The following is a 115,343-nucleotide window of genomic DNA, read 5'->3' on the forward strand; positions in this document are numbered from 1 at the left end:
CATATTCTCAGTTCATCAAATTTGATTTTGATTTCAAAAAATATTTCACATTCTTTAATGACAGAACGAAACCGCATACATTAGCATTCAGACAACTTGTGGGAATAGGAATTCCTTATGGTAATTCTTCAACAATGCCTTTTATCCGTTCCTATTTCAATGGTGGAGCCAACGATATCAGAGCATGGGTAGCGTTTGGAGGTCTAGGTCCTGCAGATTCTCAGTTAGACGAGAGAGTTCGTTCTTATGCGATGGATAATGTGAAATTGACGACCAGTATAGAATATCGTCTACCTTTAACCAATATGTTCGAAGCAGCTTTGTTTACGGATGCTGGGAATATTTGGGGGCTAAAAGACAATGGATATGGCGATCAATTTAAATTCAAAAAATTCATTTCTCAAATGGGTGTAGGTAGTGGTTTTGGGATTAGGATGAATATCGCTTATGTCAATCTCAGACTTGATTTTGCTTACAAAATGCACGATCCTAACCGTCCGAAAGGTAGCCGTTGGGTTGTAAGGGAGATAAAACCTTTGCAACCTACTGTCAATTTTGCGATCGGATATCCTTTCTAATTCTTTATTTAATAAACAATGCGCTGGCTCAAATTTATTTTAATTATATCATTTTGTCTTTTCGGAATCTATTCTGTGTCCATGAATTTTGTGGATGAAAGCAAAAGTTTTACCCATCAATCAGAAATCAATTATCCTGTTGACAAAGTTTTTCCACAGTTCAATAATCTTCAAAATTTTGTAGCTTGGAACGATTTTTTTTCTGGCAAGGAGGATCTGGCTTACTCATTTTTCACACCTTACGAAGGTCTTGGAAGTGCAATGAACTTTTTTGATAAAAAAAATAACAAATTGGGCGATTTGTTCATTCGATATTCTAATGTCAATCGAACGTTGCGGTATCAGCTTTTCGATGGTGATAGTGCTAATCCATATTTGATTGATGTTAAATTTGTTCCTAACGGAGAAAAAACCAAATTATTCTGGAACATCCACACACCAAAAAGAGATTATCTGGAACGATCCTTGAATCTGATTGCTGAAGATTTTTTCGTAGAGAATATTGATAAGAGTATGAAGAATCTTTATCAGTTATTAGGGAACAAAGTTGATAGAGATCAGAAATTAGCCTCAATCAAATACGACAGTATTATGGTTGAAAATAGAGAGGGAGAATTGCTTTTAGGTGTCAATGTCAGCACCAGAAATACCAAAGATATTCTTTTCAAAAACGTTATAATGAATCACGGAAAAGTGGTGAATTATGTGAAATCTGATTTAGGAAAAAAAGATGATGAATTTGGGATGCCCGTGATGCTTACTAATCCAGCTAACCTGAAAGATAAAGAAGTGTCTTATTTCTATGGTGTTCCATTGTCGAAAAGGATTTCTGTGAGCGATAACAATTTCAGTTTCCAAACACTCAACGCTTCCAAAGTTTATTACATCTATTATCAGGGGAATTATAACAACCGTGTGAAAAATATTCAGGAGCTTTTGAAAAAGGCTAAAAAAGATACTTTGAGAAACGGTCAGCTAATGGAAGAGTTCTTGGAAGAACCGGTTGATAATCAAGATGTAAAACTCAAATTGTCTCTGCCAGTTTATCGATAAAAAAGTCTGATAAATATCATGTATATTTACTGCAATAAATCACTCCTTTAAACATTAGTCCGCAAAAATTTAGTAAATTTGTTGGCAATTATTTAAAATTAAAATTTTAACAGATAATCTGTAATAATGGATAAATTTTCATTTCTAAATGCCGTACATGCTCAGTTAGTAGATGATATGTACGAGCAGTACAAAAAATACCCAGATGCTCTAGAACCTTCTTGGAAAGCTTTTTTCCAAGGTTTTGATTTTGCATTGGAAAATTACAGCGATGAAGATGCGACTTCACAGTCCGTTTCTCAATCAGCTCCAGTTCAATACGCTCAGCAAGCAGTTACAAACAATGCTGTTTCAGAAGATATTTCAAAAGAATTCAAAGTAGTGAACCTAATCGAAGCTTACAGGTCGAGAGGTCACCTTTTTACAAAAACCAATCCTGTAAGAGAAAGAAGACATTACTTTCCAACACTTGATATAGAAAATTTTGGCTTGTCTAAGGAAGATTTGAACAAAAAATTCAATTCTGCAACTCAGACCGGTATGCCTGGTCCTGCAACTTTGCAAGAGATTATTACACATCTTCAGAACATCTATTGTGATTCTATTGGTGTAGAGTATATGCATATCCAAAATGTTGAGGAGAAAAAATGGATTATGGAATGGGTGAATGTGAATGAAAACCATCCTACATTATCTGCTGAGGAAAAAACAGAAATCCTTTTCAAATTAAACCAAGCGGTGGCATTTGAAAATTATCTTCATACAAAATTTGTTGGTCAAAAACGTTTCTCTCTTGAAGGTGGCGAATCTCTAATTCCTGCACTTGACCAATTGATTACACGTTCTTCACAATTAGGTGTTGATGAGGTTGTTCTTGGAATGGCTCATAGAGGACGTCTAAATGTTTTGACTAATATTTTCCAAAAATCTTACAAACAGATTTTCTCAGAATTCGAAGGGAAAGAATTTGAAGAAGATGTTTTCTCTGGTGATGTTAAGTATCACTTGGGTTCATCTAAAAAAATCACGACTGCAAATGGAGAAGAAGTAAGAATCAACCTTACTCCAAATCCTTCCCACCTTGAAACGGTTGGTGCTCTTGTAGAAGGGATTTGTAGAGCGAAAGTAGATAACGTTTACAAAGACGATTATTCCAAAGTTTTACCAATTGTAATCCACGGTGATGGTGCAATTGCTGGACAAGGTATTGTTTACGAAATTGCTCAGATGATGAATCTGGAAGGTTACAGAACGGGCGGAACAGTTCACATCGTTGTGAATAATCAGGTTTCTTTTACTACTAACTTCTTAGATGCAAGATCTTCTGTTTACTGTACAGATATTGCAAAAGTTACAGATTCTCCAGTAATGCACATCAATGCTGATGATGTAGAAGCTGTGGTTCACGCCATTAGATTTGCTGCTGATTTCCGTGCGAAGTTTGGTAAAGATGTTTATATCGATCTTTTAGGGTATAGAAAATATGGTCACAACGAAGGTGATGAACCAAGATTTACTCAACCAAATCTTTATAAATTAATTTCAAAACACCAAAATCCAAGAGAAATCTACAAAGAACTTCTGATTAAAGAAAATGTGGTTTCTGATGAAGTTTTGAAAAAAATGGAGCAGGAGTTCAAGGCTTTATTAGATGAAAACTTTGATGCTTCCAAAGAAATCGAAAGAAATAAGATGGACATCTTTATGCAGGATGACTGGACAGATTTCCCAATCGGAGGAAAAGGCGCTGTTGCCAATTCTACCATCGACACAAAATTCGATCTAGAAAAACTTAAAGAGTTGGCGGTTAAGATTTCTACGCTTCCGGGTGATAAGAAATTCATTAATAAAATTACCCGTCTTTTTGAGAATAGAGTAAAGATGGTTGAGAATAATTCTTTGGATTGGGCAGTTGCAGAATTGTTAGCTTATGCTACACTTTTGACAGAAGGTTACAATGTAAGAATCTCTGGTGAGGATGTAGAAAGAGGAACGTTCTCCCACCGTCATGCTGTGGTAAAAACAGAAGATACAGAAGAAGAATACATTCCACTAAGACAGGTCAACGAACAAAGATTTGATGTTTACAACTCACATTTGTCAGAATACGGTGTTTTAGGATTTGATTATGGTTATGCAATGGCTGCGCCTAAAACTTTGACAATTTGGGAGGCTCAGTTTGGAGATTTTACAAACGGTGCTCAGATTATTGTTGACCAATATTTGGTTGCTGCTGAGGAAAAATGGAAAATCCAAAACGGATTGGTAATGATGTTGCCTCACGGTTCCGAAGGTCAAGGTGCAGAGCACTCTTCTGCAAGATTAGAAAGATTCTTAACGCTTTCTGCTAACGAAAATATTATTGTTGCAAACATTACTTCTCCAGCAAACTATTTCCATTTGTTGAGAAGACAGATGAAATTCGGATTCAGAAAACCATTGGTTATTATGACACCAAAATCTTTATTGAGACATCCCAAAGTGGTTTCTCCTTTGGAAGATTTAGCAAACGGAAGTTTCCAGCCGATTTTAGACGACCCAACTGCTGATGCAGCAAAAGTGGAAAGATTAGTGCTTTGTACAGGTAAATTGTACTACGATTTATTGGCTAAAAAAGAAGAGCTTAATGATGATAAAGTAGCTTTGGTAAGATTGGAGCAACTATATCCTTTGAATTGGGATAAAATCAATGCAATCTTTGATAAGTATAAAAACAGAAAAGATTTAATTTGGGCTCAGGAAGAACCGGAAAACATGGGTGCTTGGAGTTTCATTTTAAGAAATTTCAGAGATACAGGTATCCAAGTGATTTCTCCTGTTGCTAGTGGAACGCCAGCGCCAGGAAGTCATAAGATGTTTGAGAAAAACCAGACCAAAATCATCAATGATGTTTTCCAAACCGATGATACACCTGCAAAAAGACCAGTAACAGCTTAATAAAATTAATAAACTATAAAGAATAAATAATCTTCGGATTATTCTGAAATTAAAAACAAATATTAGTATGTCAATATTAGAAATGAAAGTTCCTTCGCCGGGAGAATCTATCACAGAAGTAGAAATTGCAACGTGGTTAGTCCAAGACGGTGATTATGTAGAAAAAGACCAGCCGATTGCAGAAGTAGATTCTGACAAAGCAACTTTGGAACTTCCTGCTGAGCAAAGCGGAATTATTACTTTGAAAGCTGAAGAAGGAGAAGTAGTACAAGTTGGACAAGTGGTTTGTCTTATTGATATGGATGCAGCTAAACCAACAGATTCTGCGGCTCCAGCTGAAGAAAAACCGAAAGAAGAGCCAAAAGCAGAAGTTAAGAAAGAAGAACCAGCTCCAGTAAAAGCAGAAGCTGCTAAAACTGAAACTTACGCGTCACAAACGCCTTCGCCTGCTGCTAAAAAAATTCTTGATGAAAAAGGAATAAGTGCATCTCAAGTAACAGGTTCTGGCAGAGATGGCAGAATTACAAAAGATGATGCTGTAACGGCGTCTGTTCCAGCAATGGGAAGTGCTCCCGCAGGTGGAAACAGAGCTCAAACAACTACAAAACTTTCTGTTCTTAGAAGAAAGATTGCTGCGAGATTGGTTTCTGTTAAAAATGAAACAGCGATGTTGACGACTTTCAACGAGGTTGATATGTCTGAAATCTTCAGAATCAGAAAACAATACAAAGAAGAATTCGCTGCTAAGCACGGTATCGGACTTGGATTTATGTCTTTCTTTACAAAAGCTGTAACGAGAGCATTGAAACTTTACCCAGACGTGAATGCTTCTATCGATGGTGATTTCAAAATCAATTATGACTTTGCAGATATTTCTATCGCAGTTTCCGGACCAAAAGGATTGATGGTTCCTGTCCTTAGAAATGCAGAAAATATGACATTGAGAGGTGTTGAAGCTAACATCAAAGATTTGGCAACTAAAGTTAGAGATGGTAAAATCACTGTTGACGAAATGACTGGCGGAACATTCACAATTACTAATGGTGGAACGTTCGGATCGATGCTGTCCACGCCAATTATCAACCCACCACAATCTGCGATCTTAGGAATGCACAATATCATCCAAAGACCAGTTGCTGTTGATGGACAAGTTGTTATCAGACCAATGATGTACGTTGCGATGTCTTATGACCACAGAATTATCGACGGAAAAGAATCTGTAGGTTTCTTGGTTGCAGTAAAAGAAGCGATCGACAATCCGGTAGAATTCTTAATGGATGGTGACGAAAGAAAAGCGTTAGAATTGTAAGAATTTACATTCAACATAAAATTAAAAGAGAGCAAGTTTTTGTTCTCTTTTTTTTATTATATTTATTATCTAAATAAAACACATAATGGATCCAATGGAAATTTTTTTCGAATCGCCTTTGTACCAAAAAGCTGAGGAAATAGACGACACTCTAAAATCGATCGCTAAGCTCATTCCAGAAAAGAAAGTTTTTCTGGTTTTTATGAATGGCCTGATTATCAAGGCAAGCGGTAGAATAACACACAACTTAATCAAGGCAGAGGAAAACAAGCGCTATGATAGAAAGATGTATAGTGCAGCATTGGTTAGAAGTGCTTGTTTAGAAATTTCAGGATTAGGTGAAGAATTCCGTAAACGGGGTTTTTCTGATAGCAAATATTTCAGTATTGTAGATAGGCAAATAGAAGAATTTAGAATTCTTTTTCTCGAGTGGGTAGCTAGTTTCGATAGTAAACAATTCATTACTGACAAATGGGGAATTTTTAATCCACCCGGAATTTCTATTGATCATATACAAAATCCAGACGATATTGCGCATTTGCTAACCGATGATGACGATGATGACAACGGCGAAGATATTATCAATAAGTTTCTTGGCGACGATGATGATTAACAATGAACATTTTACTACTCGGAAAAAAATGTAAACAATTAAACCTGAAGTAGTTTATTCATGAAATTTTAGGGAGTTTGACTCCTCAATTTTAATATGTAGAAATTTGTTTTTATAAGAGCGCAATCTAAAAACTAATTTCACTCAGAAATAATCTGGCGAAACCATTTCCAAAATTCACAATTAATCCTTACTTTTGAACAATGGAAAATTTCATCGTATCCGCACGCAAGTACCGTCCGCAAGAGTTTGACACTGTTGTTGGGCAATCTCACGTTACTGATACTTTGGAACATGCAATTGACGAAAGTCAGTTAGCGCAGGCTTTATTATTCTGTGGACCAAGAGGAGTTGGTAAAACAACTTGTGCCAGAATCTTAGCTAGAAAAATCAATGAAAAATCTGGTGCGGCGGATGATGATGGATTTGCATTTAACATTTATGAATTAGATGCGGCTTCCAATAACTCGGTTGATGATATCCGTGACCTGATTGACCAAGTAAGATTTGCGCCTCAGGTTGGGAAATATAAAGTTTATATCATAGATGAGGTTCATATGTTATCTCAGGCTGCTTTCAATGCATTTCTGAAAACTTTGGAAGAACCACCTGCACACGCTATCTTCATATTGGCGACTACTGAGAAACATAAAATCATTCCAACGATTCTTTCCAGATGTCAAATCTATGATTTCAAAAGAATCACGATTGAAGATATTCAGGAACATCTTAGAAAAATTGCTGAGAAGGAAAGCATTACTTATGAAGATGACGCGCTTTATCTGATTGCTCAAAAAGCAGATGGTGCTTTGAGAGATGCATTGTCTATTTTTGACCGACTAAGCACTTTTTCCCAGAAGAATATTACACTTGAGAAAGCTGCGGAGGTTCTCAATATTTTAGATTACGACCAATATCTGAAAATTGTAGATTTAGCTAAGGAAAATAACATTCCTGGTGTTTTGACTGCTTTTGATGAGATTGTAAAAAAAGGATTTGATCCACATATTTTCATAGCTGGATTAGGAAATCATTTCCGTGACCTGATGATGGCTCAAAATCCTAAAACTCTGAATCTAATCGAAGTCGGGGAAAAAACAAAGTCCAAATTCGCTGAACAATCTCAGAAATGGTCGGCTCAACAATTAATTGATGGAATCGAAATCTGTAACTTCGCAGACATTAATTATAAAAATTCCAAAAACCCAAGATTGACTGTTGAGATTGCGCTAATGCAATTATCAAGTCTAACTGCAGGTGTAGAAGCTAAAAAAAAAAATTCTTAATATTAGCTCCGCTTCTTGAGGCTAATTTGATTTCTGATAAAAAACCTGTTTCTACAGAACCCAAAGTTCAAGCTGAACCAAAGCCTGAACCTGTAAAATCTGTTTTTGAAGAACCAAAAAAAGTAATTCAAAAAGCATCGGAACCAATTGCAAGAAATTCTACCAACTCTCCATTCAGTATCAAAGCGGCTTTAGAGAAAAAAGAAGAACTAAAGAAGGTTGAATTTTCAGAAATCAAAGATGAAAATCTTCCATCTAATCATTTTTCTCAAACGGATTTGGACAGAGAATGGGAAATTTTCCTGAAAAATACTTCAAAAACCAATACATTCCTTTACAACGCTATCAGCAGTTTTAAGATGGAAAAATCTGATGAGAATCTTGTGATAGTAAAGTATTCGTCGGAATTTGCTAAATCAGAATTTGATAGAATTAGTCCAGAGTTTTTTAACCATTTCAGACATAAAGTCAATAATTTTAAATTTGAAATTGATTATCAAACAGACTTAACCATCAAAAAAGAAGTGATGACCAAAAGAAAAATCTTTGATAAATTTGTGAAGATTAATCCTTTATTAAAAGATTTAGATGATTTAATGAAGTTTGATTTGACATAAATTTATATATTTGTTAAAGATTTCTTCAACGAAAGAAGGAAAAATATCAACCAAAATAAGCTAAAAGTCCTTCCACAAAGGATTTATAAAATGGAATCAAACCAATTTCCATATTTTACAACTTCAGAATCTGTCATTTCTTTTGACAGATTATTTAGCTTTTTTGGATTTTATTATGGAAATTTCAGAACCTATTATCGATTTTATTGGTATAGCTAACTGAATTTCTTTCTCAAAAAACGCGCGGAACAATTTCAAATTCCGTAACACATTTAAAATTTTTTTAACGGTACTTTTTGAAAAAGAATTATAAATCAAGATTTATGACAGATATACTATTGCATTAATTTAAAAATATATAAAATTTGAAAATATGAACTTAAACGATTTAAAGAACGATTGGATACAAGACTTCGCAAACCCAATGATTATTGCAGGTCCTTGTAGTGCAGAAAGCGAATCTCAAATGTTGGAAACAGCCAAAAGACTGAAAGAAAGTGGTGCAGAAATCTCAGCCTTCCGTGCTGGAATTTGGAAGCCTAGAACCAAACCAAACGGTTTCGAAGGCGTAGGCGTAATCGGTCTTAACTGGTTGAAAAAAGTAAAGGAAGAATTTGGTTTCAAAACAGCTACTGAAGTTGCGAATGCACACCACGTTTTCGCTGCATTGGAGGCAGATGTAGATATTCTTTGGATTGGAGCACGCTCTACGGTGAATCCGTTTACGGTTCAGGAAATTGCACAAGCGTTGAGAGGAACTGATAAACCTGTTTTGGTGAAAAATCCGGTTAATCCAGATTTGGCGCTTTGGATTGGTGCTTTGGAAAGACTTTTGGGTCAAGGTGTAGAAAATATCGGCGCCATTCACAGAGGTTTTTCAACTTACCAAAAAACGAAATACAGAAACATTCCGAATTGGCAAATTGCTTTAGACTTCAAAAATCAATTTCCTAATATTCCTTTGTTCATCGATCCTTCACACATATGTGGCAACAGAACTGGTTTGGCAGGCGTTGCGCAAGAAGCTTTCAATGTTGGTTACCAAGGTGCGATTATCGAAAGCCACTGCGATCCAGATAATGCATGGAGCGATGCCGCTCAGCAAATCACACCAGAAGTTTTGGCAGAAATGATAAACAGTCTTCAGGTTCGTAATTCCGACATTTCTGGATATGAGGACGAAATGGGAAAACACAGAACTTTAATCAGCGACATGGATTTCCAATTGATTGAGTTATTATCTCAAAGAATGAAGATTTCTGAGAAAATCGGAACACTGAAAAAAGAGAACAATATCGCTATTTTTCAGCCAGAGCGTTGGAAAGTAATCACAGAATATGCAACTCAAAAAGCCTTTGAAACAGGAATGTCTCAGGAATTCATAGAAAAAGTTTTCAAAGCCATTCACGAAGAAAGTATTGAAGTACAGAATAATATTATGATTGACAGATAATGTAAGCCTGAGGCTCTCGAAGACAATTGTTTGGGCAGCTTAATCCGCCTTCCACTCCCGCTATTTTTTGCTAGAAGATTTCCTTTTCAATAGAAATAGAGTAGAAGCAAAAAATGAGCTCCGTTCAAGTCGGGCTGCACAAGATTCTCTGTTTTAATAATAGAAACCAAAAGAAGCTAAATTATTAGCTTCTTTTTTGATTGAGGCTAACTTTAAATTTCTAAATTTGCGAAATACAAAAAATCTACTGTTTGAAAGGAATCATCATCAAATCTACCGGAAGCTGGTATCAGGTTTTGGAATCTGAAACAAAACAAATTTTTGAAGCCAGAATCCGTGGGAAATTCAAATTAATTAAAACACGTCTTACGAATCCATTGGCGGTAGGAGACGAGGTCGAATTTTCTTTGGAGCAGGATGATGTCGCTTGGATTACCAAAATTTTTCCGAGAAGAAATTATCTCATCAGAAAATCGGTTAATCTTTCCAAAGAAGCCCATATCATTGCTTCTAATGTAGATATTGCTTGTTTTATTTACACTTTGAAATTTCCTGAAACGTCTTTAGGATTTTTGGATAGATTTTTAGCTTGTTGCGAGGCGTATAATATTTCCCCATTGATTTTGTTCAACAAAATGGATACGCTGAACGATGATGAAAAGGAAATTGTAGAAAATATTGAAGAAATGTATCAAAATATTGGTTATGATACACTTCAAATTTCTTCCTATTCAAAACTGAATCTTGACCTTTTGATTGAAAAAATTAGAGATAAAACTTCGGTTTTCTTTGGACATTCTGGTTGTGGAAAATCAACATTAGTTAATGCGATGCAACCTGATTTACATATTAGAACTGGAGAGATTTCAGAATCTGTACTGAAAGGAAAACATACGACAACATTTGCTCAGATGCATTTTTGGGATTTTGGGGGTTCGGTTATCGATACGCCTGGCGTGCGCGAATTTGCGATGATTGATGTTGAGAAAGAAGAAATTCAACATTATTTTCCTGATATTTTTCAAAAAGGTAGAGATTGCAAATATCATAATTGTATGCACGTCAACGAACCAAAATGTGCAGTTCTGGAAGGTCTGGAAACTGGAGAAATAGAAGAAACCAGATATTCTACTTATCTCAAGTTAATGGAAGAAGCGGAAGAGATTAATCAGAAATAAAAAAATCCTGCAAAATTATTGTAGGATTTTTTAGTTTTATGTCAAGTTGAATTTAGAATTTCCAACCTAAAGTAATAAAGAAATTATCTCTTTTATTTTTCACTTTAGAAACCGCTGAAGAACTGCTCAAAAGTTCTGTTCCACCTGGGTCAGAATAATATCCGGAAGTGCTGTAATCGCTTGTTGCAACTCCGAACAAGAAAGGATTAGAGTAGGTAGATGAAATATTTTGGTAAGATGCATCTATATAAAACGCCTGAAAATCATACCCAATACCAGCTCCAATCACATTTCTTTTCCCAACGAAAAGATTGGAGTAAGACTGATTAGCAGTTGAGCCATTATCATTAAAACTAGAAATCGACATATTGTCAAAGCTATTTCCTTGGTAAGCATATCCACCTCTTAATCTGAAAGCTGCAATTCTATACTCTGCACCAACTCTTACCTCAGAAGAGTTCTTGTAAGAATCACTGAAGAAATCATTCAATTCCTGTTCTGCACCGCCATATTCCTTATATTTCGGTTTTGTGATTCCTTGGATAAAATCAACATTCAAAGCGAAATTTTTGCTTGGAACAAAAGCTGCACTTAAAGTAGCTTTCATTGGAGTAGATAAATTTCTATCCTCTGAAAAAGTATCAAAATAATTATCTTCTTTATAATACTGATTGTAGACTCTATCAAGATTCCACCAAGTAGGTGTCTCTATTGCAGCTCCTAATCTGAATTGATTACTCACTTTTGCAATCACCCCAACGTTAGCAGAAAATCCATTAGAATGCTCTGAGAACCTTGTGTATTGTTTATCAAAAGTAGAAACTACATTGCCATTTTGGAAAGCCGCTTTGTCATCTTGATCTAAATAGGAATTATGAAAATTAAGACCAACTCCGAAATAAAGTCGATTATCATAATTAGCACCAACAGTAAAATTAGTTTTAGAAATATCACCAGTTCTGTTGTATGCGTGTCCTAAATAAGAATAATTCGCTGGACTTCCTGTAATTGGATTACTCGAAAGTTGAATATTGGAATTACCTGCAGATTCAACATAGTTATCGATTGATTGTGTGTTATAATTAACTCCAATATTTACAAATTTCCACTTAGAAGCCGTGTCTCCAAGATTGATAGTCAAAACACCTCCAGAGTTATTTAGATCCGTATTGTTGATTTTGTAGCTTCTAGAATTGCCAGCAAGTGTTGATGTATTTTTATTATTATTAATTCCCAATGTAAGGTTGACATCACTTGTGATAAATACCCCGATTCCAGCTGGGTTTACACTAGCAGAAGAAATATCTCCCCCCAACGCTCCCATAGAACCTGCCATAGAATTATATTTTGCAGTACCATTAATGGAGTTTTTAGAATAGACATCAATTGTATTAGTAATTACTGAAACATCCTGAGCCTTAAGATAAACCAAAGAGATAGGAACACTTAACAGTAAGAAAGTTTTTTTTAGCATTTTTATATGAAAAGTATTTAGAATTTAAAATTATCTTCTTCCGCCACCGCCGGATCTCATTCCACCGCCGCCGCCAGATGAACCACCGGATCTAAATCCTCCGCCTCCAAAACCGCCAGAGTTACTTCCAGATCTTGTTGGCGCTGTATAAGAATCATTTCTGAAACCTCCATTATTCTGTTGAGTTCTTACACTACCATTATTTGGATAGGTGTTTCGTACGTTTCCATTGTTAGGATATGAATTTCTAATTCCACCATTATTTGGAAATTGTCTGATGTTACCGTTGTTCAGGTTTCTTATATTTCCATTATTCATATTTCTGATGTTACCACCATTTCTAATAATTCTGTTGTTATTAGCAGTAATCATCTGCGAGTTTCTTGAAGAATTTATGCTACGGAAACCATTAGTTCTATTATTAGTAGAAATCATTCCATTTAATCTTCCATTGCTTCCAGAACGGTAGTATATTGGTCTGTAATATCCACCATTAAACCAAGGATAATATCCTCCGTAATAACCGCCCCAGCCACCATAGCCATAACCCCAGAATGGATCATAGAAGCCTCCGCCCCAACCCCAAGGTGAGTACATTGAGCTTCCCCATCCCCATCCGAAGCCCATGCCCCAACCGAAAGAGTTGAATCCCATATTCCATCCCCAACCATAGTTAGGATAACCCCAACCTCCGAAACCACCCCAGCCACCATAGCCCCAATTGTTAAAGCTAGAATAGTTGGTTTCTGTTCCTGTAAAATTACCCCAATCAGAATCAGATTTTAGAGCGTAACGGTTATTTTGGTCTTGGATGTTTTGTTGATTATTGTCATAGATGCTTGGATAAGTATCCTGATAGTTATAATAATCATCAACTTGATTACCATAATTGCCCGTGTATGACCCCGCAGGCAAAGAATCTTTATTTGGGTCGTAATAAACACCATCAGTTTCTGAGTAACCGCCTGTATATATAACACAAGAAGTCAAAAGAAAACTGCTAGATATCAATATCAAACCTTTTGATTTGATAAAATTGAATAAGCTTTTATTGTTGAAATTTTTCATTTTATGAGATGTATTAAGTTTCCTATATTTGCATTTCTTAAAAGAGACCAAAATTTATATCATTTAATATTAATAAATACGTGTAAAATTAGGCTTTTTATTTAGATTATAAATAGTTAAAAAAGTTAAAAATCATATCAAAAAATTTATGGCAAAGTTAACATCAAGAGCAGAAGATTATAGCAAATGGTATAATGAACTGGTTGTTAAAGCAGATTTAGCAGAGAATTCAGGCGTGAGAGGATGTATGGTTATCAAGCCTTATGGTTATGCTATTTGGGAGAAAATGCGTGACGAGATGGACAGGAAATTCAAAGAAACTGGTCATCAGAATGCTTATTTTCCTCTTTTTGTGCCCAAAAGTCTTTTTGAAGCTGAAGAAAAAAATGCTGAAGGTTTTGCCAAAGAATGTGCTGTGGTTACGCATTACAGATTAAAAACTGACCCCAATAATCCTGGAAAATTAATTGTTGATCCCGATGCAAAATTGGAAGAAGAATTGATAGTTCGTCCAACTTCTGAAGCGATTATTTGGAATACATATAAAAACTGGGTGCAGTCTTACAGAGATTTACCGATTTTAATTAACCAATGGGCGAATGTTGTAAGGTGGGAGATGAGAACCAGATTGTTCCTAAGAACTGCCGAATTCCTTTGGCAGGAAGGACATACAGCTCATGCTACAAAAGACGAAGCTATAGAAGAAACTGAAAAAATGCTTGAGGTTTATGCAAAATTTGCTGAGGAATTTATGGCAATTCCAGTAATTAGAGGAATTAAAACACCTTCTGAAAGGTTTGCCGGAGCAGATGAAACTTATTGTATCGAAGCGATGATGCAAGATGGGAAAGCTTTACAGGCTGGAACTTCGCATTTCTTAGGTCAGAATTTCGGAAAAGCATTTGATGTGAAATTTACAACAAGAGAAGGAAAAATTGAACATGCTTGGGGAACTTCTTGGGGAACATCTACAAGATTGATGGGAGCTTTGATTATGACACATTCTGATGATTTAGGATTGGTTTTGCCTCCAACTTTGGCGCCGATTCAGGTTGTGATTGTTCCTATTTTCAAAGGAGAAGAGCAATTGGCTCAAATCAGTGATGTGGCTTTGGATATTCAGACTAAGTTGAGAGCAAAAGGAATTTCTGTGAAGTTTGATGATGATACGCAGAACAAACCAGGTTGGAAATTTGCAGAATATGAATTGAAAGGTGTTCCGTTGAGAATTGCAATGGGACCAAGAGATTTGGAAAACAAAACTGTTGAATTAGCAAGACGTGATAATTTGACAAAAGAATCAGTTTCGATTGATGGATTGGATAATTATATTGAAGAATTATTAAATACAATCCAAAATGATATTTATAACAAAGCATTGACTTATAGAGAAGAAAACATTACAAAAGTTGATTCTTATGAAGAGTTCAAGCAAGTATTAGAAGAAAAGGGAGGTTTTATTTTAGCACATTGGGATGGAACAGAAGAAGAGGAAGAGCAAATCAAGCAAGAGACAAAAGCAACGATAAGATGTATTCCTTTGGATAATAAGCCAGAAGATGGCGTTTCATTAATAACAGGAAAACCTTCTAAACAAAGAGTTGTATTTGCGAAAGCTTATTAATTCTCAGAAAAGTATCATAAAAAAACCGAAGCAGTATCTCACAAACTGTGTAAGTTGAAAAATTATGAGCCTTCAAAGCTCAAATAATTTTTCGGAAACCTAACGAAGTGGTTCGGCGAATCCAAATAACTTTTTACTATTTTTAACATTACATAGTTAAGAAAAAGCCCGCGGAGTGGAAGATATCCTCATTACAGCAATCGATAATTTGAACGGATATACTCAAACTATCCGTTCGGTTTCTGAACCACAAACCCAAATTTGCGTGGTTCATCAGATCAGACCCGAGCCGAAGGCGAACTGGCGAAGCAAATGCTTGTAAATATGTGGTTTGGAAAGATAGAAAAGAGTTTTCTGCCAACATGAAACACATCTACACCGCTCCTACAAAAGAAGCTGCAAAATCCGCTTTAGAAGATTTTGCAGCAAAATGGGAAAGTAAATATTTATACGCAATCCAATCTTGGAGAAACAATTGGGATGAATTAACTGTGTTTTTTGATTTCCCAATCGAAATCCGTAAAATCATTTATACTACTAATTTAATTGAAAATCTTAACGGAAAAATCAGAAAATACACCAAAAATAAAATGTCTTTTTCTACTGATGATGCGGTTTTGAAGTCTGTTTATTTAGCTCTAAAAGAATCAACTAAAAAATGGACGATGCCTATTCATAATTGGGGCATTGTCCTCAACCAATTTATGCTTATTTTTGAAAAAAGGCTCAGATTATAAAAACCAAACCCTAACTTTTTAACTTACACACTTTATGGGATAGTGTCGTTTTTTCATAGCTATTTTGACTTGTAACTTCTTCCTTTGACAAAGTAGTCTTGTTTTGATCTTTTCCAAAACAACTCAATAATATAATACTGAATAGTAAAACAAAAACTTTATTCATCTCTATATTTTAAAATAAGACTTATACATTATTCTCTTCTCAAAACCTGCCAATCTTGGTTTAGAAAACGTTTGCTTTTGATGTAAACTTTTGAATTTTCTGTTTTGACATAAAAACGACTGTCTTCAATGTTATCTGTACAAATTCCTTCATCTGCATAAGATGCTATTAAAAAATCCTTATTTTTTGTGAGTTGGTATTGTCCTTCGCAGTAAGCATCTTCAGATATGTCAGTCTGAATTCTTAAATTCATTTTTTCTTTATTTTCAAAATAAAAATTGAATTTTATCTTTATAGTTTCTTCTGAAATTAAACTTTCGACATCGGCATTAATGGAATACATTCCGGCCATTGGAAAATCACTTTTGTTTTCATTGACTGGCTTTTCAATATTATTTTCATTTATACCAAAATTATAAGAATCTTCTATTCCTACATTTTCTTCGGATAAGTACTCGATAGGTAAAGGACAATCTATAATTTTTGTTTTTAATGACAAAGGAATCAGTTTTTGTTTTTTATTAATTTCAAAATTCTTTAATATTCTAAAATAAGATGTCTTTTCATCAAATATGCCAGTCGAAATACCATTTTTATGATTTGCAAATTTTACATTTAAAGAGTAAACTTGATTTTTAGGGATTTTAAGAGTATCTTTTAGAATGTCTTCTTTATCAAAAAGAAGTAGATAATGTGATTTTATATTTGAGCCATCTTTTATTATAATATTTTTAACATAATAATTCTCAAATGAAGAGCCTACATAATCTGGTTCAAAGTAAGTTTGATTTTTTATATTAAATAATTGATCTAGATTTTTGGATTTATAAAGGTCATTTTCAATATTTTCCTGATCGATGATGAGTTTTGAATCAATAATGTTTTGTGATCTATATTGACACCCATTGAAGAGTAACAATATTATTTGTAACAATAATATTTTTGCAATAGCTTTTGTCATATTATTTATTTTACAAATGCGATTTCTTTACTTCTTAAAAATATTTTTAAACATTTAATTATTCCTTTTTCAAAACCTGCCAATCTTGATTTAGGAAACGTTTGCTTTTAATGTAATAAACTCCATTTTCTTGTCTGAGATAAAAATCGTTTATATCGTTTTCATCACATTTTCCTGTTGCTTTCAGAACTCCATTTTCTTCGATGAGATAATAATCTCCTTCACACCAATAATCCTGAGTTTGGTCTGCGCCTATGCTTAAAATAGCGGATTCGTTTGATGTTACTGAAATTGAATACAAAAGATCAATTTCTTTTTGGTTATAATTACTGATAGCTTTGGTGGTTATCTTATATTCGCCTTTCCAATCTTGGATTTTGTTTTTTTTAACTGATGATTCTGTCGTTTTTTTTCCAGATTTAATATCAGAGATTAAAATTTTAGCATACAAAATAGCTCCAGAATTATTCTTTCTGATCTTAAAAATTATATTATCATTGCCATCCCAAAAAACATTATCGGTTAAATAATTTTCTGACCATAGTGTGGTGAAATGGATTAGCTTTTTATTCTTAATATCAAAAACAGAAACTTGAGAAGAAAGCCCATCAATATCTTTAAAGTTGAGTGCGTAATTTTTACTTTTAGAAAAAAATGGAGTAGAGCTAATAGTTACGTATTGATAATCTTGATTACTCAAAAGCAATGTTTTTTCACCTTCGTAAAGATTCAAGTTAATGATATGACTAGCAATCACTTCAGAAAAACCTAGATAAGAATAATTAACAAACGTATCAGAATCTTTACTCTCAGAAGGAACAAATTTTACATCTCCATAAGCTGTTTGTAATACGTTGTTCTTAAAAATAGATTGTTTTGAATCCAAACTGTTTTTATAATCTAGAGAATCTTTCAAATATTCTTCTTTAGAAATTGGATTCAAATATTTATCAAATTCATATTGATCTTTGCCAACAAATAATTCTGTTTTTTCCAGATCATCAATTTTCTCTTTATTGTAATCAAAAATATAGTCCTTTTTTATTGTATTTTGGCGACTATCAGATTCTTTTTTACAAGATGAGATACAAAATATAAAAAGTAGTACGATCAGATTTTTCATAGATTATTTTTTAAATTGCTAAGTCAAAAGTTATATATTTTGTTTTTCCATTCACTCTTGTAGCTCTTGTATTGGTCTTTTTATTTCCCAACGGTTTGTAACCAACGTGTACCCAATCTGGTTCATTTTTGCTACCATACTCCCAGATTATTTGGTGGTAAGTCAGATTTTCTTTTACATATTTGAAGATTTGTTTATTAGTAATACCATTGGTTCCTTGGATATCCAATGCTTGACCAAAGCGATGTTGTGATGTACTGGAACCTCCTACTTTTTTATTGACAGCCTCACTTCTGAAAACACTTGTAAGTCTAACATTTCCATTGAATTTATCATAAATTTTATCATAAATATTGATGCCAAGTTGTTTTAGGTTTTCTTTTTCTGCAGCGCTTGGTGTATTGTCTAAACCATTTTTCTTAGCTGTATCACTCTTTACTGCTTGTGCTAAGCTTAGATGAACACTTAACATCCCTTCTTTTGGAGCTTCTGGGGTTTTTGCAACAGGAGCAACCTTAGTGGCCGAACATTTGAATTCTTTTGGTTTGTTGTTTTCTCCTTCTTTGACACTGTTGTGATAACGTTCTAATATTTCGGATCTTTGAATTTTTTTATCATTTTTATTATCTCCAGTACTCTTTGTATCCACACTTGCATTTTGTCTATATTCTTCTGTACCGCTTTCATATAAAACAAAATCATCAGCTTTTCCAACACCTTTGGGTGCAAAAACATGTAAATAAATATCTTCTGGACTTTTTATTTTGGCTTTACTGTCTGCAAAATATTTTTTAACATAGTCGAGTTGATTAACTTCGCCCATCTTTGCTAACTTCAATTTCAATTCGTGCAGTTTATCAAAACCAGTTCCGGATTTGAATTCTCCTATTGCTTGTAAAGCCGCTTGGGTAAATTGAATTAAACCTACAGCTCTAGAACTTTTCGAAATTATTTTTCCATTTTTGTCTTTTTTGTACAACCAAAAATCATCTTTAGTGATTGAATTAACATCTTGTAAAGACTTACCCATGATTTGGTGTGCCTTAAAAGATCCTGCAGTTTCTACATTCATTACAGCCATTAAGCCGTTTGCCATTTGCATTTTTTTCTCTTCTCCCCAGAGTTCCAAACATATTTGCACCACTTTTTTTCTGAATTCGCAACTTACTGCTCCTCCCCAAACCAAATTTTTGTATTGCTCTTGACAGATGCATTTACCTTTAGTGTCTTGCTTATTGTTTTTATCAACAACAGAAGGACTCTTCAATTTTTCAACTTCCATCAATCCGTCAGAATCCACTCCGAATTTTTTAGATTCTCCAGAAATTTCTAAAGGAATCACTTCTATAAAGTAATTCTGTTTTTCGTTGTCAGAATCTCCCCAAACTCCGGAAGTTCCTTTTGAAAATATATCATCGGTTAACGTGAATCCTCCTGTAACAACTGAGTCATAATCTACACGTATTTTTGCACTTCTGTAAACTTCGTCATGAGAAATGCTGTCATATTCCCAGACAACATATTGGATATGTTTACCTTTTAAGTTTTGGGAATCAACTCTTACACGGATTTTGTCTCCAATCTTAACTTTGGTCAGCTTTTTTTTATTAGCATCTACAAAATAAGCATCGATGATTTTTCCTTTCGTATCTGGTTGTTTCGGTGTTTTACTTGCAGGTGTTGCGGGAAACTTGGCTGTATTTTCTTTTGGTTTAGGCTTGTAATCAGGATTAGCAACATTCACGTTGACCTGACTTGCTTTTTCGCCTTTTCCAAGATGTGTTGCCGTGACGTAATATTCGTGATTAGCACCTTCATCTTTGTCGCCTTTCATCAGATATTTGTTAGCAATTTGGCGCATTATTTTTTCATCAGCACTCAATGATATTTTAGCTTCAGCAATTCCTTTTTCATTAACTATCGCTTTATAAACTCTCGGTATTTTATTATTTTTATTAATCTCAGCATTATGACCTTCGCCAGGTGCATCGTCTTCCCAAAGCTGGAATTCAATTTCTTGCCCGAATAAGCCTGTGCAGAAAGCCTGAGCTATCAATGTATCTCTGTAATTGGCTTTGTTTACATCTTTTTTTCCACGGTTGAAGAGAACAACTTTATCTATTTGTCCAATTTTACTTGCAGTAGGTCTTACTTGCAGTTTTCCATATAATGTTTTTGTGGATTGAGTACTTGGTGGCAAAGCTTGTTTAACTTCAAAAATTCGGATTTCAAATAAATCACCAGCTACAGGTTCGAAAAATGTATAATCGACTTTATTTCCTGTTTTAGGAATTCCGTTTTTTGTGATGTCAATCCAATTCCCGTTTTTCTGTTTTTTGAAAAGATACCATTCGTATTTGCTACCTGGATTAAAAAAGGTTAGTGAACTGAAAATACTAATCTCATAGAAATTAGTTTCACCGACTTTTGGATTTTGATTACCGATAATTGCTGCCATAGATTATTTGTAATAAAGTTGATCCGACTGGTTGATTTCCTCTTTGAACTCTTCAAAATCCATCATTGGATTGTAAGTCTGTTGCTCTGCAGAATTGGCATTATTCACGTTACTTTTTCCAGCTTCAGCTTGTTGACCGTGCTTCATAATGGTGATTTTTCCGCCAACCGAACAAAGCAATTCGGAGAGTTCCGTAACACATTTTTTGTCTAAAATCTTTACTTTGTCGTATGTTTTAGTCCATTTTCCAGATGGAGAAAAAGCACAAGGATTTCCATTTTTTATACTACAAGTTCCAAAAGGCATAGCTGCAGGATTAAACATCAGATCATCTTCCGTAACAGCCAAATAATCTGATTGCCCTTCTTGATCATTCCAATAATGTTTTTTATGGCTTGTGACTTTTAATTGGGGGAATTTTGCACCTTTATCACAACAAGCCATACCTTTTTGAACTACGAAATATTTTCCGTCGTGTTCACTAGAATTGCTTTCGCTTTGTTTTTCATCTTCTTTTTTCTCCTCATTTTCATAGGTAGTTTCAGAACCTTTATTTGCTTGACTTTCCTCATCCATTGTATCTTGACCCTCATCAACTTCTGAAAATTCATCATTGTTTAAAAGGTTAGACTCATCTAAATCGGAATTTAGATTTTTATCGAAAATATCAGAATTTTTATCCATTTTGTGTGAGCTTTAGGGTTTGTTTTCTGAAAATCTCTTGATCCTTCTTAAATGTTAGCGAAGCTTCCGCCTCAAGCATTTTCTTAGTTTTTTTATCAGTGTTATAAAGCAATTCTATTTCCCCGTCTACCAATTCATCCCGTTGATCTTCAAAGGATTGTCCTCGTAATATCTCCTGAAGACTAAATAAATCTTTTATCTTTCCTTTCAATTGAGTTTCTACAATTTCAGTGCCTTCGTGATTGTACTTCGCAGACATTGAGCATTTTAAGAATATTGAGTTTGGTAAAAAATAAAATTGCTCTGTCCAATTACTTGTTTTATGAAACCAATCCATTTTTGGAAATAACAATTGGTATAATAAGGATGATGACAATAATTTGAATACATAATCCTGCTTTTCTAAGTTCTCACAAAATCTATTGAGATAAGCTTTATAAACATCTCCAATGAAAAATTCTTCTAAATCCTTTCGCTTTTCATCAAATTTTTTCTTGAGCGTTTCAAATTCATAAAAACCGGATATTCTTCCTTGTACAGGAACTGTGAAAGAAATAGGAGAGATGCTTTCCATACAAGCCAAAGAAATTGAACTCATTTTATCATCAGGAGTGGAACCGTTTTTTAGAAAATCATAAGTTATGATATCTACAATTTCAAAAGGATGATTATTATCTTTTTTATCTCTAAATCTAATATCAACTTTATATTCTATTTCAAAACTTTTCTGAATTAGTCCTGAAAAAGATTCTTTTATAGAATAAGTATTAGCATAAAAATATCGGGTAATACTTGAAGGCGGCAACTCTTTTTCGAGTTCTGTTTTTAATTGTGATGGACTTTTATACTGTTTAGGAATAATGATTTGTCTTATTCCAACAAGATTATTAAACCATAGTCGATCCATTTTATCACAATGGCTGTTATGAAAATCCTTCAGCTCATCACTAGTCATCCCGATTTTGTCCCCGATTTTCTCTAAGGTATCGCCGGATTGTATGTCATAAAGCAAAATGTTGTCATCCATAACTTTAGATTTTGCAAAACAAATTTCAATTTTAAATTTAGCTAATCATATTCCATTATTTCTGCTTCTTCGATTTATTTCAAAAATTGTAGTAATTCTACGATTATGAATTTTTAGTAAAGCAGATATTTTTCTAATGTTTATAATGGTTTACAACAATCACAGTATCAAAAAATAAATTATATGATTAATAATTATTGAATTGTTATTGTTTGATTAAAATAACATTATGTTTTGAATACTTCTTATTAATATTGAATTAATGTTGTAAATTTTAACATTATGGCACTATTCTTACTGCGAATTAATAAATCTGATTTTTTACTTTTTAACTGAAAATTAAAATCAGTTTTCCATTTATAGTCTTGCAATAATTAATAATTATTAAAATACAAAATATAAATCCTTATGAGTGTATTAGTAACTAACGAGACGATTAAAGAAGTTTTCCATATTGCCGAATCTGTGGCAAGAGAAAATTACAACAGTGAATATGGAGCTTCACATCTATTACAGGCACTTTTGCACAATAATTTTGGTTTAAAAGATTTCCTTTTAAATATCGAAAAAGATCCAGGTTATATCTACGAATGGGCTGAAGTCCGTATAGAAGAGCTTCCGAAAACAGCTCATCTTCCTGATGATATTTCAAAAGATGAAAAAGTTAATATCATTCTTGAGGAAGCGGATGATATTAGATTAAAACTAGGATTAGACGAGGTTTCTCCACTTTGTTTGCTGGCTGCAATCTCAAAACCGAATGTTGCTTACAACGTTCAGGAACTCAAATCTTTTCCACTTCGCGAACACGAGATTCTCAATTTTTTCCGAGGCGAGGACAAAAAAGTCAGCCTTCAGGAAAATCATTTGACGGGAAATTCTATTCCAAATAAAAATTCATTTCCAGCTATAAATAGTTATTGTATTGATAAAACTCAACAAGCTAATCAAGGTAAATTAGATAATATTATCGGTCGTGATAAAGAACTAAGAATGTTAATAGAAATTCTTTGTCGTCGCACAAAACCGAATGTCATTATTGTAGGTGAGCCTGGTGTTGGAAAAACAGCTTTGCTGGAAGGTTTCGTAATCGAAATCAATAACGGTAATGTTCCGGAAATGTTGAAAGAAGCGACTTTGCTGGAATTGGACACTGGATCATTATTAGCTGGAACTTCTTATAAAGGTGAAATCGAAGATCGATTAAAAAAGGTTATTAATGAATGTAAGAATATCAATAAAGCGATTCTGTTTATTGATGAAATTCATTCTCTTCTGGATAGCAAAGGAAGTGCTGGAAATGTTGCGAATCTTCTAAAGCCTGAATTGGCAAGAGGCGAAATAACCGTAATTGGCGCAACAACTCAGGAAGAATATAGAAAAATTATAGAACCTGAACGTGCTTTTGATAGAAGATTCGAAGTTCTGAATGTTGAAGAACCGGATGATGTGACTTGTGTTAAAATGATTGATGTTCTTCTGGATGGTTATAAAAATCATCATAAAGTGGAAGTTGACAAAAGCGCTTTGGCAGATTGTGTAACTCTTGCAAAGCGTTATTCTAAAGGGAAAAAACTTCCGGATTCTGCAATTGATTTGCTGGACAGAACAATGGCTTCCATCAAAATGTTGGATGAATTGTCTGAAACCGAATTGAAATCTTGGAAAGAAAACTATGATAAAATCATTGCTGAAAGTGATGAAACAGATCCGCTTTTAATTGACGAATTAATCTGGAATTACAATCTTCTTCAAAATAAACTGAGCCCGATTCTTTGGGGTTCACTTTCTGAGCAGCATACTTTGGAAACTTCGATGGATATTGCTCAGATTAAAAATATTATTAATTCAACATTCGAAGAATTAATTCAATTAGCTTCCATTAAAAGAGAAAAAGTAGGGAAGTTGGAATTGGCTGCGGTAATGGCTGCAAAAACTGGAATTCCGATTGGAAAAATCCAAGCAAAAGAAAAAGAAAAACTCCTGAATATGGAGGAAATGCTTATCAAAAGAGTAGTAGGACAAGATCACGCTCTGAAAATTCTTGCTGATGCCATCGTAGAAAACCGAAGTGGACTTAATAAACCCGGACAACCAATTGGATCGTTTTTTTTATTAGGTCCAACGGGAACAGGAAAAACTGAATTAGCTAAATCTATTGCCGAATTACTTTTCAATGATGAATCCGCAATGATCAGATTTGATATGTCGGAATTTAAAGAAGAACATTCTGCAGCGTTATTATACGGTGCGCCTCCTGGTTATGTAGGTTACGAAGAAGGTGGAATGCTGGTGAATAAAATCAGACAAAATCCTTATTCAGTTGTTCTTTTTGATGAGATTGAAAAAGCGCATACTTCAGTCTTCGATGTTTTTCTTCAGATTATGGATGAGGGAAAAATTCACGATAAATTAGGAAAAGAAGGGGATTTTAGTAATTCTTTAGTCTTATTTACTTCTAATATCGGAAGTGAACAAATTGTAGAATATTTTGAGAAAAATGAAATTCCAACTTCCAAGAATTTGATGAAAATAATGACGGATTCTGGAAGATTCAGGCCTGAGTTTTTGGCTAGAATTACGGAGATTATTCCGTTTGCGCCGATTAATGAAAATATGGCTGAGAAGATTTTCAGTATTCAGTTGAAGTCTTTGAGAAAAGCCTTAACACGATTGGGAATTGATTTTAATATTAATGATGAAGCCATCAAAAATCTTGCTTTGAATGGATTCAGTAGCAAATATGGCGCGCGTCAAATCTCTGGTGTGATTAGAGCACAATTGGCAAGACCAATTTCCAAAAAAATTGTGAGAGAAGAAGTTAAAGCAGGAGAAACAATCAATGTAAGCTGGAATAATGAAAAGGAAGATTTGGATTGGGTAATTTCATAAAATAATCATTCAAAATCTTAAGAATGAAATATTTAGTTTTATTTTTTATCATTTTAAATTCAACATATTCCGCACAGGGTTTGACGGCTTCTGATACTTCGGAGCAAAGTGTGCGTCGCTATCAAAGTGTCATCAAAAGCAATAAACAATTGGTGGATTTCATAGAATATACTTTTGTCAAAAAAGGTATTCCCAGACATCTGAAAAATCTTGCTGTGATAGAATCTGGTTTGGATCATACACAAGTTTCTCACGCTGGTGCAAAGGGTTTGTGGCAGTTTATGTCCGGTCACGCCAATGATTATGGTTTGACGGATGACAACAGAACTGATATGTACAAAAGCACCAAAACAGCTGCGATTTCGTTACAAAATCTATACAGAAAATACGGAAATTGGGTAACGGTTGTGGCAGCTTACAATTGTGGCGAAGGCAATATTCAAAAGGCAATGAACAAAGCTGGTTCCAGAGTTTATACAGATTTTGCGCCTTATCTTCCATCGGAAACTCAAAATCACGTCAAAAAATACCTCAATGCTGGTTATGCAACTGGAGAATTGGAACAGATTCTAAACGATTACAGAAACTTTGCCACAAGCAAAAAAGCATTAGCACCTTTTAATTCTAAGTATTCGAATTCTCAAGCTAACCTAGCTGAAACTAAGTTAAATGGCGCTTTTGATATTGACGAAATTGCTGAATGGCTGGATATCAACAAAGAAGAGATTCTTGCTTGGAATCCTAAATTAGAAGAAGAATTGAATGAAAAAGGAGAAAGTAATTTTTATTTACCTAAAGATCTTATGGTTAATTTCTTGATGAATAAAAATGAAATTCTGAACAATTCTTTGAAGAATTAATTAAAAACTAAACCAATGGAAAGTCAGAATTACAAAATTCCCTTCAATCCGTCTAGTATGATGATCAGTAATGGTCAAATCGAAACGTGTGATATTGCAGAAAGTATCGCTCAGAATATTATGCTCTTGATTATTACTAAAAAAGGGGAGAACAGATACGATGAAAACTACGGAAACGAAGTCTGGAATGTGGAATTTGATAATGGCGTAACGCCTGCAATGTGGGAAAATATATTTGTGACAAGCTTACAAAAACAAATTGCAGATTACGAGCCGAGAATTGTTAATGCTGTTGTTCAGGCGCATATCAATTATGTTGAACACAGTTACGAAACAAGAGGTTTTAGTGAAGTGAAGAAGAAAGTAAAAGTAGGAATCAATGCGAAAATGGAAGCTACAGGCGAGCGTTTTAATTTTTCTACCGAATTGTTTCTAAGTCCAATGTCCATCGATTAAAATATAGAAGTATGAGTTTTGACCAACAACAGACTTTTTCTAAAGAAGTCATAAAAGCGAGAATGCTTCAGAATGCGACTAAACTTTGGGGTTTGAAAAGTATTCAATCTTTGGATCCGTTTGTGAAACTGCTGATTGACGCATTCAGTACAGAAGTTTTTAAAGCTAATAACGAAATCCAAAGCATTAATGGAAGGATTTTGGAACGATTGGCAAAATTGCTGACGCCAACCAATTATACGCATCCAACGCCATCTCACGCCATCGCTTTTTGTATGCCGGAAGAAGACACGGAAATCCTGATGGAACATTCTGAGTTCTTTTTCAAAAAACATCTGAATTCTTTTCGTAAAACCCAATCTGATAAACAGGTAGAAATTCCTTTTACGCCGGTTGATAATATCGATTTGTTAAAGGCTCAAAATATTCTGATGGTTGCCGGGAATACAATTTATCAAATTGATGAACAACTTAATAAAATTCCGATTAAGAGAATTTCACAAGATGTTTCGGATTATCGAAATATAATGATTGGAATTGATCTTAGTCATTATGAATCCGAAGTTTTTCCGGAAAAATTCAATCTTTATTGTTCCAATCCAACTTATGAAAAAGTAGATTTCATTTATAGGCTTTTGCCACATATCAAGGTTTTTCATAATAATATTCCGTTGCAGGTTTCTGCTGGAATTAATTATAATAAAACGATTGAAGAAGAAGGTTATGAAGGGATTTTCGAGGAGCAATCGATTCGACATAAGATTAAAGAAGATGTCAAAAATCTTTACAATCATAAATTCATTGAGATCAGCGGTCTTTATCAATCTCTTTTGAAAAGAATTACGCCAGGATTGCCTGAAAATATTGAAGATGGAAGTTCGGTTCTGGATCCGTTCAGAAGTAAAAAAATTCTTTGGCTTAAAATGGAATTTCCACCGCAATTCACTTCCGAGATTCTTGAGAATTTTTCATTTGTTATGAATGCTTTTCCTGTTTATAATCGTGGTTGGAAAAAGACGGAATATAATCTGGATATTATGGGAAATAACATCCCGATGGAAACTAGCGAAGAAGAATTTTTCCTGTATGTGGAAGAAGTTGTGGATGGTCTTGGAAAGAGATATTCAGAGATTCCATTCACACCAAATGACGAGATTGAGAAAGGTCTTTTCACAGTTAGAAAAGGTGGAATGGAGCGTTTTACCAGCCGTAATGCAACAGATCTTATGTCTCACGTGATGGAATTGTTGAGAGATGAGGTTGCGGCTTTCGCTATAGTCAACAGAGATAAAGTGAAAGATGTTTTGAGCGAAATTTCTGATAAGATGAAAGGTCTGATGAAAAAAGTAGATCAGGCAAATAAAGAACTGAAGGAAGATGTGAATTACGTCATCATCGAACCTTTAGAAAATTCTTCTCATACTTACGCTTCGTTTTGGGTTTCTCATGCTTCGTTGGCAAACAGTATTCGTCCAGGAACTGATCTTAATTCTCAGAAAAAACTTCAAGTTATTACATTAATTACCGAAACTACGGGCGGAGCAGAAGAGAAAAAACAGTCTGATACGATTCTGGCTTACAAATATGCATTGACGACCCGAGATAAAATAATCTCTGCAGAAGATGTGAAAAATTACTGTAAAATGATGTTGAATAGTGAACTGAAAAATGTTACAGTTAAGCGCGGAACAATGATTAGCGATAAACCAAGAGAAGGTTTTATCAGAACTGTTGATGTAGAAATCACGCCTTTGAATTACTCTTTTTATGGAAGAAAATATTGGGATAATCTGGCGAATGTCCTTAAAAATAATATCAAAGCAAAAGCAATCGATGGCGTAGAATATCGAGTGATGATCGTGGAAGAAGCGATGCATTTGGAAATTTAAAACTAACTAATGATGAACGAAACTCAACATATTTCTGAATTGAAGTACAATAAGCTTGGCACCGATTTTAAAATAGAATCGGTTGCTGCTAATTTGCTGAAATATTACAACGACAGCTCAAGTATTTTCATCAGAAGAATTGGGATTAACGATCGTCCTTATCTCAAGGATATCAAGAATATTTATTCCACGTATTATGGTCTGGATAATGAGACGATCATTATGGAAACTTACCGCGAGAGTATCTACGATTATCTTCCGGAAGGTTTGTTTCATCCGCCATCTTTGGGAACTGCTTCTAACAGGGGTGTAGAAAGCGTTGTGAAGGAAATAAGAAGGCAGAAAGAAGTAGAGGAGAATGCTAGAAATTTTTTCCAGCCTTTTGAGCAAGAGTTTTTCTATACAGAAGTTTCTGCGCTTTTGAAGGAAACAGAATTTGATATTGCGGATAAATCGGATACGTTGATTCAGACTTTTACGGAGCTTTGGCCGCTTTTGAAACAAGTGGATTTGGAAACAGCGAAAGTCTTTTTCTATATCCTTCCTTTTTTACACGAGGTTAGAGGAAATAAACGCTGGATTGAAAGGTTTCTGACCGCTTTTCTGAATGTGAAAGTAGCAATTGATTTTGTCCCAAATGTCATTAATAATAACGAAGATGAATTAGGAATTTCATCTTTAGGAAATGCAAAATTAGGAATTACTTTGATCCCGAACGGGAAACATATGGATGGTGAAAGAAATTGGCAGATCACAGTTGGTTCAATTCCGTATGATCAGATTCATAAATATGTTCCAGGAACGCCTTTTAGAGAGTTGTTGCAAAATATCTATGACTATTTTGTTCCAATTAATGTAAAAATCGAAGAGAAATTCATCACTGAAAAAAGAGATGATTCATTTATTATAAATGCAATGGAAAACACCAATCGATTGGGATTTTCAACGTATATTTAATAAAATTAAAATTATAAAAAACAAATAACAAATATGGAAGTAGGATCTGTTAAAGAGATTTTTTTAAGATATCTTCTGATGCCAATTATTGCGGGGATTATGGTCTTCATTCTTGCAATGATTCGCAAAAGTCAACCTGCAATTAAAATCAAACATATCATTTTTTATGTTTTGCTTGCGGCATTATGTCTCTCTTTACCTGGTTTTTTGGGATTTTCGGGGAATCTTTTTAATCCTTATTGGTATCTTTTTTCACAAGTGATTTACTTGGGATTGGGAATTTTTCACGTCAACTTGTTGCATCATTATTTTAGAAAACATATTGATAAACTTTGGAAAAGTATTCTGTTTGAAAGTATCCTGAGTATTACCTGTATTCTTTTTGGAGGCTATCTTTTTACATTGATTTTCAAATGGATGAGCAAAGATCTCGGTAATGAATATATGGCAGCAACCAGTCTTTTGATTTTCATTGTTCCGCTGGTTTTCTATTATTGTTATGTTCAATTTGTCAGCATTCCTTTTGATATTTACAAAACCTGGAGATTCGATCCAGATCAGAAACCTCACAACTTTCAAGGTGTTGATTTTGATAAATTAATGGTTCTAAATGTAGAGTTAAGCAAAAACTCAGAAGATCAGCAGAGATTCATTGTGAAAGCTAAAACACTTCCTACGGGAATTACTTTTGGCGATTGGTTTTATCGTGTAGTTGATGATTATAACTTTAAAAATCCGACGACGACTATCAAATTGATGGATGGAAATGATGAACCTTTTTACTGGATTTTTTATATCAAAAAATCATTTTTCAGCTTCAGAAAATACATTGATTTTGAACAAGATATTTTAACTAATAAAATTACCGAAAACCAAACGATAATCTGCAAAAGAGTGATTAGACATCAGGAAGAAGGTAATATCGCAAACCAAATAACGACAACATTATGATACAGCCAATTAAACATTATGCCGTAAACTGGGTAGATGGAATGAAGATTTCTAAAGATCATCTTGTACAGCAGGAAGATTTTATCATCGATTCTATCAGAGATTCTAATTCACTTCAGGTCAATTCTTATAATTTTGGATTGCTTCCGATTTCTGAGAAGTTTGGAGACAAAACTATTTACGAGCTTCAAAGCACAGCGACGAATGACGCACAGTTGATTATCAAAAAATGTACGGCTGTAACACTCGCTGGTTATAGAATTGAGTTATTTGATTATAAAGTCAATATCAGAAATCTGGCAAAAAATATGTCGCAGGAGCAGGAAGATGTGGACGGCGAATATTATATTCTGGCTTCGGTTAACCCTTTTGATCACATCTCTTTTGGTGATATTGATGCAGAGGAAATTCCGCCAAGACATCCTTTTACAAAACCCAATTACAGAATAGAATTGGTAGATGTTTCGATTTTGAATAGCAGTTATTCGGGAGGAAATTATCTTGTGCTTGGAAAAGTGGCGATGAAGTCGGGAATGGCTCAGATTGACGCCCATTTTATTCCGCCTTGCAACTCAATAGAAAGTCATCCGAGATTGATAGAATATTATAACAGTTATTCTAATTCCTTGAGTAATCTTCGTCAATATGCTTTTAAAATTATCCAGAAAACAGCACACAAAAATCAGAATGTGACGTTGGCAAAGAATGTTAAAATGCTTTGTAAAACGATTATTGCGAATATTGGAGAGAATTATTTCCAATTCAAAAATATCGTGACAGAACAGCCTCCGATTTTCTTGATTAATATTTTCTCAAAACTGGCGCTTCAGCTTTATAATGACACGCAGATGATTGTGCAGTCTGAATTGGAAGAAATGCTGAATTACAGCTTAGAATGGAGCGAAATCACACCACATTCTTTACTGAATCAACTCACAGTTTCTGCAGAAATCAATTACGATCATCATAACACAGGCGAATATTTTTACAATATCAATCAGATGTTGAAAAGTTTGGAATCGATTTTTGGAAAACTGAGCGAGCTGGATTACATCGGTCAGAGAAAAGAAAATATCATCGTGAACGAACAAGAAGTGAAATCTAATGACGATCCGAAAAAAGGTTGGAGTGTTATTAATTAATAGATTTTAATTCGAAAATTCAATTTGAAAATGATTTATCCCAAGGAAAAAATCTTTGGGTTTTTTATTAAAAATAGAAATCGAGAATCGCAGAATTACTACACTTTTCAAAATAATGGTAAGCATCGGTTATCAATCAGAATATGTTTTTTAATTTTAATAATCGCAAGCAATTGCGTTAAGGAATGGTTTTGGAAGATAGTTATATTAAATTAAAAATCAATGGATTATTAAATTTGGAAGCTTTGTCAAAAGAATACCAAATTCCTAAAGAAGAGATTATCAAATTTCATAATCAACATTGCAAGATAGGAGAGATTTTGCCTTTATACTTACCGAAATATGTTCCTTTTCTATATCTGCCAAAAAAGAATTATGAGAACAGAAATTCGGAATTTGTCAAGAGTAATGCGTTGCAATATCCTATTGTCGTAAGTCAAAAAAAGTATGGTGTTATTATAAAATATCTTCACAGTAATACTCAAATTCATTTTGAGGTTGATATTAAAAGAAATGGACATTTGGTTGAAATTAATAAAGGAAAAAATTATATCAACAATGCTGAAGTCGAAAACATCATTGAAAAGTTATTTGAAAAGGCAGAGCAAGCAATTTATCCTTTAAAAATAAGTGTTGACAAAAAAGGAAGCTTTTCTAAAATTGAAAACGAAAAGGAAATTAAAGAAAGATGGGAGGAAGAATATTTCCCAAAATTGAAGGAATATTATGTTGGAGAAACAGCAGAAGAGATTTTAAAAAAAATGGATCTAACCTTTAGAAATCTTAAGTCAAAACAGATTTATTTTTCTCAAAGTGTTTTTTATAAAGTTTTTTTTCTTCCGGTTTACCAATCCTATTCTGATTATAGTAAAAGCGGAAGTGTTGATTTTTATTTTGCTAATATACAAAGCAATAAATGTTTTGATTTAAAATATACTTTAGATAAAAAATATACAAGAGGAAATAAAATTGCTTTACGAATTTCGGGAAATGAAGCAGATGATGAATGGGTTAAGAAGGCAGAAAAAGGAAATGTGAATTGGTTATATAAATTCCAAAAAGATACACACGATTTATTTTCTATAACAGGTTCGGTTTCCACTTTTGACATAGGTAAAGAACTAAAGATTGAAGTACAGATATTTGAAATTTAATATTTTGAATTAATTAGATTAAGTATCAAAAAACAATATTATGAGTGAGAAACATCTGGTTTGCCAAGGCGCACTTTGTCGATGCAATTTCGGGACAGCTCCTGATAAATTGAAAGTCTTAACCCAAAGCAAACGCTACATCAATGATAAAGGTGGCGGTCAAAAACTGATGGCTACCAACAAAGATATCAGCAAAACTTTTGAGAAAAATATGTTTGGGAATTGTTCCAAACTTAATAATAATCCTTGTCAAGTTACGGTCACACAATGGAGTGGCTTTTACGAAAAAATTACCCTCGAAGAAAATAGTGGCAAAGCCTTATTGGAAAGTAGTAAAGCAACTTGTCCTATCGGAAGTACAGATTGTATCACGATTATCAACCACGGACAAACGGCTGAAGCTACGCAACAAAATGTGAAAAATGCTGATAAAGAGGTTTTGATGGAATTGTTTCCATTTACAAGCGTTGGGCAATATATCAGGAAAACAGATCAATTAGAACTTTAAAATCAGTAAAAATGGAACAGAAGACTTTGACTGCAGTTGTTTTAAAACCTGAGAATGCTGATTTTGATGAACAGTATCGCGCCCTTACAACTCAGGAAGGCCAAGGATTTACTATTGGAATTAAGGAATATATTGAGGGTAAGAAAGAGATAGATGATAAAATTGTAAACCTTGAGAATGAAAAACGAAATATAGATATTGAGTTACAAAATGAAGAAAAAAGGTTGTATGAACAAGCTCAGCAGAGATTCAAAGAAGGAGGGAAATGGATAGAAGCTGAAACCCATAATGGTGAAAGAGTAAGTCACGCTCAGGTAAGTCTGGACGAAAATGTAAGACTTGCAAGGAATAGAGCAGAAAGGCTTAAAAGAGCAAAAGACGGTCAGTTGGATGCTTTAAAAAATGAATTGAAGGAGTTTGATAAAGGTTATGCATCTGTTGCTTGGGCATGGACTCTTGCACATACCAGAAGTAGTAAACCCAATGGTAGAAATGAAAAAATTGATATTGGAACTAAGGAAGTCAGCTTAGTTCTGGGTAAGCACTTGTATGGTGGCGGTTTTGCTTGGATTGAGCCATTTTTTGATGGAGTATTGCCAACCGGTAGTACAAAAAGTGGCTTATATATCCATACTGCTGGCAATTCTATGCAAATAATAACGGCAGAATGGTATGGTTTTGACAAAGATCAAAATCCTGTGAAAATTGATAAGCCAGTTGCGCCAGGTTCTAAAGTTCAGTTACATATTTATACTAAAAGTATGTATGGCCACAATATCAGAGTTGAACTGAAATCCAATGGCAAAGCGCTCAAAGCTAATACATACGGCGATGTTATTCAGGTTTATGGAAAAAAAGGTCCAAATCAACCTGCAACAAAATACGAAATAACGGATTCTAAAGATTTATTTCTGACAGAGGTAGAAATTCACGATTATTCTGATCCGAAAAGTGTTCAACCTCCTTCTGGGATGCAGACTGGAACTATGGTAGGTATTGATGGCGATGAACCTTCTATCCCAAATGTTCAAAAAGCATTGCTAAATTTATATATCGATCCAGCTTGGTGCGCTGTTCAACAAGCACAAATTCTTATTAAACCAACTATTCATTTTAGCAATCAAAAACAAGATTTGGATGTTGGATTAATGGTAAATTGCAGGGCTGCAGTAGATGTCAAAATTCCTGATACAGGAAACATGCCGGTATTTGTAGATAATATTGAAACTAATATTCAATCTTTTCATCCTTGTGGATATAGTAAATTTGAAATTAATGATGGATCACGTACTGTTGATTTATTAGGAGAAAAATCTCTACCTCCACTAAATCTTTTTGAATTAGTTGCCGGATCAGAAAGTAATACACAGGATATTACGATTGATCTTGATACAAATACTACAGAATGCTCTTTTGATGGTACTGAAAATGATCATGAAAAGCATGCTTTATCTCTAATTGATTATCCTGAAAAGGAGGTTGAGAATGATGCTAAAAAAGAAGAAGAGAGCAGTCTTTCCAGAGAACATAAGGTTAAAGTTCAAATAGGAGATAAGACTAATGTAAGCCATGAACAGCTTGTTGCTTTTAGCGGAAAGCTTGAAAAATATACAGCAGATGGTGATGATAAGCAACTAAAGTTTAAAGCCCGTTATATCTATAATTATGCGCCTATTAATTTGGCAGGATATCCTGTACACCCTATTTTCAGGTATTTTTGGTTGGGTAATGGAGTGCCTACAAATACTTACACTGTAAAAACAAACACTTGCCGATATCAACAAAATGTTGCAATCAAAACTTATCCCGATGTTGCTTGGAGTTTAAAATTATCTTACACCAACACGACTGTTGAGAGAGAGCTTTGGAGCAATCAAAGATATGCTAATACAAGAGCTGCAAGATTCCAGAGGGAACCTCAAAAATGGATTGCTGCCGGAGATGGAAAAAGTATTGGTATTTCTTTGGGTGCAAAATGGGACAAAGACAATAAGTTTGATGCCACAGCAGATATTACAAAACAAATTAGAGCGTTTACGGATAAATTGGGTGCCATTGGTAGATTTGTTAATTCGGTTTTTTTAGGTCAGGAAAACAGAACAAATAGTAGTGATAGACAGCCAAGTGCAGACGACAGAGAAGCGCTTGAAAATGTTGCAAGGCAAAGAGAACAAACAGAGCAAAGAGAAAATAGGGAACTAGCCCAAACAAGAAGGCATATGGATGATGCCAGAAGACGACTTGATAATGCCACAACTGATAGTCAAAAACGAAGTGCAAGGAGAGATATTGAAAATCTTCAGCGTAAAATGGATAGTCAATCTGCGGAATTTAAAAGAGGAGGAATTACAAGATCTGTCGCTTCTATTAGCATCCAATGGCCACAAATAGAAGCTCAGTTTGAATGGAGTTTGGAAAATATAGACCAAGTTGGTCCGTATCACAATCAAGTAGGTGTTGTTTTGCAAGGTGTTTTGGAGCTTACTCCGTTGATTGGAATTACAGCGACATTAGACTTTTTAGCATTAGCTCAGCGTGCGCATCCTGTAGCATTGGCGGTTATTGCTGCTGCAGATATTACAATGGCAATTATGGGTGATGGCAGTAAGATTACTTGTGAACTTTCTGCCACTGGTACTTTCGGTGGGAAAATTCAAGGTTTTCTTAATACCAAAACACGCGAAAATAGTTTTAATAAAGATGATCGAAACGCAAATGATAAACAAGTTGCAGAGCTGAAATGTGATTTGGAATTTAAACTCAAAATTGCAATCGATTTGGCGATTTCTACCAGAAAATTATTCGTCAAAGTGACTGTGTCTGGGGAATTCGGGGCAGATGCTACTGCAAAATGGACTGGTAAAGCTCCAATTGATGCAGATGATTTTGGATGGTATTTAGCTCCAGAAATGACTTTTGAAGGATTAGAAGTTAAAGGTTATGCTAATATTAGTGCTAAGGCCGAAACTGGAGGTGGAACACCTATGGGCTCTGTCGAAAGTAATAACGAATTTACTTGGCAAGCCATAGATGCTTGGAAAGAGCCAAAAAAGTGGGATAAAATGTATTTATGCAAATCAGAATAAAAAGTAAAATGTACAAGTATTTAATTTTAATTATCAGTTTAATAAGCCTACAAAGTTGTGCTCAAAATAATAAAGCTATGGATGAAAAAGTAAACGAATTATGGGGTAATCTTTATAAAGATGTCAAGTATAAAGAAGCAAAAATAAATTATCACGCTTCGGTTTTCATAGGTGGCTGTAATTATGAATTATTAATTAATGACTTTCCTGTAGATCGTTATTTTGGTGAAGGTAATGGTGCTGCAAGTGGAAGTGTTCCCATAAATACAGCAATTTTGAATAAAGGAGAACAAACCTGGAAATTACGCATTTACCCTGTTCACGATAGTAAAGAGGTGGATGGTAAGGTAACTATGGTGCAAAGACCTTTTCTACAACCTGGGGCTAGAGTAGAACTATCTATAGAAGGTATTAGATATAAAGATAATGGAGATATAGAAAATAGATTTGGAAAAGTAGTTGATTTTGAAGCACCTCTTAAAAAAGATGATAAAAATGGGCAAAATATTTTGGCTGATGCAGGAAAACCTTATGTAGAATATACAGGTACATTTCAGGCTGATGTTCCATATGATTTAAAGGGTTGGAAAGATGGAGAAGATTTGTCTAAAATGGATTCAAAAAAGCTTGAACAACAAGTTCTGAGTCAATTTAAAAATTTTGGCGGATGGATTCAAAATGGAAATTTAGATAAAATAGCAGAAAGTAAATTAAATGCTGAAAAAGAAGAAGCCCAAGCTTTATTTTTTGATAAAACTTTAAATGATCAGTATGTAAAAGATTTTATAACTTCTTGGGGCAGAAAAAACTTGAAAGTAGAACCGATTGAAAATTACTCTTTGCAATTCTATGGAGATGGTAAAGTAGTATCTTTGGTTAGTAATGCTTATAAAAAATCACCTCTTTGGGCTAGTTTCAAGAATGAAAATCAAGAAGCTAATTACACGATTTATAGTCTGTATTTTTACATTCCGAAAGGTAAAACTGATTTAGAAGTAATTAGATAAATGAAGAATTTTAGTAGATTTTTGTTGTTAGTTTAGGTTTCCTAATGTTGTTTTATAATTAAATTAACAAAAATTCTTGATTAAAACTTATCATAAGATGACAACAAAAACTTTAGTATTTGGTTTCCTTTTAATTCTCAGTTCTTGTTCAAAATTTAATGCTCAAAAAAATCCGGATTATATCTGCAAAGATTGTGGCAGTTTTGATTTATCTAAGATGACCTTTTATGAGAATATCTCAGATCTAACATCCAAAACAGAAGTCTGGAAAACTGCTATTGTAAATGATAATAATGAAGAGAAACAAGTTGAAGCGCTTCAAAAATCAGACGTTGTCAAATTCTATAAATTCTATTTTTCCAACCAGCAAGATTTGATATTAGGGAAAAACACATTCAATTATAATAATCAGTTTTTGTTTAAATATACTGTTGCGCCACTAATGGAAGGTAAACAGGATGGTGAAGGTGCTTTTAATTACCTTTTTTACCTACCAAAAAATAAAACACAATTAGAAGTTTTTTAAAATATATCTATGACAAAAGAAAAAATATCGGAGAAAGAAATCCCGTTAATACTTAAAAAATTCAATAAAAGTTTGTGGCTGTCTTTGCTTGTATTTCCTTTTATCCTGATTGTTGTCGGTTTGCCAGTTTATTTTTTATTTATTTCGGTTTTTTATTATTTAGAAAAGAAGCTTATGGTGATTTACTTACAATTTATGTTGCTGTAGTAATAGGTTTAGTTATTATTAATTTTTTGTACGGGAAACTCGTCATCAATCGTAAAATTAGAAATAGAAATATTGACAGGATTAATGAAAATTTCATCGTTAAAAAGAAAGATCATTATACCTATACTTCTGATACAGCTTCTAATAGTGATTATTTCCGACTCTACTTAATTGATGAAAAAAATGATCTAAAAGGTATTTATATTTCCAAAGAGGATTACCAAAATATCTCAGTTGGTCAATCTCTTAACTTAACCTATTATGAACTTCTTGATATTCCTGTAGAAGGATTATATAATAATCAAAAATTATATTTTTTTAGATTTTTCGTCATAGAAAGATGGAAAAGATTAAAAAAAACTGATTTCTTTTTAACTTACACACTTTATGGGATAGTGTCTTCGTTGATTGTTTTGGAAAATTCAGTTTCCTTAAAAGTTTCAAATTTGTTATCAAGGGTATTCATAGTTTTTATATTTTGAGATTGACAAGAAAATATTAGTATAAAGCAATTTATAAAAAGCAATTTTTTCAGAATACCTATTTTACATTGTTATTAGCAATTACCCATTGCCATTTCCAGAGATTGTAGCGGGTCTGTGAAACACGATGAGAATAATCCATTATATTTTCTGTCTTAGCATATTCTTAAGTAGTGAAACATTTAGTTGTTAATGAATTTTTGCTCACGTCTTTCCAAAACTTTTCCTGTTGTGCCATCCAATCTTATAATTTCTTCTACGTCAGATTCTTTGAGCCACCTTATTTCCCAAACGCCTCCGGTTTTTTCTGCATCTTCATTTCTCTTAATAGTTGTGTGATATCCTGTACTTTGTAAAATAGAACCTTTATCAACCTGTATTGATTCTTTTTTGCAAAATTCTAAAACATCTTCGAAACTAAATTGATAATATCTGTCATAATCTGTTTCTTTTATAAAACTTCCCTTTTCATCAAACTCATACCATATTCCTTTCTTAAAAGAAAATGGATTTGTGTTAAAACCTAACCCCTTTTGTTTGATGTTCAAATTTGGATGATAAATTTTTGTAATTGTAAAAAAAGAGTTTTTAGGTGTTAAAAAAAATCTACTTTCTTGTAACCTTACCATTTCAAGATAAGAAGCATCTGGTAATGTTTCCTTAAGTATATATTGATTTTCTTTCTTTGAATTGTCAAATTTATTTAAGTCAAATTTTTCATATTTGTTATCAATTTGTGGAATCATATTTTTTGTGTTTTGGGACTGACAAGAATTCGAAATAAATAAAAGGATTATTAATATAATATTTTTCATTGTTGATATTTTCAAGTGATACTATTATTAGCTTTTTAGCCCCACAGTAAGTTTCTATAGAGTCAATTTCATAGCTTTTTTTTTCCAAAAAAATTAGATTGCAAATTTATGAACTTCGATTCCAAAAGTTAATTCGCTTAATGCCTTTACCTTAAATTCCCCCTTCACGAAAGTGGTTGCAATCTGGGTTTTCTTTCCGTCCGAGATTTGAAATATAGATAATGAGATTTTTTTGCATACTTATCGGCGATTTCTGTAATTGTAGTAAATGATGTTTTCCAAGTATTTTCAAAATCTACTGTTTTTATCAGTTTTCCAATTTTGTCAAACTCATATAATTTGCCATAATCTCCAGGAGATGTTTTGTTATATATCCTTTTGACTTTTATGTTGCCATCTGCATAAAATTCTTTGTAAACTTCAAACCATCCTTTCGAAGGCGTAATCCATTGATCATAGTACTCACCCAACAAGCCATACGTTTTTATTAACGTTCCGTTTTGTGAATTTTCATCCAGATTAACGGTAAATGCTGGGGGTTCTTTCGTTCCATATCTCGTCTTTGTTTTTAGTAGAGTTGAATTGTTTATGTTTAGTTTTTCAAAAGAAGAATCTATAATTTTCATATAAGTAGTATTATATGTTGTTTTTTTTTTTTGACCGTGGCATTGATAAAATATCAGCACAATTAAAGAAAGAAGCAACTTTTTCATTCTGCGAGCAAATTAAAATTTCGAAGCCTGATAAATGTGTCCAAAAAGGATGTTCATCAGGAATATTTTTTTACTTTAAAGAGAAATAATCAGATGATTAAACACAATTCTCATATTAACACAAACAATCCTGATAAATTTATTGTCAGGATTGTTTATTTTATGAGAAATTATTCTTTTTTCAAAACCTGCCAATTTTGGTTTAGAAAACGTTTGCTTTTGATGTAATAAACTCCATTTTCTTGTTTGAGATAAAAATCATTAATATCATCTTCATCACATTTTCCTGTTGCTTTTAGAATTCCATTTTCTTCAGTCAGATAATAATCACCTTCACACCAGTAATCTTGAACTTGATCTGCACCAATGCTTAAAATAGCGGATTCGTTTGTTGTTACTGAAATTGAGTACAAAAGATCAATTTCTTTTTGGTTATAATTACTGATACCTTTGGTGGTTATCTTATATTCGCCTTTCCAGTCCTGGGTTTTGTCTATATTTTGTGTGGGATTACTATGGGGAGTTTTTGAATCTTTTTTCTCCTTGCAAGCAAATGCAAACACAAGAGTAATAATCAGAGAATATTTATATGCTTTCTTCATTATTCAAGATTTATTTCCTAAGTTATAAAATTACCTTTTCTCAAGTATCAGTTCGGAATTGTAATTCCAATTTTTATCTGCGACAATAGGACTTTTGATATAATATTGATTGTTCTTATAAACAATTTCGGCAAGTACATCCATTTTAGAATGGTCTGTGAAACCGTCACCATCTATAGATTTGATATATTTTAAGATCAATCGGTTGTCTTTTTCTTCAATCCTGCATAGATCTGTAAAGTAAGTTTTATAGCCCATTCCCGAAAAAGTACATTCTGAATTTTTAATTTCGATATCATAATCTATTGACATTTCCGTTAGGTCATCTAATTTTCCATAATCAATAGTCAAACTATATGAATCGTTCCAGTGATCCGATTTTATCGATTGGGCTTTAGTTTCTAAGGTAAAATAAGATGGAAAATTGCTTATAAAAAAGTCACTGTCATAGTATGGAGGCAATCTATCTGAGTTTAACTCTTTGACTAATTTCCATTGCTTATTGTTTGCTTGATAATTGTAGATTTGAGCGTTTGTATTTTTTTTAGCATAGGTGTTTTCTTCTGTGCAGGCTCCATTAGAAGTTAAAAATTCTTTATTAATAGAATAAACAAAAATCTCATAATCATCATGGTTTTTATTGACGATCTTGCTTATTTTTTGACTTTCTTTTTTTAAATCAATATTATCCGAATCAAAATTTTTTAGATAATCTTCTTTCCAAAATTTCCTCAAATTTTGAGTTTTCGGTATATAGTGGATGGTAAAATAACCTTCATCTTTACAGTCTAAAAAAGATTTTACAGGATGATCAGAGATATTTGACTCATCGATTATTAAGGAGAAATCTAGATTATCGAATTTTTTATCAGAAAAATTAACATTTAACTGTTTCGATTCTTTCTTGGTCTCAGTTTTAATCTTTTGAGCATCTCCGTTGCAAGAAACTAACAGGAGAAATATGAAAATGAAAGCTAGTTTAATTATTTGCATTTTAATAAAATCGTTTAAATAGTTATTAGTAGTTCTCGGGATTAATTCCATTGTTTTATCAATTTACCATATCTTGTAATTTTCATTATTCTTTGATAAGTTCTTGCCAACCTTGATTTCCATTTTTCTTGTTTTAGATAAAAATCCTTTATATCGTTTTCATCACATATTCCTATTGCTTTTTAGTAAATTGCCTCCAAGCTTTTTACACCCAAAATTGATCAGTAGAATAAAAATATCTACGAATCTATGTCTTAAGAATCTAGTTGTTTCTGATTCTTGTTTTATGGACATAACCTTCCTTTCCTTCGTTCGTTTTAATTAGAACCCAGTCCTCGGCATTATCCAAAATCTCTATTTTTTCCCCTGATTTAATTGTCTGTAAAATTTCGGAGGATGTATTTTTATCTTTTCTTAAGTTAGTAAAGCCATCAGGATCTTGTATTGTATAATCATTATCACCTTTGATATTGTAGATTTTAAAAAAAGGTTTGTATTTTACACTATATAATGTAAATTCTGCCTTATCAAGATGTTTTGCTAAGATATTATCAATGTAATTATAAATATTGTAATATATCTTTTCGTCATTCTTCCAACTCGTTTCAAAAGAAGGAGAAAAAGAAATCTCAATTAATTTTGAATCCTGTTCAATATTTGTTTTTAAATCTTTGATGGTGAATTTGTTAACTACATCTTGGCTGATAAGTAATGCATTGTTGGGAAATTGGGCGTCTGTAATATTGTTATCAAAATATTTTTTACTCGTCAGAAAAGCTGCGGGTAAATTTTGATTGATGTAGTCGACAATTTGGTTCTGATTATAATGGTATTCTCCCTTAATAAAAAAGTATGGTTTGTATAGAAATAGCTGAAACAAAAACAATTCATAATCTTCCAGATAATAACCCAGATTATTATCATTGAAAATAGAAGACAATATCTGATAAGATTTTATATCATCTGATTGTTGAATCCTAACCAGAATTAGTTTAATGAAAAATACTTGTTCGGCTTGGTTTTGATCCAGATTTCGGCTTGCAAGAAACTGGAAAAATTCTTTGGAGAAACGAGTGTCATCAAAAGAACTGACCTTGATGTTCTCTATATAATCACCATCATATTTATATTGATTAAACTCCAAATTATCAATAAATGAAGCAGAAATATTGATTCCATCTTTTAACTTTTCTTCGGTATTCATAGCTTTTGAGGCATTATTTTGAGGATTAATGGTTTTCTCTTTATCATTTTTACAACTTAACAATAAGGGTAAAAAGAATATTAAAATCAGATTAATAAACTTTTTCATATTATTTTTTCATTTATCTTTTATAAGTTCTTGCCAATATTCTGAGTTTTTTATTTGTATGTAAAACTTATTTGCACTTTTTTTAATTTTAAATTGACAATTCGGATTGTTTTCAGTAATTAATTGTATTTCGTTTTCATTAACATTTGTTATAGAATATTTTCCAGAGCAAACGGATGTATTACCAGCGATTGACGCCATATTTGATTTAATCAGTATTTCGTAACAAGTTTCTGATTTAATTGTATCCGATCTTTTATCAGGAGTACAAATACTAAATAATCCATTAAATTCCGTATCATTTTTTTTTGATAATGAATATTGATTTTTATGTGTGAAATTTCCAGTAAATTGATACGAATCTATTTTTAAAATATAATTATTACTTTTTTCGGACAGTGTACTTTTAGAATTAGAGTATAATTGATGAATGTTATCAAAAGTTTCAAAATGAAAGTAGCTATCAGAAAACTGCATTTTTAATTTGTCATATTTTAAAATCTGGAATGTTAGATATTCTTCTGTAACAACTGGAAGTAGAAAAATGATGTTCCCACTTTTGTTTACAAGTGTTTTAATATCTTTAATAGCATCCTCTTGCAAAATATCATAGGTGAAGTTTAAATCCGTTTTAATTTTTTTATTGTCAATTTTCAAATCTGCAGTTTCTTTGCCTAAATCTAGAATCAAAAAAATATTTTTTATTTCTTGACTTTTTAATTCATAAACAATCTCTTTTGTATCTTCTTTTAATTTAATTTTCTCTACTGTGATTTCTGCGTAATCTTGTCGTGTTACTGTTTCTTTCTTAATTTCCGAAATCGAAATTTCTTTTTTACAAGCATTTAACTGAATATTTGAAATCAATAATAAAAATAATAACCAAAGAGTTTTCACAAAATATTTTATTTTATTACTCATAATAAGATTTCTTTACATCCTTTGTTGTATTAGTAGTTGGTCTTTCTGGATTTGTTTTTTCAAATAAATTCCGAAAAGACTACAAATTCCGATTAGTAAGTATTTTAATTCAATTTAGATTTTAAAATTTTTCCAGTGGCATCTATTTTATATTTCTCTGCAATTTTCTTGTTTAAATTTTGATAATCAATCATGTAGATATTTATAATCATATCCTTTTCTATTACAAAAGATTTGTAAGTTTTTTCTTCAGGCATGCTATGTCCAATTGATTGGCGGGAAATAATTTGATTATTATTAATGGTAAGAACTTCTTGAAATGTAGAGTCACCTTCAAAATCTAATACATAGATCTCAATATTATTTTTATATATATTGCTTATCTGGAAAATATTAGTAGGATTATCTTCTGTTCTATTACCTAGGATATCCATAACTTTTTTTAAACTAATATCATTTATTTTGGGATATTTTCTCTCACATTCGGGCAGACTCTGCTGTAAACAAATGGCTGTGTATTTTTCAAAATCAAAGGGTAATGAATTTAAATTGTGGATTTTTAACGTGTCATTAGATTTTGCAACTCTCACGTTTATCTGTGTAGCATTATTAGTTTCTTTCTTGGTAGATTTGGAAGGTTCTTTACAAGAAATCAACGTTATAAAAAAGAGGGAAATAAAAGTCAAATTATACATAATGTTAATAGTTATTAAGATGGAATTTTAATTATTGTTTGATTCTATCCTCGATGTTTAAAGGGATTTTTGATAAATCTTTACCTTGAGATTTCATAAGAGATTTATATTTTTGATATGCACTTTTAGCTCTTGATTTTTCATTGAGTTCCCACAATGTATCACCATAATTTAACCATGCAACAACGCGATGTGGATACTTTTCCAAGATGGTTTCAAGTAAGTATTTTGATGCACTATATTGTTTGTTTTGTTCTAAATAGTAAGCTAAATTATTATACTCATTTACTGAGACATTACTCAAAGCTATTTTTGTTAACATATATTCTAGTTCCTGCTCACTAATATTAGAAGTACATTGATAATTTTGATTAACCTTCTTTGTAATTTCAATCGCATCCTTTAAACTGATATTTCTGTTTAAAGAATTAAGATATTTTTGATTAAAAAAATCCACCTCAGAAAGGTAGATTATTTTATTTGGGAAATAGGTGAAATTAATATGACATAGATCCACTTGTTCGGCATAAGTTTCTCGTTTAAATTCAACTTTTTCTAAAATTATAGAATTATTAAACTCTTTGAAAAAATATTTGTAATTACTGATGTCGTGAGGATTATTGTCCTCAAATTCTTTTTGGATAACCAATGCTTCATTAGAAAAGAAAATCTCTTTTTTTAAATTTTCTGAAACGTCAATACTTTTTTTCTTAAAATTAACTTCTATATTCTCTTTTTTACCATCCGAATCCAAATCAACAACTATTTTATGAGCTACTTCTTTACTATTTTCAACGATGTTTTGTTTTTGTAATTTTTCAACTTCATTTTTTTCCGATGCAGTTATGTCGTTATTTTTAGATTGATTACTTTTTGAATAATCTGAAAGTAAAATTTCTTTTTGATTTACAACTGCATAAATTCGCAACTCATTTTTTAATTTTTTAATTTGATAATCAACATTATCGAATGAGATATTTCCTAATTTTTCATAGTCCTGACCTGAGTATGTATGAAGACCATAATCAACAAAATTACCAGCATTAGTAATTCCAATTGTTTGGAAAGTAGGAAACTCTTCGGAAAATGTTGGAATTAAAATGATATATTCAGCATTGTTTTTAAAAAGCAAAATTTCATCAGTATTGATTACGTTGTTATCAATTTTATAATTCCAGTTAATATCAAAATATTGTTCGCTGGTGTTCAAAAAACTTCTTTCAGATTCTTTGAAAAAAATTAGATTGAGAGGTCTTTTGGCTGAAGCAAATTGAGCAATCGCAAGGGAACTATTACTTTTAACAGTACTCTTATTACTTATTTTTTCATAGCTATTTTGATTTGTAACTTTTTCTGATTCTGACACAGTACTCTTGTTTTGATCTTTTCCAAAACAACTCAATAATATGATACTGAATAGTAAAATAAAAACTTTATTCATATTTTTAAATCTAAATTATTTAACAAACCCTTTTATATTATCAACATTCACGTTGACCTGACTTGCTTTTTCGCCTTTTCCAAGATGTGTTGCCGTGACGTAATATTCGTGATTAGCACCTTCATCTTTGTCGCCTTTCATCAGATATTTGTTAGCAATTTGGCGCATTATTTTTTCATCAGCACTCAATGATATTTTAGCTTCAGCAATTCCTTTTTCATTAACTATCGCTTTATAAACTCTCGGTATTTTATTATTTTTATTAATCTCAGCATTATGACCTTCGCCAGGTGCATCGTCTTCCCAAAGCTGGAATTCAATTTCTTGCCCGAATAAGCCTGTGCAGAAAGCCTGAGCTATCAATGTATCTCTGTAATTGGCTTTGTTTACATCTTTTTTTCCACGGTTGAAGAGAACAACTTTATCTATTTGTCCAATTTTACTTGCAGTAGGTCTTACTTGCAGTTTTCCATATAATGTTTTTGTGGATTGAGTACTTGGTGGCAAAGCTTGTTTAACTTCAAAAATTCGGATTTCAAATAAATCACCAGCTACAGGTTCGAAAAATGTATAATCGACTTTATTTCCTGTTTTAGGAATTCCGTTTTTTGTGATGTCAATCCAATTCCCGTTTTTCTGTTTTTTGAAAAGATACCATTCGTATTTGCTACCTGGATTAAAAAAGGTTAGTGAACTGAAAATACTAATCTCATAGAAATTAGTTTCACCGACTTTTGGATTTTGATTACCGATAATTGCTGCCATAGATTATTTGTAATAAAGTTGATCCGACTGGTTGATTTCCTCTTTGAACTCTTCAAAATCCATCATTGGATTGTAAGTCTGTTGCTCTGCAGAATTGGCATTATTCACGTTACTTTTTCCAGCTTCAGCTTGTTGACCGTGCTTCATAATGGTGATTTTTCCGCCAACCGAACAAAGCAATTCGGAGAGTTCCGTAACACATTTTTTGTCTAAAATCTTTACTTTGTCGTATGTTTTAGTCCATTTTCCAGATGGAGAAAAAGCACAAGGATTTCCATTTTTTATACTACAAGTTCCAAAAGGCATAGCTGCAGGATTAAACATCAGATCATCTTCCGTAACAGCCAAATAATCTGATTGCCCTTCTTGATCATTCCAATAATGTTTTTTATGGCTTGTGACTTTTAATTGGGGGAATTTTGCACCTTTATCACAACAAGCCATACCTTTTTGAACTACGAAATATTTTCCGTCGTGTTCACTAGAATTGCTTTCGCTTTGTTTTTCATCTTCTTTTTTCTCCTCATTTTCATAGGTAGTTTCAGAACCTTTATTTGCTTGACTTTCCTCATCCATTGTATCTTGACCCTCATCAACTTCTGAAAATTCATCATTGTTTAAAAGGTTAGACTCATCTAAATCGGAATTTAGATTTTTATCGAAAATATCAGAATTTTTATCCATTTTGTGTGAGCTTTAGGGTTTGTTTTCTGAAAATCTCTTGATCCTTCTTAAATGTTAGCGAAGCTTCCGCCTCAAGCATTTTCTTAGTTTTTTTATCAGTGTTATAAAGCAATTCTATTTCCCCGTCTACCAATTCATCCCGTTGATCTTCAAAGGATTGTCCTCGTAATATCTCCTGAAGACTAAATAAATCTTTTATCTTTCCTTTCAATTGAGTTTCTACAATTTCAGTGCCTTCGTGATTGTACTTCGCAGACATTGAGCATTTTAAGAATATTGAGTTTGGTAAAAAATAAAATTGCTCTGTCCAATTACTTGTTTTATGAAACCAATCCATTTTTGGAAATAACAATTGGTATAATAAGGATGATGACAATAATTTGAATACATAATCCTGCTTTTCTAAGTTCTCACAAAATCTATTGAGATAAGCTTTATAAACATCTCCAATGAAAAATTCTTCTAAATCCTTTCGCTTTTCATCAAATTTTTTCTTGAGCGTTTCAAATTCATAAAAACCGGATATTCTTCCTTGTACAGGAACTGTGAAAGAAATAGGAGAGATGCTTTCCATACAAGCCAAAGAAATTGAACTCATTTTATCATCAGGAGTGGAACCGTTTTTTAGAAAATCATAAGTTATGATATCTACAATTTCAAAAGGATGATTATTATCTTTTTTATCTCTAAATCTAATATCAACTTTATATTCTATTTCAAAACTTTTCTGAATTAGTCCTGAAAAAGATTCTTTTATAGAATAAGTATTAGCATAAAAATATCGGGTAATACTTGAAGGCGGCAACTCTTTTTCGAGTTCTGTTTTTAATTGTGATGGACTTTTATACTGTTTAGGAATAATGATTTGTCTTATTCCAACAAGATTATTAAACCATAGTCGATCCATTTTATCACAATGGCTGTTATGAAAATCCTTCAGCTCATCACTAGTCATCCCGATTTTGTCCCCGATTTTCTCTAAGGTATCGCCGGATTGTATGTCATAAAGCAAAATGTTGTCATCCATAACTTTAGATTTTGCAAAACAAATTTCAATTTTAAATTTAGCTAATCATATTCCATTATTTCTGCTTCTTCGATTTATTTCAAAAATTGTAGTAATTCTACGATTATGAATTTTTAGTAAAGCAGATATTTTTCTAATGTTTATAATGGTTTACAACAATCACAGTATCAAAAAATAAATTATATGATTAATAATTATTGAATTGTTATTGTTTGATTAAAATAACATTATGTTTTGAATACTTCTTATTAATATTGAATTAATGTTGTAAATTTTAACATTATGGCACTATTCTTACTGCGAATTAATAAATCTGATTTTTTACTTTTTAACTGAAAATTAAAATCAGTTTTCCATTTATAGTCTTGCAATAATTAATAATTATTAAAATACAAAATATAAATCCTTATGAGTGTATTAGTAACTAACGAGACGATTAAAGAAGTTTTCCATATTGCCGAATCTGTGGCAAGAGAAAATTACAACAGTGAATATGGAGCTTCACATCTATTACAGGCACTTTTGCACAATAATTTTGGTTTAAAAGATTTCCTTTTAAATATCGAAAAAGATCCAGGTTATATCTACGAATGGGCTGAAGTCCGTATAGAAGAGCTTCCGAAAACAGCTCATCTTCCTGATGATATTTCAAAAGATGAAAAAGTTAATATCATTCTTGAGGAAGCGGATGATATTAGATTAAAACTAGGATTAGACGAGGTTTCTCCACTTTGTTTGCTGGCTGCAATCTCAAAACCGAATGTTGCTTACAACGTTCAGGAACTCAAATCTTTTCCACTTCGTGAACACGAAATTCTCAATTTTTTCCGAGGCGAGGACAAAAAAGTTAGCATTCAGGAAAATCATTTGACGGGAAATTCTATCCCAAATAAAAATTCATTTCCAGCTATCAACAGTTATTGTAGTGATAAAACGCAGCAAGCTAATCAAGGTAAATTCTTATATTTTTGGAAGTGTTACCGCCTACGCAAATGCAGGTTTTGAAGTCAAAACAGATAGTGATAATTTTAACAATAATGCTGAAGATGAAGATACACCTGACACACAAAGGTTTTTATTACACGACGGATTTTCTTATGAATTTAAATTACGATAAAAAATGAAAAATATACTTGCTATTTTAATATTATTAATGTTCAATATCAATTGCACCGATAAAATGGAAAAAAACCAAAATAAAAGTTTAGATAGGAAAGTAAGCCAAGTTCCAATTGAAAAACAGATATCTTACGGCTTAGAAATAAATGCCCCAATTCCAGTAACAATCTATTTTGATGATATTAAAATTTCTGAAAAAAATACGCCTTTAAATACGGTAGTAGAATTGAATCCCTTTATCCTTAAAAATGGAAAACATAAGGTGAAGATAGAAGTAAATCCTCTTTTTAGAAGTAGTGAAACTTTTGTAAAGCCAGATAATCTTAAAAATATTAGAATTCAATTCGTCAGCTATATCTGGAACAAAGAAACAGATAATGTTTCAAATTATATTACAAACACAAATTTACAATTGACAACGGTAAAAGAATCTTTACCATATTTTGCACAAGAATGGGAAGTAGAAGTTAAAGATCTACCTTATGATTTGGAAGGATGGAGCAAAGGTCAAGATTTATCTAAAATCAATCATAAAGATTTGGAAATTAATGTGGTTGCTTATTATCAAAAATTAAGGAGCTTAATGAATAATGGAGATTTTGCATCATATCGAAATCTTTGGGCAGTAGCAGATCAAGAATTAATGGTATTTGACTACCAAACAAAAGATAGCTATACGAAGGCTGTGGAAGAAAACAAACTGGATTTCAAAAAATGTAAAAATGCAATGATTCCATTAGAAGATTTTGAAATGAGACTTCATGCTGATGGTAAGATGGTGTCATTGGAAAGGAAAACACATACCAGAGAGTTTAATGCTGAGAGTCCGCTTGATATAAAAGGCTGGAGTCCCTTGATTAGAAAATACAAAGTTTCTGGAGGAGCTAGTTATGGCGTAAAATTATATCTGCCACAAAATAGTAATGAGTTTGTTATCATTAGGAAATAAACAAAGTATGCAGATTAAAAACTCGTTTGCCTCGAACAAGAAATCAGCACTTTGGGGTGGTTTCAAGCGAAAGGATAAAGACATCGGAACAACAACTTATATCATTATTTATCTATACCGTCCTAAAGGAAGTAAAACATTGGAAGTGTATTAATAATGATTAAAAATATATTTGCAGTCATTTTGATACTAATTGGTGGATTCTTAGCTTATGGCATTATTGGTCATCTGTTGCGAATTTTTAACAGTGATAAAATTGCAGCTTCAATTGTTTCAGTAAACAAAATTGAAAATAATTATAAGAAATTTGATACTCCCAGCTATACAAATTATCCAGTTTTAAGATTCCCATACAAGAATAAGATCCTACAAATAACGGATAAAAATCAAAGTGCCACAGAAAACGAAATTAATAATAAAGTTAATATCTATTACAGCGAAAAATATGGCATTACTCGAGGTTTTACTGCATTTCATTGGACTTTTTGTATAATCAGTTTTACTTTTCTATTTTTTGGAGTTGTCATCTTGTCAAACCGAAAATCAAGAATTTAAATAAGGATTAAAATTAAAAAATATATTGCTTAAAACTTATCAAAAGATGACAACAAAAATTTTAGTATTTGGATTCCTTTTAATTCTCATTTCCTGTTCAGAATTTAATGCTCAAAAAAATCCGGATTATATCTGTAAAGATTGCGGCAGTTTTGACTTGTCGAAAATGACTTTTAATGAAAATATCTCTGATTTAGCTTCCAAAACAGAAGTTTGGAAAACCGTAATCGTCAATGCAAATAATGAAGAGAAACAAGTTGAAGAACTACAAAAATCAGACATTGTAAAATTTTACAAATACCATTTTTCTAACCAGCGGGAATTGATATTAGGCAAAAAACCATTCAATTATAACAATCAATTTTTCTTTAATGGATTGGTTATTTTAACTGATGCCAAAAATAAAATCTACGGTTACGAAGCCATAAATTTCTTTGATGGTAAGATGTCTGAGATTAGCAATTTTGTCAGTTATTTGAAAAAAGAAAATAGCTCTTCAGGATATAAGCTGAACAAAATGTATGGAGATTTATCCGTTCATCAGTGGATTTCCAACAAAAAAATTGTACAATTGGTAAACGATAATAAAGTAGGAACAGAAGAAAGAACTGTAAATGGAGAAAAAACTGTCGTAAAGAGTACCTATATAAAACTAAATGTTTATAGTGAATCTTTTATAAAAAATTCAGTTGAAAAATCATTGGAAAAAGATCTGGATTTTGCAGTATATAATCAGAAACACTTTCAAAAATAATTAATAGTGCTTGACCTAATTTTGATTAAAACATATATCTAACTGATAATGATAGGTTTTAAAAAGTATTTGTTTCTACTGTCTATTCTCAATAGTTTTTACCTTTCATATATTAATCTGGAAGGTTTTTTGCTTGAGGAAAATCTTACGGATTTAGAGAAATCTTTTACCGTTGTCATTTTTACAAATCCATTTATTTTATTGATTTTGTTTTATATAAGCTTTGTGAGAAAAAGTAGGAAAATCACAATTAATGGAAGAAATCTTATTTATACCTTTGCTTTATTGATGCTTATGGTAATGATTGTTTTCTTTATTTATAATGCTTTGCGTGGAGATTTTTCTAAACTTTACGTACAGATTGCAAGTATTATTTTTGAAATTTTTAGTATATCTATTGCAATTAGTCAAGAAAAGAAACAGAGGATTTGGGATTTAGTCACATATTTTTCATTGTGTTTTCTAACCGTAATTTTATCTTTTTCTTTGATTGGATTCTATGAAAAATATTTCTATGATGGAGAGATTAGTAATAGATTAACTATTGTTGCTGCATCTGCTTTTTTTCATTTTTTTAATGCCTGTTTTTTGATATGGAAATCTGTTTTTAATATTATTTCAAATCAGAAACACTCAAATACTAAGTCTTTGGTAAAGTCTGAAATTTAAAAGATTATCGTCTTTTTAGATCAATACTTTGCAAGATCAGAAGTTGTCAAATTCTGAATTTTTGGTAATGCTTTAGGTTTAAATTTCTCCCGAACTTTATATTTTTTTTTTGGTCCAAAATCCTGATCAAAAACAACCTTTGTTCCTTTTAATAAGTCAATTTCGGTTTCCGTAGTTATTTCTCTTCCGTCAGAAATGATTCTCGCAATGTTAGTTAATTCAAAATTCCCATTACTAAATCTAAAAATATAGCGGCTTTTCAGCTCGTTGATATTGGTCAGAATTGTCAGTTTTCCATTTTCGATAAAAACATCAGGAATACGGAAGTTTTTCTTCATTCCATATTTCTCAGCATCATATTGAGGTTCAAGAATTTTGTCGGTAGAAACTGCTAATTTCAGTTTTTTGCTATTAGATTGTGACAAAAAAAATCTGCAACCGAAAAGGTCGGATTTCAGCAATGTGACCAGCCGAAACCACTATTTTGTCATCGATTTTATCTTTATTCAAATCGCCTTCTTCCTGTCCAATTATTTCTGTGAAATTATCTTGTTTTTTTTGACAGAATAATTCTGTTTGTGCGAGAAGTAAAAATAGAATATAGAGAAATGATTTTTTCATCTTTTTGTTTTTTAAACTAAAGAATAAATCAAAAAGTTAAATCACAAATAGTTAAAGTTTTATTAAAATTATCAATACTTAAAATTTGTGGATTAAAATTTGGTAACATTATGTACGTCAAACATTAAAATAAACTACTATGTCAATTAACTTAATCGACCTTATAAAAGGTCAGCTGGGACCGGCAACGGTTTCTCAAACAGCAACTCAACTTGGAGAAAGTGAGTCTGGTATTTCAAAAGCAATTTCTGCATTATTGCCTGCCGTGGTAGGTGGTTTTGCAAATAGTAATGCAAAATCTGAACTTTTTACAACTGTAAAAGAAGCAGCTTCTTCGGGTGCGTTGTCCAATTTACTAGGAAATCTGAACGGAAGCGATTCTGTAATTTCAAGAATTCTTTCTCTAATCTTTGGAGACGGAGATAAGTTAGCTGCAATCACAAATTCGATTTCCAATTATGCAGGAATTAAAAATGATTCTACAAGTTCTCTGTTAAATCTAGTCACCGGAGCTACAGCAGGAACACTTGGAAGGTACGCAATAGATAATAACACTGATGAATCTTCTTTTAGTAATCTTCTCAGCGAGCAGAAAAGTAAACTGTCAGCACTTTTGCCTGCAGGATTTAGTTTTGCAAGTTTAGGTTTGGGGAATTGGTTCGGAAGCGTTGATGCTGAACCTGTAAATGTAGTTCCAGAACCGAAACAAACGCCAATAGCAGACGTGAATCCTGTAACACCTGTTACTGAAAAACCTATCGTGACAGAAACGCCGCAGGTGGAAGTTACAAGAAGTGGAACAACTCACGATATTGTTGGTAATAACGATTCTGGAGGAAGTATCTGGAAATGGTTGTTGCCATTATTATTGTTATTGCTTTTAGGATGGTTTTTCTGGAGACAATGCGATAAAAAAGCAGAGCCTGCGCCAGTGGCTATGACAGATTCTACAACAGTAGTTACAGACTCAACAAACGCAATTGGGGATACGGTTTCTATTACAAGAGAAACTTTGGTTGTGACTTTGCCAAGTGGAAAAACCTTACAAGCTTACAAAGGCGGAATCGAAGACCAAATGGTGGCTTTCCTAAAGTCTGATGAATATAAAAACGCAACAGAAGCACAATTAAAAGATAGATGGTTCAATTTTGATAATCTGAATTTCGAGTTTGGAAAAGCAGTTTTGACGCCAGAATCTCAAGTTCAATTGGATAATCTTAAAATGATTTTAGCTGAGTTTCCTGATGCGAAAATCAAAATCGGAGCTTATACAGATAAAAAAGGTGATGAAGCTGTGAATCTTAAGCTATCTGGCGAACGAGCAAATGTTGTAAAATCAGCAATCGATTCTAAACAAGTTTTGGAAGCGGAAGGATACGGTTCTAAGTTTGCCAAAGTTCCTGCAGAAGCTTCTGACAAAGAAAGAGAGTCTGACAGAAAAACTGCTGTAAGATTTACAAAATAAAAAGCATAATTTTAAATTAATATAAACTGCCAAATTCTGGCAGTTTTTTATTGTAAGTTAAGAAAAGTATTATTAAATTTGTTAGTCTAATCTAACAATAACAATTAATTGAATCAAGATAAAAATAACAACGCATGGAGAAAGGAGAGGAGTTCCAATTCTCTTCAAGAGGTTTTCGCCAGCGTCAATATTCCTAAAGACGGGAGTTTCAAGAAAAAACTAATGGCTTATATGGGGCCAGGATTATTGGTCGCAGTTGGTTATATGGACCCGGGGAATTGGGCTACTGACATTGCAGGAGGTGCTCAATTTGGTTACACGTTGCTTTCTGTCATTCTTATCTCGAATCTTTTCGCGATAGTTCTACAATATTTATCCGTGAAACTAGGTGTTGTAGCAGAACGTGATTTGGCTCAGGCTTGTAAAGACCATTTTCATCCGGTTGTCAATTTTATACTTTGGATATTCTGCGAGATTGCGATTGCGGCTTGTGATTTGGCTGAAGTCATCGGTTCGGCAATTGCTTTGAACTTGTTATTCGGAATTCCATTGAGTGTTGGTGTCGTGATTACAGTGATAGATGTTTTTTTGATTTTATTCCTGCAATCAAGAGGTTTTCGGTATATAGAAAGTATTGTTGGAGGTTTGATATTCATTATTTTTGCATCGTTCCTGTATGATATAGTTCTCAGCAAACCAGAGATTTTGCCAATGTTGGAAGGTTTGATTCCTAAGAAAGAGATTGTAACAAATCCATCAATGCTTTATATTGCTATCGGAATTTTGGGTGCTACAGTGATGCCACACAACCTTTATCTCCACAGCAGTATTGTTCAAACTAGAAATTATCCAAGAACTACTGAAGGTAAAAAGGAAGCTTTGAAATTTGCAGGACTTGATAGTAGTTTTTCTCTGATGTTGGCATTTTTCATCAATGCGGCTATTTTGATCATTTCTGCAGCTACTTTTCATACAACAGGCAATAAAGATGTAGCTGATATAAATGATGCTTATATGTTGCTGACACCGCTTTTGGGAACAACATTAGCAAGTATATTTTTTGGAATAGCATTATTAGCGTCTGGACAAAACTCTACTTTAACAGGAACATTAGCGGGGCAAATTGTGATGGAAGGATTCCTCAATATCAGGTTGAAGCCTTGGGTAAGACGATTGATTACAAGGGTGATTGCCATAGTTCCAGCCTTGATAATCTCTATCAAATATGGCGAACGAGGAACTGCTGATTTGTTAGTTTTCAGTCAGGTTATTTTATCGATGCAGTTGAGTTTTGCGGTGGTTCCTTTGGTAATGTTTACTGGGAGTAAGGCTAAAATGGGTGAGTTTGTGAATAAACCTTGGTTGAAGATTGTTGCTTACATCATCAGTGCAATCATCATTGTTCTGAATCTTTATCTTTTGAAAGAAACTATTTTTCCTTAAATTATATAAATAAAAAACCGAATCCAGAGATTCGGTTTTTTTATGTTGATTTCAAACAAAATTTTAACTCAATTTCTTGGAATCTGCCACGAATTGTGCCAATCCAGAATCTGTAAGCGGGTGCTTCAACAGACTCAAAATCGGAGGCAATGGAGATGTAATCACGTCTGCGCCAATCTTTGCACAGTTGATGATGTGCATAGGATTTCTAATAGATGCTGCCAAAATTTCTGTCTCGAAATAATAGTTATCATAAATAGTTCTGATTTCTTCGATAAGGTTAAGCCCATCTACAGAGATGTCATCCAATCTTCCCAAGAACGGAGAAACATAACTTGCGCCAGCTTTTGCAGCCAATAATGCTTGCCCTGCCGAGAAAATCAATGTGCAATTGGTTTTGATACCTTTGTCAGAAAAATATTTAAGAGCTTTTACGCCATCTTTAATCATTGGGATTTTTACTACGATTCTTTCGTGAAGTGCTGCTAGTTCATCACCTTCTTTGATCATTTCTTCATAAGTTGTAGAAAGAACTTCCGCAGAAACGTCTCCATCTGCGATATTACAGATATCGATATAATGTTGATTGATTGCTTCTTTTCCAGAGATTCCTTCTTTTGCCATTAGCGAAGGATTGGTAGTAACGCCATCCAGAATTCCCAAATCTTGTGCTTCTCTGATTTGATCTAAATTGGCTGTATCAATAAAAAATTTCATATATAAGTTTTTATAAAATTGTTTTGTAAATATAGGTATTTAAATAGCATTCTGGAAATAAAAAAGAAGCCGAAAGGCTTCTTTTAAATTATTTCATTCCAGCTTCTTTTGCTTTGAACTCATTATACTTGGCAGTGTTTTGAGTGGTCATATACATTCCTTTTAGGAGTGTTACAACTTCTTTATTATTAGGCTCATTAGCATAGAGCTTTTCAGCATAAGGCAAAGCTTTTTGGAATCTAGCTCTTCTTTGTTCTAGAACTTTATTAGCTTCATCAATTTTTCCAGCTTTTTTCAAATCTCTGTATTGATTGATTGCTGCTTCATCTTCTCCTAAAATTGCAAAAACTAAATTGTTAAGTGCATTAGGGAACTTAGAATCCATTTCAACCAATTTTTTGAAAGTAGCTTCAGCTTCAGCTTGTTTGCTTGGATCTTTACTTAGCATAACTCCAAGATTGTAAAGACTTTCTTTATCGTTTGGATTAGCAGCGATTTTTGCTTTCAAGTTGTTTACAAACTCATCTGTTTTTCCGGATTTGAAATAAGAATTACTTTGAACTTGACCTAAAGATTGATTTTTAGGGAATTTCTTCAAACCTTCCTCAGCAACTTTTCCTGCCTCCTCATATTTTTGTTGTTCAAATAATAATGATGCAGTCACCTCATAAAGTTCTTCTTGCTTGCTCGGTGTTTTCTCAGTTTTGAAATCTGTATAGCCCGCATTTGCTTTTTTGTAAAGATCAAAAGCTGCTTTGTCCAAAGTTTCTACTTGTCCAGACTTTGTATTTTTTGCAGTGTAAACTGTTTCTTCTCCTGTGTAATTGGATTTAATTAAAGATTGAAGAATATCAGTCGATTGAGCTTTTTTATCAGGTGTTTGAGCATAAGCTACACCAGCGTAATAAAGGAAATTTTTATTATCCTGTCCTGCGGCTTTGAATAAGTAATAAGTTTCAGCGAAGTTTGCACCAGCAACGTCAAACTTTTTGTTGTTATAGTTGGTAGTTGCTTCTTCATTGGCTTTTCTTAAAAGTGGATCTATGGCTCCTCTTAATTTTTCTGTCAAAGCAGGTGAGTATTTGTCTTCTTTCAAAGAAAGTCCGCTTCCTGACTTATCTGCTGCCTCTTTTCCAACAAAATAAACTTTATTCTTGTCTGCGTCTTTTCCAGTAAAGATAGGCTCAGAACCTAAAGACGAAATTTTAGCAAGGACTTCTGCACCTTCAATATTTTTTCCAGCTTTTAAAAGAGACAAACCTTTTGCGTAATAATATTGCTCCAGGATCGATGGTTCCAACAAATAGGTTTTGTCACCAAAGATACCTTCTGCTTTTGATAGTTCTGAATTGGCAGTTGTAAGATCTCCTGAATCAACTGCTTTTACAGCATTAGCGATTTCTTTTTTCTGAGCATTCATCAATGCTACAGATAGAACCGCTAGACTTAAAATTAATCTTTTCATATTAAACTTTTGTTTTTTATACGTTATCTTCTGATTCCTCAGAATTGTCTGTAGTTTCCTCTGTGTTATTAATTTCTTCAGAATCACCGATATTCAATTGGCTATCTCCAGTTTGCTCATCTGCTGAAAATTCTGAATTGTTGCTGTCGTTTTCTAAACCTTCTTCATTGTCTTCCTCTACATCTCTGTCCATTTCTACTTTAGCAATAGCTGCGATTTCATCCTTAGTTTTAAGGTTAATAACTTTAACACCCTGAGTGTTTCTACCCATCACACGCATCTCGTTCATATTCATTCGGATGGCAACACCAGATTTGTTGATGATCATCAATCCGTCTTCGTCTGTAACACTTTGAATCGCGATTAGATTTCCTGTTTTTTCCGTAATGTTAAGTGTGATAACACCTTTTCCACCACGGTTTGTGATACGGTAATCCTCTACGGCGGTTCTCTTTCCATAACCTCTTTCAGAAACTACCAAAACAGTATCATTTTCCAAATCGTTAACAACAATCATTCCGATAACTTCATCATTATCTTCAAGCGAAATTCCACGGACACCAATAGATCCTCTGCCGACAGCTCTTGCTTTTTCTTCAGGGAAGCGGATGCATTTTCCGTTTTTGGTAGCAATCATAATTTGAGAATTTCCGTCCGTTAATTTAGCGCCTAATAATTGGTCATTGTCACGGATTTCAATAGCATTTACACCATTAGTTCTCGGTCTTGAGTAAGCTTCCAAAGATGTTTTCTTGATGGTTCCATTTTTGGTAATCATTACCACATTCATTTGGTTGATGTATTCTTGATTTTTCAAGTCTTTAGTTCTGATGTAAGCTTTGATTTTATCATCTGGCTCGATGTTGATCAAGTTTTGAACAGCTCTACCTTTCGCGGTTTTAGAACCTTCCGGAACTTCGAAAACTCTTAGCCAGAAACATTTTCCTTTTTCTGTGAAGAATAAAAGATACTCGTGGTTTGTAGCTGTTACAATATATTCAAGGAAATCTTCATCTCTGGTAGTTGCCGCTCTGTTTCCTACGCCACCTCTGGATTGTACTTTATATTCAGAAAGCAATGTTCTTTTGATGTAACCAGCGTGAGATATTGTCAGAACTACTTTTTCATCAGGAATAATATCTTCTATAGAGAATTCTCCACCGGAATAATCGATTTCTGAACGTCTTTCGTCACCATATTTTTCTTTGATTTCAAGAAGTTCTTCTTTAATGATTTGATAACGTCTCGGTTCATTAGAAAGAATGTCTTCCAAATCTTTGATTAATGCCATAATCTCTTCATACTCAGCACGGATTTTGTCCAATTCCATTCCGGTAAGACGAGCAAGACGAAGATCTAGAATTGCCTGAGCTTGGATTTCTGATAATTCAAATTCTTCAATCAAACCTTCTTTCGCAGTGGCAGGATTCGCACTGTGACGGATGATCGCAATCGCTCTATCCAAAGAATCCTGAGTTCCGATTACCTTCATAAAGCCTTCAAGAATGTGCGCTCTTTCTTTGGCTTTTTTAAGTTCGAATTCAGTTCTTCTAACGATTACTTCGTGACGGTGATCTACGAAATGTAGAATCAAATCCTTAATATTTAATTGTAAAGGTCTTCCTTTAACTAAAGCAATGTTATTAACTGAAAATGAAGTTTGTAGTGAAGTGTATTTGTATAAAAGGTTTAATACAACGTTTGGTATTGCATCGTTCTTTAATTCGTAAACGATTCGCAAACCTGTTCTATCAGATTCATCACGGATTTCATAAATTCCAGGAAGTTTATCATCTTTTACCAGCTCAGCAGTTCTGGCAATCATCTCAGCTTTGTTCACTTGGTAAGGAACTTCAGTTACGATAATTGCATTTCTGTTTCCAATTTCTTCGAAACCAACTTTAGCTCTTAGAATAATACGTCCTCTTCCTGTATGGAAAGCGTCGCGAACACCGTCGTAACCGTAAATGATTCCGCCAGTTGGAAAATCCGGAGCGATGATATATTTCATCAACTCATCGATGGTAATTTCTTTATTATCAATATATGCACAGATGGCATCAATGCTTTCGGAAAGGTTGTGAGGCGCCATATTCGTCGCCATACCAACCGCAATACCAGAAGTTCCGTTGACCAAAAGGTTTGGAACTTTTGTAGGAAGAACTGTAGGTTCTTGCAAAGAGTCGTCAAAGTTATTTTGAAAATCAACAGTATCTTTATCAAGGTCGGCAAGAATTTCGTCAGAGATTTTCTTAAGTCTTGCTTCCGTATAACGCATTGCTGCAGGTGGATCTCCATCCATAGAACCGAAGTTACCCTGCCCGTCAACCTGCTCATATCGCAGACTCCAAGGTTGTGCCATTCTTACCATTGCATCGTAAACCGAACTGTCCCCGTGTGGGTGATATTTACCCAAAACGTCTCCAACGATTCTGGCAGATTTCAAATGTTTTCTGTTGGAAAATACATTCAGACCATACATACCGTAAAGAACACGTCTGTGTACGGGTTTCAAACCATCTCTCACATCTGGCAAAGCTCTTGATACAATTACTGACATCGAGTAATCGATGTAAGAGGTTTTCATCTCGTCAACAATGTTGATCGGTATTAACCTTTCTCCTTCCTTATGCATAAATATTTTTAATTTATTGTAAATCAGAACTTTGTTTCAGTTTCTGACCTGTTGAGTTTTTCTGTTTTTTATAACGGGCTAATTTACAAAAAAAATACGATTTTTGCATTCTGAATTTATCAACATTAATCATAAAAAAATAAAAATATGAGTATCCTTAGTATTACATTTCACATAGTTGAAGATAGAATAGAAGAATGGGATTTGTACGTAGAAAATGATTTACACCAAATGATTGAAAATCTAATAGATGTTGAGAAATATATTCTCTCAGAAATACATTCTGATATGGTAAATGAAGGAAAAAATACCAATCTTTTTCTATTGTTTGATAATGACGAAATCCGTGATCAGTTTATGGAAAGTGAATTGGTTAATATAGAGGAAAGAATTCTACAGACATTCGGACAAGAAGTGATGGTTTTTCCTACATTCCTCAATCCAAAGAAGAAGAGATTTTAAAGGGAATAATTTTTGAGGACAATTAAAACTCAATTCAAATTATGTTCGACAAGCCACAACGAAAACTCAAACGATCTGCCAAATTAATCTCTGTTTTAAGCAAATATGGATTTAAGGATCTTATTGCCAGAATGGGCAAAAAACCAGAAGAAAGTTCTGTGAATGAAGTTGTTTCCAAAGGAACGGTTTATGAAAGAATCAGATTGGTGTTGGAAGAATTGGGTCCAACATTTGTGAAGCTTGGGCAGACTTTTAGTAATCGTGAAGATTTGCTGCCGCCGGAATTGATTCAGGAATTGCAAAAACTTCAGGATAAAGTAGAGGTTGTTGAAATGAATGTTGAGGAAATCCTGGAGAATGAATTTAATATTTCGGTTAAAGAACATTTTTCGGAAATTATTTCAAAGCCTTTGGCTACTGCATCTATTGCGCAAGTTTATAAAGCCACTTTGATTTCTGGCGAAGAAGTGATTTTGAAAATCAAAAAGCCAGATGTTCTCAGTGTTATTGAGGATGATTTGCTTCTTATTAAAGATTTAGTAAAGCTAATTTCTACTTATTCAGAGATTGCTTCAAAATTGAATCTAAAACAAGCCATCGCAACCTTCGAAAAGTCTTTGTTAGAAGAAGTTTCGTTGGTTAATGAAGGGAATAATATCAAACAATTTTCTCTCAATTTCAAAAATAATAAAGAAACTTATGTTCCGATTGTCTACGACGAATTTTCCAATAATAATGTCCTTTGTATGGAGTTTATTGACGGAATTAAAGTCACAGATAAAGCTGAACTTTTACAACATAATATTGATCCAATTAAAATTTCGGAAGTTGGATTAAGGCTTTTCGTTTCTCAGATTTTGGATTACGGATTTTTCCACGCTGATCCGCACGCAGGAAACATTCTCGTGAAGAAAGATGGAAGAGTTGTTTTTATAGATTTCGGTGCAGTTGGGAAAATTCAACCAAATGATAAAGAGATTCTAGAAAGTCTGATTGTCTCTTTTGTGGCGAAGAATTCTAATAAAATCGTAAGGTCTCTCAAGAAAATGGCAATCAGTTATGATATTCCCGATGAGAGAAAGTTTGAAAATGATGTGGAAGAAGTTCTTAATTTCGTTCATAGTAGTTCTTTAAAAGATATTGATCCGCACATTATCATCAACAAAATGAAAGATGTTTTGAAAGATAATAGGCTTTATATGCCAGATTATTTTTATCTTTTGTTCAAAGGAATTGGTTTGATAGAAGGTGTTGGCAGGACTATTAATCCTGATTTGGATATTGTAAAAAGTCTGCATCCATACACCAAGAAAATATTATCTAGGAAAATAAGTCCGAAAAAACTCCTGAAAAACGGAATGGAAAAAGTGATTAATTTCACTGATAATGTAGATGAAATTCCGAAAGAACTGCGTTCTGTTCTTCAAAAACTGGATGATAATAAATTCACGATTTCGAGTGAAATCAAAAATATTGAGAAAACGAATCAGCTCATTAAAACCAGTATTGTTAATCTAATTTTAGCAATGCTTCTTGGCGCCAATATTATTGCAACAGCAATTGTTTTTGTTTCAGAATCGGGGCCTCGAATTGGAGAAATGTCTTTAGTCGCAGTTTTAGGATTTGTCTTTTCTATTTTCCTAGTTATTGTTCTATTATTGAGAATTACGAGAAAATGAGTATGTTATTTGTTACACACGAAGGCACAATGATTTTTTAATAATTCAAATTAATTTAGGGCACAAAGTTCAACTTCGTTAAATAAAAAATCTTTGATTTTCTTCGTGCTTTAGTATTGTTTAGAGATAACATATCCTTTGTGCCTTTGTGTTTAACTTCAAGCAGATTTATTTTAAAATTTCTTTCTCAGAATCAGTTGTTTTCAACACTTATTTGTAATCCAAATAAATACATTAAATTTGCACCTAAATTTTAGACGAAAACATTAATTAAAGTACTCAATACGGAGTATAAACAAACAATTTATGAGTGCACCTCAAGCAATTACAGAGCTGATTACTCTTGCAGACGGCAGAGAAATCACATTAGAAACAGGGAAACTGGCAAAACAGGCTGACGGATCTGTTGTAGTAAAAATGGGCGGAACAATGCTTTTAGCAACGGTTGTAGCCAACAAAGAAGCCAATCCTGGTGTAGACTTTTTACCTTTGACAGTTGATTACAGAGAAAAATTCTATGCAGGCGGTAAAATCCCTGGAAACTTTTTCAGAAGAGAAGCTAGACCATCTGATCAGGAAATCCTGACAATGCGTTTGGTAGATAGAGTTTTGAGACCTTTGTTTCCTGAAGATTTCCACGCGGAAGTTCAGGTAATGATTTCATTAATTTCTTATGACGGACAATCGATTCCTGATGATTTAGCAGGTCTTGCGGCGTCTTCAGCCATTGCGATTACTGATATTCCTTTCAACGGACCAATGTCTGAAGTGAGAGTTGTAAGAATCGATGGGCAGCTTTCTATTAATCCAAAATTCGAAGATCTTGCAAAATCTGACCTTGATATTATGGTTGGAGCAACTAAAGATTCTATCGTAATGGTGGAAGGTGAGATGAAAGAAATTACTGAAGCAGAAATGCTTGAAGCCATCAACTTCGCTCACGCTGAAATTAAAAAACAAGTTGAAGCTCAGGAAAGATTAGCTCAAAAAGTTGGTAAATCTTTCCCTAAAAGAGAATACAACCACGAGAATCACGATGAAGCCATCCGTGAAAAAGTGTGGAAAGAAACTTATGATAAAGTATACGAAGTTGCTAAAACGCCTTCTAGCAAAGAAGAAAGAGGAGAGAAATTCAAAGCGGTACGTGATGAATTTTTAGCTCAGTATGTTGAAAATGCTGAAGAATTGGAGAGAGTAACACCTTTCGTAAAAGTATATTACCACGATGTGGAAAAAGAAGCGATGCGTCAGATGATTATCAATGATAAAATCAGACTTGATGGTCGTGATCCTGAAACAATCCGTCCAATCTGGTCTGAAATTGATTATTTACCAGGAGCTCACGGTTCTGCAATCTTTACAAGAGGAGAAACTCAGTCTTTGACGGCTGTAACTCTTGGTTCTGTTAAAGATGCGAATATGGTGGACAGCGTAATGGCGAATTATGACGAAAGATTCTTCCTTCATTATAACTTCCCTCCATTCTCAACTGGTGAAGCACGTCCTTTGAGAGGAACTTCAAGAAGAGAAGTTGGTCACGGAAACCTGGCTCAGAGAGCTTTGGCAAATATGATTCCTGAAGAAAATCCTTATACAATCCGTATTGTTTCTGATATCCTTGAATCTAATGGTTCATCTTCTATGGCGACTGTTTGTGCAGGAACTTTAGCATTGATGGATGCAGGTGTTCAAATCAAAAAACCAGTTTCCGGTATTGCGATGGGATTGGTAACTGATGTTAAAACAGGGAAATTCACTGTTCTTTCTGATATCTTAGGTGATGAAGATCATTTGGGTGATATGGACTTCAAAGTAACGGGAACTGCAGACGGAATTACTGCTTGCCAGATGGATATTAAAATCCAAGGACTTTCTATGGATATTATGGAGAAAGCTCTTCTACAAGCTAAAGAAGGAAGACTTCATATCCTTAACAAAATCACTGAAACAATTGCTGAACCAAGAGAAGATGTGAAACCTCACGCTCCGAAAATGGTAATGATGGAAATTCCTAAAGATTTCATCGGAGCTGTAATCGGACCTGGTGGAAAAATCATTCAGCAAATGCAGAAAGATACCGATACTGTTATTGCTATCGAAGAAGTTGGCGAAATCGGTAGAATCGAAATTTCTGGTGTTAGCAGAGAGAAGATCAACGAGGCGATTGCAAAAATCAACGAGATTACTTTTGTACCGGTTGTAGGTGAAGTTTACCAAGGTAAAGTAGTGAAAGTAATGGATTTCGGAGCTTTCGTAGCGATTGCCAAAGGTACTGAAGGTTTACTTCATATCTCTGAAATCGAGTGGGCAAGACTTGACAAAGTGCCTTACAAAGAAGGCGACGAAGTGGAGGTGAAATTTATGGGTTATGATGACCGTAAGAAAATGAAACTTTCAAGAAAAGTTTTGTTGCCAAGACCACCAAGACCTGAGAAAAAAGAAGGTGAACAAAGAGGTCCAAGACCAGAGGGAAAAGTAAATCCTGAAGGTAAAGACCAACCAGGAGAGCACAAACCTTTGAACGAAGCTTAAGATTAAATCTTAATTATTATATGAATCCCCCGAATAATCGGGGGATTTTTTTGTGGTGTATTTAGTTTATTGTCCTTCGAGAGCTTTAGAATGACAGGTTTGTGGCTTGCCTATGGCACGAGTGTGTTGGTTGGGTTCTATTAACAGCTTGCTCCGATGGAGCGTTTTAGGATGCAAGAAAATCTGATAAAAAGCTTGTAGTTTTTTCAATATCTTTTAATTCTGATGAAATTCTATTTTTAAATTGCTTATTTTTTTGTAATTGCTCTAAATCGATGTCATAAATGTTTTGGCGCATGATTTTGCGTTGTTGGGATCATTTTAATTATTTTTGATAAAAATTTATAAAAATGATTTTAGAACAACTGAAAAACTCTCCTGAAACAATTGATTTCCAAGAAGTGATTGCTTTTATTGATGAGAATTATAATTTCAGGCCTACGAAATTCACGAATGGAAATACTATTAATGAAGCAGACCAGAACAATGGTTCTTGCAAAGTTTTCAGTTTTGCGAAGTTGAACCAACTTTCAAAAGAAGAAACGTTGGCTTTATTCGGAGATTTCTACAGAACAGATGTTTTGAAGAATCGGGAAGGAACAGACCATCAGAATATCAGGAACTTTATGGAGTTTGGCTGGGATGGGATTATGTTTGAAGAAGAGGCTTTAACTCAGAAATGATTTTTAACACAAAGGCATAAAAGAGGAAATAGCAATTATTGAATTTTGAGGTACAAAGATTTTATCTTTAGATAAAATTGATTTTTTAGTTTTTGTGTATTAAAATAGCCCCGTTAAATAATTTACGAGAAAAATAATAAAAAATTAAATTTTAATAACCGTGTAAATCCAAACCTTCCGTTCTCTGCAAAGTCACTTTTTTACCCATCTTTTTTTGAATCACTCGGAAATGTTGTAGTTCAGCATCCGTTAAAATATTGATAGCTGTTCCTTTTTCGCCTGCACGACCTGTTCTGCCGATTCTGTGAATATAATCCAAAGGCGAACGAGGCAACTCATAATTGATGACGCAAGGCAAAGATTCGATGTGGATTCCACGTCCAATCAAGTCGGTTGCTACCAAAATTTGAGCGCCATTGACTTTGAATTCTTCCAAATTATTTCGTCTTGCACCTTGCGATTTCTGGCTGTGGATGGCGACTGCTTTTATTTTATTTTTCTTTAGTTTTTCAACCAGATTATCTGCAGACCTTGTGGATGAAACAAAAATCAAAGCTTTTTCAACTTTCTTTTCCTTAATCAAATATCTCAAAAAAGGACCTTTGTTTTCGGGAGCAACGTGATAAGCTAATTGTTCTATATGGTCAATTTCAACCTCTTCTTTTTTGATTTCGATTAAAGTTGGATTAATGGACAAGCGTTCCGTCATTTCAGAAACTTTATCGTTCAAAGTCGCAGAAAATAGAGTGATTTGTTTGGCAACGGGCATCATTGCAAACAGTTTATTCATTTCTTCGCCAAAGCCTAATTGAAACATTTTATCGGCTTCATCAATAACCAAATGTTGGATAGTGGAAATACTCAAAGCATTATGATCAATCAAATCCAAAAGACGGCCAGGCGTTGCGATGAGAACTTCTATGCCAAATAATCCTTTCATTTGTGGATTGATAGAAACACCACCATAAACTGCCATTGTGCGGACTTCACGTTTCAGATTATTTGTAAAGGCACGGAAAACTTCATCGATTTGAATAGCTAATTCCCGAGTTGGAACCAATATCAGAACCTGAACATTTCTGTCTTTTTTAACTTCAGTATTCTGTAGTTTTTCTAAAATGGGTATTACAAAACAAGCTGTTTTTCCAGAACCAGTTTGTGCAATTCCCATCAAATCTTTGCCTTGCAAAATTACAGGTACTGCTTGTTCTTGGATTGGGAAAGGTTTCAGGTAACCTAATTTTTTAACTGAACGAATAATGTTACTTGATAATCCTAACGCTTCGAATGACATAAAACTAATTTGTGACAAAGATAGGTGATTGAGATTGGTTTTTAATAATCAAAAATAGCTTGGCTTGTTTCTTGTAATTATCTTGAAAATTTAAAGTATGAAATCAAGATTGTTAAAAATGGCTTTGACTTGGCTGGCTCCAATTGTAATTGGATATGTGGTCAAAAAAATAGAAGAAAAAGTGTCTAATAAAAATCAGCCAAAAGAGATTCCCTCTCACTAAAAAATCATCCATCAATTTCTGATGGATTTTTTATTTTTCCATAACAATAATCGTGTAAAATCGAAATTCCTATTTGTTTTTGGCTTAAGTTTTGAATTTAACTCACAAATATTACACTATGAAAAAATATATCAATTTTATTCCGCTATTCTTATTAGCTGGAATGCTGACAAGTTGCGAAGCAGTCGAAACTATTTTCAAAGCCGGTATGTGGTGGGGAATTATTTTAGTTGTAGGAGTCATAGGCTTAGTGATATGGTTATTATCCAGGGGTAAAAACTAAAAAAAGCGGGAAATTATCAATTTCCCGCTTTGTATTTTTTTTGAGTCGTCTTAAAGATTCTCCAAAGTTGCGCTAAGGTCGTTGTAACCACCACCGTTGTACACATTCTCAAAGCCTTGAGATTTATAAAACTCAGTCGCTTTTCCGGATCTGTTTCCGGATCTGCAGAAGAAAATAACATTGCCATCCAAAGCTCTGATTTCATCAATGTGCTCTTCGATATCTCCCAAAGGAATATTGTTAGCTTCTGCAATGTTCCCATCCATTTCCAATTCCAAAGGTTCACGAACATCAATCAAGTGGTAATTTCCCGCTTTCAATACATCTTCTATTGCCATAATATTTTATTTTTTACGTTTTTAATGCTAACAAAAATACAAATTTTAGATATTAGTTTTAAATTAAAATTAAGTTCTTTTGATGTTGTAAATGAATTTTATGTTTGATGATTTTAAAACATTAATTTTGCAATTTCCAAATGAACAACAAAGAGAAATACAGCAATTTGATAAAATCCAAAGCTTTGGCTTTCGGGTTTCAGTCTTGTGGTATTTCCAAAGCTGGTTTTCTTGAAGAAGAAGCGCCACATTTGGAAAAATGGCTGAAGAACAACTTCCACGGCGAGATGAAATATATGGAGAATTATTTCGAGAAACGTCTTGACCCGAGATTGTTGGTAGAAGGTTCCCAATCCGTAATTTCTCTGAGTTATAATTATTTCCCTGAAGAAATTCAAACTAATAAAGATTTTAAACTAGCAAAGTACGCTTACGGCGAAGATTATCACGAAGTTATTAAAGATAAATTGAAGCTAATGATTGCGGAACTTCAGGAAGAAATAGGGGAGTTCTCTTTTCGTGTTTTTGTAGATTCTGCGCCTGTTTTGGAAAAAGCTTGGGCGAAGAAATCAGGAATTGGCTGGGTTGGAAAAAACTCAAATCTTATTACCAAGAAAAATGGTTCTTTTTATTTTTTAGCAGAAATCATTTGTGATTTGGAATTGATCCAGGATTATGAGGTAACAGACCATTGTGGGAGTTGTACCAAATGCATCGATTCTTGTCCCACTCAGGCAATAGTTTCCGATAAAATCATCGATGGAAGCAAGTGTATTTCGTATGCAACGATAGAACTGAAAGACCAAATTCCTGATTTTTTCAAAGATAAAATGGAGGATTGGATGTTTGGCTGCGATATTTGCCAAGATGTCTGTCCGTGGAATAGATTCTCTGCTCCTACATTAGAGGAGAAATTCAAACCGAATTCTGAGATCAAAAACTTTACAAAACAAGAGTGGAAAGACATTACCCAAGAAGTTTTCTCCACGGTTTTCAGAAAGTCGGCGGTAAAAAGAACCAAATTTGCAGGTCTTAAACGTAATCTTGATTTCCTTTCGGACTAAGATTATCTTCTTTTCTGCGATCTTTTTGGGGCAACTTTTACTCTGATTTTTAGTCTTTTGTTGGATTGGCGTTTTTTCGGCATATTTCTGTGTTATTTCTTTACTAAATTTCAAGAAAAATTTTCATAAAACCTAGATTTATTAAAAAAAATTAACATTTTGATTTTGTGTCGTAAATTTTGTTAACTTTATAGTTCGACGCGCTGGCAAAAACCATACAATGAAAAAAACGTTATTTCTAATTCTTAAAATAATCGGCTTCTTGATTGGAGTCGTTTTTTTGTATATTATATTGAGTTTGTTACTTCCAATGATTCCTGTAAAAGCTGAGGAAACAAGCGATCCAAAAATAGTTGAAGCCTATATTTTGACTAATGGTGTTCATACGGATTTGGTTGTTCCTGTCAAATCTAAATACATAGATTGGAGCCAGAAATTACCTTTTGAAAATACTAAAGGAAAGGATTCTGATCAGAATTTCATTGCGTTCGGTTGGGGCGACAAAGGTTTCTATTTGGATACGCCAACTTGGGCTGATCTCAAATTTTCTACTGCTTTCAAAGCTGCATTTTGGCTCAGTGAGTCTGCGATGCATTGTACCTATTACAAAAAAATGACAGTCGCTGATGATTGCAAAAAAATAATGCTCACGGAAAAGCAATATCAGGATTTAATCAAATTCATAGATGATAAGTTTGACAAAGATCCAGAAGGAAAATATATTTTGATAAAAACCGATGCCGTTTACGGAAATAATGATGCTTTTTACGATGCAAAAGGTAGCTACAATTTTGCCTACACTTGCAACACTTGGGCGAATGACGGCCTAAAAGCTGCTGGCCAAAAAGCTGCATTCTGGACACCGACGGATTTTGGGATTTTCAGACATTATAAGTAAGATTCTTAATCCTAATTATTTGGGCAGCTATTCCGCTTTCCACTCCCGCTTTTTTTGTTATTGCAAACGTGGGCAGTAAAAGATTAGAATTTTTCCATAATTGCAATAACAAAAAAGAGCTCCGTTCAAGTCGGGCTGCGCTTCGCAAAATTGAAACATTGGTCATCATAATGAAGTTTGTCATCACTTTTCTATTTTCAATAATATTTTTAAGCTGTCAAAAAGAAAATTTGACAAATCTAAAACCGATTTTTGAAACTTCGAATGATATTAAAAAGCCAGAATTAGATTCTGCAAAAATCAGTCAGAAATCCAAAGAAGCCTTAGAATTCTGCAAAGGTCAAAATATGAACACTGATTTTTGTATTTTGATAGATATGAGTTTGCATTCAGGATTAAAACGTTTTTTTATTTATGATTTCAAACAAGATAAAATTGTCAACAAATATTTAGTTGGACATGGTTGCGGAAACAATTCTTGGAGCTCCGATGATTCTAAAGAAAATCCTAAGTTTAGCAATATAGATAACAGTCATCTTTCGTCTTTAGGAAAATACAAATTAGGAGCAAGAGGTTACAGCAATTGGGGCGTGAATGTAAAATATCTGATGCACGGATTAGAAGAAACTAATAGTAACGCCTTGAAAAGAATCATCGTTTTTCATTCTTGGGAAAAGATGAGCGATGACGAAGTTTATCCTAAAGGTTCGCCAGAAGGTTGGGGTTGTCCTACAGTTTCAAATAATGCTTTTAAAGAAATCGATCCGCTATTGAAAAGTTCCGAGAAACCTATTTTAATATGGATTTATAATTGAATAAAATGAAAGTTTTAAAGAAAATATTATAATCTCGGTTTATAAACAATAGAATTATGAATAAAATTTTACTTGTAACATTATTTTTTATTTCTACTTCATCAGTTAATGCACAAATTAATTTGAAGGAATCAAAAGAAAAGGCCTTAAAGACTATTAAGCAAATTAATTACGAATATAAAAAGGGCAACTTTGATAATATACCAATTTTTTTTACCCAAAACACTTTGTGTCTGGTTTGTGACAAAAAAACTATTGGTGATGATTTTATGGTTGAGAATTCTAAAATTCCAAATGTAATAGTGGAAATGATTTCTTTTTTTAAAGTAAATAAATTAAGAAAAAGTAAAATAATTTATAATGAAGATAGTGACGAATTTTCACTAGGTTTTCAACTTGCTAAACCAAACCCTAAAACCAGTTTTGAAGGTTCAGGATGTTTAGTGTATTTTAAAAATGATGGTGGAAAAATAAAAGTTTCAGGAATTATGACGATACCATAAAACGCACATTTTTATTTAACAAAATCACATAATTTACTTAAATTTGCCAACCAAAAGTTGATTATCAAAGACCATCAACTGACAACCAACAACAGACAACTAAAATGACTTCACAAGAAATAAGACAGCAATTTTTAGATTTTTTCAAAAGCAAAGAACATTTGATCGTTCCTTCTGCGCCAATTGTACTTAAAGATGATCCAACACTGATGTTTTCAAACTCTGGAATGACGCAGTTCAAAGATTATTTTTTAGGTTACAAAGAACCGAAATCATCCAGAATTGCCGATACGCAAAAATGTCTTAGAGTTTCCGGAAAGCATAACGATTTGGATGATGTTGGTCGTGATACTTACCATCATACGATGTTCGAGATGTTGGGGAATTGGTCTTTTGGCGATTATTTTAAAAAAGAAGCGATTACTTGGGCTTGGGAATTATTGACGGAAGTTTACAAAATTCCTAAAGAAAACCTTTACGTGACCATTTTCGAAGGCGATGAAAAAGAAAATCTTGAAAGAGATACTGAAGCTTACGATTTGTGGAAGCAATTCATCTCGGAAGATCGAATCATCAATGGAAATAAGAAAGATAATTTCTGGGAAATGGGAGCAAGTGGACCTTGTGGACCTTGCTCGGAAATCCACGTTGATTTGAGAAGTGAAGAAGAAAAAGCGAAAGTTTCAGGACTTGATTTGGTAAATAATGACCATCCTCAAGTTGTTGAGATTTGGAATCTTGTATTTATGCAATTCAACAGAAAAGCGGACGGTTCTCTGGAAAATCTTCCTGCAAAACACATCGATACGGGAATGGGATTTGAGCGTCTTTGTATGGCTCTACAGCAGAAAGAATCTAATTATGACACCGATGTTTTCACGCCTTTGATTGCTAAAGTTGAAGAACTTTCTGGTAAAAAATATACAGGCATTTTAACAGACGAAAAAGATATTGCAATCCGTGTGGTTGTAGATCATATTCGTGCAGTTTCTTTTGCGATCGCAGATGGACAATTGCCTTCCAATGGTGGTGCAGGTTACGTAATCAGAAGAATCTTGAGAAGAGGAATTTCTTATGCTTATAGATTCTTGGACAGAAAAGAACCTTTCCTTTTCGAATTAGTGGCTGTTCTTCAGGATCAGATGGGCAAATTCTTCCCAGAATTGGAAAAGCAAGGAAATCTTGTAACTGAAGTGATTAAAAGTGAGGAAGAATCTTTCCTTAAAACCATAGAAAATGGATTATTAAGAGTTGAGAAATTGATTCAGCAAACCATCGCAGACGGTCAAAAAGTGTTGCCAAGCGAAGAAGTTTTTGAATTGTACGATACTTATGGTTTTCCTGATGATTTAACAAGAATTATCGCAGAAGAAAAAGGTTTAACAATTGATGAAGCAGGTTTCGAAGCAGAAATGGCTAAGCAAAAGCAACGTTCTAAAAGAGATTCTGCTGCGAAAGTTTACGATTGGGTTGTTCTTGAGGAAAAACCTGAAAATTTTGTTGGCTATGATCAATTGGAATCTGAAACTTATATCACACGTTACAGAAAAATAGAAAATAAAGACGGCGAGTTTTATCAGGTTGTTTTAAGTAATTCTCCTTTCTATCCGGAAGGTGGAGGCCAGGTTGGCGACAAAGGAACTCTTGAAAATGCAACCGAGATTTTCGACGTTATTGAAACTAAAAAAGAAAACGGATTGATTATTTCTTTGATCAACGCACTTCCAAAAGATGCTGGTGCGGTTTTCTATGCTAAAGTCAATGTGGCTGATAGAAAAAATTCTCAAGCAAACCATTCTGTGACACACTTGTTGCACGAAGCTTTGAGAGAAGTTCTCGGAACTCACGTTGAGCAAAAAGGTTCTTATGTTGGACCAGATTATTTGAGATTCGATTTTTCTCATTTTTCTAAAATGACAGACGAAGAATTGGCTTTGGTTGAGTCTAAAGTGAATGCTAAAATCAAAGAAAATATTGCGTTGCAGGAATTCCGAAATATTCCGATTCAGGAAGCTTTTGATATGGGCGCAACTGGACTTTTTGGTGAGAAATATGGCGACTTTGTAAGAATGATTCAATTTGGTAGTTCAAAAGAACTTTGTGGAGGAACACACGTGAAATATACGAGTGAAATTGGTCATTTTAAAATCGTTTCTGAAAGTTCTGCAGCTGCGGGAATCAGAAGAATTGAAGCTATTTCAGGAGAGAAATCAGAAGAATATTTTAAAAATTTGGAAACTCAGTTTACGGAAATTTCACAGTTGTTGAAATCTAAAGATTTGGTTAAGTCAATTGAGAAATTGTTGGAAGAAAATTCGGTTTTGAAATCTGAAATCGAATCATTCAAAAAAGAAAAAGCAAAAGGCGAAATCCAAAACTGGAAAAATGATTTTGAAGATAAAAACGGAAAAAAAATATTGGTTAAGAAAACTTCTCTGGATGCAGGTTCTGTGAAAGATATTGTGTTCCAACTGAAAAAAGAAATTCCAAATTCTGTTACAATTATTATATCTGATGCTGGCGAAAAACCAATGATTACAGTTGGCGTTTCTGCAGATTTGGAAACAAGTTATCATGCTGGAAATATCGTAAAAGAATTAGCAAAAGAAATCCAAGGTGGTGGTGGTGGAAATCCAGGTTTTGCTACAGCTGGAGGAAAAAATATTGAGGGCATTGAGAATGCTTATCAGAAAGCTTTGGGAATCTAATTTCTATATTCACATAAAAATAAAAAACGTCCTGAATTTTTCGGGACGTTTTTTATTTATAATTGAACTCAGCAGCCCGGCTTGAACGGAGCTCTTTTTCTTTTTATAAAAAAGAAAAAAGCGGGAGTGGAAGACGGATTAAGCTGCCCAAATTATTTTATTGATTGAAATTCTTAGGCGAATAAAAGTATAAAAACTTCTTTTTGGCTATTTCGAAATCGCTCCATTTATCACAATCGATTTGATAAGCAACGACACCGGAAGTTGGGAGGTTTACAATCTCATCTGTAAGAGAATTGGCGAAATTTGAAATCCCATTGTTGTGAGAAAATAACGCCACTGAATTGATGGAATCATCTAAACCGTAAATCAAATTTTCAAAATCGGTCTCGCGCGGATTGTATAAAGTTTGCTCTGTTGAATAAGGTTTTCCGTAAACCTCCGAAAATAATTCGCAGGTATGCAGTGCACGTTTTGCAGGACTGGAAATGAAAGTGTCTATTTCTATAGATTTATCTTTTAGCAAACGAGCCATTTTAGGCGCATTCACCATTCCTAAATCATTTAGAGGACGGTCAAAGTCTTCAACATCTACAGGCCAATCGCTCTTGGAATGCCTAACAAGTAATAATGTCTTCATTCAAAAGGGTTTAATCGAATAAAATTAATAAAAAAAGTAATTGCTATTACAATTTCCAGAAATTATTTCTATGCTATTTGTCAGATGTACTCATAGAAAAAGGAGCGTTGGAATCTTGAATTCCTCTTTTTGTATTAGGTTTTGAAATCATTTCAAATTTTAGTTTTGAGCCTTTTAGCAATTCAAAATGGTCGATCCAGTTTTTAGAATAATTTTTTCCGTTGAATTTTAAATTATCAATGTAAATGTTGCTTTCCGAATTATTAGGAGCATCAATTTGAATGGTCTTATTGTTTTCCAGATTGATTTTAATGGATTTAAAAAGCGGCGCTCCCAAAACATATTGTGTACTCGCGGGTGTAACTGGATAAAATCCTAAAGCTGAGAAAACATACCAAGCAGAAGTTTGTCCATTATCTTCATCTCCGCAATAACCATCGGGCGTTGGTTTGTATAATTTATCCATTGTCTGTCTTACCCAATATTGTGTTTTCCAAGGTTGACCGGCATAATTATAAAGATAAAGCATATGTTGGATAGGCTGATTCCCGTGTGCATATTGTCCCATTCCAACGATTTGCATCTCGCGCATCTCGTGAATGACTTCTTTATAATAATTGGTATTAAATGTCGGTGGCATCACAAAAACAGAATCCAACATTTTAGCAAACTTTTGCTTTCCACCCATTAATTCCTTCAATCCTTCAATATCTTGGAAAACACTCCACGTGTAATGCCAGCTGTTACCTTCTGTAAAAGCATTTCCCCATTCGAAAGGATCAAAGTTTTCCTGGAATTCTCCGTTTTTCTTTTTACCTCGCATCAGATTATATTTCGGATCGAAAAGGTTTTTGTAGTTCATTGCTTTTGACTTGAAGGGTTTCAGTTCTTCTTCCGATTTGTTTAACGCTTTCCCGAATTCGTAGATGGCGTAATCGTCATAAGCATATTCCAACGTTCTTGCTGCACTTTCATTAATTCCAGTATCAGTCGGAACATAACCTATAGAATTGTAATCTGCTACGCCTTTTCTTCCGACTGCGCTTATTGGCCCTTCGTTATTAGAACCGTGTTTCAAAGCTTGCCAAAGAACTTCTGCATCATAACCTCTAAGACCTTTGAGATACGCTTCAGAAACAACCGAAGCAGAATTGTTCCCAATCATAATATCTGCAAATCCAGGACTGCTCCATTCCGGTAAAAATCCGCCTTCCTGATAAGCTGAAATCAGACCTTTTTGCATTTCAACATTTATGGACGGATAAACCAAATTCAGAAGAGGGTAGAGCGCACGGAATGTGTCCCAAAAGCCAGTTCCACCGAACAAATATCCGGGCATTGTTTTCCCATTGTAAGGACTGTAATGCTGGACAATTCCGTTTCTATCTTTTTCATAAAGCTTTTGTGGAAAAAGTACGCTTCTGTAAAGACAACTGTAGAAGCTTCTTACTTGATCGATAGTTGCGCCTTTGATTTGTATTTTGTTTAAAGTCTGATTCCAGATTTCTTTGGCTTCGGATTTTACTTGGTCAAAGGATTTACCTTTGGATTCTTCCAGATTAATTTCTGCTTGTTCTGGACTAATGAATGATGACGCTACTCGGATTGTGATTTGTTCTCCTTTTTTCAGTTGAGGGAATTTGACCAAACTTCCAACGTGATCTGCTTTGATTTCAAGATTTGATTTGTGAATTTCTGTTCCGCTCCAGACATTTTGAGAAACAAAATCTCTGTCAAACTGAATCACAAAATAATTTTTGAAATTCTCCATTTTCCCTCTCGCATATCTTGTGGAATAACCGATGATTTTTCTTTCAGAAGGAATAATCTTTACATAAGAACCTCGGTCAAAAGCATCTAAAAGAATGTGAGCCAGATTGGTTTCTGGAAAAGTAAAACGCATCATAGCTGAACGTTCTGTCGGCGCAATTTCTGTCCACACGTCGTAATCTGCGAGATAAACCTTGTAATAATAAGGAGTTGCAATTTCTGTTTTGTGAGAGAACCAGCTTGCTCTTTTTTCTTGGTCTATTTCAGGATTTCCAACGATTGGTAAAATGGAAAATTGCCCATAATCATTCATCCAAGGCGATGGCTGATGAGTCTGTTTAAATCCCTGAATTTTATTCGAGTTGTAAGTATATTGCCAGCCATTTCCATTTTTGCCGGTTTGTGGCGTCCAATAATTCATTCCCCAAGGCAGTCCGATAATTGGATAAGTATTACCATTCGATAATTCGTAGGAAGATTGGGTTCCCATCAACGGATTAACATAATCTACAGGATTTGAAACCCAGTCTGTGATTTCCTGAGATTTGAATCCTAACGAAAGAAAACTACTAAAAAGGAATAACTTGATTTTATACATTCGAGGTTTATTTATCTCAAAAATAATAAATAATTGTTGTGGATTTTAAAATAAAAAAGCAACAATTAGAATTGTTGCCATTAATTTTTACATTTAAAATATCTTAAGATTTGATATTGTCTCCGTAAGGTTCTTTGAACAGATGATTGGGTTTCAAATAAACTAAATTATTTTGAAAATCCAGAATGATATTGAATCTTTTCAAAACTTCGCCACCTAAAAAATTGGTTGCATAACCTGTTTTGGTTTTAGATTAATTTCCAAAGAATCAATATCTGTTACGATTTTGATGTTTCTTGATTTTGTGTTCTTGCCGCTGATGTAAGTGTCTGGTTTTACTTCTGGAACGAGATTCCATTCGGTAATTAATTCTTTATTTTCAATAATTTTAACCTGTTTCGTATTTGATTTTACAATGGGTAGTTTATTTTGAGAAAAACCTAAAGTAAAACTAAAAAACGAAATCAGGATAAAATGAGTTCTCATGGTTATTAGTTGTAATAGTTTTTAAAGAATTTGAAATTGAGCTAAAGCTTAAAATCGCACAAATATAATCAAAGTCACTAAATAGTGACAAGAAAAAATGTTAATTTTGCAAAGATTTTTAAATCAATGATGGAAAAGAACACAAATCCGCGGATAAAAAGTAAAGAGAAAAGTAAACAACAGTTTATGGACGCTGTTGGAACTATCTTAAAAACAAAAGGTTATAAATATCTTAAGGTCAATGAAATTGCTGCAACAGCTGGACTTGATAAAAAACTGATTTATAATTATTTCGGTGGAACGGAACAACTTTTAGATGAGTATATCAAAACACAGGACTTTTGGACTAATGTAAAAGAGGAAGATTCGGCCGTAGAAATTACCGACGGTGGAAAAGAATTTGTCAAACAGATGATGTCTGAACAATTCGATTTTGTTTCTTCTAATAAAGAGTTGCAAAAAATTTTGCTTTGGCGTTTGTCTGAAGAACGAGCTTCACTAAGGAAATTGACAGAAGGTCAAGAAGAAAATGGTGAGATTTTGTTCAAAAACATTACAAATCCCTATTTTGAAGACAAAAGTGATGATTTTCGTGCTGTGATGGCCATCTTGATATCGGGAGCATATTATCTTAATTTATACTCCGAAATGAACGGCAGTATTTTTTGTGGAATAGACTTGAAAACGGAAGAGGGAAGAGGGAAAATTAAAAAAGCTTTTAGTTTTCTTGTTGATGAAACTTATGAGTCATTGTAAGTGGACCTATATTTTTCCAGCGTTTTAATCGCTTTTAAAATATCAACTTCTTTTCCAAAAACTGGTTTGTAAATATCACCTTTTTCTTTTAATTGATCTAAGGAATTATGGATATTAAAATCTGCAGACTTCTTTCGAGTGGGTTTCTATGACATCATCAAAATCGAACTCTAAATCTTTTGGGGACGATGTTCTTCTAATTTTTGATAGGGCAGATTTTTTCCTACTCAGAGTACTTCGACAAAATTAAAAGCTCTGATGAATTATTTGAAAAGTTTTCAAAAAGACCAGGCGTCTTTTTCTTTTCAGATCCCATTGGCAAGTCTTATAGGTTTCTGTGCAGAGACCAAAATCACACCCTTGAAACAGATGGAAAAAAACAATACTGTCAAAATCAAAAAACGTATTATTTTTATATTAATTTCTAAATATTAATTTCTAATCAATAATATATTTTTCCTTGCACAATTTTTACCACATTTTGCTTTTCTAATGTTTTAATTGTTCGGATTACAGTTTCTACTCTTAGACCTGTTAATGAAGCTAATTGCTGTCTGGTTAAAGGAATCTCAAAGGAAAATCGATCTGTGTCGGGAGAAAAACTTTTATGATAATCGAAAACCCCTAAAAGACGAACATCTGGATGTAATGATGAATTATTTTCCAACATTATGAATTTCTGATACAGTCTTTCTGATAAGAATTTATTGAGATCTCTCGAGATGTCTGGATTTTCATCCAGCATTTTTATAAACTTGCTTTTAGAAAGCTTAATAACTTCGCTGGCTTCAAAAACAATGGCATTGACAGGATAAGTTTTATCAATGAAAAGCAACAATTCGCACACGCTAAGACCGTGGTGTAAAATGGCAAGAATCAGTTCTTTTCCTTCTTCGTTGTAATGGTTTAGTTTTATTCTTCCGGATATGATTTGGTAATAATATTTGGGTTTTTCGGACTCATGAAAAATAATATCGCCAGCGTTAAAAGCTTCAATTTTTGCACCATAAGAAAGCAAGAGTTCTTCAGCAATTATCATAATATTAATTTTTGGATTGGGTGATTATGGTGTACTATACAAACTTAAAACCAACTTTTAGAATTGAAAATTTATAGGATTTAAAATAATTTTCAAACGGTTTATGATTCAAATCATATAATGATGACTGTCGGTTTGTGTAGCTTTGGTTTGTTTCAAATCATAAAACTATCAAAATGAATATTGAAAAAGTATTAAAATCATTACAAGATTATGACTTTAAAAAATTGATCAATAAAAGTCAGAAATTTGAACCAGGTTCCACGATTTATGCGAAAGAAATAGAAAATGAAATTTTCCTGCTTTTCGTAGTTCTGAAGAATGAAAAACCAAAAGACATCCATTCTTTTATCGCTTATTTCGATAGTTCTGAACATATCGGAGTTCAGGAACCTAAAGAAGTAATGTTCTATCATTTAATATCGAAAGTTCAGGATTTTCATTATTTCGAAAAATATCTTAATGCCCATCATTAGAATCAAATAGAATAACATTGTTGGACCGAAGCTGTAAGGTTCTTTTCTCCCATAACATTTAAAAAATTAACTTATGGAATTTTCTAAAATACTATTGGACAAGATCAGTTATAATCTGAAAGAAAAAAACGAGACTATTTCTATAGCAGAAAGCGTAACCTCAGGTTTTTTGCAACTAGCGTTTTCTCAAATGTCTGAGGCTATAAAATTCTTCAAAGGTGGAATTACGGCTTATACATTTGACGAAAAAGTCAAACATTTGAATATTGATTTTGATGAAGCCAAAGCTACCAATTGTGTCTCTAGAAACATTAGTGAAATGATGGCGCTTAACGTTGCTTTGTTATTCGATTCGGACTGGTCGGTTGCTACAACCGGTTATGCAACACCTGTGGAAGAGTCTGATAATAAAATATTTGCTTATTACTGTATCGCTTATCGTGGAACTATTATTAGAAGCGACAAAATTGAACTTCATCCTTTGACCAAAGCCTTTGATGCGCAAAAATATTTTATGGAGTATATTCTAGGTTGTTTGCGTTGTGAGGTGAAAAGAGATCATTCTAAACTTATTAACATCTGATGTCCACTTTTTGCTGACGATTTACAATTTCAACAACCAAATCAAAGATTGCTTCAACTCTCGTTTCCAATAATTTTCAGAATGTGTTCCATCTGCATCTATTTTCATAACGATATTTTTTTCCGGAACGGATTTCTTTAATAATGATTGATTCACAGTTTCGATTTCCGAAACCATGGTTTCATCTTCATTTTTTCCGGCTACAAAATAGAATTTAGAATTCTTGAGATTGCTCTGATTTTTGTTTAAATAAGTCTTCAAATCCTTTGAAACAAACCAAAACGCGGGACTGAAAATTCCAGCTTTTCCGAAAACTGTCGGATATTTTACCGAAGCATAAAACGAAATCAAACCACCCATAGAACTTCCCATAATCAAAGTTTTAGAAGCTTGTTTCTGAGTTCTGTAGGTTTTATCGATGTAAGGTTTCAAAGTTTTCGTAAGAAATTCCAGATACAAATCACCTTCGCCTTTGGTCTTATATTTATCATTATTCCAAGGCGAATATTCTGCCAATCGGGTTTCTCTGCCATTATCAATCCCGATAACGATTGCAGATTCTCCAGTTTCTGAGAAAATTTCGTTCAGTGTTTCATCAACGCCCCATTCACCGGAAAAACTTGTGAATTCATCAAAAAGATTTTGTCCATCGTGCATATAAATCACAGGATAATTTTTGTTGGATTTTTCATAATCGGGTGGAAGATAAATCCAGATTTTTCTCGTCGTATTAAGTTGCAGAATTTTAAAATTCTCACTTAGGATTTTGACATTAGAAGTTGTTGTATGTTTTTTCTCTTTTGGTTGAGACCAGTTTTGGATTTTTAGTTCAATAGTTTTTGAAGAATTAGAAACTTGTAAAGTGCGGTTTGGAGAATCCTCTGCTGTTTCCCAATTGCCTTGTGTGATTTTATATTCTACTTTCTGAGACGGAGTAGGAATCGTTAAAATAAACGAGCCTTCAGAATCTTTCTTGAACTCAAATTGATCATCATTCGGGTTCCAATTGTTAAGATTAGAAGCCAAAAACAATTTCAAATTTTGAGTTGTATTCTTGGGGAGTTCTATAATTTTAAAAGTAATCTGAGCATTCAAAATCACAGTCATCAAAACTGAAAATAAAAATATTGATTTTCTAAAGAGAAAATATTTAAACCAATTATTGCACATATTTGGTCTGCGATTTTATGAATTCTAAAGTTTTTTTTGCAACATCTTTCGCTTCATCCAAATTGATATTGCTAAAAGCATGTTTAGCGTTGTCCAAAACAAAATATTGATGATAAACTTTGTTTTTTTCTAAAGCATCCGCCAACATTTGAGATTGTGAAATATCCACAATCCTATCGCTGGTACCATGAAAAATCAAAGTTGGCACAGTCTGTTTTGTGATGTAAGTGATTGGAGAAAATTCTTTACTTTTCTTGATGGCTTCTTCTTTTTGAGTATTGATGTCAAAGCCTGTCAACTGCTTTATTTTTTGTTTTCTTATGTTGTAAGTTTTTGGATAAGACATTTGGAAAGCTTTTAAAATCAACTTATTAGCATCAGTTTTGAAAAGTTTATTAAGGTCAGATGGTCCGAAAAAGTTTACAACATATTTCAGTTTTGGAAATTCGGGATTGATATAGTTTTGTTGATTGTAAGCGGTTAACATTGCAATATGGGCACCGGAAGATGCTCCCCAAATACCAATATTATTGTTATCAAGTTGATATTCTTCAGAATTATCTTTGATCCATTCTAGAGCATCTTTACAATCCTGCAAAGTTTTGTCCAGATGAGTTTCATTATTAATATTCGTAAAATTGATACTAATCACGGTATAATTATTATCAACAAGTTCTTTTAAAATATACTCTCTGTAATTTTGAGCAACAATTTCTTTATTACCTATAACCCAAGCGCCACCGTGGATGAAGAGAACAACAGGAGATTTGGTAGTAAGATTCTTAGGCTGATAAATGTCCAGCTTTAATGGTTTTTTTTCAGATGTATTTTTGTAAATAATATCTTTCTGGAGATTATAATTAAGGTCGAGTTTGGGCAATTTTATATCAGAAATAACTTTTTCCGAGCTCAACTTATAGCTTAGAAAACTTAGAATAATTAAAGAAAAAACAAGTATTACACGGTATTTTAGTTTCATTTAGAGCGTATTGCATCCCAAATATATGTAAAATTGCTATATATATTATGTTAAATTGGATTTTATGAAAAATTTAAGGATTAGTTTCTCCTTTGCACAGCTATGTTTTGTAAATTTGGGTCACTTTAATTGATTTCTTATTTGATAGGAAATTGTAAAAAAATCCATTTTATAATGACAACAAAATACGAACAAATTCCAAGTTCTCTTTTTGTGAAAAACAGAAAGAAGTTTGCAGAACAATTGTTACCAAAATCTTTAGCCGTTTTCAATTCTAATGATATTTATCCGATAAGCGCAGATTCTACAATGCCTTTTCAGCAGCATCGTGATATTTTTTATCTGAGTGGAGTAGATCAGGAAGAAAGTATTTTGGTGATTTTTCCTGATGCTTATTTGGAAGAAAATCGTGAGATATTATTTTTAAGAGAGACCAACGACCACATTGCGGTTTGGGAAGGTGAAAAATTAGATAAAAATCAAGCTTTTGAAACTTCGGGAATCAAAACGGTTTATTGGTTGAGTGATTTTGATAAAGTCTTCAAAAGTTTAATGTATGAAGCAGAAAATGTTTATCTGAATAAGAATGAACATTACAGAAATTCTGTAGAAACGGAACTTAGAGAAGACCGTTTTATCAAAAAAGTACAAGCAGATTTCCCGATGCACAATTATAAAAGAAGCAATCCTATTCTTCAACGTTTGAGAAGTATTAAAGAACCGGAAGAATTAGCATTGATTCAGAATGCTTGTAACATCACGGAAAAAGGAATCAGAAGATTATTGAACTTCATCAAACCAAATGTTTGGGAATACGAAATCGAAGCTGAATTAATCCACGAGTTTGTAAGAAACAGAAGCAAAGGTTTTGCTTACACACCAATCATCGCAAGTGGAAATAATGCAAATGTTCTTCATTATATTGCTAACAATATGCAATGCAAAGAAGGTGATTTGATTCTTTTGGATGTTGGGGCAGAATATGCGAATTACTCTAGTGATTTGACCAGAACAATTCCAGTGAGTGGAAAATATTCAGAAAGACAGAAGGAAATTTACAATTCTGTTTTAAGATGTAAAGTTGAAGCAGAAGATAGATTGGTTGCCGGAAATAACTGGTACAGATTCCATAAAGAAATGGGCGAGGTTTATACTTCAGAATTGCTACAATTGGGATTGATTGATAAAGCTGATGTTCAAAACGAAGATCCAAAATGGCCAGCTTACAAGAAGTTTATGATGCACGGAACTTCTCATCATATGGGATTGGATACGCACGATTACGGAATCCTAACCGATGATTTTGTAGAGAATATGGTTTTCACCAATGAACCAGGATTCTATATTCCGGCAGAAGGATTAGGTGTAAGATTGGAGGACGATTATGTGATTCAGTCTTCTGGAAAACCATTTAATTTGATGGGAAATATTCCAATTACTGTGGAAGAAATAGAAGATTTGATGAATTCTTAATTCGAAATTCAATTCAAAATATAAAAATTCCCCTAAAAAGTATCTAACTTTTTGGGGGAATTTTATTCTCGAGAGGCTTTGTTGTGAAATCAGTTTTCTTATCTAAGCAAAGCGCCTTTGCAAGCCTTAAAATGTTTTCAACCTGAATGAAAAATTTTTGCGTTTTATAGCTCCTAAAAATTTATTCTCTTAACAAAATTTTATGATTTGTAAAATAAATGCCTTTTCTTTGTCGTTCTTTTCTTTATGACAAAAATCGATGAGTGTTTATAGTCAACTTGCTGAGAATTTACAGTACATTTCGCCGTCTTATTACAAAAGTAGATTTTTCAAAAAACTGAAGGGTTTGACTGCTCAAAATCTTTTGGAGAGAAAAGTAGAGCCTGAGTTTCTTTGGATAAAAGAAGTTTTGGGAAAAGATTCAGTGTTTATAGATGTTGGTGCCAATGTTGGTGCTTATCTTTATACTTTAGAAAATCATCTTAATCTAGAAAATATCTTTGCTTTTGAACCGAATCCACAATTGTTCAAAAGATTAAAGCGATTATTTCCAAAAGTCCATTTGTCTTCTGTCGCTTTGTCTGATACTTCTACAGTTGCTGAATTCAAAATTCCTGTTATTAATGGTGAAAGAGTTCATACGCGAGGAACTTTGCAAACATCTATCAAAGAAAAAAATGAAGAAAAAACAATTCTTCAGAAAGTAGAAGTGAAACCTTTAGATGATTTAAATCTCAATCTGAAAAATCTCAGTTTTATCAAAATTGATGTAGAAGGAAACGAGATGCAAACTTTGCGAGGTGCAAAGCAAACAATCCATAAGTATAAACCAATTCTAATGGTAGAGATGGAACAGCGCCATCACAAAGAAAATCTTTGGACTCTGATTTCCGAGATCGCAGATTGGGACTATTCCGTCAATTATCTTGATAGAGAAACTTTGAAACCAAAACTTCTTACAGAAGAATTCCTCAATCAACAGAATCCTGATAATGTGAAGAATTACAAAGATTACATCAATAATATCATATTTTTGCCAATAAAAAATTAATTTATTTCCCCAACCCCAAGGGAAGAAAATCAATTATCAACCATCAATTATAACAAATGAGCGTCGTAGCAAGACAAGGTGTAAAATATTCGATAATTGGCTATCTCGGCTTTTTGCTGGGAACTTTTTCAGCTATTTTTATTTTTCCATACGATATGGAGTTCTATGGAAAGCTCCGTTACATCTTGCCAACTGCCGAGATCATAGTTCCAATCATTGTTTTTGGATTAAGTTTTTCCAACGTCAAATTCTTTGCGAAAGTAAATGCAGACGGAAAACACCATAATATGTTGAGCTTGTCTTTGCTCGCAGTTATTATTAATTTTTTAATTGTTGTAGGCGGATTTTTCCTCATCGCTTATTGGTTCCCTGACTTCAAAAAACTGGAAGTTTGGAAAATGAAAAATCTAATTCTGCCATTGGCTTTGGTTCTGGCTTTATCATCAGTTTTTAATAAATTTTTGACGAATTATAAAAGGGTAGTAGTTCCCAATATTTTCGAAAATTTTGTTCCGAAGTTGGCCAATCTTGGTGCCTTTTGTCTTTTCTTTTTTATGGGATTTGCGGAGAAGTCTGCTTACGGATTTTTCTTTATGATGTTCGTTATTTCTCTTTTCGGGTATGGACTTTATACCAATAGACTGGAAAAAGTCAGGTTCGATTTTGATTTAGCCTATTTCAAAAAAGACAATCTTTATCGCGAGATTTTGACTTATAGTCTTTTTGGATTTTTGGGAAATATCGGAAATTATATCGCGATTAAAATCGACAGTTATATGATTGGTGAGTTCATCAGTTTTCAGGAAAACGGAATTTACAATAATATTTATTCGATTATCTCTTTGATTGTCGTTCCACAGATGGGATTGTTCAACCTTTCAGCACCGATTATTAATAAGGTTTTGGCAAATGGAGATTACAATGAGTTGGACAGATTTCACAAGAAAACCTCGCTCAGTTTGTTTTTTCTTGGTTTGGTTTTATTTTGTTGCATTGCTGTTGGATTTCCTTATTTAGCAGACTTTATGAAGAATGGAGAAGATCTGCGTTCCTCGGAACCTATTGTTTGGGTTCTAGGATTTGCGATGTTGTTTGACTTGGCAACTGGATTCAACGGACATATTATTTCCCTTTCCAGATATTACAAATTCAATATTGTGGTGATGCTGATTTTAGCAGTTTTGACCATCACAACCAATATGCTTTTCCTGAAACATACAGATTTGGGAATCTTAGGAATTGCAATTGCTTATGCGATTTCTCTGTCGTTGTTTAATATTATCAAAATCGTTTTCAATTATATCAAATTCAAAGTTTTTCCTTTGGGAATTGAGATGATGTATGCGATGATTTTAGGCTGTATCTCCATCAACGTCGCTATTCTTCTTCCGGATTTGAAGCTGAATATTCTCAATCTATTTTATAAACCAGCAGTCGTTTTGATATTGCTTTTTATCGGTAATCATTTCCTTAAAATCTATCCATTGGATAAATATCTGAACAAAGCTTTTGTCAAGAGTTTGTTTAAGTTTTAGATTAATGTTTTTTCTTCAAAATTAGTTTTATATGCAGAGCTTCTGCGTCAGCCTAATCTGAATTTATTATCAAGCTATTTTGCAAAAAAGAAAGCCTGTCGAAATTCATTTAAAGAACTCTGACAGGCTTCCATTTTAGAATACTTGTGCTTTGTTTATTTAGCTGCTAACACATCTATTTTCTCAATAGAAGGTTGAGTAGCCAACAATTCAGGTGCATTTTCCATTAACGCTTTTGCAATCTTGCCACCAAGATGAGCTTCTCTGCCTTCTTCATCTGAAAAAGTATCAAAAATTCCAAATGTAGAAGCGTCAATACGGAACGCATACCAGGTAACAGTACCTGCTTCTTCATTAGCAAGTGGCAATGCACTTGTAATAAAATCTTCAACATCTTTTTCTTTACCTGCTTTTGCTTCTAGTCGAACTAATAATCCTAGTTTTTTCATTTTTTTTATTTTTAAATTAAACCAATTTTGTTTTAACAAATGTAGCATCTTTAAACTTGTGGTGCTTTTTTATTTAGCTCAAAAACTTATGAAAAAAGGTCAAGTTTTCATAATGTTTTTTGGACTGTAACCAAATTCATTTTTAAAAGCTGTGCTAAAATTTGATAAGCTGTCATAACCAAAGTCCATATAGATTTCGGATGGTGTCGCTTCATTATTAAGCAATAATTTTTTGGCTTTGTTGAGCCGTTTTAGCTGAAACCATTTTCCTGGAGACTCTTGATATAATTGTAAAAATTTTCGCTTAAAAGTTGACAGACTCATATTACATAGAAATGCGACCTCGTCAATATTCAAACTCGTGTACAGATTTTTTTCTATGACCATTTTAAAAGATAATTCTCTTTCATTGATTAGTAATGAATGTAGATAAACAAAAAAACTTTGCCCATACTTATCAGCCAGATACAGCATAATTTCTTCAAATTTCAATTCCAGAATCTTTTGAGAGATAGTTTGATTTAAGCCATAAATTTGTTGAATGGAATTAATAAAATGAATAATAAAATTGTCTTTTTGTATAAGGAAATAGGGACTACTGGTCGTTGTTTTATTTAAGTCATTTGTATTAGATATATGCCCATATTTCAATAAAAAATCATTAATGTTTTTCTGAGAAAAGAAAAAGAGTAGGCAGCTGTAACTATTTGCCCCAATAAGTTCTGTTGTTAGAAAATTTCCCGATGCAAGGAGCAAGGCTTGTGTATGATCTATCGAAACGATGTCATTAGAAAAGTGAATGTCCTTTTGTCCGTCCAACAAAAAACTGAATACATTTTTGTTTAGATTAATTTTATTTTTGGAAACATGTTTATACGCCTCGTAGTTAGCAATTTGCAGGTCTGGAGTCTCTGTGTAGTTATTATCAAATAAATGTTCAGGAAAGTTTATAATATCCATAAAATTAATGTCTTAAAAACATTAGGCATTGTAAATATATTAAATTTCTATTTCAAAAATCGTTTGCTAAGGGTTGGATGATAAATTGTTTAGTTTTTGTACATAAAAGTTTGGGCATTGCAAAATGACCGAAAATTGAAAACTAAAGTTTCGGCAGGCTACACATATTAAAAGCCAATTTCTATATGGTAAATTAAGAAAAAAAGCTAATAAAATTGGCATTGAGAAAATATTAAGCTAAAAATTTTCAACTAGCACTTTAAACCGCTGTTTTGCCAATTAAATATTGACATAAATCTTCGGCGGATTTACCATAGAAATAATCAAGTTAGCGGATGTAATACTTTAGCTTCCAGTTATAATTAGGTATAATATTGATTTTAACATATAAAATCTCTAATACGACTTATAAAAAAAAAATTCAATGGAGTCACGACAATTTAACATTTTATAAATAGGAAGAGAACTCAATATTTAAGTAACAATGCTTTATAAATCGTTAAAAAATAATCTGAAATTTGGAGAAAAGAGTCTTAATGAGAAGGGTAATCTCAAATAGCTACACAGCAGGAAAGAATTCATAAATTACAGAAAATGCCTTGAGAAGAGAAACTTGTGCAAGATCACGTGCTACAATTTCTGGAAAAAAAGTCCAATTTATTCTAATAAGAAAATTTTTTATATATTTGAAAACATTATTTAATATTTTCATAAATAAAAAGTAAATATTTATTTATGATTAATTTTTACCGATAAAAAGTTGTGCAAACTATAAATAATTGTTAAATTATTAATTTTTTATTTGTTATGAATATGAGTTTTATCTTTGATTTATACAGGAAATTATTTCTAGGTATGTGTTTAGCATTCAGTATGTTAGTAACTTCCCAAGTGGGAATCAATACAACAACTCCAGACGCAAGTTCTTTATTGGACTTAAATTCAACGAATAGAGGATTTTTAGCTCCTAGGATGACTACAACTCAGAGACTGGCAATAACAGCGCCTGCAGACGGATTAATGGTCTATGATACGACATCAAAACTTTTCTATTATTACGTAAGTTCTACTTCATCGTGGTCACCTATTAATAGCAGTGTTTCAGGGAGATCAAATTTTAAGCGCATCAAGTCAACCGATGTTTTGTCCACTGTTCTGGCTTCTGAATTAGCCGCTGGTGGAGGAACACGCTATGTGATGAACTCCAATACATTATACGAAATCAATGGACAGGTTCAGTTTGATTTTCCCATTGATCTCAACAATTCTTATATACAAGGCTTAGACACCAATGATGACATAATAACTCGTGCATCAGGGAATATTTTTGAAGGTTCTACCGGTGGCAGTATTAGAAATCTTACACTACGAGCAACTGGAGGAAGTGTTTTTAATCTCAATGCAACAGCGACGCAAAATCTTATATTTAGAGATGCTGTTGTTAGCGGTTCTAATTCTGTAGGTACAATTTCGGGATTCGGTTTAGTATTCCTGAGCATTGTCCAATTTGCGGGAAATACGAACGGAATTACCTACAACAATATATCTCAGCTGCTACTAAGTAATTTAGGTTGGTTTAGCAATAACTCCGGTACCTATGAAAAATTTACAGGAACATTTACTTTGATTGAAAAACAAGGTGGATTTTCCCACGTAGAAAGCGCATCAGCAACAGGTTTTGATGTATCAACATCTGGTCTAACGGTTAATAGCGGAATTCTGGAATCTGTTGTTTTCACAGGAACCAATACAGCAGGTTACGTGAAGCCTTACACAACAGGCACATATACCGGTTATAATTTTACAAACAACTGGATTGTAAGATCGTCAGGAATTCCAACCGAATCTGATAATAATGCTGTTGGTGATTTTTCCGTTGATTACGCTGTTGGATCGGGTATAGGTGTAAGTTTTAATACAAGTAATCCAAGTAATATTGTAAAAATTGGAACGACAAGCTCTGTTTCGACATCTTTAAACTTATTTAGATTTGCAACAGATGGTGTGCCGAACAGATTAAAATATGTTGGGAAAAATAAGAGAATATTTCAAATAACAGGATCAGTTTCTTTTCAGGTACCTGCAGCAGGAACTTACATAATTTATATCGCAAAAAACGGTACAGTTCTGAGTCAGACAAAAATCTACGGAAGAGGTTCTGCTACAAATGATATCGTTGTAGTTCCGATTAATGGTACAGCAGAACTTTCAACTAATGATTATATAGAAATATATGCTCAAAGATATACGGGTTCCACTGGTGATATCGTTGTTCCGAATATGAGCATTACAATAAAGTAAGATCCCAAATTAGCTTACAATTGTCTGAATTTAACTAACTGAAATTTGTAGAGATATTATAAACAATAAGCTGGACTCTGGTTGTCCCAATATTCGGTGACCTTTACAAATTTTCCGTTTAAATAAATGACTGTTTCGTCGTTGAAATACATTGTTTTTTTAATTTTTTATTGAGTTGATAATTAATTTTCAGGCATAAAAGAAAGTTTTCCCGAAATGGGAAAGGCTAACAGTTTGGTATACAGAAGTATCTCTTCCGGTAGAGAGGTAATTCTAATAGTTATTTTGTTGTTATATAATTTCATTTTCTTGTTTTTAATTTAATTTACATAAAAAAAGGTCTCATGATTTCGAGGTCACTGAAATTTAGTTTTTCAGTGACCTCAAAAAAAGAGACTCTTCTCGAAGTCTCCGGTATATTTTTAAAATTCTTCGTCGATAAACCCATAATGTTGAAAAAAGCTGCCGAAGCTTCCGTTCAACCGGAGTTTATCTCAGTGTTTTTTATTATTTATTTTGGTTCGATGATTTTTTGATTCATTATTGGTTTTTCAAACCCAACGAAGCTTTGGCTATTATTAGCTGTAGTTTTTTGTTAATTTTCTTGCACTATCTGATGCAATAATTAATCCTCCGGCTAACATAATAATATCCTTTAAAACTAGTCGTCCTGCACCAGAAAGGAACGGGAAGCCAAATTGTGGCGTAGGAAAATCTCCTCCTAAATTGGGAACATAAACTTCTGGAGTGGTGATAAGGAAGGATAATGTAACTAAGGACATCCCAAAGGTTAAAAGACCTCCAATCATACCGATTTTAGGAAACCAAATGCCTAATAATACAAATAAACCAATGATGCAAATTACAGTACCTAAACCATAAGAAAATAAATAGGTTCCATTTTCGTGATGCCAATCTATATTTTTCTGAACGGTTTTTCCTTCAGGATTTTTATGCAAAGTATATTCAGCAACGCTTTCTCCTTTTTCATTTAATGCAGTTTTGTCCGAATTGTTGTAGAAAAAACTCATCAATGGACTATTGGTAACAAACGGAACAATCCCTTCTGCTTCGTAATGAAACGCTTTTAATCCTCCGATCCAAGCCATTACAACAAAGATGGAAATACGAATTAAATTGATAAAATTGGATTGTTGTGACGCTAAAAAAAATGCTAAACTTTTCATTTTGTATAAATTAATGATGTTAGCAAATTTAGACCACTCGTGGCGCAATAAGAATAGACAAATCAGTGAATAACCTAGACTATTTTGCCACGATGGAAATGCCTACATTTTTTCTGTATGAACTAGGAGAGATGCCAACATTCTTTTTAAAATAGCGACTGAAATAGAACTCATCCTCAAAATTCAATTCTTGAGCAATTTCTTTAATTGATTTATAAGTGAGATGAAGTAATTTTTTAGCTTCTAGAATTACACGTTCATTAACCAATTGTGAAGGTGATTTTGAAAACTGTTTCTTTATTTTTTTGCTGAAAGCATCAGTTGATAACGAAAATTCAGACGCATAAAATGCCATACTTCTTTCAGTTTTGTAATGCTTTTCTACCAAATCTTGAAAATAAACTAAGTCTTTATTCGGCAATTCATTTGGCTTCAAACTAACTAGATATTTAGATTTTTCTTTACTAGATATGGACAAGATTAATTGCAAATAGGATTTAACAATCGAATCCGTAAATGGGCTTACTGTTTCATTTTGAATCTCATTATCCATTTTTTCAATTGTATTTACAATTTCATAATAATAGGATTTATTGATTTTTAAAAAAGGTTTTTCGTAAATATTATTGAATAGAATTCCGTTGCACGAAATCATATTTTTATGATATTCAATACAATAATAATCGCCGTGAAATTGAATCATTTTCAATTCTGTTTCATTAGAATCTAGCCATCTGAATTGCTGATAAGGTGTCAAGAATAATATTGTACAGCCAGAACATCCGTACTGAACTAAATTTATTTCAAACTTAGCAGAACCATTAAATACTAAAATTTGGTAAAAAGGACAGTTTAATGTCTTTAAAAGTTTACTACTACTGATGTTTTGTATGGAGATTTGATTCAAAAGTGACGTTATTTAAAAATTACAGCTAACGGAAAAAGGCTTTGCGAAGTGCAGGCTTTCGAAGAACAAAATGTTCAAGAGTTGCCAAGAGGAGCCGATGCTTTTTCAAACAGTCTAAATTAAGAAAAATAACGATATAAAAAGTAATTGCGGAGTATTTTGAAGATATTTTCTGCGTGAACTTTAAACTCGCCATTTTTACAATACTATGTAGAACTAAACTTTCGCCAGCTTTACTGTTCGCGAAATTAAGTTACTTTCTCAGTGTTTTTTATTATTTATTATGTTTTGATGATTTTTCAATTCATTGTTGGCTTTCCAAGCAAGGAAACTTTGGGTATTATCTGCAGTATTTTATTCTTTCATTAGGTTCTCAATATACTCAATCGATTTTTCAAGGACAACTTCGGGTGCTTCTTTATGTGGTGTATGTCCGACGTTTGGAATGATAAATTTTTCAGCTTTTCCACTTACTTGACTAATTGTTTTTTCTACTTGTTCCAAAGTTCCGTATTCATCTGTTTCGCCTTGTATGAATAGCAACGGACAAAATATTTCAGGTAAAATATGTTCGATATTCCAATTTCTGTAGTCAGCTCTCGTCCACGTTTTTGTCCAGGCTTTGAAAAGCGTATCGACTTTGTTTCCGTGATATTTGGCTAAACGTTCGGCAAGGTTTGTATTTTCGTATGCTTCAATAGCTTCATAGATTCCTTTTAATGTGACTTCTTCAACAAAAATGTGAGCTGCTTCTACAATAACTGCTTTTATTCGTTCGGGATATTTGTTTGCTGAATGCAACGCGATTGTTGCTCCATCACTGTGTCCGAAAAGAATAATATTGTCAATTTCGAGTGCTGTTAGTAAATCGTTCAGAACATCAGCTTCCAGTTCTAAATAATTGGTTGGTCTTTCGTAAGTTGGCATTGGGTCTGATTTTCCGTAGCCTAGTCGGTCGTACATCAAAATATTGCATTGAGCAGATTCGGCTAATTTTTGAGGAAAATCTCTCCAAAGTTGTACACAACCCAAATTGTCGTGAAGAAAGACAATTGTTGGACGATTTTCATACAATTTGTAATGTTCTGTGTATAATCTATTGCCATTTATGTTAATGGTTTCAATGCTATTTTGACTCATAATTTATATCTTGAACTGTTGTTGATTGGATTTGTTTTTCTCGTTTTGATTTAGAAATATTTAGGTAAACTATTGCTCCTAACATTATCATTACTCCGATTATTTGTACAAAAGTAATTTGTTCATTTAATATCAGAAAAGCACAAAATACGGCGGCTGGAAGTTCTAATGTTAATAAAATTGCACTCAATCCTGCACCGATTTTTGGCATTCCCCAAGTGAAACAAACAGGAGGAATAACCGTTCCGAATAAAGCTAAAAACGCTCCCCATTGCAATAAACCTAAATCAAGATTGGGACTTGTGGTTATGGATTGGAAATTTATCAGCAAAATCATCATTGCAGAACCTGTTGTCATCAATGCACTTTTTTCAAACATTGGAACTTCTGTACCCAGCTTGCTTGTAAACAACACATATAAAGTGTAAAGTAAAGCCGCTGCTAATCCTAAAATAATTCCGATAAGTGGAAAGTCGAAATTTTCTATATTGATGAGATTTCCCGCAAAGACGGTTCCAACCACAATAAGAATGCAAGAGATGATTTCAACAGAACTCGGTCTCTTTTTGTAGAAAATCCATTCTGCTAAAATACTCATCCACGTCATCTGCATTAACAAAACAATGGCTAAAGATGCAGGAATATATTCGACCGATAAATAATAAGTGTATGCAGAAATTCCCATCGAAGTTCCGGCAAGTAACAATTTCCAATTTCCTAAAAGTTTGAATTTCCCGTTTTTTATACTTCTGAAAATGACAATTGACCAAAGTATCAGAGCTCCCAAAAGAGCTTGAGTAAATGTTATTTCTCCTGCATTATATCCTTGACTATAAGCTATTTTAGCAAAAGAAGACAGCATTCCATAACTTAAAGCTCCTGATGCGACTATGATGATGTACTTAAATATTTTAAATTTGTTTTGTACAGACAAAATTATTTAATTTAGGTTTATGTTTTTAATTAATTGATTTAATATGTGAAAAGTCCTGTTTTTAGTTTATATTTATGATTTTTGTACGAATTGAATATTGTATTTAGTATATTTGAAGGAAAAAATCCGATGGAAGAATTAAATAAGCAAGAAATTGAACTGTTGAGATTGCTGCAACGAAATTCAAAATTTGATATTTCGGACTTAACAGAACGCTTAAATATGTCTAGAACGTCTGTTTACGACAAAATCCGAAAGTTGGAAAATGAAGGATACATCAAAGAATATGTAGCCATTATAGACCAACGAAAAGTTGGTTTGAAATTTACCATAATCGTCAATGTTTCTCTGAATAGTCAACGACTTGAATACGTTGATGAGTTTTTAGAAAACATCTCAAATTTAGAAGAAGTTATGGAAGCCTATGTTACAGGTGGAATTTTCGATGTGGTTTTGAAAGTGGTAACCAAAGACCCTGATTCGTTCAATGATTTCGTAACTCAAAAATTGTCTGCCATTCCGCATATCAGTAAAATCCAAAGTTCTTTTGTAATGCGATACATCAAACAGACTTCGGTTTTGCCGTTCTGATTTTTACGTAACGTGGTTTTAAAATTGCTGGTAACCGCCTGTGGCTTTGCGTAGTGGCGAATTTCAAAGATGGAACTTTCAATTTTGCACCCAAGTTCATTAGAAGCACAAAGCTCCAACTTTGCACGTCACCCGGCCTGACGCAAAACCCGTCTTAACAGCAGTAATTCTTTGTTCGTCCATTGTCATCAGTCGTCAATTTTGAAAATGTGTTTCATCAAGTCCGTTCGTTTAAATTTATCAGTGTCTAAATCTATAAATATTTTTTGTTTGTCAACTGTCACGAAACCAAACCAAAGAAAAAACCTGTCAAAAGTGCGAACGCCATAACATCTAAAAAACTGTCGCTCTGGAGTTGAATAGTCAGGTTGGAAAAATGTAATAAACTTTGGAAATGCTCTTAAATATTTGTCAGCATAAAAGTCAACTGTTTGTGGTTGGTCGCCAAATTTGTCAAGCATAATGACTGAAAATGCCCAACCTAGTTGTCCGATTGGTTGTTCAGGATAGCCGTCATTATAACTCCAAAGAAATTTGTTTGTAAACGCCTGAAAAAACTGTCTGAATATTTGTAAGCGGTTGTTAGTCTCAAGGAGTTTAGTTGCAGTCTTTGTCAATGTAAGTTTGCCAGATACTTTTTTTACAAGTCCAGCTATCTCCGCTGTCAGTCTTGCACTTCTTATGGCAATGCAGTCATCTTCTTTCCAAAGTTTTGTTATTCCTCTTTCAATATGCTCGTCAAGTAAAAATCTCTTGTCGTAAAGTTCAACCATTAATTTTTTGGGTAATGCTCCGAGGGGTGTCAACTTGATGTGTTTGTCACGTTGAATTATTTTTAGATAATCTTCAACTATTCTAAAAAGCGGAATTTGGTCAAGTGTTTTGTCGTCAATGTCGTCACGAAATTGAACAGGAGATTCGTCGCCAAATGTTTCGTAAAGTAAATGATGAATTTCTGTCGGTGATAGTCCCAAAAAATCGTCAACCGGAGAGTTGTTCCGTAGTAAGATATTTGTTTCTATGTCGTCAGGTATTTTCATTTTACAACTGTCGTAATATTATTTCTACCAACGTTTTGCGGCTTGGCGAAGTACGGGAATTCGAAGTACCAAAAGTTCAAGAATTCATAAACAAAGCAAATGCTTTTTCAGATTGTCTAAATTAAAGAAAAAAATAATATGAAAAGCATTTTGCAGCTAAAATAGAGTAGAAGTTCAACTTGATACAGTGGTGACATACAAATTGCTTTCTTCTTTTCTGAAATTTCCCGATTGAATCTGAATCCATTTTTTAGCTGATTTCTTATATAAAATAAAATTTACAACGGGTTGTTTGTTCTTGTTGTTTTGTGTGATATTGATTTTGTATTGATTAGCTTTTATAACTGTTTTTGAATCAGAAAAATATTCATTTTTTTGACTGAAACAAATGTTGAAAATTAAAAGAAATAATAATTTGTACATATGGTGTTTTTGAATTTATGAAAACTGATTAAGATAAAAGCTTTGCGATTACAAGGCTTTTATTTTTTGGTAAAATTAATTAGGAATTTTATTCTTAATTAAAATTTTGAAAGTTTAAGAACTGAAAAATATAATTCATCTTGCTCTACACAATATTCTTTAATTTCTCCCTCTTTTTTGAATGTAGATATATTAAAACCATCTTCGATATCATTGTAATATAAAACTAAATTTTTGTATTTAGCAACTACCCAAAAGCTATTTTCTTTATTCCAAAATTGATTTTCATTCCACTTACTAGGAGTAATTTTTATTGTATTCCAAAAATTCAAAAGTTCCTCATCCATTTTATTTTCTCCTTTAGAAATTTCAATTGATAATTCTTCTAAGCTTATTGGTTTATATTCCATTAATATAGTTTTATTAGAAGCAAATTAAATAATAAATATTAAACAATATTGATTTTAAGTAACAAATGTTTCTATTGTGCGCAGCGCGCCCCGGCTTGAACGGAGCTCTTTTTATGTCATTGCGATTGTATAAAAGTTCAACAGATTGCTTCACTTCGTTCGCAATGACAGAAAAAAGCGGGAGTGGAAGACGGATAAAGGCGCCCTAAAAATTATTTAAAGTAAAAGATTTGAGACTGCGTCTTCCTAAATGTAAAACGTAAAACTTTAAAAAAAATGAAAAAAGGAATTTTAGCAATCGCAGGTTTAGCAGCTATCGCCATCATTGCGAAAAAAGCACAAAAAAGAAAAGCATTTGTAAGAGGAATCTTCGACGAATATGATGTGAAAGAAAGAACGCCGTTCGGTTTTGCAGATAGAATCAGAACGATGAATGACGAAGAATACAACTCTTTGAAAGAAAAAGTGAGAACGCAATTCGGAAGAGGATGTTGCAAACCAAGAACTGCAGAATAATTTTTTAGAAAATTAAATTAAATTGTTAAGAAAAACGGGAAGTGAGAGCTTTCCGTTTTTTGTTTTTTTCTCGCAGATTAAGGAGATGGTGCTGATTTTTAATTTGCTGGATTTGCACAATCTGCGAGAAATGAAATTTAGTTTTATAAAAATAAACAGAATCGTTAAATTTGCTTTGTGAAGGATTATTATTACTTTCTCGGAATTCCTCAAAATGCTTCTGCAGAAGACATCAAAAAAGCCTACAGAAAATTGTCTCTGAAATATCATCCAGATAAAAATGATAATGATCAGTTCTTCTCGGATAGATTTAGGGAAATTCAGGAAGCTTACGAAACATTGACTGATACGGAAAGAAGACGACTTTATGACCAGAATCTCAGCAGTCAGCAGAGAAATGTAAAAGGTATTCTACCTCCAAAAATTAAGAATTTTTCTGCGAGTAAAATCCGCGCGAAAGCTGGTGAAGAAATTACAGTTTATTGGAATACTTACGATGCGGACTTGGTGAAAATAGTTCCTTTTGGTTTAGAAAAACCGAATGGAGAAAGGACAATTCGGATTAAAGAGTTTGATTCTCAAGGGAAATTCCAGATATTGCTTCACGCGACTAATACGGTTCTTTATAAAACGATTGTTCAAGGAATTACAATTACCGAACTAGCAGAATCAGAATCCAATTCTGATGAAAAAGAATCGTTAAACAATCCATCTGAATCTTTCCAAAAATCTCCAAAAAAAGAAAACCAATCTAAAAGACTGGTTTCTGTTCTTATATTTTTAGCATTGGCTGCTATGATAATCTGGATGATGTTTAACTGATTTTCAATCTGCCTGGGCATTTTTTACAACGCTTTCCTTTTTTGAATTTTTTGCAACATTTTTTCTTGTCACAATACATCATTTCATCGTTTCTGTAAGCCGGAGCCAAAGGCGCAATCTTGAAAGCTATAACTGTTGGAATCATAGCTGCAAATATAATTTAATTTAGAATAAATACAAATTAAAAATAAAAAATTCCTTAATTATTTAACAACTAAGGAATTAATTTAACGTTTCTAAATGTTTTATTTTAAATAAGGTGCCATCACTTTTGTCCAAAGTCGGTAACCTTCCGGCTTCATATGCAACATATCTTCTTTGAAAATGTCGCTTCTTACTTTTCCGTTTTCATCATTCATAACTTTGGTGATATCAATATATTTTGCTTTTTTTTGAGTTTTAAGGTAAGCTTCTATTCCTTCATTTAATTCTTTCATTTGAGGCCAAAACTTTTCACGACTTGGTGAATATTTAATAGAAACATAAGCTACTGGAACTTTTGGATACTTTTGACGAATTTTTCCAAAGAAAGTTTTAAATCTTTCCAAAACTTCGGCTGGAGTAGGATTGTCTGTAGAAATATCATTTTCCCCACAATAGATAATAATCTGTTTAGGGTTGTAGGGAGACAAAAGCTCTTTAGAATAATTATTGAGATCTAATAATCTGGAACCTCCAAAACCTCTGTTGACAATCGTTTTACCTGGGAAATAATCATTGACATCCTGCCAATAAGTGAATGAAGAGCTTCCTACGAATAGAATGGGTTTCTTTGGAATTCCGTTTGTTTCATCTAATTTTTTGAATTCTTGAATCTCTTTCCAATAAGGTTTGTCTTGTGCAAAGAATAGGAGAGAGTTGAGAATCAATGCCAAGAAAAAAAGCTTTTGGAAAAGCAATCTGTTGTATATCATTTTTAAATTTTTTTGAAGTTTCAAGGTAAAAAAAATCAGTTGCCAAAGCAACTGATTTCAAAATTTTAATATTTGTTTAAGACAATTAATCAACGATAAATTTCGTGTTCAATTCTCCTGTTTTCAAGATGTAAACACCTTTTGGTAGATTTTTTAAAGTGATTGTATTTCCATTTTGGAACGGATTGTCAATCGTTTGTACATTTTGTCCAACAGTATTATAGATGAACGCTTTTTTGAATTGTTTCAAATCTTTGTCTCCTGTTACTTGGATTGTATTTCCTTTTACAGGGTCTGGAGCGATTGTCAAATTCTTAGAGAAAGAAGCATCATCTACAGCCATTACAGTTCCCCAGATTTGAGCAACATATTCTGGGTGGTCAATATATGGATTTCTATTTTTTTGGTAAACGTAAGCTGCGTTGTTTCTTGTGATTTCTCTCTCAGAAACTGGATCTTGCTGATGCCAAAGTAACATAAGATTTAGTTCCCAAGTCGTCAATCCCTGATTAACATTGCTTGTATTAAGCATATTGCCACTAGAGAAACTAGAAAGTCTTGTTTGGTATCTTGTTACAAAATACAACATTACTCTCGCAACATCACCTTTGAACTCATTGATTGGCTCGAAAACAGTTCCAGAATAACCAGAAGAAGCATTTGGTCCTACTTTAGATCCGTTTTTTGAAGTCCAAGTTGGATTATTAACTTTACCATAAGGATAGTTACTTCTCATTCCATTTACTTTTCCATCTGTTGGCAAGATGTGGTGGATATCGGAAACCATTGGACTTGCTTCATTGAAAAGACTTTGTGGGATAGAATGTTCTCTGTTGTAACAATCTCCTTCTACGGAATAATTCCCGCATTTTTTCTGCCCATGTGTATAGTTGTACGGATCTGCTCCTGAAGGATTTTCAGAGTAGATGTCCAGAACCGAACCGTCTTTTTCATAAAAATTATCGGTGTCTGTACTCGGATAACCATTGTAAAGATTGTCATAGCTTTTGGTTTGGTAACCAGCAGTGATGATCTCTCCCAACTTTGTTTTAAGTGCATAACCAGTCAATCCGGCTGCTCCATCATAATAACCTGTCGGAATCTGCGCATTTGTTATGCTAAACATTCCAACAGCAAGAATAAAAATACATTTTTTCATTTCAAAAAATTAAGGGCGGTAAAGGTATTGAATAATTTTATTAAAATTATATTAAATTATTAACATTGAAGAGTTATCTCCTTCAATTAGATGATTTTTTTAAATAATTGTAGTAATTGTAATAATATTTTCGTGAAAATAAAAATAATAGATAAAAATATCTGTTTAGAAATTTTCACATAATTATTAATTGTTTAATAACAAGTTAATGAATTTAGAGTCTGTTTAAAAATTAATCAAATAAATGTTTATAAACACATAGCTACATAGTTTTTAAAATCAAAAAGAGAATTTTTCAGGGAAAATAGGGCAAGATTATTGCTGTTTTTTCTTTTTTCTATTAGTAAAAAGCTAATTTTTCTATTGTGTCTATGTGGTTATAAAATTTAAACAGGCTCTTAAAATGAGTGGCTTGGGTTTATTTATCAGAAAGATATCTTTTATTAATTTTAGAGAAAATCCACGAAATAGAAAGTCCGAAGAATAGAGCTACAACCGAAACAATAATGTAATTGATCATTTCTATTTTAACTGGGAAAGGTAGAGTCTCACTTGCGCGGAAAAATCCTGTTCTGATTTGCAGAAAACAAATAACCGATCCAATTACAAGCCCCATTATAATTCCAAAGAATACAATCAAAAATCCGGTGAAGAAATAAATCATCCTAAGATTCTTCTTATTGAAGCCTAATGCAACAAGTGATTTTGCTTGGTCTTTTTTATCCAATTGCAAAATCGTAATCGCTCCAGCCAAATTGAAAGTCGTAATGAAAATCACTAAACCGAAAATAAGATAGATCATCAATTTCTCTGTATTAATCATTTTCCAAAATGCTGCATTTTCCTCAGATTTTGTATTGATGATTACTTTGTCTCCAAATTCTTTAGCTAAATTAGACTTAACAATTTCCGCATTGACAGGATTTTTCAGCCTAATAACGATTTGATAACAAGCTGATTTTGGGAGTCCGAGCAGTTGTTGTGTCAATTCTATCGGAGCAATAATATAATTGTCCAATTGGTCATTACCCGGGAAAATTCCACTAACGAAAATGTCTTTTTTATTGAAAATATCATTTTCTTGCTGGATAATTCCTTTTCCCGGTTTCGGCATCAGAATCGTTGCAAAATCCTGACTTGAGTTCACAGGAAGCGAAAGCCTGTTGTCCAGACTATTTTCCATAATCACCTCATTGCTGTATTTGAAGTCTGGATATTTGCCGTAGAAAATATTTTCGTTGATAGGATTAACGCTTGTGTAAGCTGAATCTACGCCTCTCAGATAAGCAATTTCGCCATTGTTTTTATAACTCAGATAGACTTTTTCCTCGATTAACTTAGAGAAATGAGCAATATCAGAATTCTTTTTCAGTGAGTTTTGGATTTTGTCAATATCTGGTAAAACTTTTCCTGTTTTGGTTTTGATAGTCAGGTCTGCGTGCAGATTGGTAATCATTTGTTTGTTCATCTCCTCCAATCCGGAGAAAACTGAAATGATGATGAACATCGCTGCCACAGCCGCAACCATCGCAAAAGCGGCTAGCCAAGTGATAAAAGTTACCGCTGTACTTCCTTTTTTAGAAATCAGATATCGAGATGCTATGTAAAAAGCATTTTTCAATACAGTCGCAGATTATAGAATGGGGTTGTCGCCTTCGCCTTTCAGTTCTTTTTCTATTCTTTCGACATCATCCAAACTTGTGTCGATGTAAAAAGACAGTTGCGGAATAATACGCACTTGTTTAGACATTTTCTGTCCGATATAGTTGCGGTAAAAAGCATTGTTGGTGTTGATCTCTTTCATTATTGGCTTTCTCAGTTCAGCCGGAAAGATGCTCAAATATATTTTTGCGATGCTGAGATCGGCAGTTACTTTCACATCAGAAACAGACACCAGAAAGCTTTGTTTGCTTTCTGCTGCCTGTTTGCGGAAGATTTCTGCCATATCTTCCTGAATAATCTGCGCTACTTTTCTTTGTCTGTTGCTTTCCATAAGTTTGCAAATTTAGTGTTTTTGTTTCAAAACTCACTTGGTTTATGGTTGCTTAGTCTATTATCTTTTTTCTCTATTTTGTGGAATTGCGAGTGGAGAGAAGTATGAGAGGCAAGAATAGCAGAAATTGCTTAATAAAACGAGTCAAAAATATTTTGAAGTGGACTGCTTCAAAATTAAAAACTTTTAAATATTATATAGGTTTTGTAATAGAATAGGAATACGTTTGTCTTCAGACTAATCATTTGAAGCCTATAAAAGCTTTTTCTAACTGATTATTTTAAGATAGTTTTTTTGTAAAACTCAATTAATTACAAGTTAAAGCTGATAATGACCAACCATTCTGCTCAGAATAAAGTTGATAAAATCATCATCAATTTTCTTTCGGTCAATCAACTTATTTCGGTACTCATAAGATGTTAAAGCTTTTGCCAACTGGCCGTAAGCTTGGTAATCCGATTCTTTAAGTTTTATTCTTCCAGCGCCATCCGTAGTGTTAATAATCTCGTCTTCTATTGTTCTGAGTTTAATAACAATATGATAGAATTTGGATGTCGTTTTTCCACTATATCTTTCGATAATGTTGATTTTGAATGCGTTAAAATATATTGTCTTAAAGCCGAGACTTGATCCGCTTTCAGGCTTTGTGATTTCTAATGTGAATTTCATAAATGATTATGCAAATATAATAATGAATATCAAAAATTCATACAATAAGGCAGAATAAAAATTAAATTTAAAATAATTTTTTTACTGCTAAATATCTTTTATAAATTATGATTTGAGTCATAAATCCATATGGATTGAATGATTAAGCTGGTGCTTTTTTTTACTAAAACAAGATTGATCTGGCTTTCCCTGAAGTAAACAATTTAAATTTCAAATTCAAAAAAAGAATCTTATCAAACTGTTTATTCATCATAAACAGCTATAAAATAATAATCGCTAGAATAAGCCTATAAACAAGCTTCTGTCAGCAGAATTTATATTGGCAAAAACGGTCTGAAATGCACATAGACTTTCTTCTCTTTAATATAATAACATAGGAGAAAAAATAAGATTGCCAATGACAGCCAAATCATTAGAGTATAATAATCCATAATCGAACGCAAAAGAATCTGATTGTCGAGCTGTGTTTTAAAGATTTTGTCACTTACAGAAGGAATGTCTTTGTGATTGAATCCGTTGTTATGCAAGTACAAACTTATTTGCAATTTTTTGTCCTGATAAAAATGATTGTTATTACTGATGTAGTCTAACCAATTTGCATAATGTTGATTGTAATTGTAAACTGTGAAAAATTTAGTTAAAATTGTACTGCAAGTATAACCCAAAAATCTTACTAATAATCCAAAAGCGGCGGCAGAAGGAATCAGATAATAGGGAACCACACTAATTATAAACAAAATCGTGGGTACCATAATCAAACCGATTCCCAAACCGTGAGCGAAAAGGGGAAGACTGTAATATGTCTCATTTCCCATATTTTCAAGCATTTGTGTCATCAGAATATGGTAAATCAGCAAACACGTAAATCCGCACATCCAAAGCCAGATTATATTTGATTTTTTAATCTGATGCCAAGCCGCTAATGAGACTCCACAGACGATTCCAATCAAATTAAAGCAGTACATATAAGAAATATGTTGCGGATCCATATGAAAAATATTTTTGTAAAAGCTCCCGATGTATGTGAATGAAAACCTTTCGATATACATAAAAAATAAAAGCAGCGCACCCCAGATATAATTCTTTGTCTTCAATATTGAAAAATCGATGTAGGGTCTTTTTAAAGTTGATTGACGGATGATAAACAGAAGAATAGCCACCACTATCATCAAACAAATCTTTATAATTCCTATATCTGTAAACCAGTAATATTGCTGCCCGTAAACGCTTAGGTATCCAATTCCAATTAGAATAGTCGCAAGTAATATAAAACTGCTTAAATCGAGATGAATTAAAGTATGGCGGTGAAAGGTTTTTGCAGAAGAGATGCAGACAAGAACGGCTAATAGACTCACCGCAAACATCAGTATCGACAGTTTATATACGATATCAAAATTGTGCATATCGATCAAATCTGCTGTGATAAGATTGTTGAATGAGCTGGCACAAAGCAACATTCCAAAAAATAAACTGTAGGTTATTTCTTTGGCTCGAAATGATTTCATAAATCCTAATGCCATCGACATATACAGATTTACAGCACTCGCAAATAACATTCCCTGAATAAATCTTACGGAAAAAATGATCGTCAGAATATCCGAAGAAAATAAAAGATAGCAACATAACAACTGTAATAACTGAAACTGAATGAAATATTGTTTTGAAGTAAAATAACTGTAGAATCTTCTTTCAAGACAATAAAAAGACGCAAACCCAGCATAGTAAAGCGAAACCATAAACTGCATATCATTGGGTTCAATGCCATAATATCCAGCAGAAACTTCTTCGTTTGCCAAAGGCAGAAAAAACATTACCATATTGGGAACCAGCAATGCAAATAAAATTATTTTTGCCAACCAGTTCGGAACCCATTTTTTAAATATTTCCATAATTTTAATTATGATGCGGTACGGTAACACTCACATTCATTCCGGACATTAATTTGGAACGCCATTCAGTATTTAAACCTAAAATCTCAATCTTTACCGGAATTCTCTGTACTATTTTCACGAAATTTCCTGTCGCATTATCCGGTGGAAGCAGAGAAAAACTGGAACCTGTTGCCGGAGATATTGCAATGATTTTTCCTTTAAATTGATGTTCGGGATAAGCATCAGCTTTCACGGAAACAATATCGCCAATCGAAAATTGAGCAATCTGTGTCTCCTTGAAATTTGCCATAATCCATTTAGGCGTTTCATCATTCACGATATAGCAAAGATGGTCACCTACGTCAATCATCTGTCCTTTTTCTATCTTTCTTTTTCCCAATCGGCCTTTGTAGGGCGCTGTAATCACAGTATAGCCAACGTCAAGATTTCTTCTCTGTTTTACTTCATGCAGACGGCTTTTTTCTGCCCCAATAACTGATTTCTCATTATTCAGGTCTTTCACTTTTTCATTCGCAACCTGATAATGTTTTTGAGCCTGTGCTAGTTCACTTTTAGATATTTTCAAATTGGCTTCCATCTGTTCCAGTTTCTGTGCGGTTGCAGACTTTTCCTGATACAGCATTTTGTACCTTTCATATTCCAGATTTTCTTTCCAAACTTTTACTTTAGCAGTTTCAATGGATTGATAAGCTTCCTTTGCTTCTGCTTCCAATGTCTCTTTCTGCTGATCCAAAACCTGAGTATTGGCATTCTGTTTTTGAAGTTCAGCACCAACTTGGCGTACATCCAATCTATATTCTTGACTGTCGATGATAAATAAAGTGTCGCCAGGTTTTACATTATCAAAATCATTGAAGTTCACTTCTCTTACGTATCCACCCACTCTTGCAATCACTGGATTGATGTATTCTACAATTTGTGCATCATTAGTTGTTTCGTTGTTAAGATATTTAACAAAAGAAATCATTGCTTTTACTGTGATAAAAAGAACAAATATCCACGCTGTTACAGAAGTGAATTTAACAAGTTTTTTGCGGTGAGAAATTTTCATTAATTATAGGGTTGAAGTTTCAAATTGTAAAGAATAGTAAGTTTTTAAGATATTCATTTTTGCCTGCTCAAGTTCAAATCTGGCTTTGATTTGAAGAAGATTGGCATCCAGAAGATCTGTTATTAAAGCAGTTTGGTTGAAATAAGCATTTTTTAGAATTCGTACATTTTCATCTGCATATTTTTCATTTTGCTCCAATATTTTTTCATTGTCTAATGCTTCGTCATATTGATAGTAGGCTTTGTAAATCTTAGTTCGGACTTCGTCGCTTACAAATTGATGATGGAGGTTTGATTCCTCAAGTTTTATTTTAGCCTCTTCAACCTTATGTTTGTTATGATAAATTCCACTAATGTCGTAAGTGGCTTTTATTCCCACCAGTCCCAGATTGTACCAACTGGCATTGTACGGATATAGGAAAATCTGAGGATTTGCAAACTGGAAAGATGCAGTCAAACCAATTTTTGGATAATAATCGCCCTTGCTGAGTTCCAATTTTTTTTGCGAAACCTCCATGTGATGATCAGAAATTTTTTCATCAAAATTTTCATTCAAAGCAATATGGATTGAGTTTTCCAAAGTGATCGGAGGTAATAGATTATCTTCATAAGAAACTTCAGGATCGATAATTGTTGTATCATCATTTCCCATCAGAACATTCAGTTGTTGTTGCAACACAATAATGGTGTTATCGATTTCTTTGAGAGTCATTTTCCTCTTGCTGAGTTCCAGCCCAGCACGTAGAACATCGCTTTCTAATATAGTTCCGGCTTTGTAGAGGTTTTTTATTTCAGATAGTTCGTGTTCTTTTTCTTGAATGTCTTCCATCATCGTGGCTTTCCATTGTTTCTGAAGGTGAAGGTCAATGAAAAAATAGACTGCTTTCAGTTTGATAGCACTTATCAGTTTTTGTCTGTTCAAAACCGTTGTTTCCAAAAGAATATCAGCAAGCTTAATTTCATTTTTTGTTTTAAAACCATCAAAAATATTAAGATAAAAGCTGGCTCCGGAATTATAAAGCGTGTGAATAACATCGTGCTGCGAAGGTTTATTAAAAATGCCATTGTCATAAACAGGCATATTGGAAGCTTTGTCAACTGACGCAGAAACGATTATAGATGGTAACTGATTACTTTTTGCCAGCTTTATTTCTGATTCAGCAATTTTCGTTTTGAGCTCTTCCAAAGCAATTTCTTTGCTGTGTGATTCCACCAAAATTAAAAGTTCATTTAAGTTAATGGATAGTTTTTGACCCGCCAATTTAAGTGAGAAGGTGAAGAATAAAAGAGTGGCTACAAACCAATTTTTCCGTGAAATCATTATAGTCTGGTTTTTAATGTGCAAATTTATGACGACAATTAATTTGTCTATTTATATAAAATGGACGAATTTTTGTTTTATATTGCCATTTTATAAATTTAGCTTTGACTAATGAAATTATTGGATATTCTGGATGAAATAGATGCTTCGCAAAAAGATGTTTATGTTGTTCACGAAAAGTTCGAAAGAAATTATGAGATGCATTCCCACGTTCGAGATCAGCTAAGCTATGTTGAAGGCGGAATTGCTTACGTTGAAATAGAAAACGAATATTTTGTAGTTCCTGCGATGCACTTTTTGTGGATTCCTGCTAACACAAAACATCACTTGAAAGTTTCTCATCACGCCACACAACTACATTCTTACTACTTCAAAAGTTCGGACAAGGAATTTTACAGAAATCTTAAAATCTATCCTGCGAGTAAGTTAGTTACCGAATTAATTAAGTTTTCAGAAAGATGGAAACATCAGTTTGTCAATTTTTCAGAACCTCACGCCAATGCGTTATCCACTTTACACGATTTGCTGCAACTATCAGCGGAAAATCCTATCAAGTTACAACTCCCGACTACGGAAAATCCTAGAATGGAAGATATAATCAGTTATATTCAACAAAAATTCAATAAAGCTATTCGGCTGGAAGAACTTTGTGACCGGTTTAATGTGAGTGAAAGAACATTCTGCCGGTTATTCAAAAAAGAGATGAATATTTCTTTCTCTCATTATTTAAAAACTTACAGAATCATTCAGGCGATTGATTATCTTCAGAAAAGAAAAGACCATTCGGTAGAAGAAATTGCCAACGCTTGTGGTTATGAATCTATCTCAGCTTTTAGTAATGCTTTTTTAGAATTAACAGGTATGCGGCCTTCACAAATGAGAAAATCAATTGGTTAAATTATTATCAAAAAAAACACCTTAAATTAACTTCAAAAATAACATCAAAAAAAGGATTGTAGTGTAAAAAAAATGCTAGTGATTTCTTTCGTCATATCTCATAGTAATGCTGTTTCTAAACATGTTCATTACTGTCGATGATTTAATTCGTTTGAGCCAAATTAAAAAGTCTCTGACAATTCTGAATTTAGAATTTCATTTTTTATAGTTGTGATTTTTTTGCAAAATGATTTTAAATATTTGAACCAATGAAGTTGGAATCGTTTAACTTCAATTTACTTTGCTTGTCTTTTTGGTTTTTATAAAAATTTTAAGACCTGTATTTAATTTGTATGGAGTTAAGAGGATTCATAAAGATAAAATTTTTCACATTTAGTATATTGTTAACTCAATTCTTTGAGATTATTAAATAGAAAAACCTCTTCAATTAAAGAGGTTTATTTCAAAATTTAGATTAGTCATTCTTGATAAAATTATCATCCGCATTTTCATCAATCGGAATATATAGTCTTTCCCAGGATTTACTTTTTACCATATCCCAACTGTGACCTTTACCTTTGAGATCTTCCGCCAAAAGCACGGTTCCTGGTTTGATAATGAAAGTAGAGCCATCAGTTACTTTAAATCTAATATTTCCTTTCAGCGTAATAACGTATTGTCTTCTTGGCGCTGGATGCGCATTTTTTTCCCAGTCTTCTGTTTTGTTGCTCATCCAAAATGTCGTGGTATTGAGATGTTTTAAAGTGGGAATTTTTCCCTTCTCGAATGTACAAGAACCATCGGGATTATTAATCAGTCTTACGGCAGGAATATAATCTTTTGATTCCTCCTTATTGACTTTGATACTCAGGTTTTTATTCTGTTTGTTTTGTGCATTCATTATTCCAAATGAGCTTAAGGCTAGGACAAAGCTAAGGCCTTTAACGATGTTTTTCATTGTAAAATTGATATTATTTTAAGATTAATTATAGATTGTATCATAAACCAGCATTTTCTCAAACATTGGTTTGTATTTTTGAACTAAGGCAAGGTGTTCCGGAAGCTTTCCATAAGCTTCAAGCTCTTCCAGACTTTCAAATTCCATAGAACCATTATAAGTATAGCTGCTGTCTAAAACTGTTCGCGGGCTTGAACCTGCAGGTTTCCCATACCGTAGATTTTTCTGGTAAGGTAATTTTTTAAGACCTTCGAAGAAGTTTTCAAAATCTTTCACTTCTGTTTCAGAAAGGTCTTTTCTCAGCCAAAAGAATAGATTATGTGCGTACACTTTTTTAGGTTTTATAGGATTTAATTTTGGTAAAACTGATGCAAACATACTCCCCGATATCAGCATTGGGGCTGAAGCTTGTAGCGATCGGAACAAGAATTTTCTTCTTTCCATTTATTTATTTTTAATTAAAATCGATTCTGTATTTAAGGACAAATTGCCATTGTCTGTCAGAAACAACGCCTTTGTTTAAAGCATCTCCAGTAAAGATTGGTCTGTTTTGAGCATCGAATGTGAGACGAGAAGACATGCCGTTCATTAGTAATGAGATTCCTGCATCGTAAACAATTGCATTATCCTGAAGACCTTTCAAGTTGGATAATTGCATTCCTACAGCCGGTTGAAGTTGCAGGTTCTTCTTGTCTTTATTAAAGTAAGGAAGTGTCCCGCCGACTTGTACATAATAGGTATTACCCGTTCCAATTACAGGCATTGCGTTTCCAGCACCATTAAGACTTGCTTGTGAAGCATTCACGGAAGTTGCAGGATTATTGGTTCCCACATAACGAACGTAATTAGGCCCGTAATCATTATACATTGCCATTCCATAGGCACTTATGGAGGTTCCTTTGTCTTTGTTGATGGGTGCATCATAGAAAAGATCGACCGCATAATTCTGCATATCGTCATTCTGAACATTATTGTCCAAGTCTTTATGCCAAGTAGCATTATGGATGTAATCGAAACCTGCTCCTAAACTCAAAACATTCTTTTTGCCACCATAAGTTCCGGAATTGAAAGGTGTTGTGATATTTTCTTTATCCAAAAAGGCATATCGAAAATAACCTGAAAAATCTTTACCGGGAGAGTTTTTACTGAAAGTAGCCACATTGACTTTTGGTTCGGCAGTCGCCATTGTGTAAGGATCTGCAACCACCAATCGGTAATCGAATCGACCCAACTGACCTTTAGCGTAAACGCTTAATTCTCTAACGGTATAGTCTGTCGCTCCAGCGTTGGAAGTAGCGTAAGCTGGCAAATCGTATAACAAAGTATTCAAAGGTCCCGTGGTGAATCTTGATAATCCTCTCCAAGTGGAACGTCCAGCTCCAACGGCTATTTTATCATTAAAAGCATATTCTGCATAAGCATCCAAAAGGTCGATATAATTACTTGCTTTGGCATTCATATTGACGTTGGTGGTTCCAGCCTGTAAAACGAACATTAGCTTTTCTGTTGGTTTATAGGTCATTTTTACTCTTACTCTTCTAAGAGACAAATCTGAAACTTCGGATTTTGCTTGGTCATTGATGAGACTTCCAGGATTTAATTGTGTGTATCTTGCCCATAATTCTGCATAGCCACTGAAGGAAACGTAGCGCGTATGTTCATCATTCAGATAATGGGTGAGTCCGGGATTATTAAAGTCATTTTTTTTCTGAGCCTCCATTTTGGCAGATATTCCCATTATGGTAAGAATTGCCAAGCCGGCTTTAAAAGATTTTTTATTCATAATATTAATTGTCCTCTTTTGTTGATTTCAACGGGACAAAATTACTTTCGGAAATCTCGGATCATCGTTAGAAAACCATTAGAAAATCTTTAGAAAACCATTAAGAATAAAAATATGAGATACCTTTGTACAGAATTTAAAGGATGATTGATCATCTGTAAATTGATGCGATGAATTTAGATGTTGTCCTATAACAATATTCATATGAAGGTTTTAATTATTGAAGATAATGCCCGTGTTTCCGCTCTTTTGAAAAGAGGTTTGGAAAGTCAGGGTTATCAGATTTACATTTCGGAGGATGCAGAAGATGCCTTAATAATGGTAGAAAAAATTGAGTTTGAGCTCATAATTACAGATATTATGCTTCCAAAAATGAGTGGAATTGAATTAAGTAAGTTAATTAAAGAGAAAAATCCAGAGCTTCCAATCATTATGCTAACCGCATTGGGGACAATTGATGAAAAAATAGATGGTTTTGATGCCGGCGCAGATGATTATATGGTCAAGCCCTTCGAAATAAGAGAACTTTATGCTAGAATAAAAGCCATTCTTTTAAGAAAATCATCTTCACAGTCTAAAAATGAAACCTCTAATTCTGTCGAATATCAAAATTTAAAAGTTGATAAAAATACCAATCGTGTTTTCAGAAACCAAAAGGAGATCAATCTTACACCCAAGGAATTTAAGCTGTTGGTTTTTTTAATGAGTAATGCGGAACGACTATTGACCCGCGATGAAATTGGTGAAAATGTGTGGGGAAATCATTTTGATACAGGAACCAATTACATAGATGTTTATATTGCTTATCTCAGAAAGAAAATCGATAAAGATTTTGATGAAAAACTAATTCATACAAAACCGGGAATGGGTTTTATTTTCACCAATCAATTAAAATGAAAATTGCTACAAGAACAGCACTCATTTACGCTTTACTGACTGCCGGAATACTCTTCGTTTTTGCATATGTGCTCTATTTTGTTTCGGAGAAGAATAGGGAAGATGAGTTCAATGACCGACTAGGTTACAAGATTATTTGGAGATCAGAATTTATCTTCGATGCAAAGATTGACAATTCAAAGATTAGAGAGCTTCACGAACGCAACAAAAAAATGCTGAATGAAGCTGACATCAGTGTTTACAACAGCAAAAAAGAATTAATTTTTACGGATATCGATCCGTCTTCAAAAAATCAACATTATTTAAATCAACTAATAAAATCAAAAAAAAACCAGATCACCTGGCACAGAAAGGAGCGCCAATATATGGCGTTCAAATATCGGTTTGATAATCATGAGTTTTACATCATCGGCAGTGCAGTAGATCTGACGGGAATTGCGCATATAAAGGAATTCAAAAAAGATATTATTATCATCTATTTCATTTCTATTGCCGTTATTTTCATCATTGGTTTTCTGTTTTCATACTATACTTTGAAACCTTTGAAAGATATCATTCTTCAGATCAGAGATATTTCTGAGCATAATCTCAATAAAAGATTGGTCGTTCCGAAAGCTAAAGATGAAATCTATGAATTGACGGAAACATTTAATTCGACTTTCAATCGTTTGGAAAAATCGTTTAACAACCATAAACAATTTGTAACAACTATTTCCCACGAATTTCGGACACCGCTGGCTACACTTATAACTGAGCTGGAGTTGGCTAAAGAATTAAATACCACTTTAGAAGATTATAAAAGATCAGTTGATAATGCTTTGCAGGATGCACAACAGGCTTCGGAGTTGTCATCTGCTTTGTTAGATTTTGCGAGAGCCAGTTATGATGTATCGCAGATAAGTTTTGTAAATCTTCGACTGGATGAAGTATTAGCTGATGCTAAAATTGCTTTGTTGCAGAAAAATCCAGATTATAGAGTAGGGATTAATTACATCGATGGATTGGCTAATCAAGAAGAAAGCAGTTATGATTTTTGGGGAAATCCCTATTTGTTGCAGATTGCATTTCTAAATCTAATGGAAAATGCCTGCAAATATTCTTCAAATCAATATTGCTTGGTAGAAATTGAAGAGCAAGATGGCAATTTAAATATCAATTTTATAGATCAGGGCATAGGAATCTCTGTACAAGATCAGTCAAAAGTCTTCGATTTGTTTTACAGAGGGGATAATAAAAATTATCAAAAAGGAAATGGCATTGGATTATCCATAGTTTTCCGAATTATTGAAGTTCACCAAGGTAAAATATCTTTAAAATCTGTTCCTTCACAAGGTTCTAAATTCAGTATTAATTTTAAATCTTTTAAGAAATCTTCTTCTCAAAATTAATGTCTTCGATATTGTAAAAGATATTTTAGAAAGATTTATTGATTCATTTATAAAATAAAATTTTGGCAACTATATACTTCAATGCACCTACAGAATTTCCGAGGTTTTGGCTGTAAATATTGAATATTATTACAATCCAAATTTGATAATATGCTGTATCAACTTAGAGGGTGATTTTATGGAGTGGTTATAATGAATAAATTTTCAGTCCTCATTTGTTGTTAGGAGAAATCTGGTGTACAATATGCGAATTTCGGTATATTTTATGGCTGTTTGTGGCTTTACATTTGTAATAAACTCTTTAAGATTATTGTTTTATCTTGAAAAATAATGTGAATTAGTATTAATCAAAAATCTGAATTATGAGTTTCATAGACAAAGTAAAATTGGCTGCCGAGTTAGCAAAGGCGAATTTCAGTGAAGGTATCGATGATGGTTATGACCATTCCACTACATCTGCCGGAAAAAAAGGGTTAAGATCCGGCCGTGTATCTGAGTTAACTGCGATGGCAGACCTAAAACCCGGAGGTGCAGAAAATCTCAGAACCATAATGGAAATTGCAGGTGGGGATCTGAAAGGCGCAACCAAAGTAGGAACCCTGCATGACCTTCGTATAGTTTTGTTTGATAACGATACCAAGATTCTTTTCTGCACGGCTTACGATGGCGATTGGGATGCTTATATTGATGATTTCGCCACAAAAATTCCACAGCTGATGGACATCATTTTTGGGAATGTAGAAGGCTGGCCAGGCATAAAAAACCCGAGTGTAAAACAGTTCATTCTAGACCATCAGATTACCGCGACAGGTTGGTATGTAGGTGTTCCACATCTTACGGTGAATGATATAAGGAGAAATGATAAAATCATTAAAGGACTGAATAAGGCAATTGACGAAGCAAATAAAATCTAACCTATGGCATTGGAATTTTTAAAGCGGATTTTTAATCCCAATAAAGTAGAAATTGAGCTGAATGAAATACAGGCCTTAATTCTCAGAAGCCGACCTATACCATATTTCGGAACAGTGGCTATCATTGAAATCAAAGATGCTGTGGCAGCCAGACAAATGCTCCAAAAACTCTTGCCGATTGTGAGTTCTGCGGAAGACTGGCATAAGAATGAAGGCGCATCGGTTACTTTGACATTCACTTATAAAGGTCTGGAAAAAATCGGTGTCCCTCAAGAGTCACTCGATACTTTTCCCGAATCCTTCAAGGAGGGAATGGCAGAACGTTCCCGGTTTCTTTACGACATTGGAGTCAATGACCCTAAAAACTGGGAAAAGGTTTTTAAAAGATCACATATTCACATCGCAGCGGCAATTATCGCCAACAATGAAGAGGCGTGGAAAAGCCAGCTGGAGGAATTTCGTTCTAAATTGACAAATGACAGCGGCGTAGAAGTAATAATGAGCCACGATTTCGCCGTATCTGAAGAGGTTAAAAATGTATTCGGATTCAGGGATGGCATCAGCAATCCGGAGATTGAAGGAAGTGGGATAGAAGTTCCTCCCGGGTTTGATCGTCCACTTAAAGCAGGCGAATTTATAATGGGCTATCCTGGAGAAGCAGGCATCATAAAGCCATTTCCACAACCTGAAGTTTTAGGTAAGAACGGTTCTTTTATGGTTTTCAGAAAGTACCAAAGTCAGGTAGCAGAATTTAATCAATTCATTAAGGAAAATTCTTCTTCGCCGGAAGAGGGAGAACTCTTGGCTGCCAAAATGGTAGGTCGCTGGCGAAGTGGTGCACCTTTGGTTTTAGCTCCCGAAAAGGATGATAAAGCGCTAGGAGATGATATGCAAAAGAACAATGATTTTTCTTTCAAGAATGATGAGTACGGTAAAAAGTGTCCGTTCAGTTCGCATATCCGCAGGATGAACCCAAGAGATTCCAAAT

Annotated in this window: 108 protein-coding genes and 1 pseudogene (2 of these 109 only partly in view); 58 read left to right on the forward strand and 51 right to left on the reverse strand. The window is 33.3% G+C overall.

The features are described 5' to 3' along the window. The 9 genes from tamL to rsgA all read left to right on the forward strand — a co-directional run. Positions 1 to 578: the end of a translocation and assembly module lipoprotein TamL gene (gene tamL / locus V7P73_RS05930; RefSeq protein ID WP_333852005.1), read on the forward strand. 2,020 nt of this gene lie to the left of the window's left edge; 578 of the gene's 2,598 nt are visible here — the last part of the coding sequence; the start codon falls outside the window, past its left edge; it ends in the stop codon at positions 576 to 578. 81 nt (positions 579 to 659) lie between these two features. Then, entirely contained in the window at positions 660 to 1,631 is a 972-nt protein-coding gene (locus V7P73_RS05935) for a polyketide cyclase (protein WP_333852006.1), read from the forward strand. Between the two features lie 126 nt (positions 1,632 to 1,757). Continuing rightward, positions 1,758 to 4,568 (forward strand): 2-oxoglutarate dehydrogenase E1 component, encoded by a 2,811-nt coding sequence (locus tag V7P73_RS05940; RefSeq protein ID WP_333852007.1) that lies wholly within the window; start codon positions 1,758 to 1,760, stop codon positions 4,566 to 4,568. A gap of 67 nt (positions 4,569 to 4,635) precedes the next feature. Beyond that, positions 4,636 to 5,877 (forward strand): 2-oxoglutarate dehydrogenase complex dihydrolipoyllysine-residue succinyltransferase, encoded by a 1,242-nt coding sequence (gene odhB, locus V7P73_RS05945; RefSeq protein ID WP_333852008.1) that lies wholly within the window; start codon positions 4,636 to 4,638, stop codon positions 5,875 to 5,877. A gap of 85 nt (positions 5,878 to 5,962) precedes the next feature. Beyond that, positions 5,963 to 6,490: a hypothetical protein gene (locus tag V7P73_RS05950; RefSeq protein ID WP_333852009.1), complete on the forward strand. Its 528-nt coding sequence runs from the start codon at positions 5,963 to 5,965 to the stop codon at positions 6,488 to 6,490. A gap of 203 nt (positions 6,491 to 6,693) precedes the next feature. Further along, entirely contained in the window at positions 6,694 to 7,776 is a 1,083-nt protein-coding gene (dnaX, locus tag V7P73_RS05955; RefSeq protein WP_333852010.1) for a DNA polymerase III subunit gamma/tau, read from the forward strand. Positions 7,777 to 7,802: 26 nt separating this feature from the next. Continuing rightward, a complete protein-coding gene (locus V7P73_RS05960; RefSeq protein WP_333852011.1) occupies positions 7,803 to 8,393 on the forward strand; it encodes a hypothetical protein in 591 nt (196 codons plus the stop codon). 373 nt (positions 8,394 to 8,766) lie between these two features. Further along, positions 8,767 to 9,846 (forward strand): chorismate mutase, encoded by a 1,080-nt coding sequence (locus V7P73_RS05965; RefSeq protein ID WP_333852012.1) that lies wholly within the window; start codon positions 8,767 to 8,769, stop codon positions 9,844 to 9,846. Positions 9,847 to 10,097: 251 nt separating this feature from the next. Next, entirely contained in the window at positions 10,098 to 11,024 is a 927-nt protein-coding gene (rsgA, locus tag V7P73_RS05970) for a ribosome small subunit-dependent GTPase A (RefSeq protein ID WP_333852013.1), read from the forward strand. 52 nt (positions 11,025 to 11,076) lie between these two features. Here rsgA and V7P73_RS05975 read toward each other — a convergent pair whose 3' ends face one another. Beyond that, a complete protein-coding gene (locus V7P73_RS05975) occupies positions 11,077 to 12,498 on the reverse strand; it encodes an OmpP1/FadL family transporter (RefSeq protein ID WP_333852014.1) in 1,422 nt (473 codons plus the stop codon). A 30-nt stretch (positions 12,499 to 12,528) separates the two neighbouring features. Next, complete coding sequence (locus tag V7P73_RS05980) at positions 12,529 to 13,566, reverse strand: prolyl-tRNA synthetase (RefSeq protein ID WP_333852015.1); 1,038 nt, start codon at positions 13,564 to 13,566, stop codon at positions 12,529 to 12,531. Between the two features lie 148 nt (positions 13,567 to 13,714). Between V7P73_RS05980 and proS the strand changes: the two genes are divergently transcribed. Together proS and V7P73_RS05990 are read left to right on the forward strand one after the other, a co-directional pair. After that, positions 13,715 to 15,190: a proline--tRNA ligase gene (proS, locus tag V7P73_RS05985; RefSeq protein WP_333852016.1), complete on the forward strand. Its 1,476-nt coding sequence runs from the start codon at positions 13,715 to 13,717 to the stop codon at positions 15,188 to 15,190. 163 nt (positions 15,191 to 15,353) lie between these two features. Beyond that, positions 15,354 to 15,927 (forward strand): annotated as a pseudogene (locus tag V7P73_RS05990) (IS256 family transposase); the annotation flags it as partial. Between the two features lie 194 nt (positions 15,928 to 16,121). Here V7P73_RS05990 and V7P73_RS05995 read toward each other — a convergent pair. The 5 genes from V7P73_RS05995 to V7P73_RS06015 are packed head-to-tail and all read right to left on the reverse strand — an operon-like array spanning position 16,122 to position 22,346. Then, positions 16,122 to 17,054, reverse strand: a complete 933-nt coding sequence (locus V7P73_RS05995) for a hypothetical protein (RefSeq protein ID WP_333852017.1) — start codon at positions 17,052 to 17,054, stop codon at positions 16,122 to 16,124. A 58-nt stretch (positions 17,055 to 17,112) separates the two neighbouring features. Next, a complete protein-coding gene (locus V7P73_RS06000) occupies positions 17,113 to 18,177 on the reverse strand; it encodes a hypothetical protein (RefSeq protein WP_333852018.1) in 1,065 nt (354 codons plus the stop codon). A gap of 10 nt (positions 18,178 to 18,187) precedes the next feature. Further along, the gene (locus V7P73_RS06005; protein WP_333852019.1) at positions 18,188 to 20,635 is read right to left on the reverse strand and encodes a D-Ala-D-Ala carboxypeptidase family metallohydrolase; all 2,448 of its coding nucleotides are present in this window, start codon (positions 20,633 to 20,635) and stop codon (positions 18,188 to 18,190) included. Between the two features lie 3 nt (positions 20,636 to 20,638). Then, positions 20,639 to 21,319, reverse strand: a complete 681-nt coding sequence (locus V7P73_RS06010) for a DUF4280 domain-containing protein (RefSeq protein ID WP_333852020.1) — start codon at positions 21,317 to 21,319, stop codon at positions 20,639 to 20,641. Continuing rightward, the gene (locus V7P73_RS06015; RefSeq protein WP_333852021.1) at positions 21,312 to 22,346 is read right to left on the reverse strand and encodes a hypothetical protein; all 1,035 of its coding nucleotides are present in this window, start codon (positions 22,344 to 22,346) and stop codon (positions 21,312 to 21,314) included. The genes V7P73_RS06010 and V7P73_RS06015 overlap by 8 nt, the downstream gene beginning before the upstream one ends. A 408-nt stretch (positions 22,347 to 22,754) precedes the next feature. On the opposite strand from V7P73_RS06015, the gene V7P73_RS06020 reads away from it, so the two are divergent. From V7P73_RS06020 to V7P73_RS06080, 13 genes are all read left to right on the forward strand, one after another. Then, a complete protein-coding gene (locus V7P73_RS06020) occupies positions 22,755 to 25,238 on the forward strand; it encodes an ATP-dependent Clp protease ATP-binding subunit (protein ID WP_333852022.1) in 2,484 nt (827 codons plus the stop codon). 23 nt (positions 25,239 to 25,261) lie between these two features. Further along, positions 25,262 to 26,098, forward strand: a complete 837-nt coding sequence (locus tag V7P73_RS06025) for a lytic transglycosylase domain-containing protein (protein WP_333852023.1) — start codon at positions 25,262 to 25,264, stop codon at positions 26,096 to 26,098. A 15-nt stretch (positions 26,099 to 26,113) separates the two neighbouring features. Next, positions 26,114 to 26,554, forward strand: coding sequence for a GPW/gp25 family protein (locus V7P73_RS06030; RefSeq protein WP_333852024.1), 441 nt, complete (start codon positions 26,114 to 26,116; stop codon positions 26,552 to 26,554). A gap of 11 nt (positions 26,555 to 26,565) precedes the next feature. Beyond that, positions 26,566 to 28,443: a type VI secretion system baseplate subunit TssF gene (locus tag V7P73_RS06035; protein ID WP_333852025.1), complete on the forward strand. Its 1,878-nt coding sequence runs from the start codon at positions 26,566 to 26,568 to the stop codon at positions 28,441 to 28,443. 9 nt (positions 28,444 to 28,452) lie between these two features. Next, positions 28,453 to 29,400, forward strand: a complete 948-nt coding sequence (locus V7P73_RS06040) for a hypothetical protein (RefSeq protein WP_333852026.1) — start codon at positions 28,453 to 28,455, stop codon at positions 29,398 to 29,400. 33 nt (positions 29,401 to 29,433) lie between these two features. Further along, a complete protein-coding gene (locus V7P73_RS06045; RefSeq protein ID WP_333852027.1) occupies positions 29,434 to 30,351 on the forward strand; it encodes a TssN family type VI secretion system protein in 918 nt (305 codons plus the stop codon). Continuing rightward, positions 30,348 to 31,493, forward strand: coding sequence for a hypothetical protein (locus V7P73_RS06050; protein WP_333852028.1), 1,146 nt, complete (start codon positions 30,348 to 30,350; stop codon positions 31,491 to 31,493). Before V7P73_RS06045 ends, V7P73_RS06050 begins: the two co-directional genes overlap by 4 nt. Before the next feature lie 185 nt (positions 31,494 to 31,678). After that, positions 31,679 to 32,647: a hypothetical protein gene (locus tag V7P73_RS06055; protein ID WP_333852029.1), complete on the forward strand. Its 969-nt coding sequence runs from the start codon at positions 31,679 to 31,681 to the stop codon at positions 32,645 to 32,647. 40 nt (positions 32,648 to 32,687) lie between these two features. Beyond that, a complete protein-coding gene (locus V7P73_RS06060) occupies positions 32,688 to 33,155 on the forward strand; it encodes a DUF4280 domain-containing protein (RefSeq protein ID WP_333852030.1) in 468 nt (155 codons plus the stop codon). Positions 33,156 to 33,166: 11 nt separating this feature from the next. After that, positions 33,167 to 36,241, forward strand: a complete 3,075-nt coding sequence (locus V7P73_RS06065; protein WP_333852031.1) for a hypothetical protein — start codon at positions 33,167 to 33,169, stop codon at positions 36,239 to 36,241. Further along, positions 36,226 to 37,248, forward strand: a complete 1,023-nt coding sequence (locus V7P73_RS06070) for a hypothetical protein (protein WP_333852032.1) — start codon at positions 36,226 to 36,228, stop codon at positions 37,246 to 37,248. The genes V7P73_RS06065 and V7P73_RS06070 overlap by 16 nt, the downstream gene beginning before the upstream one ends. A gap of 97 nt (positions 37,249 to 37,345) precedes the next feature. After that, positions 37,346 to 37,774 (forward strand): hypothetical protein, encoded by a 429-nt coding sequence (locus V7P73_RS06075; RefSeq protein ID WP_333852033.1) that lies wholly within the window; start codon positions 37,346 to 37,348, stop codon positions 37,772 to 37,774. Positions 37,775 to 37,848: 74 nt separating this feature from the next. Beyond that, positions 37,849 to 38,463 carry a hypothetical protein gene (locus V7P73_RS06080; protein ID WP_333852034.1) on the forward strand — a complete coding sequence of 205 codons (615 nt, stop codon included), beginning with the start codon at positions 37,849 to 37,851 and terminating at the stop codon, positions 38,461 to 38,463. A 182-nt stretch (positions 38,464 to 38,645) separates the two neighbouring features. Here V7P73_RS06080 and V7P73_RS06085 read toward each other — a convergent pair whose 3' ends face one another. The 11 genes from V7P73_RS06085 to V7P73_RS06135 all read right to left on the reverse strand — a co-directional run bounded on the left by V7P73_RS06085 (position 38,646) and on the right by V7P73_RS06135 (position 48,431). Continuing rightward, positions 38,646 to 39,209: a hypothetical protein gene (locus V7P73_RS06085; protein ID WP_333852035.1), complete on the reverse strand. Its 564-nt coding sequence runs from the start codon at positions 39,207 to 39,209 to the stop codon at positions 38,646 to 38,648. A gap of 233 nt (positions 39,210 to 39,442) precedes the next feature. After that, positions 39,443 to 39,904: a hypothetical protein gene (locus V7P73_RS06090; protein ID WP_333852036.1), complete on the reverse strand. Its 462-nt coding sequence runs from the start codon at positions 39,902 to 39,904 to the stop codon at positions 39,443 to 39,445. A gap of 257 nt (positions 39,905 to 40,161) precedes the next feature. After that, the gene (locus V7P73_RS06095) at positions 40,162 to 40,593 is read right to left on the reverse strand and encodes a hypothetical protein (RefSeq protein WP_333852037.1); all 432 of its coding nucleotides are present in this window, start codon (positions 40,591 to 40,593) and stop codon (positions 40,162 to 40,164) included. A gap of 30 nt (positions 40,594 to 40,623) precedes the next feature. Next, positions 40,624 to 41,586: a DUF5991 domain-containing protein gene (locus tag V7P73_RS06100; protein WP_333852038.1), complete on the reverse strand. Its 963-nt coding sequence runs from the start codon at positions 41,584 to 41,586 to the stop codon at positions 40,624 to 40,626. Positions 41,587 to 41,848: 262 nt separating this feature from the next. After that, entirely contained in the window at positions 41,849 to 42,898 is a 1,050-nt protein-coding gene (locus V7P73_RS06105) for an SH3 domain-containing protein (protein WP_333852039.1), read from the reverse strand. Positions 42,899 to 42,907: 9 nt separating this feature from the next. Then, positions 42,908 to 43,819, reverse strand: coding sequence for a hypothetical protein (locus V7P73_RS06110; protein ID WP_333852040.1), 912 nt, complete (start codon positions 43,817 to 43,819; stop codon positions 42,908 to 42,910). A 104-nt stretch (positions 43,820 to 43,923) separates the two neighbouring features. After that, the gene (locus V7P73_RS06115) at positions 43,924 to 44,514 is read right to left on the reverse strand and encodes a hypothetical protein (protein ID WP_333852041.1); all 591 of its coding nucleotides are present in this window, start codon (positions 44,512 to 44,514) and stop codon (positions 43,924 to 43,926) included. A 31-nt stretch (positions 44,515 to 44,545) separates the two neighbouring features. Further along, positions 44,546 to 45,880 carry a tetratricopeptide repeat protein gene (locus tag V7P73_RS06120; protein ID WP_333852042.1) on the reverse strand — a complete coding sequence of 445 codons (1,335 nt, stop codon included), beginning with the start codon at positions 45,878 to 45,880 and terminating at the stop codon, positions 44,546 to 44,548. 90 nt (positions 45,881 to 45,970) lie between these two features. Continuing rightward, positions 45,971 to 46,720 (reverse strand): hypothetical protein, encoded by a 750-nt coding sequence (locus tag V7P73_RS06125; RefSeq protein ID WP_333852043.1) that lies wholly within the window; start codon positions 46,718 to 46,720, stop codon positions 45,971 to 45,973. A gap of 3 nt (positions 46,721 to 46,723) precedes the next feature. Then, on the reverse strand, positions 46,724 to 47,404 hold the full coding sequence (locus V7P73_RS06130; protein ID WP_333852020.1) for a DUF4280 domain-containing protein: 681 nt from the start codon (positions 47,402 to 47,404) through the stop codon (positions 46,724 to 46,726). Further along, positions 47,397 to 48,431 carry a hypothetical protein gene (locus tag V7P73_RS06135; protein WP_333852021.1) on the reverse strand — a complete coding sequence of 345 codons (1,035 nt, stop codon included), beginning with the start codon at positions 48,429 to 48,431 and terminating at the stop codon, positions 47,397 to 47,399. The genes V7P73_RS06130 and V7P73_RS06135 overlap by 8 nt, the downstream gene beginning before the upstream one ends. 408 nt (positions 48,432 to 48,839) lie before the next feature. On the opposite strand from V7P73_RS06135, the gene V7P73_RS06140 reads away from it, so the two are divergent. From V7P73_RS06140 to V7P73_RS06165, 6 genes are all read left to right on the forward strand, one after another. Further along, complete coding sequence (locus tag V7P73_RS06140; RefSeq protein WP_333852044.1) at positions 48,840 to 49,436, forward strand: hypothetical protein; 597 nt, start codon at positions 48,840 to 48,842, stop codon at positions 49,434 to 49,436. A 115-nt stretch (positions 49,437 to 49,551) separates the two neighbouring features. Then, positions 49,552 to 50,499, forward strand: a complete 948-nt coding sequence (locus tag V7P73_RS06145) for a hypothetical protein (protein WP_333852045.1) — start codon at positions 49,552 to 49,554, stop codon at positions 50,497 to 50,499. Next, the gene (locus V7P73_RS06150) at positions 50,474 to 50,653 is read left to right on the forward strand and encodes a hypothetical protein (RefSeq protein WP_333852046.1); all 180 of its coding nucleotides are present in this window, start codon (positions 50,474 to 50,476) and stop codon (positions 50,651 to 50,653) included. Before V7P73_RS06145 ends, V7P73_RS06150 begins: the two co-directional genes overlap by 26 nt. Before the next feature lie 2 nt (positions 50,654 to 50,655). Next, positions 50,656 to 51,054, forward strand: a complete 399-nt coding sequence (locus V7P73_RS06155; protein WP_333852047.1) for a hypothetical protein — start codon at positions 50,656 to 50,658, stop codon at positions 51,052 to 51,054. A 46-nt stretch (positions 51,055 to 51,100) separates the two neighbouring features. Then, positions 51,101 to 51,808 (forward strand): hypothetical protein, encoded by a 708-nt coding sequence (locus V7P73_RS06160; RefSeq protein ID WP_333852048.1) that lies wholly within the window; start codon positions 51,101 to 51,103, stop codon positions 51,806 to 51,808. Between the two features lie 48 nt (positions 51,809 to 51,856). After that, positions 51,857 to 52,477, forward strand: a complete 621-nt coding sequence (locus V7P73_RS06165; protein WP_333852049.1) for a hypothetical protein — start codon at positions 51,857 to 51,859, stop codon at positions 52,475 to 52,477. A gap of 20 nt (positions 52,478 to 52,497) precedes the next feature. Here the strand turns inward: V7P73_RS06165 and V7P73_RS06170 are convergent, their stop codons facing one another. Both V7P73_RS06170 and V7P73_RS06175 read right to left on the reverse strand, forming a co-directional pair. Next, entirely contained in the window at positions 52,498 to 52,902 is a 405-nt protein-coding gene (locus V7P73_RS06170) for a hypothetical protein (RefSeq protein ID WP_333852050.1), read from the reverse strand. Next, the gene (locus V7P73_RS06175) at positions 52,889 to 53,098 is read right to left on the reverse strand and encodes a hypothetical protein (protein ID WP_333852051.1); all 210 of its coding nucleotides are present in this window, start codon (positions 53,096 to 53,098) and stop codon (positions 52,889 to 52,891) included. The genes V7P73_RS06170 and V7P73_RS06175 overlap by 14 nt, the downstream gene beginning before the upstream one ends. 139 nt (positions 53,099 to 53,237) lie before the next feature. Here V7P73_RS06175 and V7P73_RS06180 point away from each other — a divergent pair, with 139 nt between their 5' ends. Together V7P73_RS06180 and V7P73_RS06185 are read left to right on the forward strand one after the other, a co-directional pair. Next, positions 53,238 to 54,563 (forward strand): OmpA family protein, encoded by a 1,326-nt coding sequence (locus tag V7P73_RS06180; protein ID WP_333852052.1) that lies wholly within the window; start codon positions 53,238 to 53,240, stop codon positions 54,561 to 54,563. 108 nt (positions 54,564 to 54,671) lie between these two features. Then, positions 54,672 to 56,006, forward strand: a complete 1,335-nt coding sequence (locus V7P73_RS06185) for an Nramp family divalent metal transporter (RefSeq protein ID WP_333852053.1) — start codon at positions 54,672 to 54,674, stop codon at positions 56,004 to 56,006. A gap of 63 nt (positions 56,007 to 56,069) precedes the next feature. Here the strand turns inward: V7P73_RS06185 and fsa are convergent, their stop codons facing one another. From fsa to gyrA, 3 genes are all read right to left on the reverse strand, one after another. After that, entirely contained in the window at positions 56,070 to 56,723 is a 654-nt protein-coding gene (gene fsa, locus V7P73_RS06190) for a fructose-6-phosphate aldolase (RefSeq protein ID WP_333852054.1), read from the reverse strand. A gap of 88 nt (positions 56,724 to 56,811) precedes the next feature. Continuing rightward, positions 56,812 to 58,188, reverse strand: coding sequence for a tetratricopeptide repeat protein (locus tag V7P73_RS06195; protein ID WP_333852055.1), 1,377 nt, complete (start codon positions 58,186 to 58,188; stop codon positions 56,812 to 56,814). A gap of 16 nt (positions 58,189 to 58,204) precedes the next feature. Next, positions 58,205 to 60,823: a DNA gyrase subunit A gene (gene gyrA / locus V7P73_RS06200; protein WP_333852056.1), complete on the reverse strand. Its 2,619-nt coding sequence runs from the start codon at positions 60,821 to 60,823 to the stop codon at positions 58,205 to 58,207. A gap of 147 nt (positions 60,824 to 60,970) precedes the next feature. Here gyrA and V7P73_RS06205 point away from each other — a divergent pair, with 147 nt between their 5' ends. From V7P73_RS06205 to V7P73_RS06220, 4 genes are all read left to right on the forward strand, one after another. Continuing rightward, complete coding sequence (locus V7P73_RS06205; RefSeq protein ID WP_333852057.1) at positions 60,971 to 61,285, forward strand: DUF4286 family protein; 315 nt, start codon at positions 60,971 to 60,973, stop codon at positions 61,283 to 61,285. 41 nt (positions 61,286 to 61,326) lie between these two features. Further along, positions 61,327 to 62,964 (forward strand): ABC1 kinase family protein, encoded by a 1,638-nt coding sequence (locus V7P73_RS06210; RefSeq protein ID WP_333852058.1) that lies wholly within the window; start codon positions 61,327 to 61,329, stop codon positions 62,962 to 62,964. 306 nt (positions 62,965 to 63,270) lie between these two features. Further along, positions 63,271 to 65,496, forward strand: coding sequence for a polyribonucleotide nucleotidyltransferase (locus V7P73_RS06215; protein WP_333852059.1), 2,226 nt, complete (start codon positions 63,271 to 63,273; stop codon positions 65,494 to 65,496). A gap of 350 nt (positions 65,497 to 65,846) precedes the next feature. Next, on the forward strand, positions 65,847 to 66,179 hold the full coding sequence (locus V7P73_RS06220) for a HopJ type III effector protein (RefSeq protein WP_333852060.1): 333 nt from the start codon (positions 65,847 to 65,849) through the stop codon (positions 66,177 to 66,179). Positions 66,180 to 66,330: 151 nt separating this feature from the next. On the opposite strand, the gene V7P73_RS06225 is transcribed toward V7P73_RS06220, so the two are convergent. Then, the gene (locus tag V7P73_RS06225; RefSeq protein ID WP_333852061.1) at positions 66,331 to 67,473 is read right to left on the reverse strand and encodes a DEAD/DEAH box helicase; all 1,143 of its coding nucleotides are present in this window, start codon (positions 67,471 to 67,473) and stop codon (positions 66,331 to 66,333) included. Positions 67,474 to 67,570: 97 nt separating this feature from the next. Here V7P73_RS06225 and V7P73_RS06230 point away from each other — a divergent pair, with 97 nt between their 5' ends. Both V7P73_RS06230 and V7P73_RS06235 read left to right on the forward strand, forming a co-directional pair. Beyond that, a complete protein-coding gene (locus tag V7P73_RS06230; protein ID WP_333852062.1) occupies positions 67,571 to 67,696 on the forward strand; it encodes a hypothetical protein in 126 nt (41 codons plus the stop codon). Positions 67,697 to 67,814: 118 nt separating this feature from the next. Continuing rightward, positions 67,815 to 67,979 (forward strand): phosphatidate cytidylyltransferase, encoded by a 165-nt coding sequence (locus V7P73_RS06235; RefSeq protein WP_333852063.1) that lies wholly within the window; start codon positions 67,815 to 67,817, stop codon positions 67,977 to 67,979. 50 nt (positions 67,980 to 68,029) lie between these two features. Here the strand turns inward: V7P73_RS06235 and V7P73_RS06240 are convergent, their stop codons facing one another. Continuing rightward, positions 68,030 to 68,317 carry a rhodanese-like domain-containing protein gene (locus tag V7P73_RS06240; RefSeq protein WP_333852064.1) on the reverse strand — a complete coding sequence of 96 codons (288 nt, stop codon included), beginning with the start codon at positions 68,315 to 68,317 and terminating at the stop codon, positions 68,030 to 68,032. Between the two features lie 140 nt (positions 68,318 to 68,457). On the opposite strand from V7P73_RS06240, the gene queG reads away from it, so the two are divergent. The 5 genes from queG to alaS all read left to right on the forward strand — a co-directional run bounded on the left by queG (position 68,458) and on the right by alaS (position 74,305). Continuing rightward, positions 68,458 to 69,381: a tRNA epoxyqueuosine(34) reductase QueG gene (gene queG / locus V7P73_RS06245; RefSeq protein WP_333852065.1), complete on the forward strand. Its 924-nt coding sequence runs from the start codon at positions 68,458 to 68,460 to the stop codon at positions 69,379 to 69,381. Positions 69,382 to 69,601: 220 nt separating this feature from the next. After that, positions 69,602 to 70,279 carry a TIGR02117 family protein gene (locus V7P73_RS06250; protein ID WP_333852066.1) on the forward strand — a complete coding sequence of 226 codons (678 nt, stop codon included), beginning with the start codon at positions 69,602 to 69,604 and terminating at the stop codon, positions 70,277 to 70,279. 230 nt (positions 70,280 to 70,509) lie between these two features. After that, complete coding sequence (locus V7P73_RS06255; RefSeq protein WP_333852067.1) at positions 70,510 to 71,094, forward strand: murein L,D-transpeptidase catalytic domain-containing protein; 585 nt, start codon at positions 70,510 to 70,512, stop codon at positions 71,092 to 71,094. A 56-nt stretch (positions 71,095 to 71,150) separates the two neighbouring features. Beyond that, positions 71,151 to 71,597, forward strand: a complete 447-nt coding sequence (locus V7P73_RS06260) for a hypothetical protein (RefSeq protein WP_333852068.1) — start codon at positions 71,151 to 71,153, stop codon at positions 71,595 to 71,597. Positions 71,598 to 71,701: 104 nt separating this feature from the next. Further along, positions 71,702 to 74,305 carry an alanine--tRNA ligase gene (alaS, locus tag V7P73_RS06265; protein WP_333852069.1) on the forward strand — a complete coding sequence of 868 codons (2,604 nt, stop codon included), beginning with the start codon at positions 71,702 to 71,704 and terminating at the stop codon, positions 74,303 to 74,305. Between the two features lie 157 nt (positions 74,306 to 74,462). Here the strand turns inward: alaS and V7P73_RS06270 are convergent, their stop codons facing one another. The 3 genes from V7P73_RS06270 to V7P73_RS06280 form a co-directional block, all read right to left on the reverse strand. Next, positions 74,463 to 74,945 carry a SixA phosphatase family protein gene (locus tag V7P73_RS06270; protein ID WP_333852070.1) on the reverse strand — a complete coding sequence of 161 codons (483 nt, stop codon included), beginning with the start codon at positions 74,943 to 74,945 and terminating at the stop codon, positions 74,463 to 74,465. A gap of 73 nt (positions 74,946 to 75,018) precedes the next feature. Beyond that, positions 75,019 to 77,313 carry a GH92 family glycosyl hydrolase gene (locus V7P73_RS06275; RefSeq protein WP_333852071.1) on the reverse strand — a complete coding sequence of 765 codons (2,295 nt, stop codon included), beginning with the start codon at positions 77,311 to 77,313 and terminating at the stop codon, positions 75,019 to 75,021. A gap of 216 nt (positions 77,314 to 77,529) precedes the next feature. Then, complete coding sequence (locus V7P73_RS06280; protein ID WP_333852072.1) at positions 77,530 to 77,799, reverse strand: hypothetical protein; 270 nt, start codon at positions 77,797 to 77,799, stop codon at positions 77,530 to 77,532. 126 nt (positions 77,800 to 77,925) lie between these two features. Between V7P73_RS06280 and V7P73_RS06285 the strand changes: the two genes are divergently transcribed. After that, the gene (locus V7P73_RS06285; RefSeq protein ID WP_333852073.1) at positions 77,926 to 78,555 is read left to right on the forward strand and encodes a TetR/AcrR family transcriptional regulator; all 630 of its coding nucleotides are present in this window, start codon (positions 77,926 to 77,928) and stop codon (positions 78,553 to 78,555) included. A 442-nt stretch (positions 78,556 to 78,997) separates the two neighbouring features. Here V7P73_RS06285 and V7P73_RS06290 read toward each other — a convergent pair whose 3' ends face one another. Continuing rightward, positions 78,998 to 79,594, reverse strand: coding sequence for a Crp/Fnr family transcriptional regulator (locus V7P73_RS06290; protein WP_333852074.1), 597 nt, complete (start codon positions 79,592 to 79,594; stop codon positions 78,998 to 79,000). Positions 79,595 to 79,770: 176 nt separating this feature from the next. Here V7P73_RS06290 and V7P73_RS06295 point away from each other — a divergent pair, with 176 nt between their 5' ends. Both V7P73_RS06295 and V7P73_RS06300 read left to right on the forward strand, forming a co-directional pair. Further along, complete coding sequence (locus V7P73_RS06295; protein WP_333852075.1) at positions 79,771 to 80,070, forward strand: hypothetical protein; 300 nt, start codon at positions 79,771 to 79,773, stop codon at positions 80,068 to 80,070. Positions 80,071 to 80,143: 73 nt separating this feature from the next. Beyond that, a complete protein-coding gene (locus V7P73_RS06300; RefSeq protein ID WP_333852076.1) occupies positions 80,144 to 80,653 on the forward strand; it encodes a CinA family protein in 510 nt (169 codons plus the stop codon). A gap of 21 nt (positions 80,654 to 80,674) precedes the next feature. On the opposite strand, the gene V7P73_RS06305 is transcribed toward V7P73_RS06300, so the two are convergent. After that, on the reverse strand, positions 80,675 to 81,691 hold the full coding sequence (locus V7P73_RS06305; RefSeq protein WP_333852077.1) for an alpha/beta hydrolase: 1,017 nt from the start codon (positions 81,689 to 81,691) through the stop codon (positions 80,675 to 80,677). Between the two features lie 121 nt (positions 81,692 to 81,812). After that, a complete protein-coding gene (locus tag V7P73_RS06310; protein WP_333852078.1) occupies positions 81,813 to 82,802 on the reverse strand; it encodes an alpha/beta hydrolase in 990 nt (329 codons plus the stop codon). Between the two features lie 174 nt (positions 82,803 to 82,976). Between V7P73_RS06310 and V7P73_RS06315 the strand changes: the two genes are divergently transcribed. From V7P73_RS06315 to V7P73_RS06325, 3 genes are all read left to right on the forward strand, one after another. Continuing rightward, positions 82,977 to 84,275 carry an aminopeptidase P family protein gene (locus V7P73_RS06315; protein ID WP_333852079.1) on the forward strand — a complete coding sequence of 433 codons (1,299 nt, stop codon included), beginning with the start codon at positions 82,977 to 82,979 and terminating at the stop codon, positions 84,273 to 84,275. A 259-nt stretch (positions 84,276 to 84,534) separates the two neighbouring features. Next, positions 84,535 to 85,326, forward strand: coding sequence for an FkbM family methyltransferase (locus V7P73_RS06320; protein WP_333852080.1), 792 nt, complete (start codon positions 84,535 to 84,537; stop codon positions 85,324 to 85,326). A 56-nt stretch (positions 85,327 to 85,382) separates the two neighbouring features. Beyond that, entirely contained in the window at positions 85,383 to 86,861 is a 1,479-nt protein-coding gene (locus V7P73_RS06325) for a lipopolysaccharide biosynthesis protein (RefSeq protein ID WP_333852081.1), read from the forward strand. A 155-nt stretch (positions 86,862 to 87,016) separates the two neighbouring features. On the opposite strand, the gene V7P73_RS06330 is transcribed toward V7P73_RS06325, so the two are convergent. Further along, positions 87,017 to 87,310, reverse strand: coding sequence for a putative quinol monooxygenase (locus V7P73_RS06330; protein ID WP_333852082.1), 294 nt, complete (start codon positions 87,308 to 87,310; stop codon positions 87,017 to 87,019). Between the two features lie 99 nt (positions 87,311 to 87,409). Next, the gene (locus V7P73_RS06335) at positions 87,410 to 88,270 is read right to left on the reverse strand and encodes a helix-turn-helix domain-containing protein (protein ID WP_333852083.1); all 861 of its coding nucleotides are present in this window, start codon (positions 88,268 to 88,270) and stop codon (positions 87,410 to 87,412) included. An 813-nt stretch (positions 88,271 to 89,083) separates the two neighbouring features. Here V7P73_RS06335 and V7P73_RS06340 point away from each other — a divergent pair. Then, a complete protein-coding gene (locus V7P73_RS06340) occupies positions 89,084 to 90,571 on the forward strand; it encodes a hypothetical protein (RefSeq protein WP_333852084.1) in 1,488 nt (495 codons plus the stop codon). A 578-nt stretch (positions 90,572 to 91,149) separates the two neighbouring features. Here the strand turns inward: V7P73_RS06340 and V7P73_RS06345 are convergent. The 4 genes from V7P73_RS06345 to V7P73_RS06360 form a co-directional block, all read right to left on the reverse strand. Next, positions 91,150 to 91,758: a DUF417 family protein gene (locus tag V7P73_RS06345; protein ID WP_333852085.1), complete on the reverse strand. Its 609-nt coding sequence runs from the start codon at positions 91,756 to 91,758 to the stop codon at positions 91,150 to 91,152. A 79-nt stretch (positions 91,759 to 91,837) separates the two neighbouring features. Continuing rightward, positions 91,838 to 92,461 (reverse strand): helix-turn-helix domain-containing protein, encoded by a 624-nt coding sequence (locus V7P73_RS06350; RefSeq protein ID WP_333852086.1) that lies wholly within the window; start codon positions 92,459 to 92,461, stop codon positions 91,838 to 91,840. 558 nt (positions 92,462 to 93,019) lie between these two features. Continuing rightward, on the reverse strand, positions 93,020 to 93,805 hold the full coding sequence (locus tag V7P73_RS06355) for an alpha/beta fold hydrolase (protein ID WP_333852087.1): 786 nt from the start codon (positions 93,803 to 93,805) through the stop codon (positions 93,020 to 93,022). After that, positions 93,792 to 94,739 (reverse strand): EamA family transporter, encoded by a 948-nt coding sequence (locus V7P73_RS06360; RefSeq protein WP_333852088.1) that lies wholly within the window; start codon positions 94,737 to 94,739, stop codon positions 93,792 to 93,794. The genes V7P73_RS06355 and V7P73_RS06360 overlap by 14 nt, the downstream gene beginning before the upstream one ends. A gap of 129 nt (positions 94,740 to 94,868) precedes the next feature. Between V7P73_RS06360 and V7P73_RS06365 the strand changes: the two genes are divergently transcribed. After that, the gene (locus V7P73_RS06365) at positions 94,869 to 95,330 is read left to right on the forward strand and encodes an Lrp/AsnC family transcriptional regulator (protein WP_333852089.1); all 462 of its coding nucleotides are present in this window, start codon (positions 94,869 to 94,871) and stop codon (positions 95,328 to 95,330) included. A 188-nt stretch (positions 95,331 to 95,518) separates the two neighbouring features. On the opposite strand, the gene V7P73_RS06370 is transcribed toward V7P73_RS06365, so the two are convergent. Both V7P73_RS06370 and V7P73_RS06375 read right to left on the reverse strand, forming a co-directional pair. Further along, positions 95,519 to 96,370, reverse strand: coding sequence for a hypothetical protein (locus V7P73_RS06370; RefSeq protein WP_333852090.1), 852 nt, complete (start codon positions 96,368 to 96,370; stop codon positions 95,519 to 95,521). 521 nt (positions 96,371 to 96,891) lie between these two features. Continuing rightward, on the reverse strand, positions 96,892 to 97,203 hold the full coding sequence (locus tag V7P73_RS06375; protein ID WP_333852091.1) for a hypothetical protein: 312 nt from the start codon (positions 97,201 to 97,203) through the stop codon (positions 96,892 to 96,894). Positions 97,204 to 97,479: 276 nt separating this feature from the next. Here V7P73_RS06375 and V7P73_RS06380 point away from each other — a divergent pair, with 276 nt between their 5' ends. Together V7P73_RS06380 and V7P73_RS06385 are read left to right on the forward strand one after the other, a co-directional pair. Beyond that, the gene (locus V7P73_RS06380; protein ID WP_027382479.1) at positions 97,480 to 97,719 is read left to right on the forward strand and encodes a hypothetical protein; all 240 of its coding nucleotides are present in this window, start codon (positions 97,480 to 97,482) and stop codon (positions 97,717 to 97,719) included. Positions 97,720 to 97,896: 177 nt separating this feature from the next. After that, positions 97,897 to 98,541, forward strand: a complete 645-nt coding sequence (locus V7P73_RS06385; protein ID WP_333852092.1) for a J domain-containing protein — start codon at positions 97,897 to 97,899, stop codon at positions 98,539 to 98,541. Here the strand turns inward: V7P73_RS06385 and V7P73_RS06390 are convergent. The 9 genes from V7P73_RS06390 to V7P73_RS06430 form a co-directional block, all read right to left on the reverse strand. After that, a complete protein-coding gene (locus tag V7P73_RS06390) occupies positions 98,534 to 98,686 on the reverse strand; it encodes a hypothetical protein (protein WP_333852093.1) in 153 nt (50 codons plus the stop codon). The genes V7P73_RS06385 and V7P73_RS06390 overlap by 8 nt on opposite strands. Positions 98,687 to 98,786: 100 nt before the next feature. Further along, a complete protein-coding gene (locus tag V7P73_RS06395; RefSeq protein WP_333852094.1) occupies positions 98,787 to 99,455 on the reverse strand; it encodes a GDSL-type esterase/lipase family protein in 669 nt (222 codons plus the stop codon). Positions 99,456 to 99,540: 85 nt separating this feature from the next. Beyond that, positions 99,541 to 100,614, reverse strand: a complete 1,074-nt coding sequence (locus V7P73_RS06400; RefSeq protein ID WP_333852095.1) for an endonuclease — start codon at positions 100,612 to 100,614, stop codon at positions 99,541 to 99,543. A gap of 418 nt (positions 100,615 to 101,032) precedes the next feature. Further along, entirely contained in the window at positions 101,033 to 102,235 is a 1,203-nt protein-coding gene (locus V7P73_RS06405; RefSeq protein ID WP_333852096.1) for an ABC transporter permease, read from the reverse strand. 12 nt (positions 102,236 to 102,247) lie between these two features. Next, positions 102,248 to 102,607 carry a 30S ribosome-binding factor RbfA gene (gene rbfA, locus V7P73_RS06410; protein ID WP_333852097.1) on the reverse strand — a complete coding sequence of 120 codons (360 nt, stop codon included), beginning with the start codon at positions 102,605 to 102,607 and terminating at the stop codon, positions 102,248 to 102,250. Between the two features lie 318 nt (positions 102,608 to 102,925). After that, positions 102,926 to 103,276 (reverse strand): prevent-host-death protein, encoded by a 351-nt coding sequence (locus V7P73_RS06415; RefSeq protein WP_333852098.1) that lies wholly within the window; start codon positions 103,274 to 103,276, stop codon positions 102,926 to 102,928. A gap of 314 nt (positions 103,277 to 103,590) precedes the next feature. Next, positions 103,591 to 105,165, reverse strand: coding sequence for a beta-carotene 15,15'-monooxygenase (locus tag V7P73_RS06420; RefSeq protein ID WP_333852099.1), 1,575 nt, complete (start codon positions 105,163 to 105,165; stop codon positions 103,591 to 103,593). A 4-nt stretch (positions 105,166 to 105,169) separates the two neighbouring features. Then, positions 105,170 to 106,219, reverse strand: a complete 1,050-nt coding sequence (locus V7P73_RS06425) for an HlyD family secretion protein (RefSeq protein ID WP_333852100.1) — start codon at positions 106,217 to 106,219, stop codon at positions 105,170 to 105,172. Between the two features lie 3 nt (positions 106,220 to 106,222). Continuing rightward, positions 106,223 to 107,539, reverse strand: a complete 1,317-nt coding sequence (locus V7P73_RS06430) for a TolC family protein (RefSeq protein WP_333852101.1) — start codon at positions 107,537 to 107,539, stop codon at positions 106,223 to 106,225. Between the two features lie 111 nt (positions 107,540 to 107,650). On the opposite strand from V7P73_RS06430, the gene V7P73_RS06435 reads away from it, so the two are divergent. Continuing rightward, entirely contained in the window at positions 107,651 to 108,436 is a 786-nt protein-coding gene (locus tag V7P73_RS06435; protein ID WP_333852102.1) for an AraC family transcriptional regulator, read from the forward strand. Between the two features lie 454 nt (positions 108,437 to 108,890). Here the strand turns inward: V7P73_RS06435 and V7P73_RS06440 are convergent, their stop codons facing one another. Genes V7P73_RS06440 through V7P73_RS06450 form a run of 3 tightly spaced genes read right to left on the reverse strand, consistent with a single transcriptional unit; the run spans position 108,891 to position 111,156 of the window. Further along, complete coding sequence (locus V7P73_RS06440; RefSeq protein ID WP_333852103.1) at positions 108,891 to 109,373, reverse strand: hypothetical protein; 483 nt, start codon at positions 109,371 to 109,373, stop codon at positions 108,891 to 108,893. Positions 109,374 to 109,397: 24 nt separating this feature from the next. Beyond that, positions 109,398 to 109,817 (reverse strand): Dabb family protein, encoded by a 420-nt coding sequence (locus tag V7P73_RS06445; RefSeq protein ID WP_333852104.1) that lies wholly within the window; start codon positions 109,815 to 109,817, stop codon positions 109,398 to 109,400. 10 nt (positions 109,818 to 109,827) lie between these two features. Beyond that, on the reverse strand, positions 109,828 to 111,156 hold the full coding sequence (locus V7P73_RS06450) for a hypothetical protein (RefSeq protein ID WP_333852105.1): 1,329 nt from the start codon (positions 111,154 to 111,156) through the stop codon (positions 109,828 to 109,830). Positions 111,157 to 111,360: 204 nt separating this feature from the next. Here V7P73_RS06450 and V7P73_RS06455 point away from each other — a divergent pair, with 204 nt between their 5' ends. The 4 genes from V7P73_RS06455 to V7P73_RS06470 all read left to right on the forward strand — a co-directional run. After that, positions 111,361 to 112,053: a response regulator transcription factor gene (locus V7P73_RS06455; RefSeq protein ID WP_333852106.1), complete on the forward strand. Its 693-nt coding sequence runs from the start codon at positions 111,361 to 111,363 to the stop codon at positions 112,051 to 112,053. Then, positions 112,050 to 113,441: a sensor histidine kinase gene (locus V7P73_RS06460; RefSeq protein WP_333852107.1), complete on the forward strand. Its 1,392-nt coding sequence runs from the start codon at positions 112,050 to 112,052 to the stop codon at positions 113,439 to 113,441. Before V7P73_RS06455 ends, V7P73_RS06460 begins: the two co-directional genes overlap by 4 nt. Before the next feature lie 362 nt (positions 113,442 to 113,803). Continuing rightward, on the forward strand, positions 113,804 to 114,355 hold the full coding sequence (locus V7P73_RS06465) for a hypothetical protein (protein WP_047096306.1): 552 nt from the start codon (positions 113,804 to 113,806) through the stop codon (positions 114,353 to 114,355). Positions 114,356 to 114,358: 3 nt separating this feature from the next. After that, positions 114,359 to 115,343: the 5' portion of a Dyp-type peroxidase gene (locus tag V7P73_RS06470; RefSeq protein WP_333852108.1), read on the forward strand. Its footprint extends 374 nt past the window's final position; the window shows 985 of its 1,359 coding nt (coding positions 1–985); the start codon lies at positions 114,359 to 114,361; its stop codon lies beyond the right edge, outside the window.

The organism is Epilithonimonas sp., assembly GCF_036780765.1.
Taxonomy (GTDB): domain Bacteria; phylum Bacteroidota; class Bacteroidia; order Flavobacteriales; family Weeksellaceae; genus Epilithonimonas.

Bases quoted from the DNA above. Each gene is read 5' to 3' on its own strand.
- V7P73_RS05935 (WP_333852006.1), top strand. From the start codon at position 660: ATGAATTTTGTGGATGAAAGCAAAAGTTTTACCCATCAATCAGAAATC.
- V7P73_RS05940 (WP_333852007.1), top strand. From the start codon at position 1,758: ATGGATAAATTTTCATTTCTAAATGCCGTACATGCTCAGTTAGTAGAT.
- odhB (WP_333852008.1), top strand. From the start codon at position 4,636: ATGTCAATATTAGAAATGAAAGTTCCTTCGCCGGGAGAATCTATCACA.
- V7P73_RS05950 (WP_333852009.1), top strand. From the start codon at position 5,963: ATGGATCCAATGGAAATTTTTTTCGAATCGCCTTTGTACCAAAAAGCT.
- dnaX (WP_333852010.1), top strand. From the start codon at position 6,694: ATGGAAAATTTCATCGTATCCGCACGCAAGTACCGTCCGCAAGAGTTT.
- V7P73_RS05965 (WP_333852012.1), top strand. From the start codon at position 8,767: ATGAACTTAAACGATTTAAAGAACGATTGGATACAAGACTTCGCAAAC.
- V7P73_RS05975 (WP_333852014.1), bottom strand. From the start codon at position 12,498: ATGCTAAAAAAAACTTTCTTACTGTTAAGTGTTCCTATCTCTTTGGTT.
- V7P73_RS05980 (WP_333852015.1), bottom strand. From the start codon at position 13,566: ATGAAAAATTTCAACAATAAAAGCTTATTCAATTTTATCAAATCAAAA.
- proS (WP_333852016.1), top strand. From the start codon at position 13,715: ATGGCAAAGTTAACATCAAGAGCAGAAGATTATAGCAAATGGTATAAT.
- V7P73_RS05995 (WP_333852017.1), bottom strand. From the start codon at position 17,054: ATGACAAAAGCTATTGCAAAAATATTATTGTTACAAATAATATTGTTA.
- V7P73_RS06000 (WP_333852018.1), bottom strand. From the start codon at position 18,177: ATGAAAAATCTGATCGTACTACTTTTTATATTTTGTATCTCATCTTGT.
- V7P73_RS06005 (WP_333852019.1), bottom strand. From the start codon at position 20,635: ATGGCAGCAATTATCGGTAATCAAAATCCAAAAGTCGGTGAAACTAAT.
- V7P73_RS06010 (WP_333852020.1), bottom strand. From the start codon at position 21,319: ATGGATAAAAATTCTGATATTTTCGATAAAAATCTAAATTCCGATTTA.
- V7P73_RS06015 (WP_333852021.1), bottom strand. From the start codon at position 22,346: ATGGATGACAACATTTTGCTTTATGACATACAATCCGGCGATACCTTA.
- V7P73_RS06020 (WP_333852022.1), top strand. From the start codon at position 22,755: ATGAGTGTATTAGTAACTAACGAGACGATTAAAGAAGTTTTCCATATT.
- V7P73_RS06025 (WP_333852023.1), top strand. From the start codon at position 25,262: ATGAAATATTTAGTTTTATTTTTTATCATTTTAAATTCAACATATTCC.
- V7P73_RS06030 (WP_333852024.1), top strand. From the start codon at position 26,114: ATGGAAAGTCAGAATTACAAAATTCCCTTCAATCCGTCTAGTATGATG.
- V7P73_RS06035 (WP_333852025.1), top strand. From the start codon at position 26,566: ATGAGTTTTGACCAACAACAGACTTTTTCTAAAGAAGTCATAAAAGCG.
- V7P73_RS06040 (WP_333852026.1), top strand. From the start codon at position 28,453: ATGATGAACGAAACTCAACATATTTCTGAATTGAAGTACAATAAGCTT.
- V7P73_RS06045 (WP_333852027.1), top strand. From the start codon at position 29,434: ATGGAAGTAGGATCTGTTAAAGAGATTTTTTTAAGATATCTTCTGATG.
- V7P73_RS06050 (WP_333852028.1), top strand. From the start codon at position 30,348: ATGATACAGCCAATTAAACATTATGCCGTAAACTGGGTAGATGGAATG.
- V7P73_RS06055 (WP_333852029.1), top strand. From the start codon at position 31,679: ATGGTTTTGGAAGATAGTTATATTAAATTAAAAATCAATGGATTATTA.
- V7P73_RS06060 (WP_333852030.1), top strand. From the start codon at position 32,688: ATGAGTGAGAAACATCTGGTTTGCCAAGGCGCACTTTGTCGATGCAAT.
- V7P73_RS06065 (WP_333852031.1), top strand. From the start codon at position 33,167: ATGGAACAGAAGACTTTGACTGCAGTTGTTTTAAAACCTGAGAATGCT.
- V7P73_RS06070 (WP_333852032.1), top strand. From the start codon at position 36,226: ATGCAAATCAGAATAAAAAGTAAAATGTACAAGTATTTAATTTTAATT.
- V7P73_RS06075 (WP_333852033.1), top strand. From the start codon at position 37,346: ATGACAACAAAAACTTTAGTATTTGGTTTCCTTTTAATTCTCAGTTCT.
- V7P73_RS06085 (WP_333852035.1), bottom strand. From the start codon at position 39,209: ATGATTCCACAAATTGATAACAAATATGAAAAATTTGACTTAAATAAA.
- V7P73_RS06090 (WP_333852036.1), bottom strand. From the start codon at position 39,904: ATGAAAATTATAGATTCTTCTTTTGAAAAACTAAACATAAACAATTCA.
- V7P73_RS06095 (WP_333852037.1), bottom strand. From the start codon at position 40,593: ATGAAGAAAGCATATAAATATTCTCTGATTATTACTCTTGTGTTTGCA.
- V7P73_RS06100 (WP_333852038.1), bottom strand. From the start codon at position 41,586: ATGCAAATAATTAAACTAGCTTTCATTTTCATATTTCTCCTGTTAGTT.
- V7P73_RS06105 (WP_333852039.1), bottom strand. From the start codon at position 42,898: ATGAAAAAGTTTATTAATCTGATTTTAATATTCTTTTTACCCTTATTG.
- V7P73_RS06110 (WP_333852040.1), bottom strand. From the start codon at position 43,819: ATGAGTAATAAAATAAAATATTTTGTGAAAACTCTTTGGTTATTATTT.
- V7P73_RS06115 (WP_333852041.1), bottom strand. From the start codon at position 44,514: ATGTATAATTTGACTTTTATTTCCCTCTTTTTTATAACGTTGATTTCT.
- V7P73_RS06125 (WP_333852043.1), bottom strand. From the start codon at position 46,720: ATGGCAGCAATTATCGGTAATCAAAATCCAAAAGTCGGTGAAACTAAT.
- V7P73_RS06130 (WP_333852020.1), bottom strand. From the start codon at position 47,404: ATGGATAAAAATTCTGATATTTTCGATAAAAATCTAAATTCCGATTTA.
- V7P73_RS06135 (WP_333852021.1), bottom strand. From the start codon at position 48,431: ATGGATGACAACATTTTGCTTTATGACATACAATCCGGCGATACCTTA.
- V7P73_RS06140 (WP_333852044.1), top strand. From the start codon at position 48,840: ATGAGTGTATTAGTAACTAACGAGACGATTAAAGAAGTTTTCCATATT.
- V7P73_RS06145 (WP_333852045.1), top strand. From the start codon at position 49,552: ATGAAAAATATACTTGCTATTTTAATATTATTAATGTTCAATATCAAT.
- V7P73_RS06150 (WP_333852046.1), top strand. From the start codon at position 50,474: ATGAGTTTGTTATCATTAGGAAATAAACAAAGTATGCAGATTAAAAAC.
- V7P73_RS06155 (WP_333852047.1), top strand. From the start codon at position 50,656: ATGATTAAAAATATATTTGCAGTCATTTTGATACTAATTGGTGGATTC.
- V7P73_RS06160 (WP_333852048.1), top strand. From the start codon at position 51,101: ATGACAACAAAAATTTTAGTATTTGGATTCCTTTTAATTCTCATTTCC.
- V7P73_RS06165 (WP_333852049.1), top strand. From the start codon at position 51,857: ATGATAGGTTTTAAAAAGTATTTGTTTCTACTGTCTATTCTCAATAGT.
- V7P73_RS06175 (WP_333852051.1), bottom strand. From the start codon at position 53,098: ATGAAAAAATCATTTCTCTATATTCTATTTTTACTTCTCGCACAAACA.
- V7P73_RS06180 (WP_333852052.1), top strand. From the start codon at position 53,238: ATGTCAATTAACTTAATCGACCTTATAAAAGGTCAGCTGGGACCGGCA.
- fsa (WP_333852054.1), bottom strand. From the start codon at position 56,723: ATGAAATTTTTTATTGATACAGCCAATTTAGATCAAATCAGAGAAGCA.
- V7P73_RS06195 (WP_333852055.1), bottom strand. From the start codon at position 58,188: ATGAAAAGATTAATTTTAAGTCTAGCGGTTCTATCTGTAGCATTGATG.
- gyrA (WP_333852056.1), bottom strand. From the start codon at position 60,823: ATGCATAAGGAAGGAGAAAGGTTAATACCGATCAACATTGTTGACGAG.
- V7P73_RS06205 (WP_333852057.1), top strand. From the start codon at position 60,971: ATGAGTATCCTTAGTATTACATTTCACATAGTTGAAGATAGAATAGAA.
- V7P73_RS06210 (WP_333852058.1), top strand. From the start codon at position 61,327: ATGTTCGACAAGCCACAACGAAAACTCAAACGATCTGCCAAATTAATC.
- V7P73_RS06215 (WP_333852059.1), top strand. From the start codon at position 63,271: ATGAGTGCACCTCAAGCAATTACAGAGCTGATTACTCTTGCAGACGGC.
- V7P73_RS06220 (WP_333852060.1), top strand. From the start codon at position 65,847: ATGATTTTAGAACAACTGAAAAACTCTCCTGAAACAATTGATTTCCAA.
- V7P73_RS06225 (WP_333852061.1), bottom strand. From the start codon at position 67,473: ATGTCATTCGAAGCGTTAGGATTATCAAGTAACATTATTCGTTCAGTT.
- V7P73_RS06230 (WP_333852062.1), top strand. From the start codon at position 67,571: ATGAAATCAAGATTGTTAAAAATGGCTTTGACTTGGCTGGCTCCAATT.
- V7P73_RS06235 (WP_333852063.1), top strand. From the start codon at position 67,815: ATGAAAAAATATATCAATTTTATTCCGCTATTCTTATTAGCTGGAATG.
- V7P73_RS06240 (WP_333852064.1), bottom strand. From the start codon at position 68,317: ATGGCAATAGAAGATGTATTGAAAGCGGGAAATTACCACTTGATTGAT.
- queG (WP_333852065.1), top strand. From the start codon at position 68,458: ATGAACAACAAAGAGAAATACAGCAATTTGATAAAATCCAAAGCTTTG.
- V7P73_RS06250 (WP_333852066.1), top strand. From the start codon at position 69,602: ATGAAAAAAACGTTATTTCTAATTCTTAAAATAATCGGCTTCTTGATT.
- V7P73_RS06260 (WP_333852068.1), top strand. From the start codon at position 71,151: ATGAATAAAATTTTACTTGTAACATTATTTTTTATTTCTACTTCATCA.
- alaS (WP_333852069.1), top strand. From the start codon at position 71,702: ATGACTTCACAAGAAATAAGACAGCAATTTTTAGATTTTTTCAAAAGC.
- V7P73_RS06270 (WP_333852070.1), bottom strand. From the start codon at position 74,945: ATGAAGACATTATTACTTGTTAGGCATTCCAAGAGCGATTGGCCTGTA.
- V7P73_RS06275 (WP_333852071.1), bottom strand. From the start codon at position 77,313: ATGTATAAAATCAAGTTATTCCTTTTTAGTAGTTTTCTTTCGTTAGGA.
- V7P73_RS06280 (WP_333852072.1), bottom strand. From the start codon at position 77,799: ATGAGAACTCATTTTATCCTGATTTCGTTTTTTAGTTTTACTTTAGGT.
- V7P73_RS06285 (WP_333852073.1), top strand. From the start codon at position 77,926: ATGATGGAAAAGAACACAAATCCGCGGATAAAAAGTAAAGAGAAAAGT.
- V7P73_RS06290 (WP_333852074.1), bottom strand. From the start codon at position 79,594: ATGATAATTGCTGAAGAACTCTTGCTTTCTTATGGTGCAAAAATTGAA.
- V7P73_RS06295 (WP_333852075.1), top strand. From the start codon at position 79,771: ATGAATATTGAAAAAGTATTAAAATCATTACAAGATTATGACTTTAAA.
- V7P73_RS06300 (WP_333852076.1), top strand. From the start codon at position 80,144: ATGGAATTTTCTAAAATACTATTGGACAAGATCAGTTATAATCTGAAA.
- V7P73_RS06310 (WP_333852078.1), bottom strand. From the start codon at position 82,802: ATGAAACTAAAATACCGTGTAATACTTGTTTTTTCTTTAATTATTCTA.
- V7P73_RS06315 (WP_333852079.1), top strand. From the start codon at position 82,977: ATGACAACAAAATACGAACAAATTCCAAGTTCTCTTTTTGTGAAAAAC.
- V7P73_RS06320 (WP_333852080.1), top strand. From the start codon at position 84,535: ATGAGTGTTTATAGTCAACTTGCTGAGAATTTACAGTACATTTCGCCG.
- V7P73_RS06325 (WP_333852081.1), top strand. From the start codon at position 85,383: ATGAGCGTCGTAGCAAGACAAGGTGTAAAATATTCGATAATTGGCTAT.
- V7P73_RS06330 (WP_333852082.1), bottom strand. From the start codon at position 87,310: ATGAAAAAACTAGGATTATTAGTTCGACTAGAAGCAAAAGCAGGTAAA.
- V7P73_RS06335 (WP_333852083.1), bottom strand. From the start codon at position 88,270: ATGGATATTATAAACTTTCCTGAACATTTATTTGATAATAACTACACA.
- V7P73_RS06340 (WP_333852084.1), top strand. From the start codon at position 89,084: ATGAGTTTTATCTTTGATTTATACAGGAAATTATTTCTAGGTATGTGT.
- V7P73_RS06345 (WP_333852085.1), bottom strand. From the start codon at position 91,758: ATGAAAAGTTTAGCATTTTTTTTAGCGTCACAACAATCCAATTTTATC.
- V7P73_RS06350 (WP_333852086.1), bottom strand. From the start codon at position 92,461: ATGATTCAATTTCACGGCGATTATTATTGTATTGAATATCATAAAAAT.
- V7P73_RS06355 (WP_333852087.1), bottom strand. From the start codon at position 93,805: ATGAGTCAAAATAGCATTGAAACCATTAACATAAATGGCAATAGATTA.
- V7P73_RS06365 (WP_333852089.1), top strand. From the start codon at position 94,869: ATGGAAGAATTAAATAAGCAAGAAATTGAACTGTTGAGATTGCTGCAA.
- V7P73_RS06370 (WP_333852090.1), bottom strand. From the start codon at position 96,370: ATGAAAATACCTGACGACATAGAAACAAATATCTTACTACGGAACAAC.
- V7P73_RS06375 (WP_333852091.1), bottom strand. From the start codon at position 97,203: ATGGAATATAAACCAATAAGCTTAGAAGAATTATCAATTGAAATTTCT.
- V7P73_RS06380 (WP_027382479.1), top strand. From the start codon at position 97,480: ATGAAAAAAGGAATTTTAGCAATCGCAGGTTTAGCAGCTATCGCCATC.
- V7P73_RS06390 (WP_333852093.1), bottom strand. From the start codon at position 98,686: ATGATTCCAACAGTTATAGCTTTCAAGATTGCGCCTTTGGCTCCGGCT.
- V7P73_RS06395 (WP_333852094.1), bottom strand. From the start codon at position 99,455: ATGATATACAACAGATTGCTTTTCCAAAAGCTTTTTTTCTTGGCATTG.
- V7P73_RS06400 (WP_333852095.1), bottom strand. From the start codon at position 100,614: ATGAAAAAATGTATTTTTATTCTTGCTGTTGGAATGTTTAGCATAACA.
- rbfA (WP_333852097.1), bottom strand. From the start codon at position 102,607: ATGGAAAGCAACAGACAAAGAAAAGTAGCGCAGATTATTCAGGAAGAT.
- V7P73_RS06415 (WP_333852098.1), bottom strand. From the start codon at position 103,276: ATGAAATTCACATTAGAAATCACAAAGCCTGAAAGCGGATCAAGTCTC.
- V7P73_RS06420 (WP_333852099.1), bottom strand. From the start codon at position 105,165: ATGGAAATATTTAAAAAATGGGTTCCGAACTGGTTGGCAAAAATAATT.
- V7P73_RS06425 (WP_333852100.1), bottom strand. From the start codon at position 106,219: ATGAAAATTTCTCACCGCAAAAAACTTGTTAAATTCACTTCTGTAACA.
- V7P73_RS06430 (WP_333852101.1), bottom strand. From the start codon at position 107,539: ATGATTTCACGGAAAAATTGGTTTGTAGCCACTCTTTTATTCTTCACC.
- V7P73_RS06435 (WP_333852102.1), top strand. From the start codon at position 107,651: ATGAAATTATTGGATATTCTGGATGAAATAGATGCTTCGCAAAAAGAT.
- V7P73_RS06440 (WP_333852103.1), bottom strand. From the start codon at position 109,373: ATGAAAAACATCGTTAAAGGCCTTAGCTTTGTCCTAGCCTTAAGCTCA.
- V7P73_RS06445 (WP_333852104.1), bottom strand. From the start codon at position 109,817: ATGGAAAGAAGAAAATTCTTGTTCCGATCGCTACAAGCTTCAGCCCCA.
- V7P73_RS06450 (WP_333852105.1), bottom strand. From the start codon at position 111,156: ATGAATAAAAAATCTTTTAAAGCCGGCTTGGCAATTCTTACCATAATG.
- V7P73_RS06455 (WP_333852106.1), top strand. From the start codon at position 111,361: ATGAAGGTTTTAATTATTGAAGATAATGCCCGTGTTTCCGCTCTTTTG.
- V7P73_RS06460 (WP_333852107.1), top strand. From the start codon at position 112,050: ATGAAAATTGCTACAAGAACAGCACTCATTTACGCTTTACTGACTGCC.
- V7P73_RS06465 (WP_047096306.1), top strand. From the start codon at position 113,804: ATGAGTTTCATAGACAAAGTAAAATTGGCTGCCGAGTTAGCAAAGGCG.